The organism is Halomarina rubra (assembly GCF_023699475.1).
GTDB lineage: Archaea > Halobacteriota > Halobacteria > Halobacteriales > Haloarculaceae > Halomarina > Halomarina rubra.
This window is the reverse complement of the sequence record NZ_JALXFV010000011.1, coordinates 1-114659: the sequence shown is the minus strand read 5'-3', so window position 1 is coordinate 114659 and position 114659 is coordinate 1. Positions and strand designations below refer to the sequence as shown.

General features: G+C 65.3%; 101 protein-coding genes. 38 read left to right on the top strand and 63 right to left on the bottom strand.

Going from position 1 to position 114659, the window contains the following annotated elements:
- Positions 1–328 precede the first annotated feature (328 nt).
- Positions 329–1039: a formyltransferase family protein gene (locus M1L36_RS21125; protein WP_250875742.1), complete on the bottom strand. Its 711-nt coding sequence runs from the start codon at positions 1037–1039 to the stop codon at positions 329–331.
- Positions 1040–1119: 80 nt separating this feature from the next.
- A complete protein-coding gene (locus M1L36_RS21120; RefSeq protein WP_250875741.1) occupies positions 1120–2055 on the bottom strand; it encodes a polysaccharide deacetylase family protein in 936 nt (311 codons plus the stop codon).
- Positions 2056–2312: 257 nt separating this feature from the next.
- Between M1L36_RS21120 and M1L36_RS21115 the strand changes: the two genes are divergently transcribed.
- From M1L36_RS21115 to M1L36_RS21105, 3 genes are all read left to right on the top strand, one after another.
- A complete protein-coding gene (locus M1L36_RS21115) occupies positions 2313–3326 on the top strand; it encodes an alcohol dehydrogenase catalytic domain-containing protein (RefSeq protein WP_250875740.1) in 1014 nt (337 codons plus the stop codon).
- Between the two features lie 234 nt (positions 3327–3560).
- Positions 3561–4241, top strand: a complete 681-nt coding sequence (locus M1L36_RS21110) for a TMEM175 family protein (protein ID WP_250875739.1) — start codon at positions 3561–3563, stop codon at positions 4239–4241.
- A 365-nt stretch (positions 4242–4606) separates the two neighbouring features.
- The gene (locus tag M1L36_RS21105) at positions 4607–4846 is read left to right on the top strand and encodes a hypothetical protein (protein ID WP_250875738.1); all 240 of its coding nucleotides are present in this window, start codon (positions 4607–4609) and stop codon (positions 4844–4846) included.
- Between the two features lie 245 nt (positions 4847–5091).
- Here the strand turns inward: M1L36_RS21105 and M1L36_RS21100 are convergent, their stop codons facing one another.
- Positions 5092–6723: a transposase gene (locus M1L36_RS21100; protein ID WP_250875737.1), complete on the bottom strand. Its 1632-nt coding sequence runs from the start codon at positions 6721–6723 to the stop codon at positions 5092–5094.
- Between the two features lie 195 nt (positions 6724–6918).
- Between M1L36_RS21100 and M1L36_RS21710 the strand changes: the two genes are divergently transcribed.
- A complete protein-coding gene (locus M1L36_RS21710) occupies positions 6919–7557 on the top strand; it encodes a winged helix-turn-helix transcriptional regulator (RefSeq protein ID WP_369694272.1) in 639 nt (212 codons plus the stop codon).
- A 23-nt stretch (positions 7558–7580) separates the two neighbouring features.
- On the opposite strand, the gene M1L36_RS21095 is transcribed toward M1L36_RS21710, so the two are convergent.
- From M1L36_RS21095 to M1L36_RS21085, 3 genes are all read right to left on the bottom strand, one after another.
- A complete protein-coding gene (locus M1L36_RS21095) occupies positions 7581–8228 on the bottom strand; it encodes a 3'-5' exonuclease family protein (RefSeq protein ID WP_250875736.1) in 648 nt (215 codons plus the stop codon).
- 354 nt (positions 8229–8582) lie between these two features.
- Complete coding sequence (locus M1L36_RS21090) at positions 8583–8822, bottom strand: hypothetical protein (protein WP_250875735.1); 240 nt, start codon at positions 8820–8822, stop codon at positions 8583–8585.
- 686 nt (positions 8823–9508) lie between these two features.
- Positions 9509–10507, bottom strand: coding sequence for a Cdc6/Cdc18 family protein (locus M1L36_RS21085; RefSeq protein WP_250875734.1), 999 nt, complete (start codon positions 10505–10507; stop codon positions 9509–9511).
- A gap of 223 nt (positions 10508–10730) precedes the next feature.
- Here M1L36_RS21085 and M1L36_RS21080 point away from each other — a divergent pair, with 223 nt between their 5' ends.
- Positions 10731–11171 (top strand): hypothetical protein, encoded by a 441-nt coding sequence (locus tag M1L36_RS21080; protein ID WP_250875733.1) that lies wholly within the window; start codon positions 10731–10733, stop codon positions 11169–11171.
- Between the two features lie 482 nt (positions 11172–11653).
- Here M1L36_RS21080 and M1L36_RS21075 read toward each other — a convergent pair whose 3' ends face one another.
- Both M1L36_RS21075 and M1L36_RS21070 read right to left on the bottom strand, forming a co-directional pair.
- Positions 11654–12244, bottom strand: coding sequence for a metal-dependent hydrolase (locus M1L36_RS21075; RefSeq protein WP_250875732.1), 591 nt, complete (start codon positions 12242–12244; stop codon positions 11654–11656).
- A 141-nt stretch (positions 12245–12385) separates the two neighbouring features.
- The gene (locus tag M1L36_RS21070) at positions 12386–13666 is read right to left on the bottom strand and encodes an outer membrane protein assembly factor BamB family protein (RefSeq protein WP_250875731.1); all 1281 of its coding nucleotides are present in this window, start codon (positions 13664–13666) and stop codon (positions 12386–12388) included.
- Positions 13667–13783: 117 nt separating this feature from the next.
- On the opposite strand from M1L36_RS21070, the gene M1L36_RS21065 reads away from it, so the two are divergent.
- Positions 13784–15175, top strand: a complete 1392-nt coding sequence (locus M1L36_RS21065; protein WP_250875730.1) for a hypothetical protein — start codon at positions 13784–13786, stop codon at positions 15173–15175.
- Positions 15176–15271: 96 nt separating this feature from the next.
- Here M1L36_RS21065 and M1L36_RS21060 read toward each other — a convergent pair whose 3' ends face one another.
- From M1L36_RS21060 to M1L36_RS21045, 4 genes are all read right to left on the bottom strand, one after another.
- Positions 15272–16072, bottom strand: a complete 801-nt coding sequence (locus M1L36_RS21060; protein ID WP_250875729.1) for a DUF8054 domain-containing protein — start codon at positions 16070–16072, stop codon at positions 15272–15274.
- 79 nt (positions 16073–16151) lie between these two features.
- The gene (locus M1L36_RS21055; RefSeq protein ID WP_250875728.1) at positions 16152–16919 is read right to left on the bottom strand and encodes a cupredoxin domain-containing protein; all 768 of its coding nucleotides are present in this window, start codon (positions 16917–16919) and stop codon (positions 16152–16154) included.
- 86 nt (positions 16920–17005) lie between these two features.
- Complete coding sequence (locus M1L36_RS21050) at positions 17006–17965, bottom strand: mechanosensitive ion channel family protein (RefSeq protein ID WP_250875727.1); 960 nt, start codon at positions 17963–17965, stop codon at positions 17006–17008.
- An 88-nt stretch (positions 17966–18053) separates the two neighbouring features.
- Positions 18054–18359: a hypothetical protein gene (locus M1L36_RS21045; protein WP_250875726.1), complete on the bottom strand. Its 306-nt coding sequence runs from the start codon at positions 18357–18359 to the stop codon at positions 18054–18056.
- A 214-nt stretch (positions 18360–18573) separates the two neighbouring features.
- Here M1L36_RS21045 and M1L36_RS21040 point away from each other — a divergent pair, with 214 nt between their 5' ends.
- Positions 18574–19878, top strand: coding sequence for a 5'-deoxyadenosine deaminase (locus M1L36_RS21040; RefSeq protein WP_250875725.1), 1305 nt, complete (start codon positions 18574–18576; stop codon positions 19876–19878).
- A gap of 128 nt (positions 19879–20006) precedes the next feature.
- Positions 20007–20588 (top strand): DUF502 domain-containing protein, encoded by a 582-nt coding sequence (locus tag M1L36_RS21035; protein WP_250875724.1) that lies wholly within the window; start codon positions 20007–20009, stop codon positions 20586–20588.
- 31 nt (positions 20589–20619) lie between these two features.
- On the opposite strand, the gene M1L36_RS21030 is transcribed toward M1L36_RS21035, so the two are convergent.
- Together M1L36_RS21030 and M1L36_RS21025 are read right to left on the bottom strand one after the other, a co-directional pair.
- Positions 20620–21300, bottom strand: a complete 681-nt coding sequence (locus tag M1L36_RS21030) for a class I SAM-dependent methyltransferase (protein WP_250875723.1) — start codon at positions 21298–21300, stop codon at positions 20620–20622.
- A 2-nt stretch (positions 21301–21302) separates the two neighbouring features.
- A complete protein-coding gene (locus M1L36_RS21025; protein WP_250875722.1) occupies positions 21303–22199 on the bottom strand; it encodes a M48 family metalloprotease in 897 nt (298 codons plus the stop codon).
- Positions 22200–22442: 243 nt separating this feature from the next.
- On the opposite strand from M1L36_RS21025, the gene M1L36_RS21020 reads away from it, so the two are divergent.
- From M1L36_RS21020 to M1L36_RS20985, 8 genes are all read left to right on the top strand, one after another.
- Positions 22443–22649 carry a hypothetical protein gene (locus tag M1L36_RS21020; protein WP_250875721.1) on the top strand — a complete coding sequence of 69 codons (207 nt, stop codon included), beginning with the start codon at positions 22443–22445 and terminating at the stop codon, positions 22647–22649.
- Positions 22639–22824: a hypothetical protein gene (locus tag M1L36_RS21015; RefSeq protein WP_250875720.1), complete on the top strand. Its 186-nt coding sequence runs from the start codon at positions 22639–22641 to the stop codon at positions 22822–22824. Before M1L36_RS21020 ends, M1L36_RS21015 begins: the two co-directional genes overlap by 11 nt.
- Before the next feature lie 97 nt (positions 22825–22921).
- Positions 22922–23095 carry a hypothetical protein gene (locus M1L36_RS21010; RefSeq protein WP_250875719.1) on the top strand — a complete coding sequence of 58 codons (174 nt, stop codon included), beginning with the start codon at positions 22922–22924 and terminating at the stop codon, positions 23093–23095.
- Positions 23096–23224: 129 nt separating this feature from the next.
- Positions 23225–23563, top strand: coding sequence for a hypothetical protein (locus tag M1L36_RS21005; protein WP_250875718.1), 339 nt, complete (start codon positions 23225–23227; stop codon positions 23561–23563).
- Between the two features lie 208 nt (positions 23564–23771).
- Entirely contained in the window at positions 23772–24746 is a 975-nt protein-coding gene (locus tag M1L36_RS21000; protein WP_250875717.1) for a polysaccharide deacetylase family protein, read from the top strand.
- The gene (locus M1L36_RS20995) at positions 24743–25663 is read left to right on the top strand and encodes a formyltransferase family protein (RefSeq protein ID WP_250875716.1); all 921 of its coding nucleotides are present in this window, start codon (positions 24743–24745) and stop codon (positions 25661–25663) included. Before M1L36_RS21000 ends, M1L36_RS20995 begins: the two co-directional genes overlap by 4 nt.
- Positions 25664–25775: 112 nt before the next feature.
- Positions 25776–26609 carry a YqcI/YcgG family protein gene (locus M1L36_RS20990; RefSeq protein ID WP_250875715.1) on the top strand — a complete coding sequence of 278 codons (834 nt, stop codon included), beginning with the start codon at positions 25776–25778 and terminating at the stop codon, positions 26607–26609.
- Between the two features lie 103 nt (positions 26610–26712).
- Complete coding sequence (locus M1L36_RS20985) at positions 26713–26895, top strand: hypothetical protein (protein ID WP_250875714.1); 183 nt, start codon at positions 26713–26715, stop codon at positions 26893–26895.
- 54 nt (positions 26896–26949) lie between these two features.
- On the opposite strand, the gene M1L36_RS20980 is transcribed toward M1L36_RS20985, so the two are convergent.
- On the bottom strand, positions 26950–29007 hold the full coding sequence (locus M1L36_RS20980; protein ID WP_250875713.1) for a right-handed parallel beta-helix repeat-containing protein: 2058 nt from the start codon (positions 29005–29007) through the stop codon (positions 26950–26952).
- A gap of 143 nt (positions 29008–29150) precedes the next feature.
- The gene (locus tag M1L36_RS20975) at positions 29151–30362 is read right to left on the bottom strand and encodes an FG-GAP repeat domain-containing protein (RefSeq protein WP_250875712.1); all 1212 of its coding nucleotides are present in this window, start codon (positions 30360–30362) and stop codon (positions 29151–29153) included.
- Positions 30363–30503: 141 nt separating this feature from the next.
- Between M1L36_RS20975 and M1L36_RS20970 the strand changes: the two genes are divergently transcribed.
- From M1L36_RS20970 to M1L36_RS20955, 4 genes are all read left to right on the top strand, one after another.
- Positions 30504–31424, top strand: a complete 921-nt coding sequence (locus tag M1L36_RS20970) for an NAD-dependent epimerase/dehydratase family protein (protein ID WP_250875711.1) — start codon at positions 30504–30506, stop codon at positions 31422–31424.
- Between the two features lie 392 nt (positions 31425–31816).
- A complete protein-coding gene (locus M1L36_RS20965) occupies positions 31817–32425 on the top strand; it encodes a DUF7344 domain-containing protein (protein WP_250875710.1) in 609 nt (202 codons plus the stop codon).
- A 193-nt stretch (positions 32426–32618) separates the two neighbouring features.
- Positions 32619–34436 (top strand): glutamine--fructose-6-phosphate transaminase (isomerizing), encoded by a 1818-nt coding sequence (gene glmS / locus M1L36_RS20960; protein WP_250875709.1) that lies wholly within the window; start codon positions 32619–32621, stop codon positions 34434–34436.
- Positions 34437–34761: 325 nt separating this feature from the next.
- Positions 34762–35298: a winged helix-turn-helix domain-containing protein gene (locus M1L36_RS20955; RefSeq protein ID WP_250875708.1), complete on the top strand. Its 537-nt coding sequence runs from the start codon at positions 34762–34764 to the stop codon at positions 35296–35298.
- 289 nt (positions 35299–35587) lie between these two features.
- Here the strand turns inward: M1L36_RS20955 and M1L36_RS20950 are convergent, their stop codons facing one another.
- The 6 genes from M1L36_RS20950 to M1L36_RS20925 all read right to left on the bottom strand — a co-directional run bounded on the left by M1L36_RS20950 (position 35588) and on the right by M1L36_RS20925 (position 42270).
- Complete coding sequence (locus M1L36_RS20950; protein WP_250875707.1) at positions 35588–36559, bottom strand: NAD-dependent epimerase/dehydratase family protein; 972 nt, start codon at positions 36557–36559, stop codon at positions 35588–35590.
- Positions 36552–37418, bottom strand: a complete 867-nt coding sequence (locus M1L36_RS20945) for a DUF362 domain-containing protein (protein ID WP_250875706.1) — start codon at positions 37416–37418, stop codon at positions 36552–36554. The genes M1L36_RS20950 and M1L36_RS20945 overlap by 8 nt, the downstream gene beginning before the upstream one ends.
- Entirely contained in the window at positions 37411–38487 is a 1077-nt protein-coding gene (locus M1L36_RS20940; protein WP_250875705.1) for a Gfo/Idh/MocA family protein, read from the bottom strand. The genes M1L36_RS20945 and M1L36_RS20940 overlap by 8 nt, the downstream gene beginning before the upstream one ends.
- 93 nt (positions 38488–38580) lie before the next feature.
- Entirely contained in the window at positions 38581–39558 is a 978-nt protein-coding gene (locus M1L36_RS20935; RefSeq protein ID WP_250875704.1) for a glycosyltransferase family 2 protein, read from the bottom strand.
- 179 nt (positions 39559–39737) lie between these two features.
- Positions 39738–41264 carry a glycosyltransferase family 39 protein gene (locus M1L36_RS20930; RefSeq protein ID WP_250875703.1) on the bottom strand — a complete coding sequence of 509 codons (1527 nt, stop codon included), beginning with the start codon at positions 41262–41264 and terminating at the stop codon, positions 39738–39740.
- Between the two features lie 88 nt (positions 41265–41352).
- Positions 41353–42270 (bottom strand): sugar phosphate isomerase/epimerase family protein, encoded by a 918-nt coding sequence (locus M1L36_RS20925; RefSeq protein ID WP_250875702.1) that lies wholly within the window; start codon positions 42268–42270, stop codon positions 41353–41355.
- A 274-nt stretch (positions 42271–42544) separates the two neighbouring features.
- Here M1L36_RS20925 and M1L36_RS20920 point away from each other — a divergent pair, with 274 nt between their 5' ends.
- Positions 42545–42718 carry a hypothetical protein gene (locus M1L36_RS20920; RefSeq protein ID WP_250875701.1) on the top strand — a complete coding sequence of 58 codons (174 nt, stop codon included), beginning with the start codon at positions 42545–42547 and terminating at the stop codon, positions 42716–42718.
- A gap of 89 nt (positions 42719–42807) precedes the next feature.
- On the opposite strand, the gene M1L36_RS20915 is transcribed toward M1L36_RS20920, so the two are convergent.
- On the bottom strand, positions 42808–44319 hold the full coding sequence (locus M1L36_RS20915) for a lipopolysaccharide biosynthesis protein (RefSeq protein ID WP_250875700.1): 1512 nt from the start codon (positions 44317–44319) through the stop codon (positions 42808–42810).
- Between the two features lie 3 nt (positions 44320–44322).
- On the bottom strand, positions 44323–45861 hold the full coding sequence (locus tag M1L36_RS20910) for a lipopolysaccharide biosynthesis protein (protein WP_250875699.1): 1539 nt from the start codon (positions 45859–45861) through the stop codon (positions 44323–44325).
- 166 nt (positions 45862–46027) lie between these two features.
- On the opposite strand from M1L36_RS20910, the gene M1L36_RS20905 reads away from it, so the two are divergent.
- The 3 genes from M1L36_RS20905 to M1L36_RS20895 all read left to right on the top strand — a co-directional run bounded on the left by M1L36_RS20905 (position 46028) and on the right by M1L36_RS20895 (position 48898).
- A complete protein-coding gene (locus tag M1L36_RS20905) occupies positions 46028–46981 on the top strand; it encodes a glycosyltransferase family 2 protein (RefSeq protein WP_250875698.1) in 954 nt (317 codons plus the stop codon).
- 184 nt (positions 46982–47165) lie between these two features.
- The gene (locus M1L36_RS20900; protein WP_250875697.1) at positions 47166–48071 is read left to right on the top strand and encodes an alkaline phosphatase family protein; all 906 of its coding nucleotides are present in this window, start codon (positions 47166–47168) and stop codon (positions 48069–48071) included.
- Positions 48072–48268: 197 nt separating this feature from the next.
- Positions 48269–48898, top strand: a complete 630-nt coding sequence (locus tag M1L36_RS20895; RefSeq protein WP_250875696.1) for a helix-turn-helix domain-containing protein — start codon at positions 48269–48271, stop codon at positions 48896–48898.
- Between the two features lie 113 nt (positions 48899–49011).
- Here the strand turns inward: M1L36_RS20895 and M1L36_RS20890 are convergent, their stop codons facing one another.
- The 9 genes from M1L36_RS20890 to M1L36_RS20850 all read right to left on the bottom strand — a co-directional run bounded on the left by M1L36_RS20890 (position 49012) and on the right by M1L36_RS20850 (position 62543).
- Positions 49012–50208, bottom strand: coding sequence for a hypothetical protein (locus M1L36_RS20890; protein WP_250875695.1), 1197 nt, complete (start codon positions 50206–50208; stop codon positions 49012–49014).
- A gap of 114 nt (positions 50209–50322) precedes the next feature.
- The gene (locus tag M1L36_RS20885) at positions 50323–50703 is read right to left on the bottom strand and encodes a hypothetical protein (RefSeq protein WP_250875694.1); all 381 of its coding nucleotides are present in this window, start codon (positions 50701–50703) and stop codon (positions 50323–50325) included.
- A 138-nt stretch (positions 50704–50841) separates the two neighbouring features.
- Positions 50842–51921, bottom strand: coding sequence for a DUF354 domain-containing protein (locus tag M1L36_RS20880; RefSeq protein WP_250875693.1), 1080 nt, complete (start codon positions 51919–51921; stop codon positions 50842–50844).
- Entirely contained in the window at positions 51918–53198 is a 1281-nt protein-coding gene (locus M1L36_RS20875) for a nucleotide sugar dehydrogenase (RefSeq protein WP_250875692.1), read from the bottom strand. The genes M1L36_RS20880 and M1L36_RS20875 overlap by 4 nt, the downstream gene beginning before the upstream one ends.
- A 301-nt stretch (positions 53199–53499) precedes the next feature.
- A complete protein-coding gene (locus M1L36_RS20870; protein ID WP_250875691.1) occupies positions 53500–56637 on the bottom strand; it encodes a right-handed parallel beta-helix repeat-containing protein in 3138 nt (1045 codons plus the stop codon).
- A gap of 106 nt (positions 56638–56743) precedes the next feature.
- Positions 56744–59005 (bottom strand): hypothetical protein, encoded by a 2262-nt coding sequence (locus M1L36_RS20865; RefSeq protein ID WP_250875690.1) that lies wholly within the window; start codon positions 59003–59005, stop codon positions 56744–56746.
- A 137-nt stretch (positions 59006–59142) separates the two neighbouring features.
- On the bottom strand, positions 59143–60150 hold the full coding sequence (locus M1L36_RS20860; protein WP_250875689.1) for a glycosyltransferase family 2 protein: 1008 nt from the start codon (positions 60148–60150) through the stop codon (positions 59143–59145).
- Positions 60151–61153: 1003 nt separating this feature from the next.
- Positions 61154–62164 (bottom strand): DUF8471 domain-containing protein, encoded by a 1011-nt coding sequence (locus M1L36_RS20855; RefSeq protein WP_250875688.1) that lies wholly within the window; start codon positions 62162–62164, stop codon positions 61154–61156.
- A gap of 100 nt (positions 62165–62264) precedes the next feature.
- Positions 62265–62543: a PadR family transcriptional regulator gene (locus M1L36_RS20850; protein ID WP_250875743.1), complete on the bottom strand. Its 279-nt coding sequence runs from the start codon at positions 62541–62543 to the stop codon at positions 62265–62267.
- A 292-nt stretch (positions 62544–62835) separates the two neighbouring features.
- Between M1L36_RS20850 and M1L36_RS20845 the strand changes: the two genes are divergently transcribed.
- On the top strand, positions 62836–63384 hold the full coding sequence (locus M1L36_RS20845) for a DUF7344 domain-containing protein (protein WP_250875687.1): 549 nt from the start codon (positions 62836–62838) through the stop codon (positions 63382–63384).
- Between the two features lie 210 nt (positions 63385–63594).
- Here the strand turns inward: M1L36_RS20845 and M1L36_RS20840 are convergent, their stop codons facing one another.
- The 5 genes from M1L36_RS20840 to M1L36_RS20820 form a co-directional block, all read right to left on the bottom strand.
- Complete coding sequence (locus M1L36_RS20840) at positions 63595–63816, bottom strand: DUF7511 domain-containing protein (protein WP_250875686.1); 222 nt, start codon at positions 63814–63816, stop codon at positions 63595–63597.
- 95 nt (positions 63817–63911) lie between these two features.
- Positions 63912–64190, bottom strand: a complete 279-nt coding sequence (locus M1L36_RS20835) for a HalOD1 output domain-containing protein (RefSeq protein WP_250875685.1) — start codon at positions 64188–64190, stop codon at positions 63912–63914.
- Between the two features lie 186 nt (positions 64191–64376).
- Complete coding sequence (locus tag M1L36_RS20830; protein WP_250875684.1) at positions 64377–64556, bottom strand: hypothetical protein; 180 nt, start codon at positions 64554–64556, stop codon at positions 64377–64379.
- Positions 64557–64717: 161 nt separating this feature from the next.
- Complete coding sequence (locus tag M1L36_RS20825; RefSeq protein WP_250875683.1) at positions 64718–64861, bottom strand: hypothetical protein; 144 nt, start codon at positions 64859–64861, stop codon at positions 64718–64720.
- A gap of 306 nt (positions 64862–65167) precedes the next feature.
- Positions 65168–65590 (bottom strand): hypothetical protein, encoded by a 423-nt coding sequence (locus M1L36_RS20820; protein WP_250875682.1) that lies wholly within the window; start codon positions 65588–65590, stop codon positions 65168–65170.
- Between the two features lie 246 nt (positions 65591–65836).
- On the opposite strand from M1L36_RS20820, the gene M1L36_RS20815 reads away from it, so the two are divergent.
- Complete coding sequence (locus M1L36_RS20815; RefSeq protein ID WP_250875681.1) at positions 65837–66826, top strand: AAA family ATPase; 990 nt, start codon at positions 65837–65839, stop codon at positions 66824–66826.
- 453 nt (positions 66827–67279) lie between these two features.
- Here the strand turns inward: M1L36_RS20815 and M1L36_RS20810 are convergent, their stop codons facing one another.
- From M1L36_RS20810 to M1L36_RS21705, 11 genes are all read right to left on the bottom strand, one after another.
- A complete protein-coding gene (locus M1L36_RS20810) occupies positions 67280–67978 on the bottom strand; it encodes a DUF7519 family protein (RefSeq protein WP_250875680.1) in 699 nt (232 codons plus the stop codon).
- Positions 67978–69408, bottom strand: coding sequence for a DUF58 domain-containing protein (locus tag M1L36_RS20805; protein WP_250875679.1), 1431 nt, complete (start codon positions 69406–69408; stop codon positions 67978–67980). The genes M1L36_RS20810 and M1L36_RS20805 overlap by 1 nt, the downstream gene beginning before the upstream one ends.
- On the bottom strand, positions 69405–70082 hold the full coding sequence (locus tag M1L36_RS20800) for a DUF7269 family protein (protein ID WP_250875678.1): 678 nt from the start codon (positions 70080–70082) through the stop codon (positions 69405–69407). Before M1L36_RS20800 ends, M1L36_RS20805 begins: the two co-directional genes overlap by 4 nt.
- Positions 70082–70810, bottom strand: coding sequence for a DUF4129 domain-containing protein (locus M1L36_RS20795; protein ID WP_250875677.1), 729 nt, complete (start codon positions 70808–70810; stop codon positions 70082–70084). Before M1L36_RS20795 ends, M1L36_RS20800 begins: the two co-directional genes overlap by 1 nt.
- Positions 70811–71142: 332 nt before the next feature.
- On the bottom strand, positions 71143–72969 hold the full coding sequence (glmS, locus tag M1L36_RS20790) for a glutamine--fructose-6-phosphate transaminase (isomerizing) (protein WP_250875676.1): 1827 nt from the start codon (positions 72967–72969) through the stop codon (positions 71143–71145).
- A 605-nt stretch (positions 72970–73574) separates the two neighbouring features.
- Positions 73575–73751, bottom strand: coding sequence for a DUF7563 family protein (locus M1L36_RS21770; RefSeq protein WP_439954819.1), 177 nt, complete (start codon positions 73749–73751; stop codon positions 73575–73577).
- Between the two features lie 487 nt (positions 73752–74238).
- A complete protein-coding gene (locus tag M1L36_RS20785; RefSeq protein ID WP_250875675.1) occupies positions 74239–74796 on the bottom strand; it encodes a DUF7344 domain-containing protein in 558 nt (185 codons plus the stop codon).
- Positions 74797–75159: 363 nt separating this feature from the next.
- Entirely contained in the window at positions 75160–76356 is a 1197-nt protein-coding gene (locus M1L36_RS20780; protein ID WP_250875674.1) for a Cdc6/Cdc18 family protein, read from the bottom strand.
- Positions 76357–77456: 1100 nt separating this feature from the next.
- Positions 77457–77954 (bottom strand): DUF8160 family protein, encoded by a 498-nt coding sequence (locus M1L36_RS20775; protein WP_250875673.1) that lies wholly within the window; start codon positions 77952–77954, stop codon positions 77457–77459.
- Positions 77951–78757 carry a ParA family protein gene (locus tag M1L36_RS20770; RefSeq protein WP_250875672.1) on the bottom strand — a complete coding sequence of 269 codons (807 nt, stop codon included), beginning with the start codon at positions 78755–78757 and terminating at the stop codon, positions 77951–77953. The genes M1L36_RS20775 and M1L36_RS20770 overlap by 4 nt, the downstream gene beginning before the upstream one ends.
- Position 78758: 1 nt before the next feature.
- Entirely contained in the window at positions 78759–79541 is a 783-nt protein-coding gene (locus M1L36_RS21705) for a homing endonuclease associated repeat-containing protein (RefSeq protein WP_369694271.1), read from the bottom strand.
- A gap of 704 nt (positions 79542–80245) precedes the next feature.
- On the opposite strand from M1L36_RS21705, the gene M1L36_RS20765 reads away from it, so the two are divergent.
- Both M1L36_RS20765 and msrA read left to right on the top strand, forming a co-directional pair.
- On the top strand, positions 80246–80563 hold the full coding sequence (locus M1L36_RS20765; RefSeq protein ID WP_250875671.1) for a hypothetical protein: 318 nt from the start codon (positions 80246–80248) through the stop codon (positions 80561–80563).
- A gap of 123 nt (positions 80564–80686) precedes the next feature.
- Complete coding sequence (msrA, locus tag M1L36_RS20760; protein WP_250875670.1) at positions 80687–81232, top strand: peptide-methionine (S)-S-oxide reductase MsrA; 546 nt, start codon at positions 80687–80689, stop codon at positions 81230–81232.
- 59 nt (positions 81233–81291) lie between these two features.
- Here the strand turns inward: msrA and M1L36_RS20755 are convergent, their stop codons facing one another.
- Entirely contained in the window at positions 81292–81768 is a 477-nt protein-coding gene (locus tag M1L36_RS20755; protein WP_250875669.1) for a redoxin domain-containing protein, read from the bottom strand.
- A gap of 132 nt (positions 81769–81900) precedes the next feature.
- Between M1L36_RS20755 and M1L36_RS20750 the strand changes: the two genes are divergently transcribed.
- Together M1L36_RS20750 and M1L36_RS20745 are read left to right on the top strand one after the other, a co-directional pair.
- The gene (locus M1L36_RS20750; protein WP_250875668.1) at positions 81901–82305 is read left to right on the top strand and encodes a hypothetical protein; all 405 of its coding nucleotides are present in this window, start codon (positions 81901–81903) and stop codon (positions 82303–82305) included.
- Between the two features lie 78 nt (positions 82306–82383).
- Complete coding sequence (locus tag M1L36_RS20745) at positions 82384–83448, top strand: glycosyltransferase family 4 protein (RefSeq protein WP_250875667.1); 1065 nt, start codon at positions 82384–82386, stop codon at positions 83446–83448.
- A 74-nt stretch (positions 83449–83522) separates the two neighbouring features.
- On the opposite strand, the gene M1L36_RS20740 is transcribed toward M1L36_RS20745, so the two are convergent.
- Positions 83523–84572 (bottom strand): glycosyltransferase family 4 protein, encoded by a 1050-nt coding sequence (locus M1L36_RS20740; RefSeq protein WP_250875666.1) that lies wholly within the window; start codon positions 84570–84572, stop codon positions 83523–83525.
- Positions 84573–84653: 81 nt separating this feature from the next.
- Here M1L36_RS20740 and M1L36_RS20735 point away from each other — a divergent pair, with 81 nt between their 5' ends.
- From M1L36_RS20735 to M1L36_RS21765, 5 genes are all read left to right on the top strand, one after another.
- Complete coding sequence (locus M1L36_RS20735) at positions 84654–86081, top strand: lipopolysaccharide biosynthesis protein (protein WP_250875665.1); 1428 nt, start codon at positions 84654–84656, stop codon at positions 86079–86081.
- A 232-nt stretch (positions 86082–86313) separates the two neighbouring features.
- Positions 86314–88287 (top strand): class I SAM-dependent methyltransferase, encoded by a 1974-nt coding sequence (locus tag M1L36_RS20730; protein ID WP_250875664.1) that lies wholly within the window; start codon positions 86314–86316, stop codon positions 88285–88287.
- Position 88288: 1 nt separating this feature from the next.
- Complete coding sequence (locus M1L36_RS20725) at positions 88289–89074, top strand: methionyl-tRNA formyltransferase (protein WP_250875663.1); 786 nt, start codon at positions 88289–88291, stop codon at positions 89072–89074.
- A 933-nt stretch (positions 89075–90007) separates the two neighbouring features.
- Positions 90008–91225, top strand: a complete 1218-nt coding sequence (locus M1L36_RS20720) for a Cdc6/Cdc18 family protein (RefSeq protein ID WP_250875662.1) — start codon at positions 90008–90010, stop codon at positions 91223–91225.
- Positions 91226–91480: 255 nt separating this feature from the next.
- The gene (locus M1L36_RS21765; protein ID WP_439954818.1) at positions 91481–91624 is read left to right on the top strand and encodes a DUF7563 family protein; all 144 of its coding nucleotides are present in this window, start codon (positions 91481–91483) and stop codon (positions 91622–91624) included.
- Positions 91625–91797: 173 nt separating this feature from the next.
- Here M1L36_RS21765 and M1L36_RS20715 read toward each other — a convergent pair whose 3' ends face one another.
- The gene (locus M1L36_RS20715) at positions 91798–93087 is read right to left on the bottom strand and encodes an RNA-guided endonuclease InsQ/TnpB family protein (RefSeq protein ID WP_250875661.1); all 1290 of its coding nucleotides are present in this window, start codon (positions 93085–93087) and stop codon (positions 91798–91800) included.
- Between the two features lie 152 nt (positions 93088–93239).
- Between M1L36_RS20715 and M1L36_RS20710 the strand changes: the two genes are divergently transcribed.
- The gene (locus M1L36_RS20710) at positions 93240–94043 is read left to right on the top strand and encodes a nucleoside phosphorylase (RefSeq protein WP_250875660.1); all 804 of its coding nucleotides are present in this window, start codon (positions 93240–93242) and stop codon (positions 94041–94043) included.
- A gap of 30 nt (positions 94044–94073) precedes the next feature.
- On the opposite strand, the gene M1L36_RS20705 is transcribed toward M1L36_RS20710, so the two are convergent.
- From M1L36_RS20705 to M1L36_RS20695, 3 genes are all read right to left on the bottom strand, one after another.
- Positions 94074–94232 carry a DUF7563 family protein gene (locus tag M1L36_RS20705; protein ID WP_250875659.1) on the bottom strand — a complete coding sequence of 53 codons (159 nt, stop codon included), beginning with the start codon at positions 94230–94232 and terminating at the stop codon, positions 94074–94076.
- 198 nt (positions 94233–94430) lie between these two features.
- Positions 94431–95477: a Gfo/Idh/MocA family protein gene (locus M1L36_RS20700; protein WP_250875658.1), complete on the bottom strand. Its 1047-nt coding sequence runs from the start codon at positions 95475–95477 to the stop codon at positions 94431–94433.
- Positions 95474–96685 (bottom strand): DegT/DnrJ/EryC1/StrS family aminotransferase, encoded by a 1212-nt coding sequence (locus tag M1L36_RS20695; protein ID WP_250875657.1) that lies wholly within the window; start codon positions 96683–96685, stop codon positions 95474–95476. The genes M1L36_RS20700 and M1L36_RS20695 overlap by 4 nt, the downstream gene beginning before the upstream one ends.
- A 104-nt stretch (positions 96686–96789) precedes the next feature.
- Between M1L36_RS20695 and M1L36_RS20690 the strand changes: the two genes are divergently transcribed.
- Positions 96790–97716, top strand: coding sequence for a glycosyltransferase family 2 protein (locus M1L36_RS20690; RefSeq protein ID WP_250875656.1), 927 nt, complete (start codon positions 96790–96792; stop codon positions 97714–97716).
- A 54-nt stretch (positions 97717–97770) separates the two neighbouring features.
- Here the strand turns inward: M1L36_RS20690 and M1L36_RS20685 are convergent, their stop codons facing one another.
- A complete protein-coding gene (locus M1L36_RS20685) occupies positions 97771–99057 on the bottom strand; it encodes a glycosyltransferase family 4 protein (protein ID WP_250875655.1) in 1287 nt (428 codons plus the stop codon).
- A 182-nt stretch (positions 99058–99239) separates the two neighbouring features.
- On the opposite strand from M1L36_RS20685, the gene M1L36_RS20680 reads away from it, so the two are divergent.
- Positions 99240–100373: a glycosyltransferase gene (locus tag M1L36_RS20680; RefSeq protein ID WP_250875654.1), complete on the top strand. Its 1134-nt coding sequence runs from the start codon at positions 99240–99242 to the stop codon at positions 100371–100373.
- Positions 100374–100668: 295 nt separating this feature from the next.
- Here M1L36_RS20680 and M1L36_RS20675 read toward each other — a convergent pair whose 3' ends face one another.
- From M1L36_RS20675 to M1L36_RS20645, 7 genes are all read right to left on the bottom strand, one after another.
- A complete protein-coding gene (locus M1L36_RS20675; protein ID WP_250875653.1) occupies positions 100669–101736 on the bottom strand; it encodes a DUF5305 family protein in 1068 nt (355 codons plus the stop codon).
- A 79-nt stretch (positions 101737–101815) separates the two neighbouring features.
- The gene (locus M1L36_RS20670; protein WP_250875652.1) at positions 101816–102331 is read right to left on the bottom strand and encodes a hypothetical protein; all 516 of its coding nucleotides are present in this window, start codon (positions 102329–102331) and stop codon (positions 101816–101818) included.
- Between the two features lie 32 nt (positions 102332–102363).
- Complete coding sequence (locus tag M1L36_RS20665; RefSeq protein ID WP_250875651.1) at positions 102364–103347, bottom strand: signal peptidase I; 984 nt, start codon at positions 103345–103347, stop codon at positions 102364–102366.
- Between the two features lie 12 nt (positions 103348–103359).
- Complete coding sequence (locus M1L36_RS20660) at positions 103360–103902, bottom strand: hypothetical protein (protein WP_250875650.1); 543 nt, start codon at positions 103900–103902, stop codon at positions 103360–103362.
- Positions 103903–106405: 2503 nt separating this feature from the next.
- A complete protein-coding gene (locus M1L36_RS20655; protein ID WP_250875649.1) occupies positions 106406–107731 on the bottom strand; it encodes an RNA-guided endonuclease InsQ/TnpB family protein in 1326 nt (441 codons plus the stop codon).
- 315 nt (positions 107732–108046) lie between these two features.
- On the bottom strand, positions 108047–109222 hold the full coding sequence (locus tag M1L36_RS20650) for a tyrosine-type recombinase/integrase (protein WP_250875648.1): 1176 nt from the start codon (positions 109220–109222) through the stop codon (positions 108047–108049).
- 118 nt (positions 109223–109340) lie between these two features.
- Positions 109341–114524, bottom strand: coding sequence for a PKD domain-containing protein (locus M1L36_RS20645; protein WP_250875647.1), 5184 nt, complete (start codon positions 114522–114524; stop codon positions 109341–109343).
- Positions 114525–114659: the final 135 nt, after the last annotated feature.

Below are 114659 nucleotides of genomic sequence, written 5' to 3'. Positions count from 1 at the left end.
CGTGGGTTATGCGACCGAGTCCGAGGTAAGGATAGGCACCGTTCGGCGGTTAAACGGGTAGATGAAGCCCGCTATCTCGGCCGGGGGGTCGCACTGGCTCGACCCATCACCTACTCGTGCGGTGCGTCGAAGTGGGAACCTCTCGAAGTCGGGGCACGGTCTGTGACCGTGGAACCCCACGACTTCTGTCGTGGGAGGAAATCAGGCTATCACGCAAGCTTCCCAAGATTGATCGCTCTGCTGTAGCTCGAAATCTGGGCTTGGGCAACGAAGAGCCAGTGAGGTCTGCTTGAGACGTGGCTTCCGGCCCGAACTTCTTAAAAGAGAATCAGCTACTGGGGGTTGCGAGATTGAGCAGGTGGCCTCCCGTGTTCTTCAGCGCGAACGTCGCGACGGGCCGGCCTTTCGGCAGTGTGTAGAGGTCACCGAGTGCTTCGGGTTCCTGCACTGCATCGTTCTGCAGGGTCTCGACAGCAGTGAGCAGCATATCCTCCGATTCGGCAAACAGACGGCGTTTGACTGCTTCCCAGGTTCGGAGATCGTCGATAGGGATGGTCTTACTCGCGGCGATACCACCGCCATCGAGTTTCTCGGTGAGTTGCTGGACCGTGATGCCCGCTGTCGGCTGGCCGTGGACAAACTCCCAGAACCCCATGGGCTGCCCACGATACTCTCTGAGGTCGCCGTGATGGTAGCTCAACACGCCATACGGCAGCCCAGTGAGAATCGGGCCAACTAGGAATCCGAAGCCAAACCGGACTGCGACATCGGCGTTCGTCGCAATCTCATCGACAGCCTCCTGGGGAATCGACTGTTTCCAGCCATCGACGATGTCGGGGTTGACCGAGTACTCCTCGGCTGTCGAGCGGTCGACGACCGCCTCGATCGGAACACGCCCACCACGGACGTCTGATTCGAGCAGGACGTTGTTCAACGTCGCGACGACAGCCCACTCGCGGAGTTCGATAGCTCGCTGGAGGGTCTCCCACCGTGTTGCTTCGTCTTCGTACTCGTTGTAGACGATGCTGGTGATGGTCACGTCACTGTTCTCCAGTAGGTACGTCAGCGCGTTGGCTTGCCACTCCCAGACGGACTCTCGATTGAGCAGCAGACAGATGTTCATTGGGCCACCTGCAGTTTGGTCTCTGCAAGCTGTCGCATCGTCCGAATCTCGAGGTCCTCGGCTGGAATCGCCGCGAGATACTCGAGATACTCGGCGAGCACCTCCCACTGATGTTCGTTGCTGAGGTCGAACAGATGGCACCAGAGGTGGAGCGGCGTCCCCGACTCGATGGCACGGCGCGTCGACTCCTTCAGGTAGTACAAGTGCAGTCGCTTTCGCGCCCGGAGGGGAAGATGATCGAAGACAGGATGCGCTCCGTCTCGCTGGCCGGCCGGCAGTGTTCGGGCAGTCAGTGAGGGATACGTCGTGCAGTAGGTCTCGAAGATATCATCGACGACCTGTGGCTCCCACTCTGGGTGAGGCCCCACAGCCAACTCCCACACACGATGGGCGGGCGTGGGTGAGTCCTTCGTCTTCGCGTATCGGGCGATTCGAATGCCGTTTCGCCGAAGGACGTCGTTGTTCGGCCGGGAGTGGCGTGGCGGCACGAACGACACCACCGGTGCATCGAGCTCGCGGTGGAGCTTTTGGACGGCTTCGAGCTCGGTGTCGAGGGTGGCATCAGATGCCTGGCGACAGAGGAGATGTGAGAACGTGTGGGTACACAGTTCGTGGTCGGCACTCGACTCCAGTATCCACTCGGCCATCTCCGGAGCGTAAAACAGGGGGTCAGATTCGGCGTTCGTTCCCGGGTCGGCGTCGAACCACCCTTCCGAGTACGGGCCAGCGTGCGTCCCTGTACACTCGTCTAGCAAGAGATGGCCGACGATATCGAACGAAATAGGGACGTCACACTGTTCGGTCTTGCTGAGCAGCTTCTGGAGGTACGTCCGCTCGGCGAGCCCATCAGCAGAGAGGTGTGCTTTGTCGGGCAGGTCGTGTACACCCCAGCCGAGTTCGACCTCGATACTGATTGTGAGCGTCCCCCTCACGCCCGCTCACCCTCCGTGCTGTGTGACGCCCAGCCGTCGAACTGGTCTCGCTGTGGGTCTGACATGATGTTGGCAATTCTATACTAATTGCTGACAAGTGTATATAGAGCTACCGGCGGCATGTGGATTACATCGGACTTGTGGGTGCTGAGCTGGCGGATTTAGATTCTCTTGTGAATGTCCAAATTTATAAAACGTTATGGTGGGCCAGTATGCCGGCCTCATTGCTAATTGGGCGGGGAGTGAACACACGATTCATGCGCCTCGCAGCGTTCAGCGAACTGATTGGCCCTGACGGTGTTTCGATTATCGACCGTCCGGTCCCCGAGCCCGACCCGACCGAAGCCGTGGTCTCTGTCGAAGCCTGTTCGATCAACCGCCACGACCTCTGGATTCTCGAAGGCGATTCAGCAATGGTGGACTCGGACCATCTGCCGTTCGTCAGCGGCCTCGACGTCGCCGGGGCGGTCGAAGACGTTGGCGAGGACGTCAGGAACGTCGAGCCAGGCGACCGTGTCGTGTTGTGCCCGAACGAGACGTGCGGAACGTGTCGCTACTGTCGAGAGGGCCCAGAGAATCTCTGTGAACGCTTCTCGCTGTTCCATGGTGGGCTCGCCGAAGCCGCCTGTGTCGAGGCAGATCGCCTCGTGACGCTTCCTGATGGGGTCGAGATGGCCGAAGCAGCCGCACTTCCCACGGCGTACATGACCGCGTATCACATGCTTCGTCGAGTCGGTGCAGGTCCAGCAGACCTGGTGTTCATTCCCGGTGTGACTGGTGGCGTTGGCGTCGCTGGTGTGCAACTCGCAGCTGTACTTGGTGCTCACAGCGTCGGGACCTCTTCCTCACGAGCGAAACTTGATCGCCTCGAATCGCTCGGCCTCGATTACGCAATCGAGAGTACTGACCCGAATGAGATTCGCGATGCAGTCAGCGAAATCGGGCAGGTCGACGGCGTGCTCAATCACCTTGGTGGTGCGTACACCCAACTCGGTTTGGACGTCATGCGTCGGGATGGGCGAATGGCGGTCTGTGGACGGACGGCTGGTGGGACATCTGAAATCAACATCACCGACCTCTTTCTTGGTCACAAACGCGTCATCGGGAGTACGATGGGCACACAGGGCGACTTAGAGCGACTCGTCGAGCTCGTCTCCGATGGTGCATTGACGCCTGAGATTGACGAAACCTACCCGCTCGAAGAGACTGGCTCGGCGTTCGCAGCGATGCAAAATCGGGAGAGCGTCGGCAAACTCGTTGTCAGGCCATAGACGGTGTGTCGCCTCTGAGGAGGTGATTCGGTTCGTGCGATCTACCTGCTACACAAGGTGCGACTGGGACGCTCAATGCACGAATGTGAGCTGGTGAAATCTGCCACCGCATTGTTTGCCGGTGTTGTTAGACAGAGAGCGTGAGTGTATCAATCAGCGAGAAACGAGACCGGTGATATCAGTGGAGTCTGTCACATCCACTCCTGACTGTCCGGTTCGAGTGGCGAGGCACAGTTGCCGTACGGTCGCCTATCCCTGCATATGGCACCATCATTCCGTCTCGAATCCACCGAGACCGACCGTCTCGTCGCGTTCAGCGACGCTGTCATCGCCATTGCCATTACGCTGCTCGTGCTGGAACTCAGCGTCCCGACGCTTCCCGCCGGGAGCACAGTCGCAGTACTACCGACCGTCATCGCAGAGCAATGGCACGAATATCTCGCGTACCTGCTGAGCTTTCTCGTAATTGCTCTCTACTGGGTCCTCCACCGACGTGTGTTCATCCATATCGACCGCCACAGCCGTGGCATTCTGTGGTTCAACCTGCTGTTCCTGCTCTTCATCGCCCTGATTCCATATGCGACAGGGGTGTTCGTCACCTACCCCAGTCAGTTGGGAGTCGTCGTCTATGCAGTCATGTTAGCACTCACTGGATTCTCGCTCACGCTCCTGTGGGGGTACGCCTCTCGAAAGCAACTCATCGAGGCAGGGCTCGCTTCACGGACTGTCGAGATACAGGCCGCACGATTCCTCGCTTCACCGATTCTGCTCCTGATGTCTGCGGTTATCGCGGTGTTCGACCCGACGATAGCCATCCTCTCGTGGGTGCTGTTGGTACCAATCAACGCAGTCTTCGAGTCACGGCTCATTGCTAGTCTCGAGGACTCCCCAATCGAGTCCGAAACTCCGCCGTGACGAAGTTCGGAGGAATCGAGGTTTCTGAACTGTTAGACTCGCGGCACGTGTCTAACAGTTGAATCAGACGAGTTACGGTGAAAGAAAGGTGGCTCTCAGGTAATGCAGCGTTCACCCCCGGTCAGTCGACGCACCGACCCGGCCCGTAGTTGGCACCCCAATCGTCACCGCGAGCCGTCGTGTACCACTAGCTCCCAACGGAGCTTCTGGCGCGACCAGCTCGTCAACAACGGCGCGGTCGCGAACTCGAAGGAGGATGCACTCTCCAATAGCAGTTTCAGTTACTTCTGGAGGGAGCCCGCCGACTCGACGTCCCGTACGCGAGTCAGGCGCGGTTCATCATCTTCACGACAGGGAAACTGGGCATGCGAGCCGGTGAGGTCGCGCACATGAGCGAGCAGTGGATCGACTGGCCCGAACGGACGATTCACATCCCGCCGTTCGACCGCTGTACCAAGGGTCGGGGTGTTCGCCAGGCGTGTGGCTACTGCACGAAACGCGCCGAGTCGATTGCAGAACACCACCAGAACATCACCGTCGAGCAGGCACTGTCGACACGGTGGGCACCGAAGACGGCCGCTGGCGCTCGTGCGATTCTGACGTGAGAGCACAGCACGATCCAAGCAATTACTCGCTACATCGCCACCGTCCAGAAGTTCGGCGTTTGAGCCAGCTACCAACGTATCGTTCTTGATTCAACGGATATGGAGTAGAACCCAAAGAAGCGTGTTCTGACCAGTGGTGACGTGTTGAATTCGCGACTCTGCGTGTCAGAATCTCCCTCGAAAAATCAGTTGTCAGAGAGTGTTACCACTCCTGTCAGCGCCACCCGACCGGCCCCGTGGTGAGGTTATCCTACTCCGAGGCCAAGGCGGAACACGATTATCTGCGCAACCTCTCCCGCAGGAATTGGTGGCTTCTCACCGAGGTTGACATCAACCCAGTTGCGCAGCAGGAGATTCGTCAGTCGCCACGTGTTGTATAGCAGGACTCCTGCCACGAAGTAGAACAGGCGGACTCGGTAGTCCGTCGAACTCGTCTGCGGGAGGAAGTGCTGCTTGATGCACTTGTACTCGTTCTCAATCATCCACCGGTCTCTGTACTGTGCGACCAGCCCCGGTGCCCTCTCTGCGGGGACGTCGGCGTTCGTTAGCATGATGCCGTACTTCCCCGTGTTCTCGTTCGACGGGAAGTAGATGAAATCGGTCGTATGAACCCGACCTTCGTACTCCTGCCGAACGCCCCGCTCAACAGCGTAGTCAGCATCCGGGTGCGCCTTCGTTTCGGCGAGTGCTTTCGCGTCGTTGACCGAGCGGTTGGCCTTCGGGATGAGGTACGTCAGGTCATGGCGGTCGATGACATCCCGAACGCCGTAGCCATCGAACGCCCGGTCTGCCATCACCTTGTGAATCTCGACGTGTTCTTGTGCTTTCGTGAGCAACCGGTCCACAACCTCCGCCTTCGGGGTGTGGTAGCCATCAGTCTCCCACCACGAGTTCTCGCGAACCGGTTCAATCGCGAGGACAATCGGCGTATCCTTCCCGACGACACTGAGCGTGGCGAACAGGAATCCCCGTTCGTGTGACCCTTCGAGACCACTCACCATGTCCGGGTAGTCGGTCTTCAGAATCTCCGGGTCACGCGACTTCAGTGGCGAGGGGTAGAACCGCCACGAAGTGATATCGATGGCAACGTTCACTGGTTCGCGGATTTGGTCTTCGAAGTCCGTCTCCTCGACGAGGTTCGCCACCGCTCGGTCGAACGGTTCGAGCAATGTGTCGCGAATTTGTTTCCAGAGGTCTGTATCGCGGAATGTGGCGTAGTCTGGAAGCGTCATCTGCGGGTCTGGCGTGCCTATCTTCTTGATGGTCCGCGTGTGCGTGTCACCGTGCGGTCGGTCCTTCAACGGATGAATCCACTTGTAGCGCCGCTTCATCGCGCGCTTCCCGTGAGCAGTCATCGAGAGATAGGCCTGTACCTCCCAGTACACTTCGTCAGGGTACTTCGCGTTCGCCGCCCGGCTCGTCGTGAACTCCGTGAACACACGGTCGCGCGCGACCCGAACAGCTCTGAGTACCTTGTCACTCGTCAGCCCCGTTGCATCGACTTCATCAGGTTCGATAGCGGGGGGTGCATCTTCTCCTGAAATCCCCCGAACATCGTTTGCCAGCGCGAGCGCGCGAACTTTTCGAGCAAGTTCGCTGAGGCGTTGACGGTCGCTGAGTGAGAGTCGGTTGCGACGGAAGTTCGAGAGCGTCTGCTGGGTCGGTGGCGAATCAAGGCCGAAACGGAGTCGGAGGTAGGTCCACCTCCGCAGTCGGTCTGCGAGCTCGCTCTGGCTGAAGCCACAGATTTCTTGATAGAGGGCTGCCCGAATCATCGGCTCGAAGTCGTACGTCACCGAGGGTCGGCTGCTCCGGTCGGTGAACTCTTCAATTGGGATATCGAGCGGTCCGACGACACGGCTGATGTGGTCACTCACTGTACATAGGCCAGCTGCGTGTTCGATGGCACGTGCGAAGCAGTCGTTCGGTACGCCATCTGCTGAATTCGATTTTCGTTCGGTCATGGTAGTTGCTCGTCGCTGGTGCTACGTTCCCGCAACTTGCGCTTGAGAGTCGGGGTGTCAATTCCTCGTTTCCGCGGCGCTCCAGCGCCTGTAGAGACGTGTCAGTCAATGATTCCGGTTTCCCGAGCACTAACCCTCAAAATGAGCCAAACCGCAAACGACGTCAGCAGATGGCGACTGGTACGAGCGGTTATATCTTCGACTGACGAACTGGGAGTGATGGTCCTCACAGTGAGTGACTTTCTCAACGAGAAAGGAGCCGTAGAGCTAATCTGTGAGGTGAAGCCCCGCGGCTCCCGACAGAACGAACTGGAGGAAGCACTGTTCCTGAGTGAGAATACGCTGCGAAAACGACTAGCTCAGGCTGTCGAAGTCGAATTGCTAACGCGCGCCCCAGCACCGGGGGAACCGGGGAGGACGCATTATTTTCTGTTAGCCAAGCAAGGTATTATGCTCAGAGCGGCACTCGACCACTTGGGTACAACGACAACTTACGAAGCGTATCGAGATGCACGGCTGGAGTTTATCAAGCGAGCAGAGGAAGGTCGAAAGTGGGTTGAGCAGAACCCAGAGAGTACTCAGCCATCTCAACGGAGACTGGACTCGTTGTATGTGGCACGAGCCACACTTTCATTAGACGTGTTCAGAAATCACGACGACTTCCCTAATGCGGATGAGACCAGAGGGTTCGGCATGGGAGATATGTGGGCCGCACATGAGAGAGCCACACGCGAGGACGATAGTTAGTAGACCTATGAGATACCACCGACCTATCGGTCTGGTGGGCTCAGGTTCTTCATACGGAAGTCGGATTTCGCGACGAACCGCCCGGCGAGCAGCGCCAGCTCACGCGTGCGTTCGATGTCTGCGAGGTTGTGTGACAGCAGGTCGAGCCACTCGCCCTGTTCGTGCGCCGCGACCGCACTGTCACTGTCGTCGAACGGGTCGCAGTGCTCGCCGTCGACCAGCGCGTCGTACACCCCGACGAGGTCACCCACGTCGCCCGTGTGGAACCGGTCGACGAGGGTCATCGTATCCGCGAACGCCATGTCGGGAAACGGCCAGTCGACGTCCCGACGCACGCACGCCGAGCGGACGAACGGGAGGTCGAACCCGCCACGCCACGTCTCGCCGTTGTACGCCGTGAGGTAGTGGCGGTCGCCGTTCAGATGTTCGTCGGTGAACGCGTCGAGTCCGCGGAGCAGGTCAGCTTCGTCATGGTAGACCGCGACCCGGACGTTTGACCCCGAGGCGTGTTCGAGGTCGGCTTCGAGGCGGTCGGCGTCTGCGTCTCGGCCTGTGGTGTTGAGTGCGAGCCACGACCCGAGCGGGAGCGCGAGGCCCGCGACGGTCACGACTGCCCCGGGGTCGAGGCCCGACGTTTCGATGTCGAACGCGATAGGAGTCAAGTCACCCATACCGGGAGCTGGTGACCGACTGCGTGATACGAGTGAGCGTGTCGTTGCCACGTTTCCGTCTGTGCCGCGGGGGTACCGCGGCGGACGGCAAAACAGGCCGCTGCATGGATTGCCGGTTTTGTTAGACACAGAGCGTGGGTCTGTCAGAGAGATTCCCAGCCCCTCTCACGGTCCTGCCAGTTTCGTCGTGCTGCATACATAGCGCGAATGCAGCATCGACCGTGGGCGGGCAGTGACACCGTCGCCACCTTGCTGCCGACCGTGCGGCCCACTTCAGTCGACTTGACGTGCTGGCCGGAGTGGCGTCTCACACCAAGGGGCACGAGCGGCAGCGCCCCTCGCCTAGCTCTCTGATTACTCCTCGAACGGATCGTCGTCCTGTTCGAATATCACGGTCAATGTGCCGGGCATCGGCTCCTGCGCGGCATCGCGGACGGTCGCGAACTGCTCCAGCATCTCCGTCGAATCCGTCGTCCCTTCACCGACCGTCCGTGCCTCCTCACGAAGGCTATCGTACAGCCGAGTCAATACCCTCTCGACGGCGTGCGCATCAGTCTTCGACTCGATCTCGAACGTTGCCTTGTACTCACCCATACCACCCCTAGTCTCCAACGGAAGATAGCGGTGTCCTCCGATGGCGAGAGGCGTCCCCACCACCAGCAGTCCAGTGACGTCTCCCCGAGTCGCCGTCGTCGGTCTGCTGAATCTACCCTCTGTATGCAGCAGACCGGTAGACGATATGCACCCATTCTGGCATGAGTCACGTCGTTAGACTCGCGGCACGGGTCTAACAGCTGAATCACTACCAACCAGCGTGTAACAAACTGCTCGCGTCGATTGCCGGTTTTGATAGACACAGAGCGTGCGTGTATCACCCGAGACATTATGTGACTGAAAGGTGATTTCAACATAACATACAATGGTAGAATCCGCTCTCATCTGGATTGGTGTTACTGCGGTGTGCGGTCTACTCTGTCTCGCAGGAACTCTGAAGGGATATGCCGAGACGAAGCAGTTCAACTACTGGGGGATAGCGGGAACGAGTGTTGCCGCTAGCGGAGTCGTCGAACTCCTTGTCGCTAATAACTACGTTCCGGATACGCTGCTCAGCAATATCCTCCGTCTTTCGCTACTTCTTATCGGTGGTGCGTTCATTGTCGTGGCGTATCGTACACACGGGACCGACTGGCTACGGTCCAACAGCGCGTGATACACTCGCGGCACGTGTCTAACAGTTGAATCAGTCGATTCACGGTGAAAGAAAGAGTGCTCCCCTCCGCTCACACGCACTGGTAGCGCCGTTGCTTCCCACGCCCCGTCGCCGAGACGAGGTTGTACTGGACCATCTTCGCTAGATAGTTGCGCACCATCCGTTCGGAACGCGGGTCGTCGACGCGCTCGCGGTACGCGTCGTACAGCTCGGCAGGCGCGACCTCTTCGCTGTCGGCGATGATGTCGTAGACGACGCGCTGGTCGTCGGTGAGCGTCTCGACGTTGCGCTGGCGCACCACCGACTGCGCCTCGGGAACGACCCGGTCGATGATTGCGTCGGATACCGTCTCGCGACCCTCGCGTTCACTCTGTTCGACCGCCATCCGTAGGACTTCGAGACCCACACGCGCGTCACCCGCGGCGGCGTCGGCTATCTGTTCGAGTTGTCCATCCGAGACCGCCCCGTCGCGCAGCCCCCACAGGACGCGGTCGGCTAAGATGGAGACGAGTTCGTCGACGGTGTAGCGCGAAAAGTGGATGCGGACCGCGGTACGGAGTCGACTCGCGAGGCGGTCGTCGAGCGGGTCGAACAGTTCTTCGACGCGGTTGGCGATGAGCACCAGCGTCACGCCCGACGTACGGTGAAGTTCGTACAGCACCCGCTTGTCGTCGAGCTGGTCGACCTCATCGAGGATGACGACGTACGCGTCTGTGTGCTCGCGCAGGCGTTCGACCAGTTCGTCCCGCGGCGTGGACTGGCGGTGGATGTCGAACGTCTGGTTGAGTCCTTCGAGAAGGCGATACAGTGTTTTGAAGCGGGTGTAGTCCTCCCAGCAGTTGACGTACTGGACGGTAAGCTCAGGAACGGTCGCCTGCAACCGTTCGGTGACGACGTTCGCGATGCAGGTCTTCCCGACGCCCGACGGCCCGTACAAGAACGTCGTCTCGCCCTCGCGCTCGTCGGTGACGGGGTCGAGTGCGGCGGAGAGCGTCGTCACCTCGTGGTTCCGGTGGACGACGTCCCGGGGGACGAACTCGGGTTGGAGCACCCGCGCATCGCGTATCATGCGCGCGTGGTACGTGCTATCGTGACAAGAGCGTGAGGGGGTCGTTTCCGGGTTTCCGATAGTGCGGTCGAAGGAATCGAATCGGATGACTGCACCGCCAGTAGTAGGTGTGGCTGACTTTATTTAGCGGAAGGGGTCGGTGATTCAGCTGTTAGACCCGTGCCGCGAGTGTATCGATTGGTTCGTCAGAAAACTCATATTATCCTACCACTTCTGGCCGCGTATGCCCTCCCGCCGTCGGTTCCTGTATGGCCTCGGTAGCGTGTCGATGTTGAGTCTCGCTGGTTGCTCTGCGCCCGCGACGTTCGAAGTGACGAACATCGAGATTCAGCCCGGGACAGCATTCACAGACATCTCCGTGACTGCCACGAGTGATACGGTCTTCTCGATTCAAGAGGTTGTCCTCCGCGTCACCTTCTCACCTGAGCGACCAGCCATCTATCGCGTTGAGCGTTCACGGACTCCAGAGGAAGGGACCGAAGAGGTGAGCGACGACTGGCCGATTCCAGAAGACCAGCCATTCGATGACGAGTACGAGTTCGAAATCGCAGCCCCCGGGACGTCCGTCGCCCCTGCGTCGACGCAGCAGTATCAGCTCACAGCATACGACCAAGATGATACTGCGGTCGACCAGCTCTCCTTCAAAGTCTCCCGGGTCGAGTGACTGCGACCATCGGGGATGCAGGTCGTTAGACCCACGCTCTGTGTCTACCAATACCGGAAATCGAGGAGACGTAGTTCACTGATTCCCGAAGAGCGCTGCTGAGAGCCGACTCGTTCTGTCAGAGTGGTCCACTTGGCCAGCGACGCGCTGACTGGTTGACGAATGATACAGTCTGCTAAGCATGTGGTTTGTAGAAATCCAAACGCCGAACTTCTGGACCGTCAGCCTGTTAGATTGTGTATAGCGATATTAAGTGCATGGATTGGGGCGGTAGGTTAATACTGCATAGTATGGGCCTCTCCAGGCCTGTGGGAGCTGATTCCACTTACACTCTACGTACCCTGCTGTGTGGCGATACAACAAAGTGGCTATCGCTCCCCCGACGCCGTCCACGGAGTCGCTGTGTTCGGACCGTCGAGTGGTGGGGTACGAGTCGCGACGAGCGAGAAGGAGGACGCCCGACCGGTCGGCGCAGCGGTGACTCAGCGGTGTTCGACGCGCCGCACGTTCCGGCCACGTGGTCGACCGATGCGAGGGATCCCCGGCAGGCCGTCGGCGACCCAGACGACGAACGCACTCCCCAGCAGCGTCACTTCGAAGGCGATGATGGCGAGGCCGCGGGGGCTGTCGAGTACGCGTCCGAGTCGTTCGAGGTAGAACGCGAAGTTCTCGAAGAACGACCCGTAGTCGGAACTCGGCCCGGTGACGACGGGCCAGAGGAGCTTCCCGAAGTCCATCCCACTCCCGTAGACGGCACCGTACATCGCGTCGGCGGGTAGGTGCAGTAGGTAGCCGACGGCGAACGCTGCCCCGACGACCGTCCGGTCGAAGTACCACGCGACGGCGACGATGAGGACACTCAGCGGGACGGCGACGAAGATCGAGTGTGCGACCGAGGTCCCGCTCTCGAGGACGCCGAACTGCCACGCGAGCGGTTTGTCGACGAGGTCGGCGAACTGCGTCCCGACGGCGACGGCGACGGCCGTCCACGCGTCGGGCGAGCGGTGCCACCCGAACCGGAGCGCGAGGGCGACGACGAGGTAGCCGACCGCGAGATGCTCCCACGGCCACATCTTAGCGGTCCTCCGAGCCCCTAGAAGGGAGGTGACCCGACGGGTCGACGGTGTGTGAATCTGGCTCGGTCATCGCCGTGCAGATTGGTCGGCGACGGATATGAGCCCTGTCATTGACATGTTACCACACCGCTCGACGGCTCACCGCGTGTAGTCGAGCGCCACGACCCGGCCGTCCCCGTAGCGGACGAGCACCTCGGGGGTCGGGCCGTCTCCATCGGATGCAGTCCCGTTCGTCCCCGCGTCGAGGTCCGCGAGCGTGACGAACGTCTCGATGGGGACTGCTCGTTCGTACGTCGCTAGCACCCGCCCGTCGTCGGCCGCGAGGACGCTGACCGTCCCGTCGCGACTCGTCGCGACGACCTCCCGCTCGCCGTCCCCGTTGAGGTCGGCGACGACGGGCGACCAGACGGGTTGGCCGTCGCCGCTCACCGTCGTCCGCCACCGCTCCTCGCCGGTCGTCGCGTCGAGGGCGACCACGTCGCCCGTGAACGTCCCGACGGAGACGGTGTCGGTCGACTCGACGACGCCGGCCGAGACGAACTGGACGCTCGTCTCGAACGCGGTGCTCCACTGGGTCTCGCCGGTCGCCCCGTCGAGCGCCGTCACCCGCTCGCGGTTCCCGACGAGCAGTTCGCGGGCCGCGTCGTCGTCGGCCTGGGTGGTCGCGACGTGCTGGGCGGGTGTCGAGCGGTTCCACGCGACGTCGCCGTCGGCGGTCAACACGAGCAGCGAGTCGTAGGACCCGACGACGACCTCTCGCTCGCCGTCGGCGTCGGCGTCGGTCACGACGGGCGGACTCTGGACGATGACGTCGTCGTCGCCCACGTCGGCGAAGGAAGCCCGCCACGCGACGGTCCCGTTCGCGGTGACGGCGGCGACGTGCCCGTCGATGTCGCTGACGACCACCTCCCGCCCGGGCGAGACGGGGAGGTCGGCGACGGTCGGCCGACCGTAGCCGTAGGAGGGTTCGCCGGTACTCAGCGGGGCGCGCCACTGCTCGCTCCCGTCGTCGGCGTCGTAGGCGACGAGCGCGTTCTCGGTGGTCGCGGAGACGACCGTCCGCTGGCCGTCACCGTCGAGGTCGGTGACGACGGGTTCGGTGAGCGCGTGGGTGAAACAGCGCTCGGGGTCGATGGTGGTGCGCCACTGAACCGCGCCGTCGTCGGTCGCGAGTCGCGCGAGCGTACAGGAGGTGTCCGTCAGACCGGGCTTCGGTGACTCGGCGACGGGTGCGACGACGACCCGGCCGTCCTCGCTCGCACCGACGGCGTGGTGGTTGCGGTCGTTCTGCCGGGGCGTGTCGCTGACCCAGCGCTCGGTCAGTTCGCCCCCACCGTTCGACGACCCGACGCCCAACACGACGACGCCGGCCAGCGCGGCGACGACTACCGCGACGGCCACCACCGTTCGGCCTCGCATACCGACTAGTCCCCGACTCCCGACCAAAAGGGTGTCTGTCGGCCCGAGCGGGGCCGTCCGTGAGCACCTCGCACGGACAACCGCGGCGCTTTTCGGCGTGCTGCTCCGAGTTCGGGTATGCACCAGCGGCCGGCCCGACTCCTGGCGCTACTCGCCGTCGTGGCGCTCGCGGTCCTCGTCGGTCCCGGCGTGGTCGCCGCTCACGAGACCGGTAACACTCGGTTCGACGCGCCGCTCCCGCTCGCCTCGCTGTTCGCCGGGGCGGGTGCGACCGTCGCGCTCACCGCCGGGTGGCTGGCCGTCACCGAACGGACGCCGACGGTCGGCGAGCGGCCGTCGGTCGCGTTCGTCGTCCCCGACTCGGTCGCGCGCCCCCTCCGCGCGCTCGCCGGCGTGATGTTCCTGCTCGGCGTCGTCGCCGTCTGCTGGACCGGCCTGACCGGCCGGCAGGTCGCCGCCGAGAACGTCGCGACGCTGCTGACGTGGCTCGTCTGGTTCCACGGCCTCGCACTCGTCGCCGTCCTGCTCGGCAGTCCGTGGCGTGTCCTCGCCCCGTGGCTGACGTTCTACCGCGCGCTCGAACGACTCGAAGGCGGGTCGCTCCCGTCGCTCGACTACCCCGAACGCCTCGGGTCGTGGCCCGCGCTAGCCGGGTTCCTCCTCGTGTTCGGCGTCGTCGAGAACCTCACACCTGGCATCACGCGCTCGCCGCGACTCACCGCCGTCGTCGTCGCCGCCTACGCCGGCGTGATGGTGCTCGGGACGGTGACGTTCGGCCGCTCGTGGGCCGCCCACGCCGACCCGCTGGGAGCGTTCTACGACCTGCTCGGACGGGTCGCGCCCGTCGAGTGGACGCAGGCTCGCGACGGCTACCGCGCCACGCTCCGACCGCCGTGGCGTGGCTGTGTCCCGCTGGTCGCCCACCTCGCGCTCGCGGCGCTCGTCGTCGCGGCCGTCTACACCGTCAGCTTCGACGGGTTCGTCGAGACGAGCGAGTACCAGGCCGTCCTGTTCGCGGCCCGGTCGACGCTCGGGACGGGCCCGGTGACGAGTCTCCCGCTGTACCTGCTCGGGTTCGCCCTGTTCTGTCTCACGTTCGGCCTCGCCGCCGCCGCCGCCGACCGACTCGGCGGACGACGCGACTGGGCGGGGGCGGTCCGCCGGTTCGCCCCGACCGTCCTTCCCATCGCGGCGGGCTACGAAGTCGCTCACACCTACCCCGCGGTCGTCGGCCAGACCGCGACGCTCGTCGAGGTGACGCTCGACCCGGTCGTGGCCGTCGCCGTCCCGGACCCGCTCGCGTGGCTCTCCGTGCCGGCGTTCTGGGGGTCGCAGGTCGTGCTCATCGTCCTCGGCCACGTCGTCGCCGTCGTCGCCGCCCACCTCGCGGCCGTCGCCCGCTACGAGACACCCCGACGGGCACGTCGCGGCCACCTCCCGCTGGTCGTCGTGATGGTCGGCTACACCGTCCTCTCGCTGTGGATCGTCTCGCGACCCGTCGTCGCGTGAGCCACGACGCGCTCGCTCACCGTACCGACTCGTCCGTCCGGCCCGTGTCGTCCAAACCGTCCAAACCGTCCGAACTACCAGAGTCGGCTCGGCGACTCAGCCCTCGACGGGCTGTTCGACCAGCCGTTCGCCGCTGTCCGAACAGCGGACGACGAACACGTCCAACTGCGAGCAACACGACTCGACGACCTCCGAGTCGGCCTCCACGCCACCGCCGTCCGGGCAGTCCTCGGCGAACAGGCGCACTCCGCTCAGGAAGATGGCTCGCTGGACGGCCGGCAGGTCCTCCCAGCCGTCGATACGGTCGGCCAGCAGGTCGGCGGCGGCCACGTCGGCGACGAGCGCCGACTCGGACGGCCACTGCGCGGCCACCCGGAAGTCGTCGAGCAGGACGATGCCCGCCCCGCGGCGCTCGAACGCCTCCGGGTCGACGTCGAGCGCCGTCGCGGTCCGTTCGCGTAGCGCCGTCCGGTCGACCGTTCCCATCGCCGCTCGCCACTGGTCGGCGAACGCGTCGGTCAACTGCAGGTCCCGACCGTCCGGAGTCTCTTCGAGCGCCCCGACCGCGAGGAGCGTCCGTTCGAGTTCGGCAGGGTCGTCGAGCCCGTGTTCGGGGTCCAACTCGACGGTCGCCAGCGGGTCCTTCCCGAACCAGCCCAGGACGCGCCGTGGGAGATACTGCTTGGTGAGTTCGGGCGTCCCCGGTACGAGGTACCCCCGCAGGTAGATGAGAGCACCACTGCCGACGGCGACGAGCACACCGAGCAGGCGGTTTCGCGAACCGACGGCCAGCGCTAGCACCGCGCCGACGAGGAGGTTGACGACGGTACACGGGAGACAGCGGTTCTCCCCAGTGTACTCGGACTGTGAGAGGGATTCGACGAGACGTGATACCATTGCTCGGTAGTGCGCCGAGTTCACCGTATATGTTTCGCTCGCGTGAGCAGAGGAACAATCGTGCAGGTAGTGAGTCGCTCTACCGTCGCTCGGTCGTGGACGGCGCAGTGGTCGTTGCCGTGGACGACACTGTCGACGTCGGACCGGGTGAGTCCGTCGTCGGTGGCGTCGTCTCGATGTCTGCGAGCGCGAGCAGGCGTTCGAGATGCTCACCAGCGACTTCGACCTGGAGGTTCGACCCGTCGACGGTACCGGGACCCGCGAGCGCCTCGCCGACGACGACGACCCCGACCATCCCGTGGTACTCGTGAGGTTGACAGAAGTAGTTGTAGACACCCGGTGTCTCGAACGTGTGACTGAACGTGTCCCCCACGTCGAGGCGGCCCGACACGAACGACGGTGCGTCTTCGGGGATGCGCAGCGTCCGGCCGTTGTCGGGGTGGTACGCGGCGATGGCGTGTGCGCCACCGTCGACGTCCCAGGTCACCGTCGCGCCGGTCTCCGCCCAGAGCACGGTCGGCGTGAAGATGTACGGTGCGGGCCCGGCGTCCCCTTCGATGTCGATGGCGGCGACCACCGGGTCCGACTGGAGGTCGGTCGGCCCACCGCGTTGGTCCATCCGCTGGCGCAGGTCGTCACCGGACGGCGTCGCCGCCGGCCGACGACCTGTCGTCCCGACCGCCTCGAACGTCTCGGCCGGTGGTCGTTCGGTCCTCGTCGCTCGGGCCGTCGGCGGGTCCGCGTCCATCTCCCCCTCGTCGGGGTTCCTGTCGAGACACCCCGTGAACACGCCGGCCGCCGCGAGTCCCCCCAGGCGGAGCAGACTCCGCCGTGACTGTTCGGTCATCGGATACGACCTCGACTTTCACCAAGTAATGACTGTCTCGTTCCGGTGATGACCGCACACGGCCGTCGATACTGAACCTCGGCGGGTCAGCGCCGACCGGGCCCACGGGTCTCGACTGACCCCGAGAGGTCGACCTGTGGGTACGGGATGTCGATACCTGCCTGGTCGAAGCGCTCCTTGACGCGTTTGACGAACTCGCTGCGCACGCGCAGGAACTTCCCGCGGTTCGGGTTCGCTATCCAGAAGCGACTGACGAGACCGACGTAGGAGTCCGCCAGCGGGTTCTCCGAGAGCGTCACCATCGGCTCCGGCAACTCGAGGATGTCGGGGTGGCGCTCGGCCTCGGCGAGGATGATGCGCGTCGCCTCGTCGATGTCGTCCTCGTAGCCGATGCCGAACTCGAAGCTCACCCGCAGTTTGTCGCGAGCGGTCGGGTTCATCACGACGTCGTTGGTGAGCTTGCTGTTCGGAATCGTCAGTAGCTGGTTGTCGAACGTCTGGACGCGCGTGACGCGGAACGTGATGTCGGTGACGACGCCGGCGTTGGGCAGGCCACCGGTCTCGGGCCACTCTATCCAGTCGCCGATGCGGAACGGCCGGTCGGTGTAGATGAACACGCCCGCGACGAAGTTCGCCAGCAGGTCCTTGAGCGCGAACCCGACGGCCAGCGTCGCGGCCGCACCGATGGTCGTCAGCGACGACAGCACCCCGCCGTAGCCCGCGAAGTTCAGCGCCAGCGAGACCCCGACCACGAGCGACAGCACGCGGACGAGTCGCAACAGCGGTTTCCGGGCGTTCCGATTGAGTCCCCGCGTCGCGAGCGCCCGGTCGGCCAGCGGGACGACGACGAGACGCACCACACCGTAGAGGAGGACGAACAGGACGACGAACGTGAGGACCGCGCCGAACGGTTCGGCGTACCCGCGCGGGACGCCCCACTCCCGGAGCGCCTGTCCGACCGGTCCGACCTCGTCCGGCTGGAACGCGTCGCTGACGTTGGTTCCGTTGCTGTCGTTGCCCGCCTGGTGGCCCGCCCGGCCGGTCATCTACCCCGACCGGACGCGGGGGTGGTCCTTCGTCGTTGGGGTCGTTCCGTCCGGTGGTTCTCGTCGAGAGCGTCGCGTGACGGGTCGGTCAGTTCTCGTCCGTGCGGCGCTGGACGTAGCTCGCCATCGCGAGCAGCGTCGGTGCCCACAGCCCCACGAACAGGCCGTACTGGCGGTTCTTCCGGACGTAGAACTGGTACCACGAGAACAGTACGGAGCCGAACGCCGCGAGGGCGATTGGGTCGCCCGAACGCACCATCTGGCTCATACCGCTGTTCCGGGCGCGGTCCGCCATCGACTCGTTGCGCCCCGGTTCACGCCGTGGGTCGGACTGGTCGCCCGTCGGTCGGTCGCCGGGCGCGCCGTCGTCGGGTCGGGTTGCTGTATCTGCCATCGTTCGGTGGAGGGCACCACCGCGTTTCGCCTCACGGCCTGCTCGTGCGTGGCTGGTGTGTCAAAGCACCGCACGACCCGGTGTGGGGAGCCGTTGGCGGCGGTGTCGTCGCTGGCCACCGACGAGACTGCCCCGCGTCGGACCGAGCGGACTCCGTCGAGCGGACCGACGAATCGGAGGACTATTTTCGGCCCATCGCCCATCGAGTGAGGGAATGCTACTACAGGGAACCGTCGTCGCCGACGCGACGACCGTCGTCGAGGACGGGGCGGTCGTCGTCGCGGGCGACCGCATCGCGGCCGTGGGCGACCGCGAGGAGCTTCGAGACCGGTATCCGGACCACGAGCGTCGCACCTTCGACGTGCTCGCGCCGGGACTCGTCGGCGCACACGTCCACTCGGTGCAGTCGCTCGGTCGGGGCATCGCCGACGACACCGCACTGCTGGACTGGCTGTTCGACCACGTCCTCCCGATGGAGGCGTCCCTGGACGCCGAGGGGATGCGCGTCGCCGCCGAGTTGGGCTACCTCGAGTGTCTCGAATCGGGCGTCACCACGGTCGTCGACCACCTCTCGGTCAACCACGCCGACGAGGCGTTCGTCGCCGCCGGGGAGTTGGGTATCCGCGGGCGCATCGGGAAGGTACTGATGGACAAGGACTCGCCGCCGGGGCTGGAGGAGGACACCGACGCCGCCCTCGCCGAGTCCGAACGGCTCATCGAGCGCCACCACGACACGCACGACGGACGCATCCAGTACTCGCTCACCCCGCGGTTCGCCGTCTCGTGTACCGAGGCGTGTCTGCGCGGCGTCCGAGACCTCGCCGACGCCCACGAGGGCGTCCGAATCCACACCCACGCCTCGGAGAACCGCGACGAGATCGCGGCCGTCGAGGCCGAGACCGGGATGCGCAACGTCCACTGGCTCGACGAGGTGGGCCTGACCGGCGACGACGTCGTCCTCGCCCACTGCGTCCACACCACCGAGTCCGAACGCGAGGTGCTCGCCGAGACCGGCACGCACGTCACCTACTGCCCGAGTTCGAACATGAAACTCGCCTCGGGCGTCGCGCCGGTCGTCGACTACCTCCGGCGGGGTATCAACGTCGCGCTGGGCAACGACGGGCCGCCGTGTAACAACACGCTCGACGCGTTCACCGAGATGCGACAGGCCAGCCTGCTCCAGAAGGTCGAGGAACTCGACCCGATGGCCGCTCCCGCCGGAACGGTGTTCGAGATGGCGACGCGAAACGGCGCGACGGCGGCGGGGTTCGACGACGTGGGCTGTCTGCGCGAGGGGTGGAAGGCCGACGTCGTCGGCCTCACCACCGACCTGACGCGGGCGACGCCGCTCCACGACGTGCTCTCGCACCTCGTGTTCGCGGCCCACGGCGACGACGTGGAGTTCACGATGGTCGACGGCGAGGTGCTGTACGACGACGGTGAGGTCACCGTCGCCGACGCCGCGGCCATCCGTGCGAAGGCCCAGGAGGTCGCCAGCGGTCTCCCGACGGCCGACTGAACGTCTCGGGAGGACCGCGCCCGACCGCCGTTCCTGTCCGACCGCAGACGACCCCGGCCGCGTCGGACGTTTTATCCGAAGTTCGAGCAACCGAAACCCCCATGTCACCGCCCCCCTTTCGCCTGGCCATGGAGACGTGGCGACGCGACCTCGTGCGGGGACTGGCGCTCGTCGTCCCCGTCGCTCTCGTCCTCGCGGTCTGTCTGCTGTTGTACGACTGGGTCGCGGCGCTCGGCGTCCCGCCGGGCTACCCCGCGCCGATTCGCGTCGGTGTCGTCGTCCTCGCGTTCGTCGCCGTCGTCGTCACGGTGGGGCGAGTGATGGGGACGGCCATCGGCCCGTTCGTCGACCGGGCGGCCGACTCCTCGGTCAACCGTCTGCCCGTCCTGCGGGTCGTCTACAACGCCGCGAAGTTCACCATCAGACGCCTGCTGTCGGGCGACGAGCGAACGCGAACGCCCGTCAAGGTCGAGTCCTGGCCGGGACAGTGGATGACCGGCTTCCGGACGGGGGTGCGCGCGCCCGACGGCGACGTGATGGTGTTCCTCCCTGGTGCGCCCGACCCCACCTCGGGGATGCTCGTCGCCGTCGACCCCGACCACGTCGAGGAATCCGACGAGACCATCTCCGCGGCGCTCATCCGCGTCATCTCGTGTGGCTGTTCGAACGGCGAGGACTTCGGCGAGCGTAAACGGCCGTTCGACGAGTAAGACGGCAGGGACCTCGTGCCGACGACCACACTCACCGATGCGCGACGACGACCAGCGTCGCGCCCGCGTCGAACGACTCGACGTGTACCGGGTCGAACCGGTCGCGCAGCGACGCGAGGAGGTCGGTTTCGGGGTGCCAGTTCGTCGCGAGCCACGACGCGCGGACGAGCAACGGGTTGACCGCTCGCAACGGCCCGGACTGGAACGGTCGGGTGTCGAACACCGCCAGTCGACCGCCCGGAACCAGCGTCTCGCGGACGGCGTCGAGCACCCCGTCGAGGTCGGGCATCGCGCTCAGCGACAGCATCGCGTACGCGCGGTCGACGCTCCCGGCCAGCAGGGGCAGTCGCCCCGCGTCACCCCGGAGGACGTGGACGTTCGACCAGCCCTCACGGGCGACGCGCCGGCGGGCGCACTCGACCATCCCCGCCGAGTAGTCGACGCCGACGACCCGCCCGGTGGGACCGACGCGCTCTCTGAGCGCCGCGAAGTTCACGCCGGGGCCACAGCCCACGTCGAGGACCGTGTCGCCGGGGCGTGCGTCGAGTCCGGCGAGCGCCTGTCGGCGGTAGGCAGCCTCGCGACCGGCGAACACGAGCCACTTGCCGACCCGAAACACGCCCTGGTGGTCGCTCCAGTGGTCGTAGAGCCGTTGACCGCGTCGGCGGTCGTGGTCACAGTCACCGTCACCGTCGGTGGTCTCTCTCGTCACGGTCACTGAATCTCGATTCGCGTCCCGGTCGTCGTCGCGCGTTCGCGCAGGCGGTCGATGCGCTCGTCGGTGTCGGGGTGAGTCGCGAGCAGTCGCGATATCGCCCCCTCCTCGCGGACGAACGGCCACGTCGACCCCTCGATGCGGGCCAGCGCGCGCGCCAGCGCCAGCGGGTCGCCCGTCACGTCCGCCGCGCGGTCGTCGGCGGCGAGTTCCCGACGTCGCGACCGAGCCATCACGACGGCGGTGCTCGCGACGAGTAGGCCGGCGACGACCCGGTCGAGACGCGTCCGCGCCCGTCCCGCGAGCGTCTCGCGCCACCTGAGCGGTCGGCCCGCGACCATCGCGCTCGCGCGAGCGACGCCCGACAGCGCCAGTGCGACCGGGAACAACCCCAGCGCCACCAGGCCGACGACGGTCCGGGCGACGCTGAACACGAGCGAACTCACCAGGCCGTCGCGGCGCTCGACGTGGGCGAGTTCGTGTGCGAGGATACCCTCCAGTTCGTCGAGCGAGAGCAGACGGAACAGTGCGCGGTCGAGAACCACGGTCCCGCCGAGCGCGAACGCGTTGGGCGACCGCGAACTGACGAGCATCAGTCGGGGTGCGTCGAGGTCCATCCGTTCACAGAGGTCGTCCAGGCGGGCGTACAGTCGTGGCGCACGCTCGCGGGGCAGGTCGCGCGCGCCGATGCCCGCGAGGACGCGGGTCGTCCCGGCACGGTAGCTCAGATACCCCAGTCCGAGCGCGAGGAGCCCGAGCGAGACGAGGAACGTCGCGAGGTCGATGCCGCGGACGACGTCGAAGAGGAAGAGGGTCAACAGCGCCGCACCCCCGAGGTACGTCAGGAACACCGCCACGCCGACCAGCGCCAGCACGACCCGGACGACGACTCGCATACCGGCAGCTACGGAGCCCACCCGAAAACCGTTGTCGCCGTCCGTAGCGGCCGCGTGTACCAACAGCGGCCGCCGCGCCGTGTGTGCCATTCTCGACCAGACCTGTCTCGGCAGATGACGGTCGCGGTCACGAGAATTGCGCGTGGCCGAGCAGGACGCTATACACCTAGCCTCAACCAGAGCGAGGGCTGAACGCCTGTACCTGCAATCGGCATGCGGGTAGCGATACGAGCAGAGGATGTCATGAGCCGAGACGACACGACCGTGCTGGCCGACATCGACCGTACCGAATCCGACCTCGAGACGCTCGTCGACGAGCTGTGGACCGAGGGCGTCGTCACCGACGACGACGCTTCGGAGTTCTCCCACCGCGTCGAGATGATCGCCGCCGAACTGCGCGCCTGCGTCGAGTACGCGGGTGACGGACCGCTCGCGGACGATGCGAACTGAACGCGTCGCCGCCGAGAGCGAACCGACCGTCGAGTCGGGGTTGGCACACGCCCCGGACCCGACGCGACCCGGCGTGGTCACGGTGTACGACCCGGAGTCCACCGGCCCCGCCCTCGCCTCACAGTGGCTGAGCGTCGACGAAGACCTGCTCTGTGACGCCACGGACTGGTGTTGATGACGTCGTTCTCGCGATTATCCACGACCGAGAGCGACGGCCACGTCGACACGGGCGGCGACTCGGACGGGTCCGATACGGACCCTCGGTGGTCCCCGTGACCGACACGCGTGGACACGTCGGCGCGCTCCCGACGGTGGTGAGCGTGCCGCTCGTCGTCGCGGTGACGACGCTCGCCGGAGCGGTGAGCGCCGGCGTCCCCCTGCCCGTCGCGTTAGCTGGGAGTACGGGGTGTCTTCTGGTCGCCGCCCTCGCCGTCAGCAGCACGTGAGCCGTCCGGTCGACCGCAGCGCGTCGTGTCGGACACGCGGACGGCGACCGGTCGCCGAACCGACCGCCCGGTGGCAGTCGGCGGGTGAGACCGAAATCCGTATGCCGTGTCTGGAGTGACCGTCTGGGTATGTCGAACGATGCAGACATCGCCACCGCACGGCGACTGAGCCTCGGGATGAACCTCGTGTTCGTCGCCGCGGTGCTCGCGCTCGTCGCCGGTGTCGTCCTGGAGGAGTCGCTGCTCGTCTTCGCGACGCTCGGGGTCTTCGCCGCTATCGTCGTGGCGTACATCGCGATTCACGTCCGACTGCACCGTCGAGTGGCCGCCGCGAGCGGCGCGAGCGTCACCCGCGACGACTCCATCGGCGGCGCGCTCGCGCTCATCAGACTGAACCTCGTGTTGTACCTCGGCTTCGTGCTCGTCGGCGTGGGAGCCGCCGTCGTGACCGGCATGCTCGTGCTCTGAGCCCGGAAGACGCCTCTGACAGGCGACGCTCTCGCGCCGCACCTTCCCTAACCTGTCAGCACGGACAACGCTTTTCGATGTGTGCGCGCCACGTGCCAAACCGCCGGGGTAGCAGACGTCTACCGACCGACGGCGGTACGCCGACGCTCCCGTCGGCTGTCATACTTTCCTCATAACTTAAGCGCTGTGTGGCGTACGACTGCGACGAATGACCGGTACTGTCACGATGAGTCTCGAAGTCGAACTCGGGTGGGGCGTCGCCCGCTACGGCCTGCTCGACAAGATTTCGCCGGGTCGCGAGCGCGAGACGCGGCGACTCCACGCCCTCCTCGACTGCTGTGCGACCCACGACGTCCCTATCACGTTCAACGTCGTCGGACACCTGTTTCTGGAGTCGTGCGACGGCGACCACGAGGGGCCCTACCCCGAGGGCTGGTTCGACGTCGACCCCGGCACCTCCGTCGAGGAGGACCCGCTGTTCTACGCGCCCGACCTCGTCGAAGCCATCCTCGACGCCGAGACCGCCCACGAACTCTGCACCCACACGTTCTCGCACGTCGAGTGCGGAGAGCTCCCGCCCGAGGCGGTCGCCCACGACCTCCGGACCGCCCGCGACATCCACGAAGAACACGGCATCGACGAGTTCGTCTCGCTCGTCCCGCCCCGCCACAGCAGTCCGCCACGCGACGTGCTCCGCGACGTCGGCATCGAGACCGTCCGCGTGCCTCACTACCGCTCGCCGGACTTCGGAGAGCCCAAGACGCCGCTGCACAAGCTCGTCGCCATCCTCAACGGCCCCCACCCCATCGCCGAACCGCATCTCATCGACGGGGTCGTCGAGACGTACTCGCCGGTGTACAAGACGCTCGCCGCCGAGTACCTCCCGCTCGGGGAGTACGACACCCACCCGGCGTACCGCTGGATTCCCCGCGAGACGGGGAAGAAACTCCACCGCCGGTACCACGAGCGGGCGCTCGACCGCGCCGTCGAGACGGGCGGGCACATCCACCTCTGGAGCCACCTCTACGACGTGGCCAACGACCACCAGTGGCCCCAGATCGAGGCGCTCATCGCCGACATCGGCGAGCGCGTCGAACGCGGCGAGCTAGAGGTGAAGACGATGGCGGAGGTCAACGAGGAGGTCCGCGACGACGTCGAGCGCCCACGGAGGGTCACGCAGTGAGCGACGACGCGACCGCCGAGGCGGGCGTCGACACCGACACCGCCACGACCGACGCGGACGCCGAGACCACCGCGGCGGCGACCGCACCCGCCGACGCCCCGCCGACGCCCGCGACGCTGTTGCTCGACGGGCCGGCGATGCGCCAGTGGGCGGTCGACGCCGTGGCCCAGGCCGTCGACGACGGCGTGCTGTCGGTCGAACGCGTCGTCATCAACGACGAGGTCGCCGAGAGCCTCGACGGCGACCGTCTCGCCACGCTCCGGCGGTACGTCGACACCGCCCGCGACTACGGGCCGTGGGCGGTGGTCTCGGCGTACCACAACGTCCTCGACACGCCCGACCACCTCCGGTGGGTTCCGCTCGACGACCTGCCGTGGGCCGACGCCGAGCGCGTCCCGTGTACCCCCGAACCCGCCGAGTCGTTCGGCCAGGTGCTCCCCGAGGACGTCGTCGACGACATCGCCGCCGACACCGACGTCGTCCTGCGCTTCGGCTTCGGCATCATCAAGGGCGACGTCCTCACCGAACCGAAGTACGGCGTCCTCAGCTTCCACCACGGCGACCTCCGGCGCTACCGGGGCCGTCCGGTCGGCGCGTGGGAGTTCCTCGAAGGCGCGGACCAGGCGGGCGTCACCCTCCAGCGCCTCACCGAGACGCTCGACGGCGGCGCGGTCGTGAAGCTGTGGACGACCGACATCTCGGACGCCGACACCTGGCGCGAGGTCGAACGCCGCCTCTTCGCCGTCTCGACCGGGATGCTGTCGGCGGGACTGGCCTCGCTCCGCGCGGGCGAGGAGCCGACGACCCTCCCCAGCGACGACCTCGGCGCGCTCTACACCGACCCCGACGCCCGCGAGACCGCCCGGTTCCTCGCGAAGAACGCCGTCGGGAGCGTCCGCGGTCTGCTCGGTCGCTGAGGACGCCCGGCCCGCCCCGACTTCGCCGCCTCGACGTTCGGCGAGCGACGCGCCTCGGCCCCGACGACGCCGAATGCGATGCTCACAAGTCCGCCGACTCCTACTCCGAGATATGAACGAACCCGGGGTCCAGTCGCTGCTGGACCAGGAGACGCTGGCCGCGCGGGCGACGGCCGACGACGCCCCGCAGTGGCTCGCCGACCACTGGCGGACGTTCCGCGACGGGTTGCTCGGCGAGCGCGAGGGGACGCCGTTCCCGTGTCACTTCGGCAGCGAGTCGGTTCGGGCCGGCGACCCCCTCTACGCCGCCGTCCCGTCGCTGACCGACCGGGACGCCCTGCTCGGCCTGCGCGACACGCTCTACGAGTACCTCCAGCGTTACGAAGACCACGCCGCGCGGGCGTCGCTAGTGACGTTCTTCCGGCCCTCGCCCGACGTGACGACCGAAGCCGAGTACCACGAGGCGCTGTGGCACGTCCTCCAGTTCCTCCACGTCCACGACCCCGAGCCGTGGCCCTCCGACATCCCCACCGACCCAGACGACGAGGAGTGGGAGTTCTCCTTCGGCGGCGTCCCGATGTTCCCGACCTGTCGCGCGCCGTTCTACGACGACCGGATGAGCCGCTACTGCCCGGTCGGCCTGGAGATAACCTTCCAGCCCCGCGCCCTGTTCGAGAACCTCGGCGTGACCGCCGACACCGACGCCGGCCAGCACGCCCGCGAGGTCGTCCAGGACCGTCTCGTCGACTACGACGGCGTCTGCCCCCACGCCGACCTCGGCGACTGGGGCGTCGACGGCGACCGCGAGTGGCCCCAGTACCTGTTCAGCGCCGACGAGTCACAGGCCCCCGAGGAGTGTCCGATGGCCGTCACGCGCGAACACCCCCCCATCGACCCGAAGTTCGACCCCGGCCTGGCCGCGCTGCTGGACGCGCCACGGTCGTAAGCCGACCACTACCGGCACCCGGTGGGCCGAAATTCTCCGAATCGAGACCTATCCGGTAGTGAGTAATTAGCTAACACCGTACAGGTTCCAGAGAGGAGTGACCATGGCAGCCAGTGACCCCGACATCCGCGTTGCGGACGAACCGAGCGTCGACCTCGTCGCGTGTCAGACCGAAGACGGCGACATCGTCTTCTACGACCCGACGCCCGGCCAGGACACCGTCGGGGCCGAGCGCTGGATCAGTGCGGACCCCGACCACTGCGTCGACCTGAACGAGTCGCACTGAGCGACGCTCGGCGGTCGAGCGTCCGAAAAAATCGAGGAGTGTTCTACGGACCGTTCAGTTGTCGCCGGACTCGTCGGTGAGGTCGATGGTGACCGTGCCCGATTCACCAGCGCCGAGGGTGACGGTCTGGTAGTCGACGAGTTCCTGGCCGTCCGCGTTCGCGCGGACGAACGTCGTGTCGTCGCCGGGCAGTTCGTAGCCCGCGAGCGTCAGCGTGACACCCTCGCAGTCGGCGTCGCCGTCGACGCTGACCGAGAGCGTGACCTCACCGGTGTCGCCGTCGTAGCTCACCGGCGTGTAGCTGACTTCACAGCCAGCGAGAGACTTCGTGACCTCCTCGTTCGGCACCATGTACGTGCCCGTCACGGTGCCGTCGGCGAGGACGGTCTGGGCCTGTAGGAGGCGACCCTGCGTGCCGTAGAAGTCCTCTTCGTCGTCGCCGAGGGTCTCGATGACGTCGCCCGCTGCGACGTCGATCTGGTAGGCACTCGTCGACGACTCGCTGTCGTCAGTGCCGTCGTCGGATTCGGAGTCATCCGACTCGTCCGAATCCTCGGAGTCGTCACCGTCAGTCTCCTCGTCACTGTCGTTCTGCTCGTCGTCGTTCTGCTCGTCATCGGCGGCGACGACGGTGACCGGACGCGGGTCGTCGTTCTGGTCGCCGGAGACGACGAGCGTGTAGTTACCCGGTTCGAGGTCGTCGGTCGACAGTTCGAAGCTGACGTCCTCGACGCCCTCGTAGCCGAGCGTCAGGTCGCGTTCGGTGCCGACGTCGACCTGACTGTCACCGTCGGTGTCGAAGCCCGCTTCGAGGGTCTCGGTGCCCGCTGCACCGACGTTCGAGACCGTCGCGTTGACCGTGTAGGTCTCGCCGACCGTCACGGTCTCGTCGTAGTCCGTGACCTCGATCATGAACTCGCTGGAGCCACCGTCGTCGCTGGTGAACGGGTTCTCGGTGAGGTAACTGTCGAAGTGGACGTTCGAGACGCCCTCCTGCGTAGCGTTCTCGCTGACGGCGTCACCAGAGCCGTTCGCGAGCGCACCCGTGTACGGGTCTTCGAGCGGTTCGGTCGTCTCGCTGGAGGGACCGTCGCTCGACCCCCAGTAGTTGCCCGTCGCGTTGACGGTCGGTTTCCGCGGGACGGCGCTGGTGTCGGCGGTGACGACCTTCACACCGAGACCACCGTTGTCGGCGATGACGCTGCCGTGAATCCCGGAGGGGGTTCCTTCGAGGCCAGCGTCGACGCCGTCCCCGTCGTTCCCTCGAATCACACTGTCCGTGATGTCGAGGCCATCTCGTGCGTAGGTTCCCTGTCTGGTGTAGACACCGTCGTCACCGTTGTTCTCGACGGTGGTGCCGTCGAGTTCGACGATACCACTCGTGGAGATGCCGTTTCCGGCGTTGTCGACGATAGTGTCGCCTGTCGAGTAGACACCACCGAGACCGACGGAGATGCCGTTACCTCCGTTGTTCCGGTAGGTGGTGTTCTCGCTCTCGACGTAGCCGTCGGCGAGGGAGTAGCCGGTGCCGCCGTTGTCGGCGACGAGGCTGTCTTCGATGCCAATACCACCGTAGATGCCGGCTTCGATACCGTCATCGTCGTTCTCGACGATACGGGTGTTTCGAATCGTCCCCGCATCGGCATTGCTGGTCGTGATGCCCTCCCCGTTCCGCGCGATGACGCTGTTCTCGACGACGCCATCGAAGTTGGAGGGTATCTCGATGCCGACGGTGTTGTTCACGAACGTGCTGTCACGGACGACGGGGTCGTCGACCACGGTGGCACCGCGCTCGAAGCTGGTGACGGTGACGTCGGACACTTCTGCTCCCCCGGTGAGGTAGACACCCTGCCCGTCTCCGTTCACTCCGTCGATAGTGTAGCCGTTACCGTCGAGCGTGGCGTTCTCCGCCGCAATCTCGATACACGTCTGGGCGCTCTCGTTCGTGATGTCGTTCGTCAGCCGATACTCGCCTGCCTCGTCGATGACCGTACACGAGGAGACGTCCTGTGGAGCGGCTGCGGCAGTCCCGGTGACTGCGACGCCGGCGACTGCCCCCGAGAGGACCGTCAGGACGGCGAACGCGACCGCGAGGTACTGTTTCGATGTCATTCAGCGGGCGTGACTGCTCGGTATAACAGTATTGTTACCAGGCGATGTAATTCGGAGAACCGAACGCTGTGACAGAAAAGGAGGTTATAACCGGAAAGGAGTTCCGCGGAACAGACCACGGTACCGAACCACACGGGTGGCGTTCAGTTTCCGTTGTACCAGACGTCGACGTGCTTCCGCGGTCCGTAGGACTTGCTGACGATGTCGAGACGACCGTCGCCGGTCAGGTCGAGCAGTTTCGCCTCGTGGGTCTCGACGCCTCGCTCGACGACCTGCCGGTCGAACGTCCCGTCGCCGCGATTGACGAACGCGTAGAGGACGGGGTCGTCGTTGTGGCGGTGGGCCATCTCCCCGACGACGACGTCGAGGTGGCCGTCGCCGGTCAGGTCCCCGACTTGGAGGCTGTGGGGGCAGTACAACTCGTCGGCGAGCAGGTGTTCGGTCCACGTCTCGCCGTCGTAGTCGAACCAGCCGACGCGACCGGGGTGGGTGCCGTACAGCGGAGCGTCGCCCTCGCTGAGCAGGAGTTCGGGGTCGCCGTCGCCGTCGAGGTCCGCCACGGCGACGCGGGTCTTCTCCCAGCCCTCGGCGACGACCTCCCGCTCCCAGCGGTCGCCGTCGTCACCGCCATCCGTGCGGTGGTAGACGTGCGGCCCGGCGACGAGTTCCGAGCGGCCGTCGCCGTCGATGTCGCCGACCCACAGCCCTTCGAGGTCGACGCCCTCGTCGACGACGTGGCAGTTCGCTTCGGGCCACGGCTCGACGGTCGGGTCCGCGGGGACGTCGTAGTAGAACACCGTCTCGGCCTCCTGGGAGAGCCCGACGAGTTCGTCCTCGCCGTCGTCGTCGACGTCCGCGACCAGCAGGTCGTGGTACTTCTGGAACCGGTCGGTGACGAGGTGTTTCGTCCACTCCTCGCGGGGGTCCGCGGGTTGCTGGAACCAGTAGACGTCGCTGCCGTCGTACCCCTGTCCGACGAGGAAGTCGACGCGACCGTCGCCGTCGACGTCCGCGACGCACGCGCCCACGTCGAGGTGGAGGTTCCGCTCGGTCGTCAGTGCGTGGCGCTTCCACTGCCCCTCTGTGCCGGGGTTCTCGTACCAGACGACGGGCGTCTCCAGGCGCTGGAACAGCGCCTCCATACCGGGCAGTTGGCGGACGAGGATGCGCTTGCCCGCGACGGAGAGTTCGGGGCGCGCACCGAGGCCGCTGACGATGACGTCGGGGTGACCGTCGCCGGTCAGGTCCGTCGGTTCGCACGTACTGAGAAGACCGACTGGAGGGCTGTCGTCGATGCGCTCGTGGCGGAACCGGAGCGACGTCTCCGGGTCGCCCTCGCGCTCGGCGGTGTGCATGAGGACTCCGAAGCGACCTGACGGTATCGTAATAGTCGGGCTAATCGCGTCCCGCGGCCGGACCCACGGTGCGTGTGAGTTTCTCACAGTAGAGACGATAGCAACTCTATAACGAAACTGCCCGATAGGCTAGCGAGCGTTATGGACATCGCTGGCAAGCGGGTGCTCGTCACGGGTGGGGCGGGGTTCATCGGGAGCCACCTCGTCGACGCGCTCGCCGAGACGAACGACGTGCGGGTACTGGACGACCTCTCGACGGGGCGGCGTGGGAACCTCCCGTCGACGGCGACGCTGATTCGCGGCGACCTCTGTGACCCACGGGCGCTCGACGAGGCGATGGACGGCGTCGACGTCGTCTTCCACGAGGCGGCGAACGCGAGCGTCACCCGGTCGGTCGACGACCCCGTCGGGAGCCACCGCGTCAACACCGCCGGGACGCTCGGTCTGTTCGAGCGCGCCCGCGAGGAGGACGCCCGCGTGGTCGTCGCCTCCTCGACGGCTATCTACGGCGACCCGACGACGATTCCCGTCACGGAGGCCGAACCGACGACGCCCGTCTCACCCTACGGCGTCGAGAAGCTCACGGGCGACCACTACGCGCGACTGTACCACGACCTCTACGGCCTGGAGACGGTGGCACTGCGCTACTTCAACGTCTACGGCCCGCGACAGGCCGGCGGGGAGTACAGCGGCGTCATCACGACGTTCCTCGAACAGGCGTGTGCGGGCCAGGACATCACCGTCGAGGGCGACGGCTCGCAGGTCCGAGACTTCGTCCACGTCGAGGACGTCGTGCAGGCGAACCTGCTGGCGGCGACGACCGACCGCGTCGGGGAGGCGTACAACGTCGGCACCGGGCGCAGCGTGAGTATCCTCGACCTCGCGGAGCTGATCCGCGACCTGTCGGGGTCGCGGTCGGACATCGTCCACGTCGGAGCGCGCGCGGGGGACGTCCAGGCGAGTCGCGCCGACATCACGAAGGCGCGCGACCACCTATCGTTCGAACCGACTGTCTCGCTGCGCGAGGGACTCGGGGGGCTGGTGAGGCGGCCGGCCGTCTGAAAATCTCTTTTCGCAGATAATCTCGACTTTGAACCAGTTCTGGCGTCGGACCGTCGTGTTTCCGGTGAAAATTCAGTGCTGAAGGTCGCGGTCGCTCGTTTCTTGCCGGTTAACGTCGCGAGCATCGGCGATTATATTCATGCATCGATGAACGGATTCGCACGAGTTGCGAGCGTGAGCGGGCCAAATTGCACTGGGTGCATAAATCAGTTACTTATTAAGCTTGTCACGCAATACATAGCAATCACTGACGCAGCATCGTGGGGATGCACGTGGCCAGTTCCGTATCGGGTCGGATAACGTCCCGAAACGGTCGGCTTAACGGTCTGACGCGGCGCGGACGCTCGCGCGGCGTCGATGCAGCCAGCTGCGGCCAGCCACAGGTGGAACATATGAGCACTTCAAAACAAGCGCAGACGCACGCACAGCGCGACATCGTCGACGAGACGCCTCGCCTCCCGCTCGACACGGTGTTCGAGATTCTCAAGAACCGTCGTCGTCGCGACATCCTGCAGTACCTCTGGCAACACGAGGGCACCGCCAACATCGGGGAGTTGGCCGAACACATCGCGGCCCTGGAGAACGACATCGACGTCGCCGCGCTCTCGTCGTCCCAGCGCAAGCGCGTCTACATCGGTCTCTACCAGTGTCACCTCCCGAAGATGGACGACGCTGGCATCGTCGCGTTCGACAAACACCGCGGCACCGTCGAACTGCGTGACGCGGCCGACGAACTGACGCCGTACCTCAGCGTCGACGAACCGGAAGCCGCCGACGTCCCGACCGCGAGTCTCGGTCTCGCGCTCGGCGTCGGCGCGCTCGTCCCGCTCGGCGCGCTGGGCGTCGGCCCGCTCGGTGCGGTCGCACCGCTCTGGTGGGCGCTCGTGAGCACCGTCGCGCTGCTGGCGGTCACCGCGAGCCAACTGGCCGATCAGGAACTGGTTGACGCGAACGCGTTCGCGGCGCTCCGGGCCCGGTTCGTCAGCGAGTCGTCCCCCTAATCGGGCGACCGCACTGTTAGACACCACCACGCGGTGTAACGGTTGGCTACCGCTGTTTTCTCCGGCCCTTCCGCCCGATAACCCCTCCGTAACAAAGCCCGTTTGTCCCGTTGTCTTTCGCGATTACAATGGATAGCTGGCGCACGAGTGACTGGCATCACTCATCGACGATAGACACGGGGGAGGTCCGCTGATGTGCGGAATCACCGCCTGTGTCGGCGGCGACGACGCCGTCGGCGGGCTGTTGACCGGACTCGGCAACCTCGAGTACCGCGGCTACGACTCGGCGGGCATCGCCGTCCAGAACGGGCGGGGACTGAGCGTCGTCAAACGCGAGGGGCGGCTCGCTCGCCTCCGTGAGGCGCTCGGCACCGACCGACCGACGGGCTCTATCGGCATCGGCCACACGCGCTGGTCGACCCACGGTCCGCCCACCGACGAGAACGCCCACCCACACCAAGACTGCACGGGCAACGTCGCCGTCGTCCACAACGGCATCATCGACAACTACGAGACGCTTCGCCAGAACCTCGAAGAGCGCGGTCACCGCTTCGAGAGCGAGACCGACACCGAGGTCGTCCCCCACCTCATCGAGGAGGAACTGACCGCGGGCGCGTCGATGGAGTCGGCGTTCCGTACGGCCGTCTCGAAGCTCTCGGGGAGCTACGCCATCGCCTGCATGGTCGACGGCGAGGACGTGGTGTACGCCGCCCGGCAGGGCTCGCCGCTCGTCCTCGGGGAGGCCGACGGCCGGTTCTTCCTCGCGAGCGACGTCCCCGCCTTCCGGGAGTTCACCGACCGCGTCGTCTACCTCGAAGACGGCGACGTCGTCGCGGTTCGTCCCGACGGCTACGACATCACCGACCTCGCGGGCGCGCCGCTCCTGCGCGAGGTCGACACCGTCGACTGGGAGCCAGAAGCAGCCGGGAAGTCGGGCTACCCGCACTTCATGCTCAAGGAGATCCACGAGCAACCCGAGTCGCTCCGGCAGACGCTCCACGGTCGCGTCGAGGAGATGGCCGGACGCGTCACGCTCGAGGAGTTCGACCGCGGCGCGTTCGCCGACATCGAGCGCGTCCAGTTCGTCTCGATGGGTACCTCCCACCACGCCGCGATGTACGCGGCCGCACAGCTCACCGCACGGGGCCTGACCGCCAACACCTACATGGCCGGCGAGTACGCCGACTGCCCGGCCCCCATCGACGACTCGACGCTCGTCGTCGCCGTCACCCAGTCGGGCGAGACCGCCGACACGATGAACGCCATCCGGCGCGCTCGTGACGCCGGTGCGCGGACGCTCGCGGTGACGAACGTCGTCGGGTCGTCGGTCACCCGCGAGTGCGACGAGTCGCTGTTCATCCGCGCCGGTCCCGAGATCGGGGTCGCCGCGACGAAGACGTTCTCCTCGCAGGTCGTCGCGCTCACGCTGCTCGGCGAACGCATCGCCGAGGACTCGACGGGCGTCCAGCGCGCCGAGATGCGTTCGCTGCTGTCGGGGCTGTCGGACCTCCCCGGCGACGTCCAGCAGGTGCTCGACGAGTCGACCGCCGCCGACGTCGCCGAGGCGCTGTACGGCTGTGACGCCTACTTCTTCCTCGGACGGGGCCCTGCCCACGCCGTCGCGCTGGAGGGGGCGCTGAAGTTCAAGGAGATCAGCTACGAACACGCAGAAGGGTTCGCCGCCTCCGAACTGAAACACGGGCCGCTCGCGCTCGTCACCGACAACACGCCCGTCTTCGGCGTCATCACCGGCGAGGACGACCTGAAGACCATCAGCAACCTCAAGGAGGTTCAGGCGCGCGGTGCGCCCGTCGTGGTCGTCGCGCCGGCGAACCTCGCGGACAAGGTCGAGTTCGCCGACTACCTCCTCCCGGTTCCCGAGACCCACCCGGAGGTCGCTGGCGTCCTCGCGAACGTCCAGCTCCAGTTGGTGTCGTACCACGCCGCCGACCAGCTCGGCCGACCCATCGACAAGCCACGCAACCTCGCGAAGTCCGTCACCGTCGAGTAGACGGCGACGACGCGGGTCGCTTCGACTATGTCTCCCTTTCCGAAAGTTATCTTCGAACAGCACGTATAGTCGCGACCGACGACGTCGGTTCCGTTTCGCAGTCCGTGCGAGGCGATCGAGCCGACTCGTCGCGAGCAGAACACCCGTTCCGGGGGTGGTAGTCGCCCTCTACCTACTGATACGCCCCATCCCGGCCATTTATGGCCGTTCGCATCGATTGAGCCAGTGGGTTTCAGCGAGCGCCTACACCGACCAGTTGGCACACATGACAGTCGTACAATACTACGGGTACATACCCGCCGGAGGTGCATGAGTTGACAGGCACATGTCCAGCGAGCGCTCCGACGTGGTTTCGATGGGGAGAACGGTGACCGACGAGACGGGCGACGACGCCAGCGACGCGGCCGACGCACTCGACCACCTCGGTGACGAGGTCTCCCGGACGATACTCGCGGCCTGTTCGGCCGACGCCCGAAGCGTCGGCGAACTCGCGACCCTCTGTGAGGTGTCGGAGGCGACCATCTACCGTCGGCTCAACAAGCTGATGGACGCCGGGTTGCTCGACGAGCGAACCCGCATCGACACCCGCTCGGTGTCGGGCGGGAAGGAGTACACGACGGCCGTCTCGAACGTCGACGTCTCGTTCGACGAGAACGGCCTCACCGTCCGGACGACCGCCCGCGACGACGACCAGCCGCTCCCGACGTTCACCGTCGTCGAGCCGGCCGAGGACTCGGACGAACAGGTCGTCGACCTCCAGTTGCGGCTCCCCGAGACGCTGTTCAGCGAGTTCCTCACCGTCTGGGCCGAACTCAACGAACGGACCGCCACCGACGACGTCGAGTTGCACACCGACGACTGAGCGACGACGTTCACCGGCGAGCGCCGTTCGCCGTCCGAAACGGCTGGTCCGCCGAGGCGTTCAGCTACCCGAGCCGACGACCCGTCGAATCGTCCGGGAACCACCGCGAGGCGTGCCGTCGCTCCCGTCGGACGGGCGAAGACTTAATATCCGCAAGACGAAAGTAGCTGGTAGCTTCCCCGGTTCGCGTGCCAGTTCGTGTGCCAACTAAAACTTCGTGCTCTGCGAGCCCGGGAAGCCCATTCATCCACGGACCCACGACCCGAGAGCCGACGGCCCGCTCTGCGGGTTACTCGGCGGCCGACCGACGCTCGAACCAGGCCCACGCCTCGGGCACCAGCTCGGCGAGCGGGGCGTAGTCGTAGTCGAGGTCGCGCTGTGCTTTTCGCGGACTGTAGAACAGCTCCTGAGTCGATAGCCGCGCCATCTCGCCGTCGAACGGGAACATCCGCGTTCCGAGCACCCGATTGACGACACCGACGACCGGCCCGGCGGCACGAATCGCCTGTGGCGGCACCTGCGCGAGCGGCGCGTGGCCGTCGATCTCCTCGGCGATGACGTCGAGCGCCTCGTCGTAGCGCAGGTTCTCGCCGGCCAGCAGGTAGTGCTCGCCGGACTCCCCGCGCTCCATCGCGGCGACGGTGCCCTCGACCACGTCGTCGACGCCGACGAAACTCGCGCCACCGGGCGGGTGGACCGCCATCTTCGGGTCCGACGCCATCGACAGCAGGCGGCCGGTGAACTCCTCGTCGCGCGGGCCGAAGATGGACGTCGGGTGGACCGTGACCACGTCGAGGCCGCGCTCGCCGTACTCGTCACAGCAGTCCTCGGCGGCGGCCTTCCCGCGCTGGTACGCGCCGATGGGCGCGGCGACGTCGGCCTCGGTGGCGATGCCGTCGGCCCGACGTCGCGTGCCCGCCGTCGAGGTGAACAGGACGCGCTCGACGCCGGCCTCGTGGGCCGCCGCGAGGACGTTCTCGGTCCCGTCGCGGTTGACCCGTTCGACGACGGGTGCGTCGGCGGCCTGCAACCCGATGCCGGCGAGGTGGAACACCGTCTCGTGGCCGGCGACGGCCTCGCCGATGGCGTCGGCGTCGAGGACGTCGGCCTCGACCCACTCCACGTCGACGCCGTCGAGCGCGCTCGTGTCGCTGCTCTCGCGGCGCGTGGCGGTGACGTCCCAGCCGTCGTCGACGAGTCGTTCGACGAGGTGACTGCCGAGGAACCCGGTCGCACCGGTGACCAGCGTTCGGTCAGTCATCGCTCCCTCCCGAGAACTGCGGCGGGACGAGGTCGCCGGTCATCTTCGCGTAGAGACGGTAGCCCGCACCCATCACCGCGGGTTGTTCCCCGCCGTTCGGGTCGGTCTGCTCGTGGGGGAGTTCGGCGGCGAGGTCCTCCGCGTGGAGGCCCTCGATGGCCTCCCGACCGACGCCGAACGGCCGGAGGTAGTCCACGGCCTTCGGTTTCAGGCCCGCGACGGGCGCGACGGCGCGGTCGACCGCGGGCGCGTCCGTGCCCGCGACGAGGAACCGCCCCTTGTGCGGTGCGCCGGTGAAGGTGTACGTCCCGTCGAGCAGGACGAACTCGGGGTCGACGACCGCGCTCGCGGCGACGACGTCCGAGCGCTCGCGCGACCCGGTGGCCGCCTCGGCGACGGTGACCATCGCGGCGGCGAGGTCGGGGTCCGCCCGGAGCGTCGGGACGGCGACGACGGCCTGCTCGTCGAGCGGTTTCGGAACGGTGACGGTGTGGCGTTCGTCGTCGATGCGGACGGTCCGCTCGACGGTGTCGGCCTCGCCCAGCGCGAGCGTCTCGACGCCAGTCCGGTCGGCGAGCGCGTCGTAGCCCAGCATCGAGGGGGCGTCCTCGACCCACTGCGAGTCGGGCAGCGCGAGCGTCACGTCGGTCGTCGACGCGAGCGCTTCGACCAGCGCCTCGACGACGTCGGGGTTCGTGACCATCCCCGTCGAGGGGTGGAAGGCGTAGTGACAGTCCGGGACGACCAGCACGTCGTCCATCTCTGGGGCGCAGTCGGCGACGAGGTCCGTCACCGCGCCCGCGAGTCCGGGTCCGGAGACGTCGGTGCGGCGGCCGACGACACGTGGCGACTCAGTCATCGGTCACCTCCACGTTCGCGCCGGCGTTCGCGGCGGCGCGCGTCCCCTCGGCCATCTCGTAGGCCGTCTGCACGTGTTCGACCATCCGCAGGCCGGCCGCGCCGTTCACGGGTGGCTCCTCGCCCGCCGCGACGGCGTCGAGGAAGTCCTTCAGCGCGCGGTAGTGCGCCTGGTAGTAGTACGTCGGCTTGAAGTACGCCGGCTCCTGCCCACGAGCGCGCTTGGAGACGTTCTCCAGTGCGGATTTGGCGGCGTGAGCCATGAACTGCTTGGGCAGGTGGTCCTCGCTACGGAGCGTGTCCGCGACCCCTTCGAGCCGGAAGTAGCCGGTGATCTCCGGGGGCGTCTCCCACTGGAAGAAGCCGGCGGAGACGGTCGCCTGCGTACCGGCCTCGGTGCTCACGACGACGAGCGCGCTGTCCTCGTAGGGGAGGTCCATCGACGCGTCGACGTGGGCGTACTCGACGGTCAACTCGCCGAAGAAGTGCTCCAGGACGTCGAACAGGTGGACGCCCAGGTCCATCAGCGCGCCGCCACCGGTCGCGTCGGGGTCGAGCATCCACCCCGAGACGGGTTGACGAGCGGGCGGGGCGGCGAACGGCCCGTTGTTGATGCGCGCGATGGAGGCCAGCGGGACGTGGCCGATGCGGCCGGCGTCGTACTGCTCTTTCAGTGTCTGGACCTCGGGCTGGTAGCGGATGGTGTGGTCGACGCCCAGCGAGACGTCGTTCGCCTCGGCGGCGTCGAGCATGCGCTGGCCCTCTTCGACGGTCCGGGCGAACGGCTTCTCGACGAAGACGTGACAGCCGGCCTCTGCGGCCGCGACGGTGGCCTCGGCGTGGAGGAACGGCGGCAACGCGACGATGGCCGCGTCGAGGTCCTCCTCGGCGAGCAGGTCGGTGTAGTCCTCGTACGTGCGCGGGACGCCCTGTTTCTCGGCGCGGGCGCGGTTGTCGGGGACGACGTCGGCGGCGGCGACGACGCTGGCACCGTCGATGCCGCGGGTCGACTGGAGGTGGACGGTGCCGATGTTGCCGGCACCGAGCAACCCGACGCGGAGGTCACTCACGGTATCCACCACTCGCGAGAGTAGAATCGGTCTGCTCCATACCGACACGGAGGCGGGTTCGCTATCTTGTTATTCCCCGGCTACCGGTCGACGTCACGCCTTGCCGACGATTCGCTCGACGGCCTCCCGGACGGTGCCGTACGCCCGGGCCGCCTTCAGCCCGTTCGAGAAGAGGGTGAACCGGAGCTTCTCTTCGGGGTCCAGGTCGTCCCACTCGCCGACCGAGCGGCTGACGTGGCGTGGCAGTTCCGGCGAGTACAGCCCCGGGTGGAAGACGAACAGCTTCGAGTTGCCGTAGCGCTCGGGGTAGAGCTCTCGCATCTGATGTTTCCCGCGGCCGATTCGAATCGCCTTCTTCGCCAGCGACTTCAGCGAGGTCCGCGTCGGGTGGTACATCGAGACGTCCTCGGCGTAGCCCATCTCGAAGCCGGCGTCGTGGACGCGCTGGCCGAACTCCCGGTCGCCGCTGGAGACGAACCGCACGTCGAACGGCCCGACCTCGTCGACGACCTCCGAGCGGACGAGCAGACAGCACGTCGGCGCGAAGTGGAGGTCGTCGACGTACTGCTCGATGGGGAAGCCGCTCAGTCGGTTGAACTTCGAGGCGAGCGTCTCCTCGCCCTCGGAGTACAGTTCGACGTTGCACGCCATGTAGTCGAGTTCGTCGCCGTCCATCCGCTCGATGGCTCGTTCGAGCCAGTCGGCGTCGACGGTCATATCCGCGTCCATGAACGCGAGGACGTCCCCGCGTGCCCGTCTAATCCCCCGTACCCGGGCGGCGTAGGAGCTCTGTCGACGGCGCTCGTCGAGCGCGAAGACGTTGTCGTGGCGCGAAGCGTAGTCGGCGGCGACCGCTCGGGTCTCGTCGAGCGAGCGGTTGTCGACGACCAGCACCTCGTAGCGGTCGCGTTCGTACGTCTGGTCGACCAGCGTGTCCAGCGTGTCCCGGAGTCCCTCGGGGTCGTTGTACACCGGAACGATGACCGAGACGAACGGTGCTTCGAGCGCCGACCGGTCGGTGGTCTGCTCGGCGATGCGTTCTGGCCCTCGAATCTCGTGTACCGTGCTCATGCGTGTGCCGACGAACTGCGACTCGTCGGACCGGTCGTCCGGCCCGCGGTCGCTCGTCCCCGTCGTACCCTCCCCTACGTCGGCTCCGGGTTTAGATGGATTAGACGCTCCCGAGGGGTCGAAACTGTTGCAATCGGGTTGCGGCGGGTTACGCTCCGCCGTCTCCGACGCGTCGTCGCTCACGACGAATTACCCCGTTCGTACTGGTACACTTCGATTCCAACGTATGTACGCCCATCCTTATCAGCTACCGTTCGACCGTCAGATGCCAGCGATTTGAGACGTCTGTCCGTAGAATCGTCAGTGTGAGACAATACCAACCACACTTCGTCGTGGCCGGCCATCAGTTCGCGTATCTCCTCGTCCGTCGCCGGGGTCTTCCCCGTACCCGACTCGGCGACGACCACCCCTTCGACCGTGATGTCCGAGCGCGTCCGGTAGTGCTCGACGCCGCGTTCGGTGATCTCGTCGGCGACGACGACGAGCGCCCCCGGTTCGGCCTCGCGTTCGATGTCGGCGGTCGCCTCGTCCCACTGCTCGCGGGTGGGCGTCGTCAGGTCGTAGGCCGTCGCCGGAACGACCGCGACGAGCAACAGCACGACCAGCACCACGCGAAGCTGGGGTCGCTGGACGCGGGTCACGCCCCGACCGACCAGCAGGTACAGCCCCAGCGAGACCGGGAGGACGTACCGCGGCCAGACCACCGGGAACAGCACCCACGAGACGACGATGGGGACGGCCAGCGTCGCGACCAGCCAGACGACGAGCAACTCGACGCCGGGGGCCGACGACAGCGTGATTCGTTCGCGGAGGCTCCGCACCGTCGTCCGGGGGTCCCGCGAGACGGCCTTCGAGACACAGCCGTCGGTCACGCCGAGAGCGACCGTGCTGACGACGAGCGCTCCGACGAACACCGACGCCGCCGGAATCGCCGTCAGCGCGAAGAACTCCAGCAGTATCGACGCGACGAGCGACGGCGTCGGCGGCGGGATGTAGGGGAACGGCGTCGACGTCGACCCACCGAGACCGACCCGGTAGAGCACCGCGGCCCCGACGGGCACGAGGGCGACGCCGGCAGCGGTCCCGCTCACGAGGAGCGCTCGTGGGACGGACCGCCCGGTGAGCAGGCGGACCACGACGTACAACCCCTCGGCGAGGACGACCAGCGCCGCGAACGGGTGGGTGAACACGAGCGCGACCGTCGAGAGCGCGTACGCGATCGTCGTCCGGTGGGTCGCGCGGTCGTCGAACAGACGGACGAACAGCCACAGCGACGTCGCCGACAGGAAGGCGACGAGGCTGTACATCCGGACCTCCTGGGCGTGGTAGACGTGGAACTGGGTCAGCGCGTACAGCATCGCCGCGACCAGTCCCGCCGTCTCGTCGAACAGTTCGCGGCCCGCGAGGTACAGCATCGGGATGGTGAGCACGCCGAACAGCACCGAGAGCGACCGCATCGCCACCGCCGACGTCCCGAAGACGCTCGTCCAGAGGTCGAGCGTCACGTAGTACAGCGGCAGGTGGGGCTGGTTGAGCGGAATCTCGACCAGCAGTTCGACCGGCGAGTACGTGCGGACGAACTCCAGCGTGATGAGTTCGTCAGTCCAGAGACTCTCGGTTCCGAGCCCGTACAACCGGACCAACGCCCCGGCGAGGACGACGAGAACCAGCCCGTGGCGGGCGTCCATCGAGCGGTACCAGCGCATTACCCGCCCTAGCGGATAGACACCCATAGTTATGGGTTACAAACTGTTTCTAGAACTGACAATTATCGCGAGGCGAACCGTCGGAGGGTCACTGTTCGAGGCTGGCGGTCCGAAGCGGGCGGGCAAGCGTGTCGACGCCCTGTCGGAGCGCGAGCACGGGGTCGTCGGGGTCGTCGTGTTCGAAGACGGCCCACTCCGCGCCGGCGGCGGCGGCGGCCGCGAGCGTCGCCTCGAAGTCGACGTCACCGGTCGTCGGGTCGACCGACCGCCAGTCGGCCAGCGGCCCGTGCTGGCCGGTCACCGCGGTGTCCTTGAAGTGGACGAGCGGGGTGCGTGCCCCCGCGAAGTCGAGGACCGCCGCTGGGTCTTGGCCGGCGGCGACGGCCGCCCCGACGTCGACCTCGAACGAGAGGTACTCGGCGTCGGTGGCGTCGACGAGTCGTCCGAACGCGGTGCGTTCGACCGGGACGATGTCGTCGAGCGAGGTGAGGCGGTCGTGGACGCGGTCACCGACCAGTCCGACGGCCGTCTGGGGTTTCCCCGACCCCTTCTGGTAGGGGTGGACCGCCGTCGCGAGCCGTTCGAGCGACGAGAGGCGGCGCAGCGGGACGAAGTCGTGGACCTGGTTGTGGTACACCAGCATCACCCCGTGGTCGGCGAGACGCGCGCCGAGGTCCTCGAGTCGACGGGCGAGCGCGGAGACCCGTTTGGGCGTCCGGTAGTGCGACAGCGGGAGGTGGGGGACGGCGACACGCCGGACGCCGACCTGGGCGAGCCGGGCCGCACAGCCACCGGGGTTGGCCTCCAGTTCGCGGAGGCCCAGGTGTGCGCCGACCGGTTCGACGTCGGCCTCGGCGAGGGCGGCGACCACCTCGTCGGGGTCGGCGTCGGCGAGTCGCGTGGCGAACTCCACACCCTCGAACCCGGCGTCGCCGACGCGGCGGATGATGTCGGGCAACGGCTCGTCGAGGTTTCGGAGCGTGTAGAGCTGGATGGCCGATTTCACGAGCGGACCCCCCCGGAGACCGGGACTGGCCCACCGTCGAAACACGTCATATCTCCTTCGTACTGTCATAGAGGCATTGTAATACTCAGCCTATGGACACGCCGACGGACGGTTCGTCCGGGCCGAATCTGCCAGTCGCCCACTAACTGTTTCATCGGTCAACAGTCGGGTTCCGGGTCGCCGGCACGACCCCGACGACCGCCGGCGGTCGGTCGACGGCCCAACGTGTGACAGTGAGTCACTAACTTAGGGGCACGCCGTCGTCGTCTCGGGTATGCATCGCACGCTGCACACGGACGCGGTCGTCACGCTCACCGCCATCGCACTCTGTGGAGCCGTCGTCGTCCCACTGCTCGCGCTGTCGGCCGGCGACGGCGTGTTCGCCCTCTCGGCGTGGGTCGCCGGCGTGGCGCTGTCATACGCGGCGGCGGTCGGCGTCGCTCGCTGACCGCACGAGCCTGCACGCTCGTCGAACCGGACGAGCCGAGAATCCGTTCCTCACCGAATCGGGCCGACGAGCGACGGCGAGTCTCGGACTCAGATGCCCTGTCTGACCTGCCGGACGAGTTCCGTCAGGCCGAAGTTGAACTGCCGTTCGAGCGCGAACAGCACGAGCGGGTACGTCACCATCCCGACCAGCGCCGTCACCGCGAACGTGACGGCGGAGATACCGACCGTCGACGCGACCATCTCCCGGGTGCCGTACGCGACCGCACCCATGACGACACTGCCGACCGCCGGGTACGCCGGGACGACGAGGAGCGTCCGCAGGTTCTCGTCGACGAGCTTCATCGTCAGGTACGCCGCAGGGGGGAGGTACACCGCACCGGCGAGGACGACGGCGAGCGACGCGCCAGCCAGGGGCGGTTCGATGCTGACCGTCAACGGGTAGATGCTGACCGCGAGCACGACCAGACTCAGGAACTGGAGTTTGGTCATGTAGTCCGGGCGACCGAGCGCCTTGAACAGCGGCGCGGCGGGCGTCCGCAGCGACCGCAGGATGCCGTACACCGTCAGAATCTGCATCGGGATGACCATCGCTTCCCACTGGTCGCCGAGGAACGTCGCGACGAACGGTTCGGCGACGACGATGATACCGACGCCCAGCGGGAACGAGACGAGCGTCGACATTCTCAGCGTCCGGCGGAACCCCTCGCGGACGGCGGGGATGTCGTCCTGGATCTTCGAGTACGCCGGCATCACCACCTTCGAGATGGTCTGGGACACTTCGGTCGCGGGCGCGTTCGACAGCCGGTAGGCCAGTTGGTAGTACCCCAGCGCGGTCGTCGAGATGAACCGCCCGACGAAGATGTCGTCACCCTCTCCGTAGAGGTACGACAGCATCCCCGAGCCCATCAGCCACTTGCCGTAGTCGATGAGTTCGCGGGCCTGCTCGATGTCGAACGCCGGTCGGAACCCCCGCTCGGCGAGGACGTACGACGCCACCAGCTGGGCGACGTACCCCGCTGCGTAGCCGTAGGCGAGCGCGTACACCGTCGGGTTGATGATGGCGTACACCACCGAGACGACGACGCGCGTCCCCGTCCGTGAGACGACGAGCCCGAACTGGCGGTGGAACTTGAAGTCCTTCTGGAAGTACACCGTCGCCGGGTTCTGGAGACCCCGAGCGACGGGCCCCAGAGCGATGATGCCCAACACGGGGACGATGTCCGCCCGTGCCTCCCCGAAGAAGTCGGCGACGTAGGGGGCGGCCGCGAGCGCGATGCCCGCGATGAGCAGGCCCCGGAGCACCTGCAACACCCAGACGGTGCCGAAGTAGTCGTCGACGTTCTCCTCGGGGCGCTGGATGAGCGCCTCGTCGAGACCGAGCTGGGAGAACCGGGTGAGCGCGGCGATGACGAGCAACGCGATGCCCAACAGCCCGAACTCCTTGGGCGACAGCAGACGCGCGAGCACGACCAGCATCACGAGCTGGAGGACGCGGACGCCGCTGCTGGTCATCCCGACCCAGATACCACCACGGACGGTCTGGGAGGCGAGGTTGCCGTCGCCGGGCAGGAGTCGACGGAAGAGTGAACGGAGCCCCATCAGTTACCCCGCCATCGACGAGACCATCGTTCGGACGTTCCGGCCGACACCCCAGCCCATCCGGTCGAGGACGAGCACCGCCGCGCCGTACGTCGCCGCGCCGACGACGACGAGGACGACGAAGTCGAGGACGGGCGAGACGTCGAGCACCCCGTCGACGCCGACGACGACCGCCGCCATCGCGACGCTGCCGGCCAGCGGGTAGGCGACGTCACGGAGGACGCGCGTGTAGCTGGTCTCGACGATGTTGACGACGAAGTAGACGTCGAACTCCATCATCGGGAACAGCTGGACGCCGAGGATGACCAGCGAGGCCGCCTCGATACCCGTCAGGCCGAACGGCAGCCCGGCTGGCTGGCCGGCCTGCCACAGCACGAGCGGCAGGCCCGTCGCGAGCAACAGCACGCGCACCAGCGAGAACTTCGCGATGAGGTCGGGCCGCCCGACCGCCTTGAACACGGGACCGAACGTCGCGACCGCAGAGCGCGTCAGCCCGAAGATGGCGAGGATCTGCATCGTGAGAATCATCGCCTCGTACTCGGGGTTGAGGAACGCGTCGACGAACGCGGGCGTCACCGCGAAGATGCCCATCGCGAGCGGGAACGAGAGGAACGTCGTCATCTGGAGGGTGCGGTGGAACCCCTCACGCAACGCCTTCGTGTCGTCTTGAATCTTCGAGTACGCCGGGAACGCGACCCCGGAGATGACGTGGGTCACCTCGGTCGCGGGCGCGTTCGAGAACCGGTAGGCGAGCTGGTAGAACCCCAGCGCGAGCGGGCCGAGGAACCCGCTGACGAGCAGGTCGTCGCCCTCGCTGTAGAGGAAGTAGAGGATGGAGTTCGCGGTGAGCCACTTCCCGTAGCTGATCATGCTGCGTGCGGAGGGCACGTCGAACGAGACGCTCGGGCGGTAGTCGTGGAGCGCGTAGGACGCGAGCATCCGGACGAAGTCGCTCGCGACGAACGCCAGCACCAGCGACATCGCGGTGTTGTCGACGTACACCGCGTAGCCGAGTGCGACTGCGAACTGGACGACCGACCCGGACATCGAGTAGACGAACTGCTTGTGGAACTGGAGGTCCTTCTGGAAGTAGACGATACCCGGGTTCGCGAGGCCGACGAACAGCTGCCCGAGGCCGATGATCTGGATGAGGATGGCGGCGTCGGGGGCGTTCAGCAGGCCCGCCAACGGGTGAGCGATGACGACGAGCGTGAGCGCGATGAACGACGTCCGGGCGATGTCGAGCAGCCACGCCGTGTTCAGCATGTGGTCGACGTTCTCCTCGCGCTCGTAGATGAGCGACTGATTGAGGCCGAGTTGGGAGAACCGCTTGACGCCGCTCATCACGACGAGCGCGACGCCGAACAGTCCCAACTCCTCGGCACCCAGCAGGTTCGCGAGGATGACCATCAGGACCAGTTGGAGCATGCGGTCGGAGACCTGGAGGGCACCGACCCACATGCCGCCCTTGACCGTCCGTTCCGTCAGGCCGTCACCGGGGGAGAGCGCACCACGGACGAGACGGACGAGACGGCGAATCATCGCCACGTCCCGTCCGTCGAGCCGTACGTACCAGTCATTGTCCTTACTCGCCACCCGCCGGCCATTGTTATAACACCCCTAGTCCCCGCCCCCTGGTACGCCCTCACACCTGCACGCCGCCGACAGGAGCCACCTAACCAAGTCCGCGGCCGCGCTGGTCAGCGTAATGAGCGACGAGGCTCCGCTAGTGAGTGTCGTGATTCCGACGTACGGCCGACCGGAGTTCCTCACCGAGGCCGTCGAGAGCGTCCTCGACCAGACGTACGACCACATCGAGGTCGTCGTCGTCGACGACTGCTCGCCCGACCCCGTCGAACCACAGCTCGCCGGCGTCGACCCCGGCGACCGCTCCCTCCGCGTCGTCCGCCACGAGGAGAACCAGGGCGCGAGCGCCGCCCGGACGACGGGCATCGAGGAGTCGACCGGCGAGTTCGTCGCGTTCATCGACGACGACGACGTCTGGCTGTCCGAGAAGGTTGAGCGCCAGCTGGCGGCGTTCGAGGACCCCGACGTCGGCGTCGTCACGACGGGCCTGCGCTACGAGGTCGACGGCGAGGTCTCGCACGTGATGCGCCCGACGCTGTCGGGCGACGCGACCGTCGAACTGCTGTACGGCGAGCCGTTCGGCACGTTCTCGACGCTGATGGCTCGGCGCTCGGTCGTCGATGTCGCGGGCACGCCCGACGACCGTTTCCCGTGCTGGCAGGACCGCGAGTGGCCCATCCGCCTCTCACAGCACTGTGCGGTCGCGTCGGTGTCCGAACCGCTGGCGGTCCACCGCATGGGCGACCACGGCCAGATAACGGACGACTTCGAGACGAAGCGCGACGTCGCCTACCCGCTGTTCGTCGAGACGTTCCGGCCGCTGGCCGCCGAGTACGGGCCGCGCGTCGAGCGGCGACTCGTCTCGACGCGCTCGAACTTCGTCGCCTCGGCGGCGCTGAAGGCGGGGCACTACGACGACGCCCGGCGGTTCGCCTGGCAGGCGATTCGAGCCGACCCGACCGACCACGACGGCTACGTCCACCTCGGACTCGGCCTGGGCGGACGACGGCTGTTCCGGACGGCCCAGCGGGCGAAACGGGCGCTGAACGGACGACGCGCCGCGAGCGGGTCGTAACGCCGCCCGATTAGCGCCCCGAGCGACCAGCGGCCGACGGTCGCTCGACTGCCGGTGGGGGACGGTCGGCCACCGGTTCGGTCCCGCGACGACGGTCGCTAGGTGGGGTGTATTCGACACGTGAACCGACCGTTCGAACGGTATACGACACATAACAATACCGCCACAGCGACTCCTCTGACCCATGTACTCGCTGTCACAGGTGCGTCGAGCGCTCGACTCGCCGTCGCTCATCACCCAGGAGCTGAACCGGGTCGCCCACCGCCGGGGCAACCGCTGGTCGTACAACGAACGGGGTATCGACCTGTTCGCCGAGGACTGGGACAACCTGCTCATCCTCGACGCGTGTCGCTACGACATGTTCTGCGAGCGCAGCACGCTTCCCGGTCGGACCGAGTCGCGCATCTCGCGCGGGTCGGCGACCTGGGAGTTCCTCACCGCGAACTTCGCGGACCGCGACCTCACCGACACGGTGTACGTCACCGCGAGTCCGATGCTCCACCGCAACGAGTCCGAACTGAACGCGAAGCTCCACGCCGTCGTCAACGTCTGGCAGGAGGACGGCTGGGACGACGAGTTCCGGACCGTGATGCCCGAGACGCTCGGGCAGTACGCCAAGGAGGCCGCAGAGCAGTACCCCGACAAGCGCCTCATCGTCCACTACCTCCAGCCACACTACCCGTTCATCGGCCCGACCGGCCGGGACCACTTCGACGTCGACACGCTCGCCATCTGGGACGAGAAGCGCGACGGGAAGATCGACATCCCCGACGAGTACTTCGTGAAGGGCACCGAGGAGAGCCTCGACATCGTCCTCGACCACGTCTCGGAGCTGCTCGACGACCTCGGCGGGCGGACGGTCGTCACCTCCGACCACGGCCAGGCGTTCGGCGAACGCGGCCTCCCGATCCCCTCGAAGGTGTACGGCCACCCCATCGGCATGTACATCGACGAACTGGTCCGCGTGCCGTGGCACGTCTACGACAACGGCCCGCGCCGGACCATCACAAAGGAGGAACCGGTCGCCACCGACGAGGACATCGACCACGAGGTCGTCGAGGACCGACTGAAGGACCTCGGCTACGTCTGAGACCAGGACCTCCACGGTCCGCCAGCGTCGCGGTCCGCGGTCGCGAGGCCCACGTGGTCAGTCCGACGCCACCGGGTCCTCGCTGACCAACCGTTCGCACACCTACTCATTCGGGGTCCGGCCATCGGCCACCGGCCCCCGAGTGCCTTTCTATTACGGGACAATCGGTATCCCCTGACGGTTCACATCTGAAGACTATGAGCGTAGTTGGAACGATCTCAGCCCCGGCAGCGGAGTTTCGACTGGGGCGGGCGCTGAGCGTCGCGGGTGCTCGTATCGAACTCGAACGGACGGTCCAGCGAGACGCCCCGCTCACCGCGTGGGTGTGGACGGACGACCCCGAGGGGTACCTCGCCGAACTGGAGTCGCGCGACGTCGAGGGAGTCCACTGTGAGGAACGCGTCGACGGTGGCCTACGCTGTTCGGTCGCCTCGCTGGGTGCGTCGGACTCGCCGGAGCTGTTCGACGCGTTCGGTGACGTCGGTTTGACGCTGCTGTCGGCCGAAGGCGACGACCGGACCTGGGAGTTCTGCGTCCGGACGGCGGCCAACGGCGACCTCACGAAACTCCGTCGGGTCGCCGCCGAACGTGCGATTCCGGTCGAGGTCAGCCGCCGGCCAGCCAGCGACGGGGCGGTCTGCGCCGCGCTGACCGCCATCCAGCGCGAGACGCTCGTCGCCGCCTACCACGAGGGCTACTACAGCACCCCGCGGACCGCGACGCTGGCGGACCTCGCCGAACGGTTCGACGTCAGCCCGCGAGCCATCTCCCAGCGACTGCGTCGCGGCGTCGGCAACCTCGTCGAAGCGACGCTGCCGGTCGAGTAGCCACGGCGCTCCGGAGGCGGAAGGCGGGGAACGAGTGAGGAAGGAAGGGGAGAAGGGGAAGGGGAGGAGGGGGAGACCGGAGGAGCCGGACGGGAGGCGGAGACGGTCTCCGGTCAGTCCAGGCGGTTCACGATGGTTCCGAGGGCGTAGCACATCCAGCCCTGGTTCCAGCGCATGTAGGGTGTCTTGTCGCTGAGCACGCGTCCGCGTCGTCGGTAGAAGTGGCCGTCCGACTCGTCGAACAGGTTCTCGATGGCCCACTCGAAGATGTCCGCCGCCAGCGCCAGGCTCTCCGGGGAGCCGTCCTTGACGAACGAGCGGATGGCCTGCGCGGAGGCGTGGACGTCACGCGGGTAGCGCTTGTCCGACTCGAAGCGCGGCGCGCCGCCCTCGTCGAACAGTTCGGCACGGTAGAACGCCATCCCCTTGTCGTAGGCCGCCTGGAGCGTCTCGTCCGGACGGACTTCGAGGTAGTCGTGGATGGACTCGAGGACGAACCCCGTGTGGAAGTTGTCGTGAGAGAGGCGCGACCCATCCGAGGGTTCGGAGTAGTACCACGCGCCCTTCTCGTCCTGGACGTCGAGGACGAACGCCATCACCTCGTCGGCACGCTCGCCGTACGCTTCGTTGTCCGTTCGGTCGCCGACGACGGCGAGCAGGCTCGCACCCAGCGCGTTCGCGTTGACGACCACGTAGTCGTCGTAGGGCGTGTACGCGAACGTCTCGAACTCCCGGACCTGCACGCGGTTGATCTCCTCCATGATGAACCGGGCGGTGCCGTCGGCGACCTCGAGGGACCGTTCCTCGCCGGTGATGTCGTAGTGGCGGACGAACGCCTGGGCGACGAACACGCTGGCGACGATGGAGGGGAAGTACTCCGGCAGGAAGAACTTGTTCGAGTTCTGCCAGTCGAAGTTGTAGCCCCACGCGTTGTTGTCGGCCTGGATGGAGCGGTTCTCCCAGAGCCACTCCAGGAGCGACTCGGCCTCCTCCAGGTACGACTCGTCGCCGGTCTTCTCGTAGGCGTCGAGTTGTGCGGTCGCGAACAGCGCGGTGCCCTTCGCGTTACGCTCCTTCTCGATGCCCAGCAGCGGGCGGAGGTTCGCGGGGAACTTGTGGACGCCGTGCATGCAGACTAGTCGCGTGAACCAGTTGCGTGCGAACGGTTCGAGGACGGGGCTGTTCAGCCCGTCGTAGGGGTCCCAGCCGGCGTAGTCTTCGCTCCGGGCGTACGCGAGGGCGTCGTCGAGGTACTCGCGGACGACGTCGGGGTCGAGGTCGCCCGACGGAGAACGGTGGACGGATTGCATCGACCCTCGCTACGGCGACCCCGTGCTTTGGTAAGTGGGGCCTTCCGGGGTGAGACGAACGGGGACCACGCAGCGAAACGGGGAGTCGCGAGGACACGGCCGGTCTCCTCGGACTCAGACGTATCGCGTCGTCAGGAGTCGCAACCAGAGGTAGATGGCCACGCCCGCGACGACGAACGCGCTGAACAGGTGGAGGAACGGGTTCCCGAATCCGACGATGGCCGTCGGGACGTCGACCGTCTCCGCGTAGCGACGGGCGACGCTACCGACGAAGTACGCCACGCTCAGGAAGGCGACTCCGGCACCGGCTCTGAACGAGTGGCTCCCGACGGCGTACACCCCGCCGAGGAGCGCCAGGCAGACACCGTACAGCCGCAGCATCTCCGCCTGGAACGACGAGAGGCCGGACGGCCCGTACGCGAGCGTCCCCGACTCCACGACGAACACGACGCCGAGCAGCACCAACACCACGCCGAGCACTCGACTGTCCTCCATTCGTCTCGACGTGCAGAACGGTCGGGGATGTATCTTCTGGAGACAGTGTGTCGAACGGACCAGAAAAGTGCCGGCGGTCAGTTCGCGGTCACCGTCGTCGCGTGAGCGGGCGACGACGCGAGGGAGCGTCGGTGACGACTACGTGCAGTCGTCGATGACGCTGCCCGTGATGTCGACGACCTCGTCGCGCACTGCGCGGGCGCGGTCGAGGTCGGGTTCGACGTCCTCCTTCGAGAGACCGGTGAGGAACTCGCCGATGTCCGCGGGGTCCCGTGAGTGGAACACGCGCTCTTGTTCGACGAGGTGCTGGTCGACCGAGAGCATCGTGTGCGGGAAGAAGGACACGGCGGGTTTCGCCATCGCCGCGGCCTCCCGACCCATCGTCCCCGACCCAGTGAGCGTGCAGTCGGCGTGCCACGCCAGCTGCAGACCCGGTAGCGGGTCGTCGGGGACGAACACGCGGTCGGTCGAGTACGGGGCGGCGTGCTTCCGGTCGCCGGGACGCCGTGGCAGGTACACCACGTTCATCCCCGCGTCGATGGCCTGTTCGAGCACGGCGGGGACCAGCGAGTCCTCGGGGTCGAGGTCGACGTACGCCGCGCCGATGGCCTCTGGCCGGACGACGACGTAGTCGTCGAACGGCAGTTTCCCGAGGAACTCGGGGTCCGGTTCGAAGTCCGCGACACAGACCTCCTCCTTGAACCCGTCGTAGGTGTGGATGGAGTCACGCGACGCGCCGTAGTCGGTGAGTTCGGCCAGTTGGAACGCGTCGGGGACGACGTGGGCAGTCGCCATCGCCCGGAAGTAGTTGAACCCCTCCTCGACCAACGGCGTGTCGAGGTAGTAGGTGATGTCGTTGTCCGTGAAGTGGATGGAGGGGATGCCGTGGGCCTTCGAGGCCAGCACGCACATCGCGTTGCGCTGGGACAGCGAGACGTCCGCGTCGGGCGTTCGCGCCGACAGCTGTAACGTCCGCAGCGGGACCCCCATCGTCCGGAGCAGTTGGTTGTCGTAGTCCTTCCCGCGGACGGTGAACTCGAAGCCCGCCTCCTTCGCCAGCGGTACCGTCTCGGTCTTCTCCCGGGCCGTGACGACCGTCGGCAGGTCGAGACCGTCGGCGATGGCCTTGAAGAAGAACGGGTGGGATGGGCTGGCGAGGTCGATCCAGACGCGTTGCTGGCGGCTCATCGCCGCGGGCGACTGCTCGGACACCGTCATAGCCCGACCACGTCGAAGCCGGCACCCGTCCAGGCGTCGGCGTCCATGGTCCCCTTCGTGTCGAGCAGCAGGTTCCCGCGCATCTTTCCGCGGATTGCGGCGGGGTCGAGGTCGCGGAACACGTCGTGGTCGGTGGCGACGACGATGGCGTCGGCGTCCGCGACGGCGTCGTCGACGCTGACTAGGTCGAGGCTCTCGTCGTCGACGAGCGGGTCGGCGACCCGCGTGTCGAGCGCGAGGCCGCCGTCGGCGAGCGCGCGCTCGGGCGTCGCCTGCTTGAGCGTCTGGGCGAGTTTCAGCCCCGGCGAGTTGCGCGTGTCGTCGACGTTCGCCTTGTAGGCGACGCCGAGGACGGCGACGCGCTTGCCCTCCAGCGACCCGAGTTCGGCTTCGAGGATGTCGGCGACGTACTGGGACATCCCGTCGTTGACCCGGCGGGCGCTGTAGATGAGGTCCAGCGACTCCGAGTCGTGGGCGAAGAACAGCGGGTCCACCGGCAGGCAGTGGCCGCCGACGCCCGGTCCGGGCTGGAGGATGTCGACGCGCGAGTGGCGGTTCGCGAGCGCGATGGCCGCTCTGGAGTCGACGCCGTAGTCACGCGCGATGCGCGCCATCTCGTTGGCGAACCCGATGTTCAGGTCGCGGTAGGCGTTCTGGGCGAGTTTGACGAACTCGGCGGTCGTCGCGTCGGGCGTGCGGTGGACGGTGCCGTCGATACACGGCTCGTACAGCGCCGCCGCGTGGTCCGTCGAGTGCTCGTCGACACCGCCGACGAACCGGTCGTTCGCTCGCAGTTCGTGGAGGATGTCGCCGGGCAACACCGTCTCCGGGGAGTACCCGAGATAGAAGTCCTCGCCAGCGCGCATGCCCGAGCGTTCGAGCGCCTCGCGCAGCGGCCCCTCGGTGGTTCCGGGCGGGACCGTCGACTCGAGGATCACCGTGTCGCCCTCGCGGAGCACGTCCGTGATGGCGTCGGCGGCCGAGAGGACGTACTTCAGGTCCGCGCGCTCGGCTTCGAAGTCGAGCGGCGTCGGGACACAGATGAGGTGGACGTCCGCCGGTTCGACGGTCGCAGACGGCGTGAGCGTCCCCTCCTCGAGTGCCTCGACGATGTACGCTTCGAGGTCGGCCTCGCCGAGGGTGAGGTCGCGGCGGTGGAGTCGGTCGAGCTTGCGCTCGTCGACGTCGAACCCCACGACGTCGTAGCCGTTGTGCGCGAACAGGGCGGCGGTCGGCAGGCCGACGTAGCCGAGCCCGTGGACACACACCGTCGTCATCGTCGACCCTCCGCGGGAGAACCCCGCTGTCGACGCGCCAGAGGGGAGTACCGTGACATCGTCATCTGGCTAGATATCCGGCGGACTCGTCCTTTGTTATGACACGCCTGTCGAGAACGACCCCGGCGGGAGCGAGCGGCAGGGACCGGTGAACGACCGCGACGAGCGGCGGGCGGCCGCGTTCGGCACCGAGTGACAGCCCCGCCGCTCAGCGTGCGAGAAAGCGGGAGAAACCCGCGTTATGTTCGACGTAACGCTGACGCCGAACCGGAACGCGACCGAATCGATGGCGAACGACCGTTTAGTTCGTCTGGGGCTGGAACCGGAGCGTCGCCGACCCGTCCATGCGGAAGCCGGTGAGCGTCCCGGCGAAGCGGTAGGCGTCGCGTTCGCCCTCGACGGTGCCGGCGACGGTGCCGTTCCGGATGGTGTCCTCGGCCTCGATGTCGCCGAGTTCCAGGCTCTTCTCGACGTGGCCGTCGACCGAGAACTGGTAGTCACAGCGGCCACTCGAGCCCGTCCCGTCGACGACGATGAGGTCGCCGAGTCGCGGGTCCTCGACCTCGCCGAGCAGGTCGGGGCTGACCTGTTCGCCGTTGACGTAGACGACGGCCGGCCCGTTCAGTTCGAAGTGCGTGACCGCACCGGAGAACCGGTAGCTGTCGGTGCCGCCGACGACCGCGCCCTCGGCGCTCTTGTCGACGATGTTGTCCTCGTCGTCGAACGTCCCCTTCTCGGGGTTCGGGACGACCGAGCCGTCGACCGTCAGCTGGTAGGTCGCGGGCTCCTCGGCGGTGCCGACGACCGTGATGCTGTTCTCGGGCACGCCGTCGGCGGTGACGAGCGACTCGTGGTCGACCTGTTCACCGTTGAGGTACACCTCCGCCGAGCCCTCGAGGACGAACTCCGAGAACTCACCGGTGACGACGTAGCTGTCGACGCCGCCCGCGACGGTCCCCTCGGCGCTCGTCCCGGAAATCTTGTCGTTGGCGTCGAACGAACCCTTCTCGGGGTTCGGTTCGACGGCCTCGGTGACCGTGAACTGGTAGACGCCGGTCTCGCCCTCGCTGGTGCCGACGACGGAGACGACGTTCTGGCCCTCGGGGAGCGTGGTGTCGCCCGAGCCGTCCGAACCGCCCGTCGAACCGCGACCCGAGTCGCCCGAGCCGCTGGAGTCGTTCGAACCGTCGGAGCCGCCCGTCGAACCGTCCGTCGAGTCGTCCGAACCGCTCGACTCCTCGACGAGCGACTGCGGGTCGACCTTCAGGTCGTCTCGGTAGACCTCCGCACCCTCGGTGATGTCGAAGGCCGTGATGGCTCCGGAGACGATGTAGCTGTCGACGCCGCCGGCGACCGTCCCGCTGACGGTGCCGCCGGAGATGTTGTCCTCGTCGTCGAACGTCCCGCGGTCGGGGTCCGACTCGACCGAGCCGTCGGTCGTGAACGTGTACTCCGCGACCTGGTCGTCCGAGAGGCCGATGATGCTGATGGTTGCGGGCGAGCCGTCACCGGATTCGGGCTGGTCGGCGCTGCCGTCGCCACTGCCGTCGTCGGTGCTGCCGCCCGTAGGGACGGGGACGTCGAGACCGACCTCCCACGCGGGCGTGCTCATCGTCCCGTAGTTCTCGACGGGGAGGACCTCGTCGTCGAGTTTCATCGTCGCGCCGTCCTCGGGGTCGACGGCCGCACACCGGAACGCGTCGACGGTGAGCGCGACCGACTGGCCCTTCGCGAGTGCGCCGTACGCACCGTTACCGTCCTTGTCGAGGGTCAGCATCTGGTCGCCGGCGTCGGCGGCCTCGCTGACGTTGTCGGCGCGGACGTGGTAGCGCATGTTCGCGTCGGCCGTGATGGTCAGCGACTGCGAGGACGACCCGTCGGAGCCACTGTCGTTCGAGCCGTCCGAACCGCTGGAGTCGTCCGAACCGCCCGAGCCGCCACTGGACCCGCCGTTCGGGCCGGTCGACGTCTCGTCGGGGAGCGGACAGCGGTCGCCCTTCGTGAGGCCGTTCGTCGAGACGGAGCTGTCGCGGAACGCCGTCGCACGACCGCCGACGTTGACGTTCGTGTTCTCGACGGTACAGTCGTCCGCGCCGTCGATGTGGATGCCGTCGCCGTTGGGCATCTGGATGCACGAGTCGGTGATGGTCGTCCCGTCACGACCCTCGATGATGACCGCGGCCTTGCCCTTGCAGTCGCCCGAACCGGTGACGACGAGGTTCTTGATGCTCGCACCCCACGGTCGGTCGGGCGTCGTGTGGCTGTCGAAGCGCTGCTCGCGCGGGTCCATGAACCAGACCGGACGCAGACCGTCGACGTCGACGTGGACGCTCGTGTTGTGGATGTCGATGTCCCCGTCGGACGGGTTGATGAGGATACCCGCCATCGCGTTCTTGTACGTCGAGAGGATACGGATGTCGCAGTTGTAGATACCACCGCCCGACTTCCCGTACTGGGCGCTGGAGAAGTAGACACCCATCGTGCCGGTCGGTGCCTTCTGGTCGTCGATGACGTTGTCCGGGTGCGCGTTGTCCCAGTCGATGACGATCTCACAGTTGCGGAGCTCCGAGCCCGCGGCGGTGCGGATGCCCGCCATGTCGTTGTTGTGGAAGACACAGTCCTCGAAGACGATGCTGCCGTTGTGCTTCCCGGTGTAGAGGCCACCGTCACCGCCCTGGTTCGAAATCTCGCAGTTCTTGAAGTTGACGTGGCCCTCGTGGTCGAACACGCCACCGCCACCGTCGCTCGCGCCGTGACCGGCGAACACCGACGGGCCGGTCTTGTTGTAGTTGACGATGTTCGCGGTGCCGCCCGAACTCTTCATCGCCGGGAGCATCGACCAGCGGCAGTACGGTTCGCGCCCGGAGAAGCCGACGTGGTCGACGTCGTGGACCTCGACGTTGTCCTGCGCCTGCAGGAAGTTCCCGATGTCGCCGCCGCGACGGTCGTCGGTGTTGTCGAAGGTGAAGTTCTCCAGGAGGATGCCGTTGGAGTTGTAGCCGGCGCGGACGAAGTAGCCCGACTCGCCGTTGTTCGCGCGGAAGGTGACGTCGCGCGGGCCGTCACCGAGACCACGAAGGCCCCAGTTCCGGAGGTCGCCGTCGACGATACCGTCGTCGCTGCCCGTGCCACGGAAGACGTAGTCACCGGGAGGGACCTCGATGAGCAGGCCGTCGTCGTTCGGGACGTCGATGGGGTCGTCGCCGTCGGGGTCCCACCCGAGGTCGTCGACCGCGTCGACGACGCGGTCGAACGAGATGCCGTGTCGGGAGGTGGCCGCGCTGGCCGTCCCCGCTACCGTCGCCGCACCGACCGTCGCCGCCGCTGCCGCGCTGAGCTTCATGTACGAGCGGCGGTTAAGCAGGGATTTACTGCCGTCTTCAGCCGTCTCGTTCGTGATTTCGTCGCTTTCCGATCCGCGTTCCGAGTCGTGTGCCATACGATTCGAAAGGACGCCCTTACCGGTATAAAGATTGGGAGTAATAGTATTAAATCAGCCGCCTCAGGACGGCTACTCCTATTCTACGGCCGCCTCAGCGACGGAGCTACCCGAAGACGCGGGGCGGGACGACGAAACCGACAGACGCCGAGGTGTTGCCGCCCGTGCCCGTCTGGGTCCCGCCGGTGTCGCCACCCGTGGGCGTGTCCGTCCCGCCGCCGGTGTCACCGCCCGTCGGGGTCGACGTCTCCCCGCCCGTGTCGCCGCCCGTCTCGTTGCCCGCTCCGGCGTCGGTGCCGCCGTCGGTACCGTCGCCGGCCTCACCGCCGGTTCCGTCGCCAGCTTCGCCGCCACCGGTGTCGCCACCCGTGTCGGTGCCGCCGGTCGGCGCGGGCGTCGCGGTCGGTTCGGGCGTCACCACGGGGATGGGCGTGCTGGTTCCGGACGAGGGAGCCTCCGTCGACTGGGCGTCGCCGCCGCCCTCACCCTCGCCGGCGTCACCGCCCCCGGCGTCCTCGCCACCGGTCCCTTCGCCGGCGGCCCCGTCGTCACCGCCCTGGTCTTGCTGCTCGGGCGGGTTCGAGGAGTCGACGTAGTAGATGGTCAGCTCACCGGTGCTGAACACCTTGCTGACGTCGTCCTCGTCGGTGATGGAGTTCAACGCCTCCTCGGAGAACGTCGCGCCACGATAGGCGCCGATCTCCCGTTGACGGTCGAACTCCGAGACCGCGAAGTAGTACGGATACGGTGAGTGGGTCGTCAGGTTGTCCGCGAGCAGGTTCTGCTCGTCGATCTCACCCCACGGGAAGATGGAGGGACCACGCAGACCGTCCTCGTAGCGCCCGGGCGCGCCGCGGATACCGTTCCAGCGCATGTCCGTCTCGTTGTACTCGAAGGCGGTGTCGTACCCGTCGTGCATCTGCTGGGGAACCCCGCTGCTCGAGAGGTAGATGTACGGCGAGGGGAACACCACCAGCAACGAGAGCAACAGCGCCCCGAGGATGGCGACGGCCCCGATGGTGCGGACCGAGCGCTCGTACTTCCCGCCGGCGACCGCCCGGTAGAACGAGTGCATCATCACGATGCCGAGCAGCGTCGCGATGACCATCGCGAACCCGACGTGTCGGAAGAAGTACCGCGAGATGCTCCCGAGGAAGTGCGCGAGGAAGAACGGTCCGAGCACCAGCCCCCCGTACGCGAAGTAGGTGATAGCCTCGTTGCGCTCGCCCGACTCGTCGTCGAGACGGCCCGCGAGCGCGACCAACACGAGGATGGCCCCCAGCGCGACGAACACCGCCTTCACGAAGAACAGCTTCATGAACAGTTCGACGATGCTGACGCCGATGGACGAGGCGGAGTCGGTCTGGCTCTGGATGCCCTGCCCGGGGCTGTTCTGGCCTTCGACGTACTTCGCGACGGCGTCGTACACCTTCCCGAACATCGTGTAGACGATCTGGTAGCGCGACGCCCAGAGGACGTAGAACGCGCCGAACAGCACCGTCGGCATCGCCAGCGAGCGCGCGTCCGCGAACACGCTCCCGCCGGGGAGCCAGCGGTAGAGCTTCTGGACGAGCGCGATGGTCGCGAACAGGATGAGGACGTTGAGCGCGACCTGCCCGTGGAACAGCACCGCCGCCGTGGTGCTGAGCAAGAGCAGTAGCCCCGTCGCAGTCAGGCCGTTCGCCAGCCCCCGCGAGTGTCGGGAGAGATACTCGAACAGCAAGAACAGGATGACGGTGAAGAAGAACGTCGTCATCGTGTACGGGTGGAAGTCGAGGTACGTCGAGATGTTCGTCACCGGCAGGAGCAGGCACGCTGCGAACACGGCGATAGCCGTCCCCGCCAGGTCGTCGACCAGCGTGCGGACGATGAGCGGGACGAACACCAGGTAGCCGAGCGCCAGCAACTGGACGAGCAGCATCATCGAGCGCGGGACGGAGATGCCCGTGATAGTGTGGATGAGTCCGACGGCGCTGTGGCCACCGGGGTAGAAGATGTCCATGGCCTCCATCTCGCCGGTGATGATGCCACGCGCCCACCCCAGGTGGGTCATGGCGTCGTGCTGGCCGTAGCCGAAGTAGCCACGGACCGTCGGCATGAACACGACGAGCGCCGTCGCGAAGATGGCGAGGCCGAGCGCCGCCGGTACGAGCCACCCCTTCGGTCGGAGCGCGGTGACAGCCACGCTGACGACGAGCGCGATGGCGACACCGAGCCAGACGGTGGCCGGCGTCGCGCCGTAGATGGACAGTTCGTACCCCTGGGCGGGCGCGAGGTGCGCACGCACGATAGCGAACGTGAGCGCGAGGAACCCGACGATGAGCAGCAGCTTCGACCGACGCCGCCGCCGCGTGTCCTCGTACTTCATGGTTCGCTCCGGGTTGTCGCGTTCATCTGTTGTGTGCCCTCAATCGGTGTTGCCGCTTTGTTACCGTGCCGTTACGCCTCTTCCGGCGTCTGCGCCGTTGCATTAGCTATGCTAGAAGTTCACACCACCGGTCGCGGCTACTCCGCTTCGGCGGCGAGGTGGGCGTTCAGCCGGACGTCGAAGGCCAGCGCCGTCACCAGCGAGAGGCCCCCGAGCAGGAGGACGACCGACGAGACCAGCGCCGGGACCACCGACCCCTGCGCCCACAGCACGAACGAGTACGCGGATCCGAGCAGGCCGGCGAGCAGCGCCGACACTGCGAACAGGTAACAGAGTGCGACGGGGTGGAAGCCGCCGCCGAGGTACTTCGAGCGGACGCGGGTCCCGAAGTTCCCGGCGAGCAACAGCGACACTCGCGGGATGAACGACCCGTAGCGGATGGTGCTCGTCTCCTCGCCGTACACCGCCGGGTGCGGGACGTCGGCGACCCGCGCGTCGAGCAGGTTGAGCTTCGCGAGGATGTCGTTCTCGAAGCCGTAGTCCTCGTAGAGGCCGTCGACATCGAGCTTGCGGAGCGTCGTGCTGGAGATGGCGGCGTAGCCGTTCTGGGAGTCCCCGACCGACCAGTAGCCCGACGAGAGCTTCGTCAGGAACGACAGCATGTGGTTCCCGAACAGGCGGAATCGGGACATCCCGGTCCAGCCACCGCCGGCCATCAGCCGGTTGCCCTTGGTGTAATCCGCGCGGTCCTCGACGATAGGGTCGAGGAGGTGGTCGAGCACCTCGGGGTCCATCTGGCCGTCGCCGTCCATCATCGCGACGATGTCCATGTCGTCGGCGAGCGCTCGCTCGAAGCCGCGCTTGACGCTCGCGCCGCGACCCATGTTCCGGTCGTTGCGCATCGGGACGACGGGACCGTCGTGGGCGACGCCGCCGTCGGCGACCGTCGCGACGGGCTCGCGTGCCCGTTCGCTGTTCACGCGGTCGGAGGCCTCGAGGATCTCCGCCCACGTGTCGTCGGTCGAGCGGTCGTCGACGACGTAGATACGGTCGACGAACGTCGGCATCGTCTCGATGACGCCGCCGACGAGGCCCTGTTCGTTGTACGCGGGGACGACGACCCCCACGGAGTTGTCACGGTACACGGTCACCACTCGCCGTGATGACGGCGACGCTCTCCTCGCGAGCGCCGGTGGGCTGCCACCGGCCGCTCTCCGTCTGCCTTCGTGTCTCGTGTGCGTCCTGCATGGATTGTGTGGTCGACCCCTGCGCCACGGTGGGCGCGAGTTTGACTGCTAGAGTACACTCCGAAGTGGCGCTTTGTTATGCGGAACTTGCAGGCGAGACGCCCCGAGCGTCCCGTTCGCTAGGGCTGTGATAAACTGCGGTTGGGTGTCGCCTAAGCGTCGTGTCCGAAGCGTCAGGACCGGGCTAACGGCCGTCTCGGCACACGGCGGACGAGTAACGACCGCCAACACCCACCGACCTAGTCGTCCACCCAGTGTGCGCCGACTCGGTCACGCGACCGAGACACACCGAGTCGGTGTGAGCGCACGGAGAAACGGACGACCGGAACCGCGACGAGGAGAGTCACCACGACCGAGACCGGCGTCGGCGAGCGCCGACGGCGGGTGTCGGCGCGTCGCTCGGGTCGACCGACAGGTCACCGGTCACGACCACCTACCGACAGACCACCCAGTCGGGGCCGACCGTCGGAGTCCCGACGCGAGGAACCGGTGGCCGACCGCGGGGAGACCTCGGCGACGAGCCATCGTCACACCGCTACGTCCTCGCGTCGTCACACCGCCGAACCGGTCACACTGTCCGAACCGACGAGAACACGAGACCACGCGGGCGCTGGTGGCGGGTCGACGCTCCCGACGGGCGAGCAGCGACCGACACCGACGGCCAACGACTGCGAGCGGCGGAGGCGAACCAGGAACTCGGTCGACGACGGCGCTGGCGACACCGAGCGCCAGTCACGGAGGAGTGGCGGGACGTGTCGGCGAACGCTGGGCGTGGTGTGTCGGCGAAACGGCTGGCACGGCGTGGCCGTCGCCGAGGAGTCAGCGCGGAGAGAATAGGGAGGTAGTCGGCGAGTGGTCCGGCCGAGAGGCGTGTGACGCGTCGCGGACGCGCCGGTCGCAGTCAGCCGTCCTCGTCCTCGGTGCCGACGTCGAGCGCGTGGAACCCGGTGTCGTCGGCGGTGTCCATGCTCACGGACCCGGTGATGGGACCCTTGTAGAGCAGGTAGGCGAGTCGGACGTTCTCACCCTCGTAGCTGATGGTGGTGCGGTGGGGGTTGATCCACTCCTCGCCCGGTTCGAGCGTCTGGCGATAGCGGGTGACCCCGCTCGTCTGGACGACGTTGCCCTCGTCGTCGACTTTCTGCACCTGGATGACGACGGTGTACTCGACGGTCTGCTGTTCGTTGTTCTGGACGTAGAACGCCGACTCGACGGCGCTGCCGCGCTCGATGGGTTCGCTCAACTCGCCGCCCGAGCCGAAGACGTAGTTGCCCGTCTCGTCGAGGTGGCCGACGCTGAACGTCGTGTAGCGCTGGGCATCCTGCGGCGAGGTGATCGCGAACCCCCCCGCGAGGAGCGCGAGGACGACCGAGACGCCGAGACCCACCGAGAGGAGCACGTCCGTGCGTGACCCCTCGGTCGAGCGGCCGGTGACGGCGTTCCAGTACCCGAGCGGGAGGCCGTAGCGCTCCTGAGCCGAGAGCCGCCAGCGGCGGATGGCCGCGACGACGGTGAACAGCGCGGCGACCCCCGAGAGCGCGACGACCGCCGGCTCGGCCGTCATCGGTCCGGGCTGGAACGCGACGAGCACGCCCACGATGGGGAGCAGCGTCAGCGAGAGCCCCAACCCGAGCGCGAGGCGCTCGGTGGTGTCGATGCCCGACGGGCGCTCTCGCACCCGGTCGAGCAGTGACCCACGGCGCTCGCCGGAGGGGGCACGCGGGAACGCCGCGGCCGCCAGCGCGTACCCCGGGACGAACACGACCAACGGCAGCGTCAGGACGATGCGGAGCGTGTTGCCGGGCGCACCCAGTGCGTTCGAGGCCAGTAGCCAGTTGACCAGGCCGAGATACAACAGGACGACGATGAGGTCGAACGGGATGGCCGACGCTCCGGAGCGTCGAGCACTCACGAAACACACCTCCCGGTTCGAATCGAGGGACCGTACGACATGCTACTACGAGTCCGGAGGCGACTGCGGCGCATTGTTATACTGATGCTATCGCCGCGGCTCAGTCGAAAGAGAGGTACTGCTCTTCCCAGTCGCGACGGCTTCGAAGCGCCTCCATGCCCGAATCGGAGACCGCGTAGTAGTTCGTCCGGCGGTCGATCTGGCCCTTCTCGACGAGTTCACGGTTGACGAGAACGTCGAGATTGGGGTAGAGTCGTCCGTGAGTTATCTCGCGGCCGGTGTGCGCTTCGAGCTCCTCCTTCACTGACTGGCCGGACGCTTGGTCCAACCCAGCGATGACGTACAGGAGGTCACGCTGGAACCCGGTCAGGTCGAATATCTGCATGACATGTTAAAATATCGGATAACCGATTTTGTTAGTCACCAAGTAAATCGTCAGTTTCCTGACCCCCCGGTTTGTTTCACCGACGCAACCGTGAGCGAGGCGTTCGCTAACCGTGATGGACGAGGTTAGCAGACCGATGTGTGAGCCTACGAGAGCCCGATAGCTGGTCCGTAACAAAGGGCGCACGTGACCCAGTAAAGTCCATGTTGACGTTGGTATCGGCACCCACCACCGATGGGGGCGGTGCTGTAAGCGTAGCTGAACGAGGGGGGCTCGACGGACCCACATGCAACGAGAGACACTGATGGCTGAGGAGACGGAGCTGGCGCTCGACGACGCGTTCAACATCCTCAGTAACTCGCGTCGTCGATACATCCTGTACTACCTTTACACGCGCGGGGAGCCCGCGACCATCGACGAGTTGGCCGGGCAGATCGCGGCGTGGGAGAACGAGATTCCAGTCGAGGACCTCGACGACACCGCCCGGCGGCGGGTGTACGTCTCGCTCTATCAGACCCACCTGCCGAAACTCGACGACTTCGGCATCGCCGACTACGACCGCGACGACGGCACGGTGACGCTGACCGAACGAGCCGAGGAGATCGTCCGCTATCTCCCCGTCGAGGAGTCCGACCACCGCGACTTCACCTGGTACTACGTCGGGTTGAGCGCCGTCGCCGTCGTCCTCCTCGTCGCAGTGGCGGCCAACGTACTCGTGCCGGCCATCGCTGCCGTCGTCATCGCCGTCGGCCTGCTCGCGCTCGTCGGCGCACAGTTCCTCTCGCGGCGCTCGGACGGGAGCCGCGACCTGCTCGAACTCGAGGACCTGGAGTAGACGTAGACCACCCGCGGACCGTTCTCCTCACTCGCCGCTCGTCGAGCCGTCGGCTTCGAGAGCGCTGGCGTCGGTAGTGTCGACGAGGAGGCTCGCTCTCCCGACTCGACAGCCGCCGGTGTCGTCACTCACCGTGTGAGCGTGTGGACAGAAACGGCGTCGTTCGCGGTGAGACAGGTGGGTGGCCGACTGTACCGATAGGCAGGCGTCTCAGCGGACCGCGGTGACGTCGACGAGGGCGTCCTCGGTCGCGGAGATCCACTGGGTGATTATCTCTTCGTCCGACGCGTCGTGGGGGTAGAACGTGTAGAGGTCCGGCGCGTCGTCGTACGGTTCGACCGTGTAGTCGAGTTCGAACCGAGGCCACGCGAACAGTGACCCCTCTCGGACCTCGGCGTCGCGCTGTTGTGTCGTGTCGATGTTCTCTCTCATGGCGTGGCCCTGAACACCTATCGGTACACCACAACGTCGTATAGTTATGCGGCGGTATGCCACGGTTTAGCTATCCCTATTCCCGCAGAAGACAGTCACTCCTCTCGGAGTTCGGCCGGCGGTGGCGACTCGGCGTCCGCCGCCGCCTCGACGTGGACGGAGCCGTCGCTCTCGACGCGGACCGCGTAGCCACAGTACTCGAACAGCACGTACCCCCCGGGGGCCGTCCGCTCGAACAGGTTGTCGAGGGCGTCGGGGTCGACCACGTCGTTCAGTGGCGGGTCGAGTCGCATCGGTTCGACCGCCTCGCGGTCGGCGACCTGCCGAATCACCCGCGTACTCGCCGGAACGTCGTCCGCCCCACTGCTGGTCATCGTGTCTCGGGGTCGCAAACCGTGGACATAACGATATCGAATCCGCCGAGACACGAGATCTACGAGCCGAGCCGGGAGACGACGGTCGAACGGGGGCCGCGTGTCGGGCGAGCGTCACGGCCGACCCGACAGTGACGGGCCGTCGAGCAGGGACGGAGGGGTGAAATCGGGGGTGTGAGCCGACGGTCACCGGACCTCTTCGAGCGCGACGTACGCCCCGCGGGTCGCGGTCAACCACCCCTCGCGGCGGTTCGCGGGGTCGTAGACGACCAACTGGTCGGGCGCGAGCGTGGGGAACCCTTCCTCGGCGTCGGGGTTGAACTGACAGTCCAGCGTGAACGTGGGCCACTCCTCTCGGGTGGACATACCCGGTCGTACTCACGACAGCGACTTCAATCCAGTCGATAGGATAGCGAAAAAGTATCTATTTCGTACTTAATTTTAGTATAGATTATACTGTTAATAACTGCCAGCGTAGCGATTCCACTGGTGGTAGTGGCGCACACACCGAGCACTCGCGTCGTGTCTCAGAGGTCGTAGACGGCTATCGACCGCTCCCCACACGCCTCACAGACGTCGTCCGTCTCACACAGTGTCGTCCCGCAGCGACGGCACTCGAAGATACGGGTTGACCCACGATACCGCTCGACGATGGACGCGATGATGCTCACCGGTTCCCCCTCATCGGCACAACGCTTCGGAGCGTCACACTACTATCTTCCGAATCCTCTCGGAACGTGACTACTCGTTGAAGGTGATAGGTCGTCGAAAAGGAACGCGTGGGCCAGGCCGGGGGTGGGAATTGGCTGGCAGTGACGATGGCACGTGGGGTCCCGGCGGTCGCCCAAGGTTCGACACCCCCCTTCGGGGCGCAGTAGACACTGCGTTGGCTAGCCGCTTAGTTATCGGTCTCGTAAGCGTCCCCGGCGCGTGCTACGGCGTCGGTAACCCGAAAAATGTGCGACAGTAGTGCGAACTCAGTTGACGGTACGCCAACTCTTCGTCGCAGCCACCATCACCAGGAGCGCGAGGAACGCCACGATGAACCACGCACCAGTGCCGGAAGCGAAGAACTCCGCCAGTGGTTCGAGCAGGCTCGCACCGACTGCCTGCCCGATGGCGAAGATCATCACTGCGACCCCGAGGACGAGGATGCCCGCGCGAACGAGCGTCTCGGTGAACCAGCTACCGACCTCCTCGGTCGTGCTGTTGGGGCCCTTGTTCCGCGTCCGACCCTGCTGGGTTTGGTTCTGCGGCGCTCCCTGACCATTGCCCTGCGGAGCCTGCTGGCCCTGCTGGGCGTTCTGGGGCTGCTGTCCCTGGGCGGTGCCCTGGTGAGACTGCTGTCCCTGACTACCCTGTGCGGCGTTACCGGTTCCGCTGTTGGGGTTCTGACTCATGGTCGGCAAACGCTCCACCACCCGATACACGGGACCTATGGAAAGTTATACGTCGAATTACCGATCACAGCGTCGGTGAATCGAAGCCACCGGAACGCGTCCCGTGGTGCGTTTTCCGCGCTTTACTGGCATCGAACCGGAATCTCACCCCCGACCGACCGACTCCCGGCGGTGAACCACGACCTCCACCGACCCGCGGGCGTATGCGGGCTTTAACAAAGCCCGCTCAGGACGCAGTTCGCTCACATGGAGATACAGGAGGTCCACTCGCGAAGCAACGCGATTCTCGACGAGGTGTCGCGAGCGGTCATCGCCGACAGACAGGTGTTACGAACGGTTCTCACGGGCTTTCTCGCCCGTGGGCACGTCCTGCTGGAGGACGTCCCCGGCACCGGGAAGACGCTGACGGCGCGGTCGTACGCCACCGCGCTCGGGCTGTCGTTCTCGCGCATCCAGTTCACCCCGGACCTGCTGCCTTCCGACGTCACGGGCACCCACATCTTCAACGAGAAGACCCGCGAGTTCGAGTTCCAGCCCGGCCCCATCTTCGCAAACATCGTGCTCGCCGACGAGATCAACCGCGCCTCGCCGAAGACCCAGTCCGCGCTCCTCGAAGCGATGGAGGAGGGCCAGGTCACCGTCGACGGCACGACCCACACCCTCCCCGAACCGTTCTTCGTCATCGCGACGCAGAACCCCGTCGAGCAGGAGGGGACCTTCCCGCTGCCCGAGGCCCAGAAAGACCGGTTCATCATCAAGACGAGCCTGGGCTACCCCGACGAGGAGGGCGAACTGGAGATCATCAACCGCCGCGCCGAGCGCGACACGGCGATGCCCGGCGCACAGCGCGTCACGAACGACGAGGAGGCCGTCGCACTCCGCGAGGCCCCCGAGTCCATCCACACCGACCCGGACGTCCGCCGGTACATCACGCGGCTCTGCCGGGCGACCCGCGAGGACTCGCGCGTCAAGACCGGTGTCTCCCCGCGTGCGACCCAGCGGCTGTTCGAGGCCTCCCGGGCGCTCGCCGCCATCAACGGCCGCGCCTACGTCACGCCCGACGAGGTGAAGGCCATCGCGCCGACCGTCCTCTCCCACCGCCTCGTGCTCACCGCCGACGCCCGCGTCGGAAACGTCAGCAAGCGCTCGGTCGTCATGGACCTCCTGGAGAACGTCGAGGTGCCGACCGTCCAGTACACCGCCCAGCAGAGCCAGCCCTCGGCTGGCGACGACTGACGAGGACGCGTAACGCGTTCCGACCGATTTCTCCGGCCGCCCGCTTCGCGAGCGACGCGCTCGACTCGTCGCGGACGTCGAACCGTCTCCGTCACGACCGAACCACCCGTTCGCCGCGCGATTCTACATCTCTGTCACGTCGGTCTACCGTCCCGACGAACGGACGAGTCGCCCGTCGTCTCCACCACCGACGAGCGACCGGTGAACGACACCCACGCGGCGCGTCGAGCACGGGACGGCCACGAACGGCCCGAGCCTGTGCGCATCGCCACACCAAGACGCGAGTGGCGACGGCGACGACGTTGACCGAGACGGTGGAACAGCCGAGAGACCGAAGCGAACGACGGCCGGTGGGGTGAGGCGTGGCGGCGGATGCGGAGCGGCCGCGTCGCTGGGGGATGGGAGAGCGCGAGAGGGAAGGGGGCGTTCGAGCGATTCGCCGCTGTGAGAGCGCTACTTGTACAGCGCGACCATCAACACGAGCGCCGCACCGAGGAGCAACAGCAGGCTCTCGAGCGGGAGGCCGGTGATGTCGGCGTTGAACATCACCAGACCGGTGCCGACGCTGAGGCCGCCGAACACCGCGGTGCCGCCGGAGTGAGACAGTTCGGCGGGCCAGGTTCGCGCGTCGCTCCCGAGCTGGTCGCCGAGGTTGATGGCCTGCTCGCCGGCGTCCCAGGCGACGATGGCGGCGACGATGCCCAGCAACAGCGGGATGGGGTCGGGACCGGTCCCGTTGACCGCGCCGGTGAACACGACGCCGAGGACGAGGAACGCGAACCCCAGCGAGACGAGCCGTCGCGACAGCCGTCGGTGGACCGGCAACACGCCGAGCGCGATGAACGGCAGGCCCAGTAGCCCGATGAGTTCGCCCGTGTACGTGAAGCTGCGGTCGTAGACGCCGACGAGCGAGACGCCGACGCCGAACCCGGCGAACCCGACGGCGACGCCGACGAGCGCGATGGGAACTCCGAGCACTCGGAGGCCGCGACGGTAGACGGCGGCCCCGAACGCGAGGACGAGCACGCCGGCGAGCGAGATGCCGACGGCGAGGTACTGTTCGGAGACCGTCGCGAGCGCCGCGACGCTCCCGGCCGCCGCGAGGACGGCGATGGCCGAACTGACTCGACGCGGTCGGTAGTCGACGCGCATCAGTCCATCACCTCCGTCGAGTTGACGATGGTGGTGCCGAGCGGTTCGTCGACCGTCCAGTCGACGACCGGAATTTCGGCCTGCCGGAGCGAGCTGATGCGGTTTTCGCGGTCGACGCCCGCCAGCCGCGAGCCGACCGTCGCGTCGCTCGTGACGTCCGGCGAGACGACCGTGACGGGGTGACCGCTGGCCTCCAGCGACAGCGCCAGCGACGTGATGTACTCGTCGCCCAGCGGCGAGAGGAGGACGACCTGTGCGTCACCCGACAGCCGCTTCCGGAGTTCGGCGGCCTGCTCGTCGGGGTCGGTCGGGTCCTCGTCGGGCGGCACCGTCGAGAGCACTGGGTGGGTCGCGAGCAGTTCGCGAGCGGTCAACTCGTGTTCGAGGCCGACGCCCGCGGCGAGCCAGCAGAACTCCCGGCCGATGGCGGCGAGACCCACGTAGTCACGGGTCTCGCCGAGCGCGGTCAACAGCTGTTCCGCACCCGCGAGGTTGTACGCCAGCCCGTGGGGTTCGCCCTCGGCGCTGGCGCGGTAGGCGCTCGGCCGTGCGTCGACGAGCAACACGATGGTCGCCGCCCGCTCCTCGCGGAACTCGACGGTCGTCAGCTGGCCCGTCTTCGCGTAGCGCTTCCAGTCGATTCGGCTCATCGGGTCGCCCTTCTGGTACTCGCGGGTGCGGTGGAACTCGATACCCGCCCCGCCGTCGTCGGTGACGAGGCGGCCCGTCGAGTGGCGGGTCTGTTTTCGCAGCGGCACCTCGGGCACCGCGTCGGTGCAGGTGAGCACCGTCGCGGGGTCGCAGTCGACCTCTGCTTCGAGTTCGGTCCCCCCGGAGACGTCCCGCAGGAGGGCTGTGACGGGGTCGAACTGGTGGCGGCCGTACTCCGCGCCGACGGTGTAGGAGAACTCCGTCGTCGTCCCCGGCCAGAGGAACGTCGCGTGTCGGGGCGACCCCTCGCGCACCGCGAGCATCGGCGGGACGCCGTCGACGAACCGCACGTCGGTCAGCGGCCAGCGGCCGGTGTTGGTGATGCGGACGGTGACCTCCACGTCGTCGCCCCGGTCTGGCGTGTCGTCGTCGATGACCCGCTCGACGGCGAGCGTGGCCGACGGCGACCCCGTCAGTCGGGGGTAGGCGGCGTAGGCGGCGACCGGCACCGTCGCGAGCAACAGGAACGGCGTGTTCGCGAGGACGCCGACCGCGCTGGCGAACAGCGCGACGGCGACGATGCCACGCCACCGACCGGTCCGGCGGCGCTCGCCCTCGACGACCAGGTCGTCGCCGTCGGCGTCCGTCGAGACTCGCTGGCCGTAGCTGGACGACGTGGCCGTCTCGACCTCGGCGTCGGTCGCGGCGTCCGCGTCCGTCGCCGCGTCCGTGTTCGTCGCCCGGGCCTTCGTCGTCGTGTCGGCAGTAGCGTTGCTCATTGGGCACCTCCGGGCGTCCCGGTCGGACCGGGCGTCTCACCCGGGTCGCTCGTCGACGCCGTCCCGTTCGAGGCGGCCTCGCGGGCGACGGCGACGATCTCGTCGGCGGCGGCACGCGCCCCGTACTGGAGCCACGACTCGCCGCGTAGCGCCGCCCGGATGCGTGCCGAGCGGGGCGCAGCACCGTTGGTCGCGAGGAACTGGCTGGCCGCCTCGTCGTCGGTCCAGCGGCCGGACTCGACGAGTGCGCGGGCGTCCTCTCGGGCGACGCCGCGCGCTCGCATCAGCGTCCGCGTCGCCTGCTCGCGCAGGTCCTCGCGGACCTCCTCGGGACGGTCCGAGAAGTACGTCTCTCGGACGCCGAGGCCGTCGTCGACGAGGTCGTCGAACTCCGCGCCCAGCACCGGGACGTACTCGACGTACTCCGGTTCGGGGGGGGCGGCCTCGTCGACGCTGCTGGCCGCACGCGCGACGAGCATGACGACGAGGACGCCGAGGGCGACGACGGCCAGACCGGCGACGACGAGGTAGTCGCTCCCGAGCGCGGTGATGGCGGCGTCGACGGGCAGCGCCTCGCCGAGTCCGGGGACGAGGACGACCGCCATCGCCCCGCCGAAGACGAGGACGCCGAGGACGACGAACAGGTACCAGAGGGCGCGGCGCAGCGACGCCATCAGACCTTCCCTCCGAGGTTCATCCGGCGCAGCGACTCACGGGCGCGTCGGGCGTCCTCGTCGGTGATGGGCTGGGTGCCGTACCGGACGTTCTCGAACACCGAGCGCAGCGAGGAGACCGCGTCGCGGTCGAGGCCCGCAGCGACGGCCGCGTCCGCACACTCGGCGGTCGTCATCTGGCGGGGACGGGCGATACCTGCGCGGTCGGTCATCGCGAGCCACGCGCGTTCGATCTCGTTGCGCGGGTCGGCGACCCACTCGGTGCCCGTCGTGTCCTCGCCGCCGTGGCGCTGGGGGAACAGCGCCATGAACAGCGCCAGCAGGCGGGAGCCGTACCGGCGGGCGACGACGGCCGCCGCGAGCAACAGCAACACCGCCAGCAGGTACGGGAGCAGCGCTAACAGCAGGTCGAGCAGCTGGTCCCAGAGCGACTGCTCCTCACCGGGACCCTGGTCGCCACCGTCGGGTTGCTCCTGCTCCTGTTGACTCTGTGACTGCTGCTGGGGCGAGGTGTCTTTCACCTCCTCTTTCGGGGCGTCCTTGTTCGTCTTGACCTCCTCTTTGACCTTCTTGGCCTGGTCGTTCCCGAAGGGGACGTTCTCGAAGTCGAGGTCGATGACCTCGTCGGGGTCCGACGAGAGGGACGATTCCAACGTAGTCGCAGAGACCCCCATCGCGACGATGCAGAGGAGCGCCACGGCGAGCGCGACGACCCGGTCGCCACTCATGGGTCGCCTCGCTCCGTGGGACTCGACGTATCGGTTGACATCACGGTCGTTGGTAGAGAAAGCACCGCTCGCGGTCATAGTTAATCGGCAGCTACACGTTCGTGACCGTCGGTTGCGGTCGTTTTACCGCTCGACACCCTCGGTGGGACAGTCGACGACCGACCGACGGCCGCCGGGGGTAGCGACGGCCACTGGGCGATAGAATCGCACGGGGCACGCCTGCTGGTCGAAGAGATTTCGCGCGACCGGCCGTCTGAGCGTCGCGGGCGAACGAGGGAGGAGAGCGACGGCGACGCCGGCGTGTGGTGGCGAAGCCAGTCAGTCGACGATGGTCACTCGACGGTGACGGACTTCGCGAGGTTGCGCGGTTTGTCGATGGAGCGGCCCAGACCGTAGGCGGTGTGGTACGACACCAACTGGAGCTGGACGTTCGCGAGCAGGCCCGCGAGGTCCGGGTGCGTGTCCGGGACGCGCAACACCTCGCCGGCGACGCCGCCGACGTCCATCCCCTCCGGGGCGATGGCGACGACGTGCGTCCCGCGGGCTTTGGCCTCCTCGGCGTTCTTCAGCGTCTCCTCGCCGCGCTCGCCGGTCAACAGCGCGTACACCGTCGTATCGGTGGTGACGAGCGCGAGCGGACCGTGTTTCAGCTCGCCGGAGGCGAACCCCTCGGCGTGCTCGTAGGTGATCTCCTTGAACTTCAACGCCCCCTCCAGCGCGACCGGGTACTCGAAGTCCCGACCGATGAAGAAGTGCGCGTCCCGGCCCATGTTGTCGTCGCTGACCGTCCGGGCGTCGGTCGTCGCCAGCAGCTCCTCGACGGCGTTCGGGAACGCCTCCAGCGCGGCGAGGAACTCCGCAGCGTCCTCCCGGACCGTCCCCGCTTCGCTGTCGCTCGCGATGCGGTGGGTCAGGAGCGTCAGCGCGACGACCTGTGAGGTGAACGTCTTGGTCGCGGCGACGCCGATTTCGGGGCCAGCACGGATGTACAGCGTGTCGTCGGCCTCCCGCGACACCGACGACCCGACGACGTTCGTCACCGCGGCGGTGCGGGCGTCGGCCTCGCGAGCGCGTCGGAGCGCCCCGAGCGTGTCTGCGGTCTCGCCGGACTGCGTGACGGCGACGGCGAGCGTCGACTCGTCGACCGGCTGGAGGTCGTAGTACTCGCTCGCGCGGAACGCGCTCGTCGGGAGGCCCGCGCGGGTGAGCTGGCGGGCGGCGACGAGCGCGGCGTGGTACGACGTCCCGCAGGCGAGCAGGTGGACGTGCTCGACGCCCTCGAACGTCCCCGGCGGGAACTCCTCCAGGTGGACGTCGTCGCCGTCGATACGGCCCGCGAGCGTCCCCCGGAGCGCCTCCGGCTGGGCGTCGATCTCCTTTCGCATGTAGTGGTCGTACTCGCCTTTCCCGGTCTCCTCGGCGCTCCACTCGACCGTCTCGGGCGTGCGCGTGACGGGACCGTCCTCGTGGCGGTTCGTCAGCCGGTAGCCGTCGCCGTCGACGGTGACGACGTCGCCGTCTTCGAGGTAGACGACCTGGTCGGTGAACTCCAGGAACGCGGGGACGTCGCTGGCGAGGTAGTAGCGCTGACGGTCGGTCCCCTCGTCGACGAGGCCGAGCACGAGCGGCGAGTCCTGCCGAGCGGCGTACACCACGTCCTCGCCGTCGACGAGCAGCGCGATGGCGTAGCTCCCCTCCAGGTCGTCGAGCGTGCGCTCGAACGCGGTCTCGACGTCCAGCCCCTCCTCCATGTAGTGTTCGACGAGGTGTGGGACGACCTCCGTGTCCGTGTCACTGCGGAACGTGTAGCCCTCTTCACGCAGGCGCGCGCGGAGCGCTTCGTAGTTCTCGATGATACCGTTGTGAACGACGGCGACCCGCCCGGACTGACTGGTGTGGGGGTGGGCGTTCTCGTCGGTCGGCGGGCCGTGAGTCGACCAGCGAGTGTGCCCGATGCCGACCCGACCGGCAGGGGTGTCGGACGCGACGGCCGCGTCGAGCTCGCTGATCTGGCCCGCTCGCTTCCGCACGGCGATACCACTCCCGTTCTGGACGGCGACGCCGGCCGAGTCGTAGCCCCGATACTCGAGGTTCTCGAGGCCGGTCAGCAGGTCTCCGGCCGCGTCGTCCGCTCCGATACACGCGATGATTCCACACATGGCTAATACGAGGTCGGCGAGACGTGCCCCGTGACACGCGCGTCGTGCGACCTCACTAACTCCGACGTACTCAGCTACGACACATTATTATGCGGCGTGTAAGTCAGTCGAACACGACCGTCAGTCTCACGGTACTTCTCGTCGAGAAACCGACCGCAGTCGTGCGGTTTACGGGGTCCATACAGTCGGAGGGAGGCGTACCGAACCGCCGACATCGGGGAGTCGCCGAGAGCCACGCCGCTCGGCCCGCTCACCACGTCCGGCCGGCGGCGGACGGCCAGTGGTGAGGGACGACGGGTGGCCCGACCGGTCCGACGTGGTCTCCGGGGAGACCCGATGCTGTCGGGGGGTCGAGAGACCCGGCGCTGTCGAGATGGTCGAGCGCTGCGCGCGTGCGACCCGCGGACGGAGTCGCCGACTCCGTCGGCGGACGAACGCACGGAACGAGGACGTGACGTGGACTCCCGGACCAGCGCCGTCGCTGGGGGACGTGAGACCACCGCCCGACCTACCAGCCGGGCGGGTCGACAGGAACGAGTGCGGCCGTCACCGGCCGCGGACATGACAGGTACCGCGGAATGACAGGAACGACGGGTCGCCCGTCGCTACGGGACGATCTGTTTGCCATCTCTGAGGTCACGGGCCGTTCCACAGCTGAGACAGCCGTAGACCTCGTCGGCGTTGTCGCCGAACACGCGGACGAACTGTCGAGTGACGAATTCGCCACAGTTGTTACACCGCCGCTGGGAGTCAGTCGGTCGCGCAGAGTTTACAACATCCATCGTTCGACACCGACTGGGACAACACAGGACAGGTCCTTTGCTATCAGCAGTATAACGGCGGTTAGTGGGGTTCTACTCGCTAAAATTCGGGAGTATCGAAGTCGTGTTACTGCGCGGCATACTGCCCGAGGTCGACCGTTCGGTCGGGAAGGTGGTCGCTACGTGCCGTTCGGTGGTCAACGACGGCCGCCGGTGGTCGAGGAACGGTCACCGGTGGCCGACGGGGGAAGACGGTCGAAGACGGTCGATGACGGAACGGCACAGCGGAGAGTCGATGGGAGGGACCGACCGGAAAGCGGTCGTCGACAGGACCGGAGTCGAGCGAGAGGTCGGGGGCCCCTCCGGGCGTGCCGGCACTCGGCGACGTTCGACGGGTGGGGGGTTAGCTGGACGGCTGGACCGCGGCCGTTCGACTCGTCGTGGACGAACCGACAGCGAGACGAACGACGGCGAGAACTGAGACGAGAACAGGAGTCAGCGAGACCGGTCAGCGAACTGCGGTCGCCACCGTCGCGGCGGCGAACGCGAGCGTGAGCACCGTCGGGAGCCAGAGACCCGTCGCCGGGAGCACGGAGGCCCACCCGGCGACGGTGAGGACGGCGGCGAGCGCCGTCACCGCGGCGGGGTACTGGACGACCGCGAACTCGGCGGCAGCGTCCGTCTCCTCCTCGCCGTTCTCGACCGTCAGGTACGGGACGAGGCTGTCGGTGAGGGGGGTCCGGCTGACCGTCCCGCGGTTCTTGTCGTAGTCGATGACGCCGGCCTCGTCGAGTTTCGGCAGGTGACACTGATACAGTCCGACGTAGACGCGCTTTCGCTGGGCCGACGTCAACTGGGCGACGCTGATGTCGTTCTCCAGGGCGGCGATGTGTTCGGCGATGCTGCCCATGTCGACGCTCCCCTCCTGTTCGACCAGATACTGGACCGCGCGGCGGCGGCGCTCGTTCTGGAGCAGGTGGAAGAGGTCGTCTTTCGCGAGCGTCTCGGGGGCGCTCGGCTCTACGTCGGCCTCGGCTTCGGTTTCGGTGACTCCCGTTGCGTTCATGAGTTCGTGACCTTCACATCTCCCGAGACGGCCAGCGGTCTTCAAGGTGGAACCAAAACAGTTTGGTAAGGTCTGACCAGTGCCCGCCGACAGATTGGTCGGCACGCCCAGAGACCGTACGGAGGGCGACACTACCGCGTCGTTCTGGGCGTTTGACTGTCACCACTTAAATCATTCGCCAGACGACAGCGAACCGACGACACAGGTGTCGGTGGCACTGGGGCGCGCGCGAGAGAGGTGGGAGGTTCGACCACGCCACCGGGAACGGCCGGACGACGGACACACCGGGTTTCCGGTGAAATACGCCGTTAAGTCAACTGTGTGTGACAATCATACTTTCGAGACGTACGGGTCGCCCTCGGTTCACTCGGTGTCCATCAGGACGCTCTGGACGACCTCGGGGTCCTCGAGCAGCCGGTGTTCGGTGTAGCTCCCCTCCGCGGAGCCGCCGCTGTGGCGCGACTGTTCGATGACGTCGAGGAAGGCGTGTTCCTTGAGGAGGTCTCGAACCCGGCGGAGCGATAGCGACTCCGACCCCTCCTGGCGACACACCTGCTCGTACAACTCGTAGATGCGCGTCGTCCGGAACGCCTCGTCGTCGCCCTCGTTGAGCGACAGCAGCGTCAACGCCTGCAACACGTAGCGCGCGTGGGGCGTCGAGCCGCGGATGAGTTCGCGAAAGCGGTCGGTCTCGGCGCGCTGGCGAGCCTGGACGACGAAGTCCTCCTGGACGACCTCCGCACCGGTCGACTGGGCAATCTCGCCGGCGTACCGGAGGATGTCGATGGCCTTCCGGGCGTCCCCGTGTTCGCGGGCGGCGAGCGCGGCGGCGCGCGGGATGACAGAGTCGTCGAGCACACCCTCGCGGAACGCGTCCGAACGCGCCTGCATGATGTCGCCCAACTGGGCGGCGTCGTAGGGGGGGAAGACGAACTCGCGTTCACAGAGACTCGACTTGACGCGCTCGTCCATCCGGTCTTTGTACTTGATCTTGTTCGAGATGCCGATGACGCCGATCTTGCAGTCGGTGAGTTTGCCGGCCTCGCCCGCCCGCGAGAGCTGCATCAGGATGTCGTCGCTGTCGAGCTTGTCGATCTCGTCGAGGATGACGAGCACGACGTCGTAACACTCGTCGAGGATGGTCCACAGCCGTTTGTAGTACGTCGCCGTCGCGATTCCCTTGTCGGGGATGTTCACCCCCGTCTGCTCGGGATCGTTGAGCGAACTCGCGATGGTCTGGACCGCCTGGGTCTCCGTCGAGTCCTGGGCGCAGTCGACGTACGCGAAGTCCGTCGTCACGCCCTCCTCCTCGGCGGTGTCGATGAGCCGTCCGGAGACGTACTTCGCACACAGCGACTTTCCCGTCCCCGTCTTCCCGTAGATGAGGACGTTGCTCGGGCTCTGCCCGAAGATGGCGGGGTTGACCGCGTTGGCGAGCTGACTGATCTCGGCGTCCCGGCCGACGATTCGGCCCTCGTCGGGGAGGTGGTTGATCTCCAGGAGCTCCTTGTTCACGAACACCGGGTCCTCCCGGATGAACAGGTCGTCGGCGTCGGACATCTGGGTACACACCGCGTTTCCGGTGAAACGTCTTGACTGTTCCCCATACAGGCTGGTGAAAGTGATATTCTATCACTCGTCCTTTTGCTCCGTCGAAAACCACCACATTGAACAACTTCTGACTTTGTTCCAACAGAATCCACAGACCGCACACACACACCACGTTTCCGGTGAAATCGCCTTCGAGGGTGGGGGTGGGTGGAGGCGAAGGGTGGGTAGTAGCTGTCGGGGCGGACCGATTCACCGGAAACGCGGTGTGTCCCTCGAACCCGTCTCGGGGGCGTCGCCTGCCGAGTGAGGAGTGAGAGAGGCTCCAGACAAGCTCAGTCGACCGTCCGTCGACCGTACACCGTCGACGACGACGACGAGGGACGCGACGACGAGAGCGCAACCACCACGACAGTCGGTCGGAACGCCGGAAACTAGATTCTCGACCGACGGGTCGAGTTCACTTGCAAGAGATCGATCGAGAGAACGACGCTTGCCGTTCTCTTATTTGGCTAAAACTGACTTGATGGACTTTTCGCTGGTTGAGTACTTGTAAGTGAGTGGTAGAGTGAAACTGAAAGTGGAACTGAGTCGGTTGAGGGAATGAGTCCTCCCCTGAACGACACGGCACTGCTGCAGGACTCCCCGTTCTGCTCCGTTCCGACCCGTCCGTTCTGTCGTCTCGTGACGGACGCAGCCGTCAGCGTCTCTCGCTCCCGACGATGGCTGGTCTCGACGACTCCGGTTCGGTCGCGGGTGGGCGTTCGCGCTCGATGCCGTCGCCCACGTTCGCGTTCGGAACGGCCGACGTCGCTCACCCCCCACCCCCGCTCGGAGGCCGTTTCACCGGAAACGTGGTGTGTGTGTCTCGCCGACGGCCCGCGTTCGAACCTCCGTTTCCCGTGCATCGACTGGAACGGCGTGCGGTGGTTTCACCGGAAACCCGGTGTGTCGCCCTCGTGGTCGTCGTCGAGTCCGGAGCGAGACGTCCCGCCGTTTCACCGGAAACCCGGTGTGTGTTCCCTCGTCGGTGGGGTGGTTCACCGTCCGTCTCGGTGGGGACGCTCTGTCGGTGTTCACCGGAAACGTGGTGTGTCCAGTGTTCAGTCGGCTCACAGGTCGTCGACGATCGCGCGGACGTCGGCGGCGTCCATCCCGTCGAGGGTCTCAAGTCCGTGGCGGACGACCGCCGGGAAGAAGTGGCGGTTCTTCTCGAACTCCTCGTCGTACTCGTACTCGTACTGGACCTTCAGCGTCCCGTACACGCGTTCGAGTTCGCGCTTCTGGGTCTCGGGGAGGTACATGTACGTCCCGACGCGCTCGGCCTTGACGCTTCCACCGTCCGCACCCGTGTCGGACCGACCGTCGGCACCGGCCGTCGCGTCGGTGTCCGCGCTCTCCGCACTCGCGTCGTCCGCCGACTGCTCGACACCGTCGGCCCCGGTCGCGCGCTCGTCTCGTCCGTCGGCGCTTGCCTCGTCGGTCGTACCGGTCGTCTCGGTGGCCTCCGCCGTCTCTGCTGCCTCTGCGGCCTGTTGTCGCTCCTCGACGCGCTGGCGGGCTCGGCCCCGTCGCGAGCGGAGGCGACTCGCCCGGTCGTCGTCGCTCATCGGCCCGCCTCCGGCGTCGCCGCGGCTGGCTCTTCGAACCCGAACTGCGCGTCCAGGTCCGCCGCGACGTCGAGGAACGTCTCGGTCATGTCGACGTCGGCGTCGTACTCGAACAGCGAGACGCCCGCCGAGAACGCCCGCTGGAGGGCGACGCGCTTGCGCACCTCCCAGACCGGGATGTCCGGGAACGCCTCGTCGAACCACTCCAGCATCGCCGTCCCCTCGTTGGTCGTCTCGACCCGGTTGGCGACGACGCCTCGCTCCTCGATGGTGATGTCGTAGTCGAGTTCCAGCGCCTCGACGTGGTCGAACAGCAGTTCGAGCGCGCGCTTGCTCGTCGACTCCGCGAGCGCGGGGATGAGCAGGTTCTGGGTCGCGTGCAGGCCGTTGTCGGTCAGGTAGCCCAGGTGTGGCGGGCAGTCGACGAGCACGTAGTCGTAGTCGGCCTCGACGGTCTCCAAGGCGAGCGCGAGCTGCTCGCCGCCTCGTCGCGATAGCGTCAGCTCGGGTTCGGCCGCGGTCATGTCGATGTTCGAGGGGACGACGTCCATCTCGGCGTGCTCGCGGATCAGGTCGGGGAACGACTCGCGCTGCTCGGGGTCGGTGAGCACGTCGAACAGGCTCGGCGGGGCCTCGTCGTACGCCTCGCGAAAGCCCAGCCCTTCGGTCGCGTTGCCCTGTGGGTCGAGGTCGACGAACAGCACGTCGCGGCCGCGGGCGTTGAGCGCTCCGGCGACGTTGATAGCAATCGTGGTCTTGCCCACCCCTCCCTTTTGATTTGAAAATGACAATCTTTTGGTCATTTTACCAAGCCTCCCTCGGGAGTATTCGCGCAGTAATCGGACGACACTGGTGACCTTCGTAAATACCGTGACAAGGCGTACAGAGTGTGACTAGGTTGGCCATCGAATGAGATTGCTCAGGGCTTTCGAACGACTTCACAGGTCTGATATGATGGATGTTCAGGGAACGACCATACTCCTCGACGTGCTCCTCTTCGGTCATAGTGCAGGATTGACACACGTGTTCATCACGGTTGAGGACGCCTCTCCGTATCGCACGCCAGTTCGGTCCGTACTCTGGTGACACATAACCACCCTTCCAGACTGGGCTCGCTTTCCCTGTCTGACTTGATAGCATCAACTCGCCAGGGTTCTTCGCCTTCCAATCGCCGTAGCATTCCTTCGAACAGAACTGGTGTTCGTTCTCTTGAAGCTTGTAGGGTTGACGGACGATCGACCGACTGCACGAGTCACACTCGACTTTCCTTGCCGTGTCGTGCACGAGGTTCGGCTCCAGACCGGCCCGTTCTAGTGCATCGTTCCAAGAGCCGAACCGATCCTGGTAGGTGGGGGACGAGTGGGGTCCTTGCAGGTCCATGTCCTTTTTTCGCGGTGTCCTCTCCAGTTCGTCAGCCAGTCGTCGGAGCGCAGCAAGGAACTCTTCGTCGGAAGGGCCGTTGGTGTGTACCTGTGTGTGGTGGATTTTCCGTGCCCATTCTGTACCAAACCGGCGAACACAGTTCTCGTGTTGACACTGAACGCTGGCATCATTTTGGTCTGCCCGGTTCGGACTCTGGCAAGTCATCGTTGCTCCCCTGTGGTCTGTTCTGTTGTCCAGTTCATACGAACCGGTTCGGACGGGTCGCCTTAACAGTATGTCAGACGTGTACGTTGCGTCCGAACTGTCCGACGTGTCTCGTCTATCCAAACCAGTTTGGATGGGCGAACCATCCGGTCCGTCCCATCTCATTCGCCCGGTCGAATCGTCTCGCGCGTCCGCCCTGGACGAACCGCCGCCGTTCTCGGACCGTACGACGCCGGTGGAAGATTGCTTCTCGTGCGCTCTGGGGCGTGGTTTCACCGGAAACGTCGTGTGTTCAGTCGACCGCGGCGCTCGGGTCGACGGGACGCCGTCCTCCCGTGGACGTCGACTGATGAACTGGTGACCACCCATCCTTGGCCGAACCGTCCGGCCTCGCCGAACGATACAGTACATGCAAACTCTACGAGCTGTACAAACCGCACAAACTGTCCAAACCGTAAAAATCGTACAAACTGTACAACCCAATGATTACGGGTGGGGCATCCAAACCGTCCAAATTAGCCGAACTGGTCGTGTCCTGTTCGCTCGGTGACTCCGGTCGACACCGCTGGGGCGTCCGAGACGGTTCTGACGGAAGAGACGGTTTTTGTCCAAACCTACGTGGCTCGGTCGGGGTGCTGCGCGTCGGTGTCACCGCCCTCGTGAGGGACGGATGGGATTATCACACGTCGGCCGAACGCGCTCGTATGCCCGACATCGACGAGACCGCGCGTTCGCTCACCGCGACACGGGGGAGCCTGGACGAACTCCCCGTCGTCGCCGTCCGCGTCGACGACCCGACCGTGACCGTGGTGCTCGGTCTCCCGAGCGGCGACCGCTTCGAAGAAGAACTGACCGTGCCGCCGGTCTGGGGAATGAACTGCCGCTTGAAGACGCTGCTCGACGCCTACAGCCTCGCGCTCGACGATGTCACGTCGCTCGAAGGCGAGACGGTGCCGTGTACTCGCTCGGTCGAGGGCGACGGCCTCACGTTCGGCCTGGACCTCGACGCGCTGTCGGCTTGAGTGGGCAGCCGATCGGTGTCCGGTTCGCGACCGGGCCGTCGACGACGCGTCTGTTCCACGCGAGATACCGGCGAAATTCCACGGACGCGCCGGAGTTAACCGTCGGAGTTACCTAGCCAGGGTATGAGCGAGACACGACTCGCCACCGTCGGCGGTGGCTGTTTCTGGTGTACCGAGGCGGTGTACAAGGAGGTCGAGGGCGTTCTGGCAGTGACCTCGGGGTACGCCGGCGGCCACGTCGAGGACCCCACCTACGAGGCGGTCTGCTCGGGTGAGACCGGTCACGCCGAGGTCGTGCAGGTCGAGTACGACCCGTCGGTCATCGACTATCCCGAACTGCTCGCCATCTTCTTCACCGTCCACGACCCGACCACGGTCGACCGTCAGGGACCGGACGTCGGCAGCCAGTACCGCTCGGCCATCTACTACCACGACGAGGAGCAACGCGACATCGCCGAGTCGTACATCGAGGAACTCGACGCCGAGGACGCCTACGACGACCCCATCGTCACCGAGGTCGAACCGCTGGAGACGTTCTACGAGGCCGAGGCGTACCACCAGGACTACTACGAGAAGAACCCCGGTGACGGCTACTGCCAGTTCAACGCCGACCCGAAGATCCGGAAGGTCCGCGAGAAGTTCGCCGACCGCGTGAAACAGGAGGCCTAAGTGAGCAGCCCACGTCGACGACTATTGTAGCCTGCTCGCTGTCAGTTCCCCCCCCACGCTTATGCCGACTCGACGGCGTCGAGTAGCTCCTCGTAGTCCGGTTCGTCCTCGCCGGCGTCGTCTGCCTCCCAGACGTACGTCACGGTCCCCTCCTCGTCGAGAACGAACACCGCCCGGTTGGCGACGCCGTAGAGGCCGATGTCGGGCATGTCCGTGGTGAGCCCGTACGCCTCGATGGTGTCGCCGCGCATGTCGCTGACGAGGTCGAACGAGAGGTCCTGGGCGTCACGGAACGCGTTGAGCGAGAACGGCGAGTCGTGGCTCAACCCGTACAGCGTCGCGCCCGCGCCCTCGTAGTCGTCGAGGTGCTCTTCGAGTGCGACCATCTCGTTCGAACACGGCGGCGTGAACGCGCCGGGGAACGTCGCGAGGACGAGCGGCCCGTCGCCCGTCCGCTCCGAGAGCGTGAACTCCTCGATGTCGCCGGTCGCCACCTTCTCCGTGAAGTCGGGTGCGCTGTCGCCTTCGGATACCATACCCGATAGAAGGGGCGTGCGAGGTAAACCACTCGCCCTGTCGGTGGTGCTCGCCGCGGGCGTGAGGGCTATGAGGCTCCGAGACCCGTCGCGAGCGGACAGTTTTTTCCCCGCGTGGCGGTCACGCCGAGTATGGTCTCTCCGTGTCCGGGCTGGAACGACAGGGATGGGGGGTACGAACGTGACGGGGTGGTCGTCGCCGTCGACCCGGTCGCCGTCTACGCGGGCGGTGGCCTCTCGACGACGGAGTCGGTCCCAGAGAGCGAGGCGAACGGCTACGACGTCTCGTTGTGGACTCGTACGACCGACGGCCAGCGCTCGACGACACCCGCGACGTTCGAGGCACCGCTGGCGGCGTGGGAGTTCGCCCACCTGCTGACGTGGTACGTCGACGACCAGGGGTTCGACGCCACGCGCGAGGCGCTCGCGACCGGCGACTGGTCGCCCCCGTCGGTCATCACTGACGAGGACGCCGCGACCGTCTTCAGACGGCTGTTAGGCGACGCCGACCCCTCGCTCGACGCGGTCCTCGACTGACCGGGAAAGCTCGTGCTACCGGCCGCTGTCTCCCGGTAACCGATTCCTAACGAAACCGATGGTCGCCGAACGCCCGGTATGCACGTGTGCCACGTCACCCGTCGCTACCCGCCCAGCGACGGCGACGTGGCACGCTACGTCCACGCGCTGGCGTGTCGCCAGGCCGCCGCCGGCCACCGGGTGACGGTTGTGACCGCCGACGGCGGCCCCGGTCGCGCGGTGTTCGAGGTCGCCGACGGCGTCTCGGTCCGGCGCTTCGACGGACTCGGACTGCACGACGGCCCTTCGTTCGTCCCCGGTCTCGGTCCGGCGCTGGAGGGTCTCGCCGACCTCGTTCACGTCCACGACTACCACGGCCTCCCGTTCGTCCAGGCCGCGCTCGCCGCCGACGTGCCGGTCGTCGCCACGCCCCAGTACCGGGGGCCGAGCGTCACCCACCTGGGTCGACTCGCGGAGCGAGCGTACCGACCGTTCGGGGGGCGGGCACTCGCACGTGCGGCGGCCGTCGTCGCGGTCAGCCACTGGGAGCGTCGGCGACTCGTCGCCGAGTTCGACGTCGACGCGACGGTCGTCCCCACCGGCGTCGACGCCCGGTTCGTGGCCACCCGTCGCGCCGACGCCCTCGACCGCGACCGACCGTACCTCCTGTCGGTCGGTCCCCTCGTCGCCGGGTCGGGCGTCGACCACGCCGTCCGGGCGCTGACGTCGCTCCCGGAGTACGACCTGCTGGTCGCGGGCACCGGTCCCGAACGCGCCGCACTCCGGGACCTCGCTCGCTCGCGGGGCCTCGCACACCGCGTCACGTTTCTCGGCGACGGCTGCTCGCTGCCCGGGCTGTACGCCGGCGCGAGCGCCACCCTCGCGCTCTCGGGGGTCGACCCCGCCGGCCGGACGGTCGGTCAGTCGCTGGCGACCGGAACGCCCGCCGTCGTCCGTGCGGCCCGGGGGCTACGCGACTGGGTCGACCGCGAGGACTGCGTCGACGTGACGGTCCCGACCCCACGAGCGGTCGCGGCGGCCGTCGAGCGTGCGGTCGCACTCGACTGCGACGTCCCGAGCAGACCGGTGTCGACGTGGGACGACTGCGCGGCGGGAGTCACGGTCGTCTACGAACGTGTCGTCGGCCGCGTCGAACACCCGTAGCGCGCGGGTCGCCTCGGAGCACCTCCTTCCCTCTCAGAGCGTCGGCCACGGCGTGACGCGCTCGTCGCCCCGGCTCAGAGTCGCTCGACGACGGCCTCGAACGCCCGGCGGAACGCCGCCCGTCGGGTCGTCGCGTCGAACGACCGTCCCCGCTCGCGAGCCTGGGCGGTGAGCGTCTCCCGTTCGGCGCGTGGTCGGTCGAAAAAGCGCGAGACGCCTGTCGCGAGTGCCTCGGAAGTCGGCTCGACGACCAGCGCTGGGTCGAGTGCGCGGGCCTCCGAACGCGTCCCCGCGGTCTCGGTGACGAGCGGCAGACAGCCGGCACAGAGCGCTTCGAGCGTGCTGACGGGGAACGTGTCCATCCGCGAGGGTTGGACGAACAGCGAACTCGCGGCGAACAGCTCGACCAGTCGCGCGTCGTCGACGAACCCGTGGACGACGACGCCGGGGACGTCGGCGTAGGCGTCAGGGTGGCCGGCACCGGCGACGTGGAGCGTCGCGTCGGGGTGGCTCGCTCTGACCTGTGGCCACGCCCCGACGAGCAGGTCGACGCCCTTGTACGGCGCGCCGCGGCCGACGGTGAGGGCGGTCGGCCCGTTCACATCGTCCTCGCCCGCGTCGTCGAGCGCCAGCAGCGCCTCGTAGCGTTCGGGCTGGACGTAGGGGTGGGCGACTCGAACGGGCGCGTCGCCGACGAACGGGCGGACGAACTCGGCGGCGAACCCCGAGACGGCGACACAGCCGTCGATGCTCCGGCGGGCGACTGCCCGGACCGCTGGGCGGCCGAACCGCCCGACGAGCGTCTTCAGCCCCGACTGGCCCGCGAACGACCCACGCCCGAGGTCGTAGAGGCCGTGGTCCGCACAGAGGTACACCACCTTCGCGCCGGTGCGGGCACGCGCGAGCGTCGCGGCGTACAGCGGTTGGGACCCCTCGACGAGGTAGACGTCGGCGTCGGGGTAGGTGAACGCGTTCAGCGCGTCCTCGGCGAGGCCCCCCGAGAGCGGGCCGGCCGAACGGTCGCGAAAGCCCACCTGCTCGGCTCCCACCGCCCGCGCGAACCCGGCGTGGGCGGGGTGGGGGTCGGTGCAGAGCATGACGACGTGGGCGTCCTCGGGGTCCATTCCTCTGGGTCGTCGGGGGTAGCCGTCATATAACTATCCGGACGTGGTCCGACGGTCCGACAATGTCGGAGGCTCGCGTCGATGGGTGAGGACAGCGTCGACCGCGGGAGCGTCGCGCTGTTCGGCGCGCGTCTCGGCGGCAGCGCCGTCGGGTTCGCCTCCACCGTCTACTTCGCCCGGGAACTCGGCGCGTCCGGCCTCGGCGTCTACTTCACCTTCGAGACGGTCGTCGTCCTCGTCGCCGTGCTCGTCCGCTTCGGCGTCGACAGCGCCGTCGTCCAGCGACTGGCGAGCGCGGCCGACGACGCCGAACGCGCACGTCACCTCACCGGTGCGTTCGCGCTGGTAGCCGTCCCGCTCACGCTGGTCGCCGCCGCCGTCCTCCTGTTCGCCGACGCGTTCTCCTCGCTCGTCGGGCTGGCCGTCGCGCCGCTGGTCGTCGCCGTCATCGCCGTCGAGACGGGGCAGTGGCTCCTCCTGTCGGCGCTGCGCGGCGAGCGCCGGCTGGCGACGAGCGCGGGGCTCGAACTCGGTGGCGAACTCGCCCGCGTCGGTGCGAGCGTCTGGTTCGTCGTCGGCGGTGCCGGTCCCATCGGGCTGGTCTACGGCCTGCTCATCGGCCACGCCGTCCGCGTGCTCGCGGCGCTCCTCCTGCTCGACACGGGGTTCGCGATTCCGACCCGCGAGACGTTCCACAGCCTGCTGTCGTTCTCGACGTACACCGCGGGGATGAACGTGAGCCACCTCGCGTACTCCTGGCTGGACACGCTCGTGCTCGCGCTGTTCGTCTCGAAGTCCGCCGTCGGAACCTACGAGGCGGCCTGGCGGGTGAGCCTCGTCGTCGCGATGGCGAGCTCCGCGGTGGGGGCGTCGCTCTCCCCGACGGTGAGCGCGTGGGCGTCGAGCGACGCTTACGGGCGCATCGAGACGGCCGTCACCGAGTCGCTGTCGCTCGGTCTCGTGCTCGTCGTCCCGGCCGTCGTCGGCGCGGCCGTCCTCGGCGGGCCGTTCATGGCTATCGCCTACGGCTTCGGTGGCGGCGCGCTGCTCGCCGTCCTCGTCGCCGGCCAGCTCGCCCAGTCGGTGAAGGACGTCGTCCAGTCGACGCTGCTCGGTCTGGACCGACCGCGGGCGGTGTTCGTCACCAACGCCGTCGGTCTGGGAGCGAACCTCGTGTTGACGGTCGGCCTCGCGCTCGCGTACGGCCCGCTCGGGGCGGCGGTCGGGACGGCGCTCACCGCCGGCGTCGCCGCCGCGCTCCAGTGGCACGCGCTCTCCGCGCTGATCGACCTGCGCGTCGACTGGCACGGCCTCGCGGTACAGACCGGCGCGGCGCTCGTGATGGGCGTGGTCGTCTTCGCCGGGTCGCGCGTCGTCGTCCCGGACTCGCCGGCGTCGCTGCTCGCGCTCGTCGCGCTCGGGGGGGTGACCTACGCGGCCTGTCTCGGCGTCCACCCCCCCACCCGAGCGCGGGTCGTCGGTCTCGCCCGCCCCGACGGCGAGAGCTGACGGCCGCGTTCGTCGTCCTCGACTCGCCGGCGTCTCACCGTCTCGTCGTCGGTCGTCGCCCCGTCGTCCGACCGCGAAACGCACGATTAGGTCGGCGGGCCACGCGTTAGCGTCCGATTTCCAATAGGTCGGGGGCGCACACGGAGGAGTATGATTACGGTAGTGACGCCACACCGGGCCGTCCTCGGGCGCGCATCCGGTCGCCACGGGGCGGGTCTCGCGGGGGGTCGCCATGCGTGACGAGGCGCTGACGCGCTGGGTCGACCAGCCACCGGCCGACCCCGTCTACCAGTACCTCCGGGACGCCGAGAAGGAAGAAGCGTGGGACCTGCTCGGCGAGCGCGGGCGCGTCCTCGACATCGCCAGCGAGGCGAACGTCACGCGCGGTCTCGACGCCGAGGAGGTCTGCCGCGTCGACTTCTCCGATGCGGCCATTGACCACTCCGAGGAACTGCTTGGCGACGACGTGAGTCGCTACGAGCGGGTCTCGCCCGAGTCCCCGCGGCTCCCGTTTCCCGACAACCACTTCGACGGCGCGGTCTGCATCGGCCCGTACGACTGGCGCTTCCTCGACATCGAGGCGCTGACCGCCGAGGTCAGGCGGGTCGTCGCCCCCACCGGCCGGTTCGTCTTCTCGCTCCCGACGCCGCGCTCGCCGTACGAGACCGGCGGGAAGTACAACCTCCGGTACTACACCCCCGAGATGGCCCGCGACCTGCTCGAACCCGACTGGACGCTCGCCGATTACCGACTCGTCTACCAGCACCCCTACTGGCTGCACTCGAAGCTCGCGGTGTTCGCGCCGCCCGCACTCCAACGGCCGTTCGTCGACCTCGCGAAGCGCCAGACCGCCCGCATGAACCGCCCCGACGAGGAGGGCCACCCCAGCGGCGACTGGGAGGACGCCTCCTACCTCGTGTTGAGCGCCCGCCCCGCCGACCGCGAGGGCGACCTGGAGCGCGCGCTCGACTGCCTGTTCCGGCCGACCGACGAGAACGGCTTCTGGGCCGACGACGGGGCGGGCGGTCACGTCACCCGCGAACTCACCTACGAGGTCGACGCGCTGGGTCGCGCGACGAACTGGACCGCTGCGGACGACGTCCAGTGGCGCTACGCACCGTTCGCGCTAATGGGCGCGATGCAGTGGCGCGTCTCCGACCTGGGCACCGACCGCTACGACGCGAAGCTCCGCCGCCAACTGTCGTACGTCGAGACGCGCATCGACGAGGACGGCGCGCTCGACGAGATGCCCAGCTACGGTCTCGGCCCGCTGACGTGTGCGTTCGCGCTGGCGAGCGACGTGTTCGACGAGCGCTACCTCGACCGTGCCCACGACCTGTTCGAGCACGCCGACCCCAGAACCAGCTTCGACCACAGCGAGGACAGCCTCGTCCTCTACGGCTGGACGTTCCTCTACGAGCGGACGCTCGACGGCGACGTTCGGGCGGGCATCGACCGCGCGATGGACACCGTCGTCGACCACCAGAACGCCTGGAAGACCCTCTTTTACTTCCAGAACCCGACGACCCGCCGCCACCAGAACCAGATGTACACGCTCTGGGGGCTCTGTCGCGCCATCGAGGTGACCGGTCGACGTGGCTACCTGGAGAACGTCGAGGCCGTCCTCGACTACACCGTCGACGAGCGGATGCGCGAGGACGGCGCGTTCATCTGGGAGGACCCCTCCCGGCGGGCGTACCTCGGGACGGAACTGCGTCGTCGCCTCGGCAGCGGCGAGGCCCGTCCACCGCACTGGGAGTTCCTCTACGCGTGCCACCAGACGTTCTTCGTCAACGCCGTCGCCCACTACTACGCGGCGGGCGGCGAGCGCGACTACGACGCCGAACTCGGCCGGGCGATGCGCTGGCTCGACGGCGAGAACGACCGTGGGACGACCCTCGCCGACGAGAGCGGCCTGGGCGTCCCCATCCGGTTCATGACGACCGCGGGCGACATCGACGTCCCCGACCAGCAGTTCAAAGGGGCTTACGAGGTCGGCTCGCACCTGATGGCGCTGACGAACCTGCTCGACCGCGAGCGCGAACGCGTGGCGGGGTCGGGACGGGTACCGACGCCCGCGCCCGCCCCCGCCGAGCGGACCGACGACGCCGACGAAGGGTCGCCCACCGACGCTGCGGACGCGGCCGACGAATCGGGCAGCGACGCCTCGACGCTCGGGTCGACCGCTACCGGAGGGGACGACTGACGTGGTGCGAATCGCCTTCTTCGGCAGTCACCCGCTCGGAGAAGCGTGTCTCGACCGCCTCCACGACCACCCCGACGTCGAGATACCGCTCGTCGTCACCTACCCGCGGGACCACGAGGGCTGGTGGGACGGCTCGGTCCACGAGCAGGCGCTGGAGTACGGCTACGAGGTGGCGACGCTCGCCGAGGAACGCCGCGTCCTGGAGTACGACGTCGACTATCTGCTCAGCGTCTACTATCCCAATATCCTCGACGGCGAGTTGCTCGGCCACCCCGAGCGGGCCGCGCTCAACCTACACCAGGCCGAACTCCCGCGCTATCGCGGCTCGAACGTGTTCAGCCACTCCATCCTCAACGCTCGCGAGGACGACTACTGGCGACACGGGACGACGCTGCACGTGATGGCCGAGGAGGTCGACGCTGGCGACGTCATCGGCCGGAACTTCGTCGACATCACCGAGGACGATACCGCCCGAACGCTGTACGAGAAGACGCGCACAGCGTCTATCGACCTGTTCGAGGAGTACTTACCACACGTCGTTTCCGGTGAAATCGACGACATGGAGACCGCTCAGAGTGAATTCGAGGGGGAGCGGTATTTCTACGCCAAAGACAGCCTCGCCGACCGCAAGGAGATACCCGCCGAGCGTCTCGCCAGTTCCGACCACGAGGTCCAACAGGAAACGTACGACCTGATTCGTGCGCTCGACTTCCCACCGTTCGAACCCGCCTACACGACGCTTGACGGCCACCGCATCCGGCTGACGGCGTCGTGGTTCGATAACTAGTAGCGGGCAACTCGCGTTCTGCCCGGTCTCTCTCGTCTCTCTGCCGCGATTCGCTTCTAGCTCAAACACGGTGATGGGATGTCTGCAATCCAACGGTACCCACGGTGTGTTTCCTAGCGCCCTCCGACTTCCCCCGATCAGATTCTCAAAATGGTGGCCAGGATGAAATTTCGTACTCGTTGTTGGTATTGAAGAAGTGCATTGGGTCCCCTGTTTGCTCGATGTAATTGACGAGAGAGAAGAGACCCCGTTTGCTCGATGAAATACAATGGGTAGGAGACGTCTAGCGGTCAAAACGTGAGTTTCACACCCCGTCTGTCGAATGGGTTCTCTGGAGCGTGTGAGTGCGTGTTTCCGTTGTATGGACGATTGATTGGAGGACACGAGTGAGAGAGGTCGGTCAACTGTGTGGAGGGAGTGCGAGAGCACGTTTCCGCTGTATGGGAAATTGGGGTGTGGTGCACCCCGGCGGACGGTCGGCGGAACACCTCCCTTGCCTCACGTTTAATCGGACTTGGTGAGCGGTTGGTCGGGTGCTTCAATAAGCTTTTCTGAACTTACTAGTGTATTATTTATAACTTATACAGCGGAAACTGGCACCGCTAATGAGTGCCATTGGCGATGGGAGTTGTTACAGCGGAAACGAGCGCTACCTCTCTCGATCTTCTGCTCAACGATCGCTATACAGCGGAAACGTACTCTCGTGGACTCAGAAATCCAAACTGGGCAGTGACTCCTACAACGGAAATCTACACTCATCCTCTGCGGCCGTGGCCTGATTGGAACCTACGATACAGCGGAAACGTACAGCAGTTCGGGCGCGCATTTCCGTTGTAAAGCTCTTTGAGAAGGCTTCTGTTTTCCTTCAGAGGCGATTTTCAACGGAAACTCGCTTGCCGAATACTTATTATTGATTCGGGGAAGAAAGGTAGTATGTCCGAAGAAAAGGATTACTTTGAGTCGGTGGGGGCCGTATTCTCCAACAAGGACCTCCTCCGAATCGAAACCATACCCGAGTCGGATAGTCGGATCATCGGTCGGGAGAAGCAACTGACCGACTTGGCGAGCGAGTTGGGATCGGCGATGAACGGTCAGAAGCCAAACAACGTCTTCATCTTCGGGAAACCGGGTGTCGGCAAGTCGATGTGCTCGAAGTATCTTCTCCGCCAACTCGTTGGCCGGGGCGCAGACAACGGCATCAGCATCGGTGTTGCCTACGTTGATTGCATGCAGAACAGTACGGAGACACAGGTCATCGTTACCGCAGGCGAGAGCATCAATGACCGCGAGCAGACAAACGTATACTTCCCATCTGGCGGTGTCTCCCGTTCGCGACTCTACGACCGACTCTGGGATGCGTTCGACCAACTTTATGACGTTGGCATCATCATCCTCGACGAAATTGACAAGCTCGAAGATCCAAACGAGACACTTGGTACGCTCTCGCGAGCGGGGGAATCTGAGAAGCTCGACTCATGCCAACTCGGCCTCGTTGGTATCAGCAACAAGGCACGGTTCGAGCAGCGACTTGGCTCCGAGGTAAAATCGAGTCTCACGCAGAACGAGCTGGTATTCCCTCCATACGACGCAAAGGAACTGTTAGAGATTCTCAAGGCTCGACAGGATGCGTTCACCGAGAGTGTTCTAGACGAGGACGCTGACCACGTCTTCGCGACGGCCGCGAAGTTCGCCGCGAAGGAGTACGGTGACGCGCGACAAGCCATCGATCTTCTCCGAAAGGCGGGAGAAATAGCCGAGCGCGAAGGGGCACAGACACTCCAGACCGGCCACGTCGAGCAAGCGCTCGACAAGGCAGAAGAGGACAAACTGGTCAAGATGATGCAGACGCAACCGGTACAGTCGAAGTACGTCATGCAGGCCGTAGCACTGACAGCCAGACACGCACCGACCGGTGAGGTCGTCAAATCCCACGACGTCTACGCGAAGTACGAACAACTGACTGAGTACGAAAACGTTGACATCAATACGCTCTCGTGGCGCCGTGTCCGTGATCTGCTCGATGAGTTGGAGGATCTGGACGTCCTCCAGCAGCAGCGGAAGGGTGCTGGAAAGGGGAAAGGAACTTACCGTGCGGTGTATCTTACTGACTCCCCCGAAACCGTGCTTCGAGCCTGTGAAAACGTCGAATAAGACCCCCCACGACCGTACGTTCTGATGAGTGCTCTACGATGGCGCTGAGCCACGCCCAGCCAACATACTTCCTGAAGGCGATTAAGGCCGAGACAAGGACGGTCACCACATCCGGCACACGGCGTCGTGGTTCGATCACGACTGAGCACTACCCAATAGTACGACCGCCGTTGGCTTGCATAAGACAGGCCGCGTGCTTTTGCACTCCTCGCATCTACCCCGCACCTGCCGAGTATACCTCGGCAGAAACTTCCAATGGGAAAATGTGACCACTGTGGTGCTCACATCTCGGAGCGTTTCGCGCGTGTGTTCGCGGACGGGAACGGGGACGTGCTGGCGTGTCCCCAGTGTTCCGCGAACGCGGGTATCGCCGAAGCGTCTCAGTCGAGAGTGGAGTAACCACTCCGTTTCGCTATCGCCGACCACGGCTCGCCGTCGTGGTCGTTGGTGGCGAGCCAGTGGTCGTGAGTACCCGTTTTTTCCATCGTCTTCTCAATCTAGCTTCCAATAGTAGTGTCTTGGAAAATGCCTCAGATGGTTCTATTGGCCGGTTTCGAACACCACGTTTTCAGTCAGTAACCCCCGACTGACGTCGTGGGCTTGTCAGTGGACTCCCCTTCTGCCGTCGAATTGACGGAGGCGATGTACTCGCCGTTCAGGTTCAGCGTCCCTGACGCTAGCGCACACTGACAGGGTGCGCCTCCACTCGAAGACGTTTGCCCCGAGTGGAGTTTCTTGAGCAGTTTACGAGCGATATTTTTGCTCGCGTTGTAGTCCGCGTTCAGTTCGTACTCGCACTTCTGACACACGTACTGGTGTTTCGACCGCCGATTTGACTCGTGGGTAAACCCACACGATGAACACCGCTGAGACGTGTACGCAGGACTTACCTGCTCAACCACGACCTTGGACATCTCGGCTTTGTACTTGACGTACTGGTAGAGGCGCCGGAACGCCCATACGTGGAATCGCTTCCCACGAGCCATCCGCTTGCGAATGTCGGTCAAATTCTCGAATGCGATATGCGTACAACCGTGATCGCGGGCTTCTTCGAGAATCTGATTCGAGACGCGGTGCAGTTCGTCTTGCATCCAGCGGTGTTCACGGTCGGTCATCGACTGGATCGACAGGTGGGCCGACCGCGTGCCCGTCTGTTGCATCGATCCACGTGTCTTCTCGAACTCTCGGCGTCGATGATTCATCTCGTCGGCATTCCCGACGAACGCGCCTGTCGAAGTCACGGCGAGCGAACCGTCCACGTTCAGGTCAACACCAAGGACTGTTCTGTGCTTGGTGTCAGAAGTAGCCGTAGACTGCTCGTCTGTGGTTCGGCGCATCCGTGCGTGGAGGTAGAACGACTCTGTGGGTCGGTCGTACTGCAATGTGGACATACGGAACTCGTAGTCCTCGTTCAGCAGATACTCGCCAATCGGCGTTCCTTCCGGGTTGTCGGGAAGCACGTAGTCACACTTGACCCGCCCGTTCACGGTGGATAGCGACACGTGGTCGCGGTAGAACGTCGCAGAACGTTTGTCGTAGACGACGCTCCACGCATCGAAGTGCGGCTGACTCGTCTTCTCGCCCTTTTTGAGTCGGGTGATACCGCTTTTCGTGGCTTCGATAGCGCGTCGAACCCCCTTTTGAACGAGGTTCGCAACCAACTCCGTCTCGCCACGAAGTCGCTCGTAGAGGGCGCTCTCGGCGTTCCGTTTTGAAGTCACGCAGTAGTCGTTCGGGTATCGCCACGCCCATTCTGCGGTGGTGTTCGCACAGTGGAGGAACTGATCCTTTGTCTGATGAAGGTCGTCGCACCGCTCTGTGGGGACGTCGAGTTTGACTTTGACGGTACGAATCACCTCCATCTGTGTATCACGTGTTGTGTGGCATTTCTATAAATCATTTGTTTGGTATGGTGGATTTTATATGCCATACTGGTGGCCTAGGGCGAATATTATTGGCCATATACAATTTCATATGGTGAAAAACGCGGTGTGTTGCCGACGGTGTTGAACCGATGTCACACCTCCACAAACGGTTTCCACCGGCGCTTCGAGCGCCCCACATGATTCCGAACCTCCCGGAGAAACACGACGGTGAGGCGCTGTTCTCGCCCGAAGATGCCCTCGACGCACAGGGTGAGGGCGTCCCCGACCTCCCACCGGCCATTCTGCTGGGATTCCAGGAACACTTGACCGACCACGTCGAAGAGCGAGCTGTCGAGGCCGTCGACATCGTCCGCTCACAGCGGTGTCTCGTCCTCTCCGAGTCGGTGGGCTACGTTCCGGTCCACGAGGTCGGTATCGGCGCGCCCGTCGCGGCCACCGTCGCCGAGAACGCCATCGCCGCTGGTGCACGAGCGGTCGTCTACCTCGGGGGTGGGGCGGCACTCCAGACCGACCTCGACCCCAGGACGGCCATCTTACCTACCGAGGCGATTCGCGACGAGGGAGTGTCGTACCACTATCTCGAGCACGACGACCCGGTCGAGGCGACGTCCGACCTCGTCAGTGTGCTTGATGAGTCGCTCACCGAGGCGAATCTCGACACTGCTCGCGGCCCGACGTGGACGATGAGTGCGTTCTACCGCGAGACGGTCCCCGAGATTCGCCAGTACCGCGACGACGGTGTGCTCTCGCTGTGTATGGAATCGGCGGCCATCTGGGCAGTCTGTCGATACCACGATGTAGCCACGGCAAGTGTCCACGGGATCGGCGACTACCTCGACCCCGATGGGTGGGTGCCAGAGAGCGAAGACAACCTCATCGAACTGCTCGACCCGACGGTGGCGGCGCTCACCGAGTACGTCGTCGAGGATTGATCGTCGGCCCGGTTCTCGACAGCTCCCGCGTCAGCGTCCCCAGTCGACGCCCGCTCGTTCTTTCGCGACCTCTGCGATACCGGCGTTCGCCGAGCAACTCGGACAGGCGAAGACGCGGTCCTCGCCGTCACCGAACACCGTCAGGAATCGTTGCGAGATGTGTCCGCCGCAGTGTGTACAGTGTGCCATAGTTTGCCAACTCCGTGTCTATCCGATGGCACGACATACCCCTACGTGTGCCGTCTATATCTGTAGCCTCCTGAGACAGAGTTTGGTTCGGTAGATTCGACCGATAAAACGAGAAACCGAGGGCGGGAACGGCGGTGTCGATTCCGAGTCGTGACCAGTCGCCAGCATCGACCTCTTCGTCTGCCCGAGAGGTGAGAGTCAATCGGACTGTTCGGTGACGGTGCCGAGCGACCGCTCGCCGCGCGCCCGCAGCGAGACGTCGACGGCCTGGCCGGTCCGGGCGGACTCCTCGGCGCGTTCGAGCAGTTCGACCGCTCGTGCGCCGACGCGCCCGGACCCCGACGGCGACGTCCGTGTCTCACACCCCTCCAGGAACGCCTCTACCTCGGCGCGCAGCGGTTCGTAGGCGTCGGTCTCGTGGCGACGGCTCCCTTCCTGGCGGGCGTGGATGGCGTCGCCGTCGCGGACCATCGTCGCGTCGTGGAGCTCCAGTTCTGTGTTCTGAAGGTAATCAACGTGTGCGGTGCGCTCGGTGCCGACGACGGTGAGGTCGCGTCGCTTCTCGGTGACAGGGACGTTCCAGGACTCGTTGATGACGCCCGTCGTCCCCTCGCCGTAGCTCAGGGTGAGCGTCGCGGTCTCGTCGACACCCTCGCGGATGGTCGCGTCCATCGTACAGTAGACGCGCTCAGGATCCCGACCGAGCAGCCAGCTGTAGATGTCGACGTCGTGGACGGCCAGCGAGAACAGCGCGCCGGCGTCCGACCGGGGCGCGCGGTAGGCGAACCGGGTGGTGTTGAGGTAGCGAATCTGGCCGAACTCGCCGCGGTCGATACGCCGTTTCAGGTCACAGAGCGCCGGGTGGTACCGGAAGATGTGGCCCGTCGCCAGCACGCGGTCGTTGGCCGCGGCGGCGTCGACGATGGCCCACGCGTCCTCGCTGGACAGCGCCAGGGGCTTCTCGACGAGCACGTCTAGGCCGGCGTCGAGGAGTTCCGTCGCGATTGTGCGGTGGGTCGGGGAGGGGGCGGCGACGACGGCGGCGTCGTCGCCGCGCTCGGCGAGCGTCGTGTAGTCGGTGGTGTACTCGACGCCGTAGTTGCTCGCGAGGTCGGCGACGCGCTCCTCGTCGATGTCACAGATGGTCAGCGAGTCGATGTGGCCCTCCGCGAGCAGTTCGCTGGCGACGCGGACGTGGTTCGACCCCCAGTAGCCCGTCCCGATGACGGCGTAGTCCCGACTCATCGGCGGGCCTCCCGGCCACCGTCGGTCCGGGCGGGCGTGCGGTCGGTGACGTCGGCGACGTCGGTCTCGCCCCCGTGCTTGGCGACGTACGACTCGATGGTCTCACAGACCATCTCGACCTCTTCGGGGGTGATGCGCGGGTGCATCGGCAGCGAGATGATGCGGTCGACGAGCGCCTCGGTCCGTGGGAGGTGGACGTCGCCGACTTCCTCGGCGACGGCGGGGTGGTGGTGGACGGGCGTCTCGTAGTGGATGCCCGTCTCGATGTCACGCTCGGCGAGGTACTCCCGGAGGGGGTCGCGGTCGGCGGCGGGAACCTGCACGACGTAGAGGTGGTAGACGTGCTGTGTGCCGTCGGCGACGGCTGGCGTCTGGACGCCGTCGACGCCCGCGAGCAACTCGTCGTAGCGCGCAGCGGCGGTGGCGCGGGCGGCGTTCCACCCGCGGACGCGGTCGAGCTGTTCGTGACCCACGGCGGCCGCGACCTCGCTCATCCGGTAGTTGAGGCCGACGACCTGGTGGACGCCGTCGTCGTCCCGGCCGTGATCGCGCAGTTGGCGGGCACGGGCGGCCAGGTCGTCGTCGTCGGTGACGAGCATGCCGCCGTCGCCGCCCACGGTCATGTTCTTCGAGGGGTAGAAGCTGAACGCGCCGGCGTCGCCTGATGCCCCGGCGGTGTGGCCGTCGCGGGTGGCGAAGTGCGCCTGACACGAGTCCTCGACGACGGTGAGGTCGTGCTCGTCGGCGACGTCGAGGATCGCGTCCATGTCGGCGAGGTGGCCGTAGAGGTGGACCGGGACGACCGCTTTCGGCGAGTCGCTGGCGGCGACCGTCGCGGCGAGGTCGTTCGGGTCCATCGTGTACGTCCGTGGGTCGACGTCGACGAACACGGGGTTCGCACCGAGGTGGAGGACGGGACTCGCGCTGGCGAAGAACGTGTGGCCAGGGACAAACACGTCGTCACCGGGGCCCACGCCGGCGGCCTGCATCGACAGGAGGAGGGCAGCGGTGCCGCTGTTGACGCCGACGGCGTGGTCGGTGCCACACAGGTCGGCGAACGCGCGTTCGAAGCGCTGGACGCCGGCACCCTTGACGTAGCGAGTGCTGCGGAGGGTCTCGGTGACGCGGTCGACGATGGCGTCGTCGACGTAGATGTCGGTGAACGCGACGCCCTCGCGCGCGTCGTCGGACTCGTCGCGGTCGGTCATTACGTCGAGCAAGACTCCTAGCACTTTGGTTACGTCCTCTTTACTGACATATTCCTGACAGTATGCGGCGGGTACTGATGGCTCCGGGTCGGGTCGTCTCTAGTATGACAACCGAGGGGCTGGTGAGCGCGGTCATCCCGACGTACAACCGGTCGGGCTACGTCGGCGGGGCCATCGACAGCGTCCTCGCCCAGACGTACGACGACTGTGAGGTCGTCGTCGTGAACGACGGGTCGACCGACGACACCCGCGCGGTGCTGGCCGAGTACGAATCCGACGACCGAGTCCGTGTTCTCCACAACGAGACGAACCGTGGCATCCCCGCGACGATGAACCGGGGCGTCGAGGCCGCCCGCGGCGAGTTCGTCGGCGTCTTCGGCGACGACGACCGCTGGCGACCGACGAAGGTCGAACGTCAACTCGACGCACTCGCCGTCCGCAGCGACGACTACTGTGGGGCGTACACGGCCGGCGTCATCACCGACGAACGGACCGGCGGTGTCGTCGAGCGCGTCGCGACCGGCGTCGAGGGGAGCGTGTTCCCGGACGTGCTCCTCCGAATGCAGGTGTTGCCCCACTCTAGCCAACTCCTGCGCACCGAGTGCGTCCGTGCCGTCGGCGGGTTCGACACCGACTTCTCGGTCGCCTGTGACTGGGACCTGACCGTCAGACTGGCCAAACGCTGGAAGTTCGCGTACGTCCCCGAGACGCTGACCGAACGACTCCACCACGGCGACAACGTCACCGGGACGCCCGGGTACGACGTCCGTGCCCGCGAGCGTATCGGCGAGAAGTACCGCACGGACATCGAGGCGGCAGGCATCGCCGAGCAGTTCGACGCCGCGGCCGCCCGCGAGCGAGGACTGGCGGCGGTGGAGACCGGCCGAGTCCGACGCGCGGTCGGCGAGTTCGTCACCGCCGCTCGCCTCGACCCGACGCCGAACCACCTCGCGCTCGCGGCACTCTCACCGTTCGGCACCCGCGGTCTGTCGGCGGCCCGGTGCGTCCGTGACGGTGTTCGCCCGGCCTAACGGCCGAATTCACATCACACCCCTGCAGAACGACTGTTGCTCTCGACTGCCGGCTTAGGCGTACAGCGAGTGACGACGGTCCGGGCGTCCGGACGCCGTGTCGCCATCGCGCTCGTCGAGTTGGCGATAGATGGCATCCAGTCGGTCGCCCTCACGCTCCCAGTTGTAGGCCTTCTCGGCGGCTTCCCGCGCGTTCTCGCCGAGACGGCTGCGCCGGGTGTCGTCCGAGGCAAGGTCGGCCAATCGCTCAGCGACCGCGTCGTGATCACCCGCGGGGACGACTACACCACAGTCCGCGTCTTCGACGACGCGTGCGAGCGTGGGCACGTCGCTGACGAGGACAGGTTTGCGCGAGGCCATGTACTGGAACAGCTTGTGTGGCACCGTCGTCGCGGTGTGGGGGTTGTGGGCGTGAGGGACCGCACAGACGTTGCTGGCGGCAACGTAGCGGGGCACGTCGGCGAGGTCGACCCAGCCGGTGAACGTGATGCGGTCGGCGACACCGGTCGCGGCCGCCCGCTCGCGGAGCGCCTCGTCGTAGGCGTCCTCGCCGGCCGCTCCGACCAGCAGGAGGCGAGCGTTCGGCACCCGCTCGACGAGCGCGGGCATCGCGTCGATGAGCGACTCCAGGCCACGATGTGGGCCGAAGCTGCCGACGTAGCTCACGACGAACTCGCCGTCGTAGCCCTCGACAGGGGCGGCCGACGTGTCGTAGGCGTCGAGGTCGACTGTGTTCGAGACGACGCTCACCGACTCGGGGTCGGCCCCGCAGTCCTCGACGTAGTGAACACGCCCCTCGGGCGTCGTCGCGAGCACGTGGTCGGCCCGCCGGACGCAGTCGCGTTCGAGGCGTCTGAGCCGCCGGTACGGCGTGAAGACGGTCTGGACCGTCCGGCGCGGGCGGGCCATCCCCATGCGCCACTGGCGGGCGGCCTCGGGGTAGTTCTCGTGGAGGTCGGCGACCAGCGAGAGGCCGTGGGCGTCGGCGACCGACTGGGCGGTGCGGACCAGCGGCAGATCGTGGACGTGCAGCGCGTCGACCTCCGTTTCGCGGACGAACCGGTCGATCTCCTGTTTCCAGATGACGTCCGTCAGCGTCAGCAGGAATCGGACGGTCTTGACGGTCCGATACGGCCCGTTGTAGCGCTCCCGACGTGGGATGCGGTGAACGGAGATACCCTCCACTCGCTCGCGCTGTGGCTCGCTCGCGCGGCCGTCGTCGTCCTCCCGAGCGAGGCAGAGCAACGACACCTCGTACCCCGCGGCGACCAGCGACCGTGCTTCCTTCTCGACGCGGATATCGTGCGGGAACGCCCCCCTGAGTACCATCCCGACGTGCATGACTGCTATCGTGTCAACCACGTTTCGTTCGGGGTTTGCTATAGCGTCGCTACCGCTCCACCCATCAGAGTAGTAACTGTTTACGACTCGGATAACCGATTTTCAAATCCAGTAGTCTGTCTGTAGCAAGGGTGTTGGCCCGTGAACGTACGCTATGGAACGCATGGGGGAGGAGTCGACCCGTGTTCGTTGAACTCGGGGTCGCGTTGCTCGTCGCTGCCGCCGTCCCGTACCTGTTGTTCGCCGTGCTGTACGGCTGGCACCGACCCAGGGGGTCGCCTATCGAGAAGGAGGCGTACGAGCCCACGGTCAGTATCGTCCTGCCGACGTACAACGAGGCGGGTATCGTCGAACGGAAACTGGCGGACGTCGCCGCGCTCGACTACCCAACCGAGAAGCTTGAACTGATCGTCGTCGACGCGAGCGACGACCGCACCCCCGACCTCGTCGAGTCGTACTTCGACGACGACGGCCCGACCGTTCGGGTCATCCGCGAGGAGTCCCGCCAGGGACTCGCCATCGCGCTCAACGAGGGGTACGCAGCCGCGAGCAACGACGTCATCGTCAAGACCGACTGCGACTCGAAGGTCGCTCCAGACGCCCTTCGCGAGGCGATGGCGAACTTCGCCGACCCCGACGTCGGCGCGGTCACCGGCCGCACCGCCGAGGTACTGGGTGGCAGCGAGGTCGAGTCGGACTACCGCGGGATACAGGCACACATCCAGACGCTGGAGTCACACCTCGACTCGACGTTTATCTTCCACGGGCCGTTCTCGGCGTTCCGCCGCGAACTCGTGGTCCCCGTCGACGCCGACTCGCTGGCCGACGACTCCGAACTCGCCCTCCGCATCCGGCGTAACGGCCACCGCGTCGTGTTCGATCCCGACGTGCGCTACTCCGAGGCCGCCCACTCGGGGTTCCGACAGCGCCGTACCCAGAAAGACCGCCGTGCGATGGGGCTGATTCGCCTGCTGACCCGCCAGGTGGACGCGCTCGGTCGTCACGGTCGCTACGGCCGTGCTGTGTTGCCGTTCAACTGGCTGTTCATGCTCGTCGGCCCGTGGCTCCTCGCCGCCGGGTTGGCGACGCTCACGCTCGGGGCGCTCCTCTCGTTCGGCGTCTCCGGGGCGGCACTGCCGCTCGCGCTCGCGGGGTTCGTCGCCGTCGGGTCGCGCGACGCGCTCGGGCCGCTCCAGCCGTTCTACGCGCTGTTCGACACCCAGGTGTCGCTGCTCCACGCCGCGCTCGCCCTCCAGTTCACGGCCGCCGACGGCCAGTGGGAACCGGAGGCCGAACTGCGCGAAGCGTTCGACTAGACGTACTCAGCCCGCTGGTTGTCGGTCAACCAGTCCTCCATACTCGCCCATTCCGATCGCTCCTTGGGGGAGGGGACTCCGCTTTATCGTTCACTTGAAGACGCCCCTCTCAAGCCTTGTCGAACCGTGGTTTCTCTTTTGTGAGTTTAGGATGCGACCAGAGTTACCCCACAAATTCAAACTATAGCTCCACTGTGGGGTAACTCCGATTCAGCGACCAAATGTGGCTTGGTGGCAAGACTCTCCGGCACAATCGGCGAAGGCTCTCGATTCAAGGAAATCGGAGAACAGCGATTCAGTCGTCGGCGGGGAGGGCGCCGCTCGTGTCTGAACTATCGTCCTGGTGACTCTCGAGCGACTCGATTGAAATCGAGCTCGCATCGCGATAGTAGTAGCTCGTCGAGCCATCGAAGACAGCGTACAGACGCCGGTCAGAATCGTGCATCACACGCCGGTCGGAGTCGATTGCGAGGTCGACGAGGTCAGTGAGCGACGAGAGATGGACAACGCGGTCGGCAGCGAGATCGACTTCCGAGAGTTGTGCCTCGGAAATCCACTCGCGATGGCGGTCGTGGAGCAACTCGGCGCGAGCAGCCGTTGGCTCGAATGCGTTCTGCTGGGTCATGATGAACGCTGCGCCAGCGAACGAACAGAGTCCAAGCAGGGTGAGCCCTCCGAGGAGCACGGGACTCACCGGTGTTGCTTGCTCGACCGTTACGGGCGTCGTGTGTGTCTTCTCGGTCGATAGCGCGCCCAGTGTGTAACCACGCCCCTCGAACGTCAGTTGGGAACTTGCGATCTGTGACCCCTCGTACGCACCCATGTCATACGTGAGATTCAGCTGAATCAGTGCTTGGGCGCGCCCGGCCCCACTGAACTCTGCTTGAATCTCATCGAGGCGCTGTTGGACTGCCGAGGCGTTGAGCGTCGTGTTCGTCGTCACGCCCTCGCTGTTCGTGACGTTATCCTGAGCCAGCGTCTCCGAGCGTTCCCATACTGTCTTGTCGCCATTCTCGACTCGGTAGACGAGTTCGAGACGCTGGTCGATGGTTGCAGCGGTATCTGCTGCTGACGTCGCAGACAGCGTCAGATTCGGCGAGGCCTCAACCAGATACATCTCCTCGTTTTCGAGCTGCGTGCCCTGCTCCCAGACCGTGCTATTCCCGGTGACGACCGCACTGGTGTTGACCGTCGCGCCAACCTGCTGTGGGTTGCGCTGTTCGGTTACCGCTGTCGTCCCTGGTGTGAGCAATAATACGCCAACACTCGTGAGCGAGAGTATACCGATGATGACGAGCACTGCTGCCACCTCCCGGTCATAATCGGCGAGCAGGAGTCTGAGTTTGGTAAGGCCGGGTATCATTTATGTTCCGATTTGAGACGTTTCCTGGTGGTTGTTTGACGATGTCCTGTTAAATATGCCGGTTGTCGTAACCTGTTTCTCAGCAATTCGGGTTCCCCGGGTTGTTGTCGCACTGTGGTGGCTCTTGGGTCGTGGACCCTGGGACATTGTTGACGTTGTTGTACACCTCGACCGTTCGTGTCATCGAGGCGCTCACTCCTTCCCCTTCTACCGAGATTGAGTAATTGAGTGTCCCTTTGCTGTCTGCCTTTACTTCAACGTTTTTCGACCCCTCTGCAGAGATTTGGAATGGTTCGCCGCTATTTACTGGGGTATCGTTCACGAACAACTGTGCGGTGATCCCGTCCGGTGAAGACGTGGTCACGGTCACTGTGACATCGCTCCCGACGCTATTTTCGATATCCACGAGCGGTCGGGATGGGTCATTTTTCTTTGATGTGACGAGAGCTGTGCTTCGATTGAGTCCGACTATTCCATCAATATCATCAACGACGTTGACGCTTGCTTGCCTATCTAAGGATGCTGCACTGAATGATACGGACGGAAACGCTGTGAGTATGCTGACAAGGAAGACGAGGAGCAAGACGAGTCCCACACGCCGTGATCGACCACGTCGTCGTCGCCGACTCATAGGAACCCTCGCGCTTTCTCAACCCATCGCGGCGTGACCGAGCGCATGCGTGCCTCGCCATCGAAGAACAGACTGTACACAGCGAACAGCGGGCCGAACGCCACCAACAACACGACCACACGCGCGAGGTACGGACTGACGCCGTGCAGTGTCTCGAGCCACGCCCCCGGCAATACTGCTGGGTATGGCGCAACCCGCACTGACGGTTCGTACGTCCCCACCTCTTGGGGTGGTATCTCCAGTATCATCGTCGTTGTCGCACCCTCTGTCTCTTGTGAGACGACCGTTGCACCGCTTGCATCGGTCACCATCGTCGTCAACGGCAGGTGCGCTGTCGTGACGCTAATCTCTCGCTCGACGGTCTCACCTGCGGGTATCGAGTATCGCTGGGTTGGCTCACCCTCTTCGACAGTGTAGGTCGCGGGGTGGACGCTCGTCGCGAACACCATCACGAGCAGTGAGGCGACAATCAACCCCAGGAACATCGGACGGGCGAGCTCGCCGAACGTGTACACATCCCGGAGTCTTGTGGACGTCTCACTGCCGAGTAGATCCCACGCGAAGAGTGCCGCCACAACCCCGAACGCGAGGAGTTTGTGCGCCCCGATGAACCCGACCACAGGGCCAAGCATCGGGATGACGAGTGGGCCGCCACCGAGTGTGAGAACCCGGCCGACGATGGCCGACTCTGTGACGACTGGAGTGCCAGCTGCCTGGTCAGTCGATGGATTCGCATCGCCCTTCGTGATGAACCCGCTGTCTGTCTGCTCAACAGCGCGATGGGTCACATAGCCGCGGTCCTCGCTGTGGAAGGTGACGATGTCACCTTCGGAGATGGGGCCCTCGATGACGAGATAGCCGTCTCCTTGTGAGAGCGTGGGTTCCATGCTCCCCGACGTCACGTACGAGAGGTGCAGTGGACCGAACGCTATCACCGCAAAGGCGAGTACCGCGATTAGCAGGGCGATACGACGGAGCATCTATATGTCTGGTTATGCGGAAATGCTGAGCGTACCGCTTAGGTCCGAAGCGCTGTTTGGTGTGTCAACCGAGATAATTACGTGGTACGTCACTCCAGAACCCATCGTCAGATCAAGTCCACTGCTCTCTTCGGTAAACTGGTCCACTTTGGCCCCCGAGTCGTCGTAGACGGTAAAGACGAGATTGTTGACGCTGTTACCATCATCATTGGTCAGACTGTAGTCCGCGGTTAGTGTTTTCTGCACACCTGCGTCATTTGTGATGCTAAACGCTTCCGAGTCTCCGGTGTCGAAAGTAGTGTCGCTACCAAGACTACCGTAATCGAATGTGGCCTTATTGTTCAGGTTGGTGAGGTCGATGCTAAGTTTGCCGCCTGTATTCGAAACTCCATCAACACCACCGGGGGTGAGACCAATCACACCATTCGAGTCACCCACGACTTGGATGTTCGCTGTCCGGTCAACTGTCGCACTGGAATATGCCGAAGCGCCCACGACCGATGCAGAAAGCATCAGTGCCGCCGCTAATACCGCGAATTTGAGTGTACGTGCCATTTTAAACTCCCTCGCACCTACCGTACGACTCATCACATATAAGTTTATTTGTACATTCATTACAGACTGTCTTACCGGTAATAGAATAACGTTCAAATTTGACAGTCGGGTATGCGAGAATTTATCAGAGCGGGTACTGCCACTCTGTCTGTCCGTACGTCTCTCTCATGGCTGATTTCGACTCGGCACCACCCGACAGTACCCCCGGGTTGTCTTCCGGTTCTATCGTCTTCGCTTCATACTCCAAATGGCCCCAAAATGTGTCGCCTTTGACCCGGTTTAAATATCCCGTGCGTTGTCCAAAGTGGAAATAACGATACATAGCGGCTCTGAGCGCGAAAATTTGTGACAGCAACGGTTTCTCACCGACAGAACACACGACCCACCGATTCGATCACGGCCAGCACCTGTGGAGCAACGTGCCATCGCGAGAGAAAAGCACCCGGTCACTGTGTATTGTCACACCCGATCAGGAAAGCAACAGCTCATGCTCGTCTCACATTCTAGTGATCAACTGACCCTCCATGAATACACGCCATACACTGATCAAACGCGCTCGCTCATGCGCACACACATGGTCAGCCACACGATAGTCTTGTACAATTCATGAATAACTCCGCCCGCTCATCCACGAGGCAATCTGCGAAACTCATCTCCCAGTGAACACGATCACCGCGCAGATTTCCACACATGCACACAATCCCCGGTAGATGCCCTGTGAATAGCGTTTGTGCGAAATTGGACGGGGTTGAGTCTCCCCTGTTGTGGCCACCTGCATGTTGGCGTTCCGACGCGAATCTGAACGGGCTGAATTCGGGCGTTTCACGCCGTTTCAATTCCGCAGCGACCACCGATTGGCCACCACGAAAAATCCCCAAAACCGCACGACGGAACCCATGTGTGCAAACGCAATCCAGCGATCTGAGCACCGATTTCACACTCGACGTCGGTTCACTCACAAGGGCCAATTCGCTCGAATTCAGGGCTGTAGAGCGCTCTGGGGTGTGGATAGTGGTTCGTGATACGTGTCTTTGAATCGCCCAGCGACTCGATTTGAACACGCCAAAATCGCTATACGGAACGCATGTGTGGAATCTTCGACCGGTGAGTTGTCATATCTTGTTCGCACATCGAGCGTACGCGGTGATTGCGACGAGGGGTTATATGGTCTCTATGGGGTTTGAGACGGCAGAATGTTGGCGATGAGGTGGTGTGAGATACCTGTCGAAATCAATTCAGTAACCGAGGCGATTGCGCACCAATCTACAGTGGTCATGTACAAACTCCATTGTAGGGTCTTCTACCGGGGATTGAGTGCATGTGTGGAATTTCGTTCTACCGGGCTATCATTATCTGATAAGGTGTTTCTGATTGGCCACTTTCCAGCATTGCAAATTTTTGGACATCGTGTGGTCGCTGGTCGTGTCGTCTGTGTCAATGTGGGCGATGCTTTCGGAGATGATGAAATCACTTGATCCCCCTCGTTCCAAGTGTATTTGTTGTCAGGTTCTTCTGGTCGACGTCGTGGGCGACTGCGTGATTCCGACCTCGTCATTTGGGTGACTGCCACCTGGTCGTGTCACCGTATGAGAGCACGTTTCCGTTGTATAGGTCGCCAAGGAGTGGTTGACGGCCCCTCGACACCGCTCTCCGAAAACGGTGGTGACGTTGGGGGGACCTCCCTCGCGGATGTATATCTCTCGAATTCGAACTCCTTGATCGCTCTGTAGCCATTTGCGAAATTCGATGGCCACCCTCTAGAGGGGTTCGATTAGCGCGTCGGCTTCTTTTCCAGCAGTATAACGATTGCCGCTCAATCGCTGCCAAGCGTGTGTTCCCGCTGTACGGTCCGACTCGGAGACATCGTTGAAGTCTGGGTTGCCCGGTTACCTATTGTTGAGGGTTTGCGTGTGTTTCCGTTGTATGAGCCTAGGTCAAGCCCGGTAGGGGGACCACCTTCGCGGATGTAAGTTACTCTTTTCTAGCGTCTCAGCATGAGCTGATAGGATATTCGCTAAACGAGGGTGATCTCACTCGCGAATCTATTACACAGTTTGTGCTGTCTAATGGTATGCGCAAAAGCCGGGGCCCAAGGAGGAGGGACACCTCCTTCGCGGATGTATATCGGTCGATACCGGGCGGCTCAACCCATGAAGTCGCCACGGGGGTTGACAGCCACCATCCCGTGGAATCGCAGATGTGAGAGTACGTCCCACATTTCTCCCCCTTTGAGGTTCAACGGATGAGCCTACTTACCCCCCGTTTTCGAGTTGTATTGAGCATGGTCGTACTGAGAATCCACCCTCTACTCGGCTCGTGAATGCTGCTGCCAGCACTCACTGCATGTGACTTACAACCCGATAAAGGAGGGTCAAAGACGGACGTCTAAGATTACTCCTCTAAGGGAACGTTCTGCTCACAGCTTAGAGGATATCAAGCAGAACAAATCAACGGGGGGAGGGGGTCGTCCAGTCAGCATCCCACGACTGAACTCGTGGGATTGTCAGTGGACAGTTCGTCCGGTGGCGCAAAACACGCCCTCTGGGCTGAGCGTCCCTGACTTCAGGGCCAGCTGACGGGTGGCCCGACCAGCCGAACGCGTTGGGCCCGGCTGGCCATGTTCTTCGTCGAGATTTTCCGCGAACCACTGTAGCGCGATGTTCCGGGCTGCATTGTAATCGGCGTGTAGTGACAGCCCGCACTTCACGCACATGAATTGCTTCCCTGCGCGATTCGCGTCTGTACATGACTCACACTCGCTGTTTGAGCAGCGTTGACTGGTGTAGCGTGGATTCACCGTGTCGGCTTTGATGCCTTGGAGTTCCAGTTTGTCTGCCGCATACGTCTGGATGCGCTTGAACAGCCACTGCTGAAATTTCGGCGCATTTGAAATACGCTTCTGGATGCGCGTGAGGTCCTCAAAGACCACATGAGTACACCGCGCTCGCACAGCGTCGTCGACGATTCCGTTCGCACAATCGTGGGCGTACGCGTCGAAGGAGCGCCGCTCCCGGCCACTCATCTTATGGAACGTCAGGTGAGCCGACCGTGTCCCGGTTTGTTGGAGGCCTGCACGAACGTGTTCGAACTGCTTCCGGCGGTCGTTCAACTCGTCGGCATTCCCATGAAAGCCTGCGACACTGGTCACTACTGAGTGGCCGTTTACATTGAGATCCACGCCGAGAAGTCTAATTCCCGTTTGCGTGTCTGAATCTGTGTCGCCTTTGGCTGATTGTGTCGCCCATATGGGGTGGATAAGTCGCGATCGCGTACATACTGCGTGCAGCCAGAAGCGTTCACCATCGAATACCAGTTTCGAGGTGCCAAACGACCATTTTGAGCTGAGGACGTACTGTTCGTACGGTGTCCCCTGAAGTTCACGTGGCAGGATGTAGCGACACTCAACGCGCTTGGTCACGGTGGCCAACGACACCCTGTCTTGGTGGAAAGTCGCAGCGCGTTTGTCGTAGGTGATTGCATACGAACCGTCGTTCCGGTGGTCAGGATATGTCGGCTGGCCCACTCGGTCGCCCGCTCGCCAGTTGCTCTTGGCCGAGCCCATATTACTGATTACGTCCTTTATCGCCTTCTGGATGAGATTCGCTTGCAACCCCTCGGTCTCCGCGCGCAACTGGTGGTAGAGTGCCTTCTCCGCAGTTCGATACGTACTGACGATATCCGCTGGGCGCTTTGGATCGCCCCAGCAGAAGTCGCTCGCTCGTTGCTGGCAGTACGCGACACGTATTCTGGTTGCATGCAGATCGGCGACACGGTCTGTGGGGACGTCGAGGGGAATCACCACGGTCCGATTCACTCCGTCGTCACCCATACGCTGAGCACGATGGGACGGATGTTAACCGCAATCCACAAAGTGAAAGTAAACGTCTGTGCGGGGCCGCCAGCAACCAATCAAGTGGTGCGTGTATCGGCCATCTTTAGCCTCCTCCCACGGCTGTACTCGTGTGTGTCTATCTCGAATATGCGGGTTTCACCGGACGGGTCGCCCCAGAGCTTTCTGTATTGCTCGAAGATGGCTTCCGTTGTAATCGATATCAGAGCTAATGGTCTGACAAGTGAGGCTCTGGTGGTTCGTGCTCTACGCGCTATTCCCTAACTCGCCGTATACCTGAGCATATTCACTGACTTAGTCAATCTCATCGAGATGCTCATCGAAGCGCTCGGTCTGTTCTTCAACGCCGATGTGCTGATAGGCGGCGTGTGTCGTCGAGAGGTCTTTGTGCCGTGCCAAATCTTGAGCATCTCCGCGATCACGCCGATACACTTCGCCGATGATGCCACGACGAGCGCCATGGAGTTGGAGATAGCCTGCTCCATCATCCACTTCGATACCTGCCTCAGCAGTCAGCCGCTTCAACACACTGCGAGCACCCTCGGTGGTGAGCGCTGGCGGTGCGATATCTCGCTCACGAAGCAGCGCATCGATTCCTCCTGCCTCCTCAGCCAACGTGGCCACATCAACATCGCCCAGTTCCGCACGAACGGCGGCATACTTCGAGGGAGCGTGATCCGTGGGGAAGACGGGCCACTCCTCGCTTGCCGGACGCTGAACGGCTCGCCAGCGCTCGATACCCATTGCGGCTTTCGAAGGCAGGGCAATCGGCCCGAGATGCTGGTCTTTTCCGAGCACACGGAGCGTATTGCGCTCTAAATCTACGTCTGACCAGCGAATGCCCTGTCGACCCTCGCGGTCGTCTTTGGGGTGACGCAGGACCTCTGCACCCCGCACCGCAGAGTACGCGAGCACACGCACGAGCGCCCGGTCACGTGCTTCTGTGGTCGCGCCAAAGCCTTTCTCGTCGATGGCCTCGATTGCTCGTCGATCTACGAAGGCGACGAGGCGGCGTCGTTGGTCGGTGCTCCAGAACTGCTGGTCAGTCCGTGAGGACTCATCAGCGGGCAACGCCTCCTGGGCGGCGTTGGTCAGCGCTGGATTCGTGGGCAGGCGACCATCGCGAACACAGTACGTCAAAAACCCCGAAAGATACGAGAAATACGCGTTCGCGGTCGAGCCGGCAATCCCCCCCGCTGTAACACGGTCATCGAGGCGTTCGGCATACCGCCGAATGATGAGCGTCCCATCATCACCAGCGAGGTCCTCGAGGTCACGCCCGCGTGCACGCATCCATCCCACGAATCGCCGTAACTCCGAACTTGCGGCATCGACGTACGCCCCTGTAGGCTGGCCCTTCTCGTCGAAGCCTGTGGATTTTGAGCGAAGATAGCGATCGACTGCCGTCTGGAGGGCCTCGCTTGTCTGCCCCGCGGGGTCGCTCGACACTCCCGACCTGTTCTCGTCCATTACTCACTTCCGATGGAGTCAATCCTCAAAACCACTTGGTTGTGTTCACTCTCGAGTATGGGGATCCACGATGCATCAGCAGTCAAAAAGCCGATGAGAATCGAAAAGTTGCTACGGGTTAGTCACGGCGGCCAGCGAGCAGTGCGATTGCCGCGAAGAGCGCAGCTGCCGTGAGCACACTTAGGCCAGTGAAACCAGGTCCAAACCCAGAGGAGCCGGTTGCGTCCGTCTTCGTGAACTGGGCCTGGTCGTCGTTCATTGCATCGTCCCCACCTTGGGTTGGCGTCAGGCCCGAGGTCGATGTCGATGGTGGCGTGGTCGTCACAGTCGGCTCTTCGTCTGGTGTCTCAGTTGGCGTCTCAGTCGTGGGCGTTTCGGTCGTCGGCTGGGACGTCGACTCGTTTGTCGACTGGCTCGGCTCTGAAGCAGGCTTCTCAACGACGACAGCCACAGTCGAGTACTGTGACATCTCGACTGCGTACGTTGCCCCCGACCGGGTCGCGCTCAGCGACTCCCACTCGGTGCCGTACCCGTAGAGGGTCACGTCCGAAATCGATGCGTCATCGGGCAGCGCTGCTTCATCAATTGTGAAGTGAACGGTCGCAGTCTCCAGTGAATTCACGTTCACGCCCTGTCGGTCCACCGAAACGTAGCTGACGACGCTGCCGGTATCGAGTGCAGCTGCATGCGACGGTCCAGTGGCCGAAGCGTTCACCTGCATCTCGAACGCCTCATCACGTGCAGCCATTTCAACGTCGAGGTGCTCGATGGTCACCTGCTGGGTTGCAAGTGCGTCGTCGAACTCTGCGGTGAACTTTGTCTCTGCGGTCGCATTCTCGACAGCGACGGTTGTACCATTGGTAGTCGAGGTGACCGTCATTGTGAACGGTGACACGGGCTCGTCTTCCTCGCTATCTGTCGGCATTGGGGCGGGAGACATTCCACCAGGTGCCGGCGTTCCACCACCGACGTCACCGGTGTCACCATCGGTCCCACCAGTGTTGTCGTCGCCGCCAGTGTCTGCGGTGTCGACGGTGAGCTCGACCGTCTTCGTTGCTTCATTCCCGTCCTCGTCGACGAGCACCACGGTCAGTGTCGAGGTCGACCCATCAGTAAGCCCCGTGGCGTTGAATTCGACGCTGTCGTCGTCGATTGTCGTCTCGTTCGTGACGTCCTGGCCATCGAACGAGACGGTCACACCGCTCGTATTGAAGTCTCCGTTGGGATCGCTCACGTTGAGCAGGGCGGTTGCCTCAGTGGTCCCTACAGGCAACAGACCATCAGAGAGTGCTGGCGTAATCTGGATGTCGGTAATCTGCGGAGCGTCGGGATTCGGCCGCTCGACGGTCACGGTTGTGGTCAACTGCTCGCCAACGGTCACCGCGTACTCACCGGCCTCCGTAATCGTGTGTTCGAACGTCACCGTCTCACTGGTGCCGCCGGCGACGGCGACCGTCTTGGTGTCGATGATCTCTCCATCGATCACTAACGGTACGGTCATCGTCCCATCGATGTCACCAGTGTTCTCGATGGTCGTCTCGACGACGAGCGCTTCGTCGGTCAGAACCGTTGTCTCAGCGACCAAGTAGGTCGTCTCGAGGGTCGCTGGCTTGTATGCAGTGACCGTCGTGCCACCGAGGTCGTTGACTGTCACCGTGTGTTTTCCGCGCGTCAGATTCAGTGTGAACGCGACAGTCTTGGACTGCCCACCGCCGAGCGTCACCGCTTGACTGTCCTGTGTTGTACCATCAACGGCGATGGCGACAGTGGCCGACCCTTCGACATCGCCTGTGTTCTCGACCGTCGCGGTGACGGTCATCGACTCGTTGGTCAGCAGCTCCGTCTCCGAGACGGTGTAGGTCGTCTCGAGCGATGCTGGGGTGAGAACGGTGAATACAGCTGCAGCCGATGTGTCTTCGTTCCCTGCTGCGTCGACGGTCGTCAGCGTGAGCGACCACTCGCCTGCCTGCGACGGGGTAAGCGTCGTCACCGACTCTTTGGTTTTGATCGACTTGGTCGACCCATCGGGTGCGGTCAGCTCCCAGCGGTACTCGACGATGTCGACGTTGTCGCTGGCTGCGCTTGCGTCGAGGTCGATGCTGTTGCCGAGTTCAACAGGTGCGCCATCGATTTGGAACTGCGTCGTGGGGGCCGTCTGGTCGCTGACGGTGACCTCCGTCTGCGCATAGCCGATTGGGTCCGTTCCGTTGAGGACGGTGAGGGCTACCGTGTAGGTTCCAGTTTGCTGGTATGCGTGCGTGGTGGTGGTGGCTGTGGTCGTCGCATCGACGACGCCATCGCCATCGAAGTCCCACTTGTATGCCGTTGCGAGGTCGCTGTCGTTCATCTCGACATCGAACGTCACCGACTCACCAAGGCCGGCATTGGCCGTCGAAGCCGTAAGCGTCGGGACGGTCGTCCGATCGACCGTGAACGTAACCTCCTGGTCACCGGTCACCGTGACGTTCTGCATCTGTACATCGGTGGTGAAGCCCTCCTGTGGCGGATACACCGAAACCGTAACGTCACCGGTGAGTTCGAGGCCGGTGTAGTTGCGGTCGACCTCGTAGGCGTACCCGTCTTCGTGTGTTCGGAGCAGCGAGCTGACCGACCCAGCTGGCGACACGTTGGTCGGCTGGAGATAGACGTAGCTGCCGTTCACTGGGTTGCCATACTGGTCGATGACACGAATGTCGAGGACACCGCTCGCGTTGGGGATGGTGTTGAGCATGAACGCCTCACCGGAAACATCGACCTCCGCAAATTCATAGAGGTCTGTAATCCCGTCGCGTGGGGCCAGGTCCCTGTTTTCGTCTGCCTGGTAGAACGTGAGACTGTAGTTCCCCTCGGCGTCAAGCGTCTTCTCGAACGACCCATCATCGTTGATGGGGGCGACATCGAAGGCCTCGACGTCGATTCCCGAGAAAATCACCGAACCGCTGACGGTCTCGCCTGTCTCATCTGCCAGCGCCCCGCTGACGATGTTCTTCGATTCAAGCGTGATCGTGATGCTCGTGTCGTTGGTTACCGTGAGGTGTCGCTGGTAATCCAGATTCTTGTACTTCTCGGGCGTGTAGACATCGACGACGACCGACCCGTTCACCTCGATGCCTGCCGTCGACGCTCCATCTGGTCGCAACATCCCACTCCGGTCGGTCTGGAAGGTCAACCACGAGTATGTGTTCGTACTCTCGTTGTCATCCAGAACAGAGACGGAGACGTCTTGGATCGGGGTTCCAGCCTCATCAACAACGGTCACATCAAGCACGTGGCCGGTTGGAACCGTCGTCGGTGAAACGGTCGTCCCAGTCTGTGATACCGAGGCATTCGCGAACGTGTGCAGGTCAGCAAGCCCGTCTCGCTTTCCAATGTGGTGTTCTGTCTCGTCATACTGCGCCGCAAAGACGGAGTACGACATGTTTTGATCGACAGGAATCGAGTACGCACCGGTCGAATCCGGTTCGGCGCTGAACATTGCCGAGTCGCTTAGCGGAGTCGCGTAGACCGAGTAGTCCGTTGCTGGAGTCCCGTCTGGACGGGTAATCGTCCCATCGATGCTCACCGGTCGTTCTAACTCCAGCATGACGTCGGTCGCGTTGCTGAGGACGAACGATGTCGATGTCCGCAGATAGCCGGTATCGCTGTCTGGTTTTGCAGTTACCGTGAGTTCGCCGCTGGCCTCAATGCCGGGCACGCTTGCTTGCTGGGCGATGAATTGACCGTCCACCTGGGTCGTCCCATAGATGAGGGTATCCCGACCGTCGTGATGCTGCCCAACGACGATGTCGACTCCCGAAACTGGCTTTCCATCCGTATTGATGACCGTGACGTTCAGGTCATGGCCCTGTGGGAGATGGGTCGTCTCGATGTCGGTCGTCCCAGCTCCAGTCTGGACGGTTCCCAGTGAGTAGACGTCCGGAACGTCGTCGTTCGGGTACGCACCCGCCGTGATATTCTGACTAAATTTGGCGTCGTACACAGCGTAGGGCGTGACCTCGACGGTGAACCCACCCGTGGTGTTGAGCCCCGTATTGTGATAGCGTGGTCCGAAGAGTGTGACGTGTCCATTGCTGACCGACTCGTTCGCAACGTCGACAACGCGGCCGGTCAGTTCTGCAGTCGGTGAGAGGTTGATCGTCTTGTTCATCGACTCGCCGATATACACCTGCAGGCGCTGGTTTTGTAGCTTGGATCCTTCTGGCGTTTTGATGTACATATCGAGGGTTCCATTCACCTCGAGGCCTGGCTGGCTGGCGGTCTCTAAGAGCACCTCACCATCTGCAGTCGTCGTCCCAACGACGAACGCCGACTTCCCGTCGCGTTGCCGAAACTGGACTTCAGCCCCAGCAACCGGCATGCCAGTTCCATCAGCAACGGTGAGGTTCAGGACGTTCCCTTCCGGGAGCATCCCTTTACCGAGAGGAACGGAATCCGTCCCGACGGAAATAGATCCGTACGCATAGAAGTCAACACGTCCATCGTCGGGATAGCCGGTCTTGGCGGTGCCCTGTTTGAAGCTGATATGGTACGTCTCGTTCGGTGAGACGGTAGTACTGAACGCTCCCGAGGCATTCAGGGGCATCTCGTAGACGTCTCCTGTTGTACTTTTAAGGACGACGCGTGAGTCCGCTGCAGGGGTGCCGTCTGGGTAGACGAGCGCCCCTGAAACCGTTGGGTCTGGTGTGGTGGTCGGCTGTGTGAGCGTGACGTTGAGCGTCGTATCTGCGGTTATCTTCGTCGTGTTCTCGACTGGTGTGAGCGTCCCATCGTCCGGCTTGATCTGGTAGTTGATCACCCCCAAGACGTCTGCGGTCACGACGCCGTTAGCGTTCGTGCTGTACGGGCGGCCGGTCCTCTTTGCGTGCGAGAGGCTGATGGACCCGCTGACAGGGCCCCCGCTCTCATCGACGAGACGGACTGTGAGGTTGTGCGCTACCGGAAGCTTCTGTGGTCCAATGTCGGTGTCGCTGGTGAAGCTGTAACCTCCCAACCCATAGATGTCAGGAACGTCATCAGACGTCTCGTTGGACTGAACGTAGCTAACTGTGTAGGTCGTATTCGGCGTGATTGAGGCGTTGAACGTGCCATCAGCAGCGACCGGCGCTGTAGAACTCCCATCCGGCGTGTTGAAGATTAGGACGCCACTGACGTCGCCCCCTGAGTCTGCCTGAACCGTCCCTGTGACTGAGACGGTCGATGTTTCTGCTGTCGATTGGAGCGGAAGACCGGAGACACCGGCTATCGCACTCGACAGCAAAATTAGCGCTGAAAGAATGAGCGCGAATTTCCTTTGAGTAGCCATGTGAGACTGCGAGAATTTATCTATAAAAAGTATAACGAATAATATTTTCACAAAATATTAAAACTATTATAATTGAACTATTACTGAGTTCAAGCATCGTCGGTACAACTCGATTGGTGATACTACTCTGGAATG

Excerpts from the sequence above, each read along its gene's own strand:
- M1L36_RS21115 (WP_250875740.1), top strand. The coding sequence starts at position 2,313 with ATGCGCCTCGCAGCGTTCAGCGAACTGATTGGCCCTGACGGTGTTTCG.
- M1L36_RS21105 (WP_250875738.1), top strand. The coding sequence starts at position 4,607 with ATGCGAGCCGGTGAGGTCGCGCACATGAGCGAGCAGTGGATCGACTGG.
- M1L36_RS21710 (WP_369694272.1), top strand. The coding sequence starts at position 6,919 with ATGATTCCGGTTTCCCGAGCACTAACCCTCAAAATGAGCCAAACCGCA.
- M1L36_RS21095 (WP_250875736.1), bottom strand. The coding sequence starts at position 8,228 with ATGGGTGACTTGACTCCTATCGCGTTCGACATCGAAACGTCGGGCCTC.
- M1L36_RS21090 (WP_250875735.1), bottom strand. The coding sequence starts at position 8,822 with ATGGGTGAGTACAAGGCAACGTTCGAGATCGAGTCGAAGACTGATGCG.
- M1L36_RS21085 (WP_250875734.1), bottom strand. The coding sequence starts at position 10,507 with ATGATACGCGATGCGCGGGTGCTCCAACCCGAGTTCGTCCCCCGGGAC.
- M1L36_RS21080 (WP_250875733.1), top strand. The coding sequence starts at position 10,731 with ATGCCCTCCCGCCGTCGGTTCCTGTATGGCCTCGGTAGCGTGTCGATG.
- M1L36_RS21075 (WP_250875732.1), bottom strand. The coding sequence starts at position 12,244 with ATGTGGCCGTGGGAGCATCTCGCGGTCGGCTACCTCGTCGTCGCCCTC.
- M1L36_RS21070 (WP_250875731.1), bottom strand. The coding sequence starts at position 13,666 with ATGCGAGGCCGAACGGTGGTGGCCGTCGCGGTAGTCGTCGCCGCGCTG.
- M1L36_RS21065 (WP_250875730.1), top strand. The coding sequence starts at position 13,784 with ATGCACCAGCGGCCGGCCCGACTCCTGGCGCTACTCGCCGTCGTGGCG.
- M1L36_RS21060 (WP_250875729.1), bottom strand. The coding sequence starts at position 16,072 with ATGGTATCACGTCTCGTCGAATCCCTCTCACAGTCCGAGTACACTGGG.
- M1L36_RS21055 (WP_250875728.1), bottom strand. The coding sequence starts at position 16,919 with ATGACCGAACAGTCACGGCGGAGTCTGCTCCGCCTGGGGGGACTCGCG.
- M1L36_RS21050 (WP_250875727.1), bottom strand. The coding sequence starts at position 17,965 with ATGACCGGCCGGGCGGGCCACCAGGCGGGCAACGACAGCAACGGAACC.
- M1L36_RS21045 (WP_250875726.1), bottom strand. The coding sequence starts at position 18,359 with ATGGCAGATACAGCAACCCGACCCGACGACGGCGCGCCCGGCGACCGA.
- M1L36_RS21040 (WP_250875725.1), top strand. The coding sequence starts at position 18,574 with ATGCTACTACAGGGAACCGTCGTCGCCGACGCGACGACCGTCGTCGAG.
- M1L36_RS21035 (WP_250875724.1), top strand. The coding sequence starts at position 20,007 with ATGGAGACGTGGCGACGCGACCTCGTGCGGGGACTGGCGCTCGTCGTC.
- M1L36_RS21025 (WP_250875722.1), bottom strand. The coding sequence starts at position 22,199 with ATGCGAGTCGTCGTCCGGGTCGTGCTGGCGCTGGTCGGCGTGGCGGTG.
- M1L36_RS21020 (WP_250875721.1), top strand. The coding sequence starts at position 22,443 with ATGAGCCGAGACGACACGACCGTGCTGGCCGACATCGACCGTACCGAA.
- M1L36_RS21015 (WP_250875720.1), top strand. The coding sequence starts at position 22,639 with ATGCGAACTGAACGCGTCGCCGCCGAGAGCGAACCGACCGTCGAGTCG.
- M1L36_RS21005 (WP_250875718.1), top strand. The coding sequence starts at position 23,225 with ATGTCGAACGATGCAGACATCGCCACCGCACGGCGACTGAGCCTCGGG.
- M1L36_RS21000 (WP_250875717.1), top strand. The coding sequence starts at position 23,772 with ATGACCGGTACTGTCACGATGAGTCTCGAAGTCGAACTCGGGTGGGGC.
- M1L36_RS20990 (WP_250875715.1), top strand. The coding sequence starts at position 25,776 with ATGAACGAACCCGGGGTCCAGTCGCTGCTGGACCAGGAGACGCTGGCC.
- M1L36_RS20985 (WP_250875714.1), top strand. The coding sequence starts at position 26,713 with ATGGCAGCCAGTGACCCCGACATCCGCGTTGCGGACGAACCGAGCGTC.
- M1L36_RS20980 (WP_250875713.1), bottom strand. The coding sequence starts at position 29,007 with ATGACATCGAAACAGTACCTCGCGGTCGCGTTCGCCGTCCTGACGGTC.
- M1L36_RS20975 (WP_250875712.1), bottom strand. The coding sequence starts at position 30,362 with ATGCACACCGCCGAGCGCGAGGGCGACCCGGAGACGTCGCTCCGGTTC.
- M1L36_RS20970 (WP_250875711.1), top strand. The coding sequence starts at position 30,504 with ATGGACATCGCTGGCAAGCGGGTGCTCGTCACGGGTGGGGCGGGGTTC.
- M1L36_RS20965 (WP_250875710.1), top strand. The coding sequence starts at position 31,817 with ATGAGCACTTCAAAACAAGCGCAGACGCACGCACAGCGCGACATCGTC.
- glmS (WP_250875709.1), top strand. The coding sequence starts at position 32,619 with ATGTGCGGAATCACCGCCTGTGTCGGCGGCGACGACGCCGTCGGCGGG.
- M1L36_RS20955 (WP_250875708.1), top strand. The coding sequence starts at position 34,762 with ATGTCCAGCGAGCGCTCCGACGTGGTTTCGATGGGGAGAACGGTGACC.
- M1L36_RS20950 (WP_250875707.1), bottom strand. The coding sequence starts at position 36,559 with ATGACTGACCGAACGCTGGTCACCGGTGCGACCGGGTTCCTCGGCAGT.
- M1L36_RS20945 (WP_250875706.1), bottom strand. The coding sequence starts at position 37,418 with ATGACTGAGTCGCCACGTGTCGTCGGCCGCCGCACCGACGTCTCCGGA.
- M1L36_RS20935 (WP_250875704.1), bottom strand. The coding sequence starts at position 39,558 with ATGAGCACGGTACACGAGATTCGAGGGCCAGAACGCATCGCCGAGCAG.
- M1L36_RS20930 (WP_250875703.1), bottom strand. The coding sequence starts at position 41,264 with ATGCGCTGGTACCGCTCGATGGACGCCCGCCACGGGCTGGTTCTCGTC.
- M1L36_RS20920 (WP_250875701.1), top strand. The coding sequence starts at position 42,545 with ATGCATCGCACGCTGCACACGGACGCGGTCGTCACGCTCACCGCCATC.
- M1L36_RS20915 (WP_250875700.1), bottom strand. The coding sequence starts at position 44,319 with ATGGGGCTCCGTTCACTCTTCCGTCGACTCCTGCCCGGCGACGGCAAC.
- M1L36_RS20910 (WP_250875699.1), bottom strand. The coding sequence starts at position 45,861 with ATGATTCGCCGTCTCGTCCGTCTCGTCCGTGGTGCGCTCTCCCCCGGT.
- M1L36_RS20905 (WP_250875698.1), top strand. The coding sequence starts at position 46,028 with ATGAGCGACGAGGCTCCGCTAGTGAGTGTCGTGATTCCGACGTACGGC.
- M1L36_RS20900 (WP_250875697.1), top strand. The coding sequence starts at position 47,166 with ATGTACTCGCTGTCACAGGTGCGTCGAGCGCTCGACTCGCCGTCGCTC.
- M1L36_RS20895 (WP_250875696.1), top strand. The coding sequence starts at position 48,269 with ATGAGCGTAGTTGGAACGATCTCAGCCCCGGCAGCGGAGTTTCGACTG.
- M1L36_RS20890 (WP_250875695.1), bottom strand. The coding sequence starts at position 50,208 with ATGCAATCCGTCCACCGTTCTCCGTCGGGCGACCTCGACCCCGACGTC.
- M1L36_RS20885 (WP_250875694.1), bottom strand. The coding sequence starts at position 50,703 with ATGGAGGACAGTCGAGTGCTCGGCGTGGTGTTGGTGCTGCTCGGCGTC.
- M1L36_RS20880 (WP_250875693.1), bottom strand. The coding sequence starts at position 51,921 with ATGACGGTGTCCGAGCAGTCGCCCGCGGCGATGAGCCGCCAGCAACGC.
- M1L36_RS20875 (WP_250875692.1), bottom strand. The coding sequence starts at position 53,198 with ATGACGACGGTGTGTGTCCACGGGCTCGGCTACGTCGGCCTGCCGACC.
- M1L36_RS20870 (WP_250875691.1), bottom strand. The coding sequence starts at position 56,637 with ATGGCACACGACTCGGAACGCGGATCGGAAAGCGACGAAATCACGAAC.
- M1L36_RS20865 (WP_250875690.1), bottom strand. The coding sequence starts at position 59,005 with ATGAAGTACGAGGACACGCGGCGGCGGCGTCGGTCGAAGCTGCTGCTC.
- M1L36_RS20845 (WP_250875687.1), top strand. The coding sequence starts at position 62,836 with ATGCAACGAGAGACACTGATGGCTGAGGAGACGGAGCTGGCGCTCGAC.
- M1L36_RS20840 (WP_250875686.1), bottom strand. The coding sequence starts at position 63,816 with ATGAGAGAGAACATCGACACGACACAACAGCGCGACGCCGAGGTCCGA.
- M1L36_RS20835 (WP_250875685.1), bottom strand. The coding sequence starts at position 64,190 with ATGACCAGCAGTGGGGCGGACGACGTTCCGGCGAGTACGCGGGTGATT.
- M1L36_RS20830 (WP_250875684.1), bottom strand. The coding sequence starts at position 64,556 with ATGTCCACCCGAGAGGAGTGGCCCACGTTCACGCTGGACTGTCAGTTC.
- M1L36_RS20820 (WP_250875682.1), bottom strand. The coding sequence starts at position 65,590 with ATGAGTCAGAACCCCAACAGCGGAACCGGTAACGCCGCACAGGGTAGT.
- M1L36_RS20815 (WP_250875681.1), top strand. The coding sequence starts at position 65,837 with ATGGAGATACAGGAGGTCCACTCGCGAAGCAACGCGATTCTCGACGAG.
- M1L36_RS20810 (WP_250875680.1), bottom strand. The coding sequence starts at position 67,978 with ATGCGCGTCGACTACCGACCGCGTCGAGTCAGTTCGGCCATCGCCGTC.
- M1L36_RS20805 (WP_250875679.1), bottom strand. The coding sequence starts at position 69,408 with ATGAGCAACGCTACTGCCGACACGACGACGAAGGCCCGGGCGACGAAC.
- M1L36_RS20800 (WP_250875678.1), bottom strand. The coding sequence starts at position 70,082 with ATGGCGTCGCTGCGCCGCGCCCTCTGGTACCTGTTCGTCGTCCTCGGC.
- M1L36_RS20795 (WP_250875677.1), bottom strand. The coding sequence starts at position 70,810 with ATGAGTGGCGACCGGGTCGTCGCGCTCGCCGTGGCGCTCCTCTGCATC.
- glmS (WP_250875676.1), bottom strand. The coding sequence starts at position 72,969 with ATGTGTGGAATCATCGCGTGTATCGGAGCGGACGACGCGGCCGGAGAC.
- M1L36_RS21770 (WP_439954819.1), bottom strand. The coding sequence starts at position 73,751 with ATGGATGTTGTAAACTCTGCGCGACCGACTGACTCCCAGCGGCGGTGT.
- M1L36_RS20785 (WP_250875675.1), bottom strand. The coding sequence starts at position 74,796 with ATGAACGCAACGGGAGTCACCGAAACCGAAGCCGAGGCCGACGTAGAG.
- M1L36_RS20780 (WP_250875674.1), bottom strand. The coding sequence starts at position 76,356 with ATGTCCGACGCCGACGACCTGTTCATCCGGGAGGACCCGGTGTTCGTG.
- M1L36_RS20775 (WP_250875673.1), bottom strand. The coding sequence starts at position 77,954 with ATGAGCGACGACGACCGGGCGAGTCGCCTCCGCTCGCGACGGGGCCGA.
- M1L36_RS20770 (WP_250875672.1), bottom strand. The coding sequence starts at position 78,757 with ATGACCAAAAGATTGTCATTTTCAAATCAAAAGGGAGGGGTGGGCAAG.
- M1L36_RS21705 (WP_369694271.1), bottom strand. The coding sequence starts at position 79,541 with ATGACTTGCCAGAGTCCGAACCGGGCAGACCAAAATGATGCCAGCGTT.
- M1L36_RS20765 (WP_250875671.1), top strand. The coding sequence starts at position 80,246 with ATGCCCGACATCGACGAGACCGCGCGTTCGCTCACCGCGACACGGGGG.
- msrA (WP_250875670.1), top strand. The coding sequence starts at position 80,687 with ATGAGCGAGACACGACTCGCCACCGTCGGCGGTGGCTGTTTCTGGTGT.
- M1L36_RS20755 (WP_250875669.1), bottom strand. The coding sequence starts at position 81,768 with ATGGTATCCGAAGGCGACAGCGCACCCGACTTCACGGAGAAGGTGGCG.
- M1L36_RS20750 (WP_250875668.1), top strand. The coding sequence starts at position 81,901 with ATGGTCTCTCCGTGTCCGGGCTGGAACGACAGGGATGGGGGGTACGAA.
- M1L36_RS20745 (WP_250875667.1), top strand. The coding sequence starts at position 82,384 with ATGCACGTGTGCCACGTCACCCGTCGCTACCCGCCCAGCGACGGCGAC.
- M1L36_RS20740 (WP_250875666.1), bottom strand. The coding sequence starts at position 84,572 with ATGGACCCCGAGGACGCCCACGTCGTCATGCTCTGCACCGACCCCCAC.
- M1L36_RS20735 (WP_250875665.1), top strand. The coding sequence starts at position 84,654 with ATGGGTGAGGACAGCGTCGACCGCGGGAGCGTCGCGCTGTTCGGCGCG.
- M1L36_RS20730 (WP_250875664.1), top strand. The coding sequence starts at position 86,314 with ATGCGTGACGAGGCGCTGACGCGCTGGGTCGACCAGCCACCGGCCGAC.
- M1L36_RS20720 (WP_250875662.1), top strand. The coding sequence starts at position 90,008 with ATGTCCGAAGAAAAGGATTACTTTGAGTCGGTGGGGGCCGTATTCTCC.
- M1L36_RS21765 (WP_439954818.1), top strand. The coding sequence starts at position 91,481 with ATGGGAAAATGTGACCACTGTGGTGCTCACATCTCGGAGCGTTTCGCG.
- M1L36_RS20715 (WP_250875661.1), bottom strand. The coding sequence starts at position 93,087 with ATGGAGGTGATTCGTACCGTCAAAGTCAAACTCGACGTCCCCACAGAG.
- M1L36_RS20710 (WP_250875660.1), top strand. The coding sequence starts at position 93,240 with ATGTCACACCTCCACAAACGGTTTCCACCGGCGCTTCGAGCGCCCCAC.
- M1L36_RS20705 (WP_250875659.1), bottom strand. The coding sequence starts at position 94,232 with ATGGCACACTGTACACACTGCGGCGGACACATCTCGCAACGATTCCTG.
- M1L36_RS20700 (WP_250875658.1), bottom strand. The coding sequence starts at position 95,477 with ATGAGTCGGGACTACGCCGTCATCGGGACGGGCTACTGGGGGTCGAAC.
- M1L36_RS20695 (WP_250875657.1), bottom strand. The coding sequence starts at position 96,685 with ATGACCGACCGCGACGAGTCCGACGACGCGCGCGAGGGCGTCGCGTTC.
- M1L36_RS20690 (WP_250875656.1), top strand. The coding sequence starts at position 96,790 with ATGACAACCGAGGGGCTGGTGAGCGCGGTCATCCCGACGTACAACCGG.
- M1L36_RS20685 (WP_250875655.1), bottom strand. The coding sequence starts at position 99,057 with ATGCACGTCGGGATGGTACTCAGGGGGGCGTTCCCGCACGATATCCGC.
- M1L36_RS20675 (WP_250875653.1), bottom strand. The coding sequence starts at position 101,736 with ATGATACCCGGCCTTACCAAACTCAGACTCCTGCTCGCCGATTATGAC.
- M1L36_RS20665 (WP_250875651.1), bottom strand. The coding sequence starts at position 103,347 with ATGCTCCGTCGTATCGCCCTGCTAATCGCGGTACTCGCCTTTGCGGTG.
- M1L36_RS20660 (WP_250875650.1), bottom strand. The coding sequence starts at position 103,902 with ATGGCACGTACACTCAAATTCGCGGTATTAGCGGCGGCACTGATGCTT.
- M1L36_RS20655 (WP_250875649.1), bottom strand. The coding sequence starts at position 107,731 with ATGGGTGACGACGGAGTGAATCGGACCGTGGTGATTCCCCTCGACGTC.
- M1L36_RS20650 (WP_250875648.1), bottom strand. The coding sequence starts at position 109,222 with ATGGACGAGAACAGGTCGGGAGTGTCGAGCGACCCCGCGGGGCAGACA.
- M1L36_RS20645 (WP_250875647.1), bottom strand. The coding sequence starts at position 114,524 with ATGGCTACTCAAAGGAAATTCGCGCTCATTCTTTCAGCGCTAATTTTG.